This window comes from Vreelandella halophila, assembly GCF_009856365.1.
GTDB lineage: Bacteria > Pseudomonadota > Gammaproteobacteria > Pseudomonadales > Oleiphilaceae > Halospina > Halospina utahensis_B.
In genome coordinates, this window is sequence record NZ_WMEX01000003.1 from 285408 (window position 1) to 397956 (window position 112549).

General features: G+C 63.1%; 112 protein-coding genes and 1 tRNA gene (2 of these 113 only partly in view). 41 read left to right on the forward strand and 72 right to left on the reverse strand.

Annotated elements, in window-relative coordinates:
• On the forward strand, window positions 1–815 hold the 3' portion of the coding sequence (locus tag GLW01_RS06960) for an SDR family oxidoreductase (protein WP_160898613.1). It extends 250 nt beyond the left edge of the window; 815 of the gene's 1065 nt are visible here — the last part of the coding sequence; the start codon falls outside the window, past its left edge; its stop codon occupies window positions 813–815.
• 10 nt (window positions 816–825) lie between these two features.
• Here GLW01_RS06960 and GLW01_RS06965 read toward each other — a convergent pair whose 3' ends face one another.
• A complete protein-coding gene (locus GLW01_RS06965; RefSeq protein ID WP_160898614.1) occupies window positions 826–1260 on the reverse strand; it encodes a DUF488 family protein in 435 nt (144 codons plus the stop codon).
• A gap of 170 nt (window positions 1261–1430) precedes the next feature.
• Between GLW01_RS06965 and GLW01_RS06970 the strand changes: the two genes are divergently transcribed.
• Together GLW01_RS06970 and GLW01_RS06975 are read left to right on the forward strand one after the other, a co-directional pair.
• On the forward strand, window positions 1431–3785 hold the full coding sequence (locus GLW01_RS06970) for a DUF6351 family protein (protein WP_160898615.1): 2355 nt from the start codon (window positions 1431–1433) through the stop codon (window positions 3783–3785).
• Window positions 3786–4018: 233 nt separating this feature from the next.
• Window positions 4019–4750: a Crp/Fnr family transcriptional regulator gene (locus tag GLW01_RS06975; protein ID WP_160898616.1), complete on the forward strand. Its 732-nt coding sequence runs from the start codon at window positions 4019–4021 to the stop codon at window positions 4748–4750.
• On the opposite strand, the gene GLW01_RS06980 is transcribed toward GLW01_RS06975, so the two are convergent.
• From GLW01_RS06980 to GLW01_RS06990, 3 genes are all read right to left on the reverse strand, one after another.
• Window positions 4745–5791, reverse strand: a complete 1047-nt coding sequence (locus GLW01_RS06980) for a diguanylate cyclase domain-containing protein (protein WP_077528768.1) — start codon at window positions 5789–5791, stop codon at window positions 4745–4747. The two genes, GLW01_RS06975 and GLW01_RS06980, sit on opposite strands and share 6 nt — an antisense overlap.
• A 128-nt stretch (window positions 5792–5919) precedes the next feature.
• Window positions 5920–6420: an NlpC/P60 family protein gene (locus GLW01_RS06985; protein ID WP_160898617.1), complete on the reverse strand. Its 501-nt coding sequence runs from the start codon at window positions 6418–6420 to the stop codon at window positions 5920–5922.
• A 57-nt stretch (window positions 6421–6477) separates the two neighbouring features.
• Window positions 6478–6801 (reverse strand): antibiotic biosynthesis monooxygenase family protein, encoded by a 324-nt coding sequence (locus GLW01_RS06990; RefSeq protein WP_077528766.1) that lies wholly within the window; start codon window positions 6799–6801, stop codon window positions 6478–6480.
• A gap of 55 nt (window positions 6802–6856) precedes the next feature.
• Here GLW01_RS06990 and GLW01_RS06995 point away from each other — a divergent pair, with 55 nt between their 5' ends.
• Window positions 6857–7426 carry a cyclin-dependent kinase inhibitor 3 family protein gene (locus tag GLW01_RS06995; protein ID WP_160898618.1) on the forward strand — a complete coding sequence of 190 codons (570 nt, stop codon included), beginning with the start codon at window positions 6857–6859 and terminating at the stop codon, window positions 7424–7426.
• Here GLW01_RS06995 and GLW01_RS07000 read toward each other — a convergent pair.
• Window positions 7419–8201 (reverse strand): PhzF family phenazine biosynthesis protein, encoded by a 783-nt coding sequence (locus tag GLW01_RS07000; protein ID WP_160898619.1) that lies wholly within the window; start codon window positions 8199–8201, stop codon window positions 7419–7421. The genes GLW01_RS06995 and GLW01_RS07000 overlap by 8 nt on opposite strands.
• Window positions 8202–8318: 117 nt before the next feature.
• On the opposite strand from GLW01_RS07000, the gene GLW01_RS07005 reads away from it, so the two are divergent.
• The 3 genes from GLW01_RS07005 to GLW01_RS07015 are packed head-to-tail and all read left to right on the forward strand — an operon-like array spanning window position 8319 to window position 10545.
• On the forward strand, window positions 8319–8948 hold the full coding sequence (locus GLW01_RS07005; protein ID WP_160898620.1) for a SatD family protein: 630 nt from the start codon (window positions 8319–8321) through the stop codon (window positions 8946–8948).
• A 12-nt stretch (window positions 8949–8960) separates the two neighbouring features.
• Complete coding sequence (locus tag GLW01_RS15505; protein ID WP_202405606.1) at window positions 8961–9653, forward strand: hypothetical protein; 693 nt, start codon at window positions 8961–8963, stop codon at window positions 9651–9653.
• Window positions 9654–9675: 22 nt separating this feature from the next.
• On the forward strand, window positions 9676–10545 hold the full coding sequence (locus GLW01_RS07015; protein ID WP_160898621.1) for an alpha/beta fold hydrolase: 870 nt from the start codon (window positions 9676–9678) through the stop codon (window positions 10543–10545).
• A gap of 4 nt (window positions 10546–10549) precedes the next feature.
• Here GLW01_RS07015 and GLW01_RS07020 read toward each other — a convergent pair whose 3' ends face one another.
• Together GLW01_RS07020 and cysZ are read right to left on the reverse strand one after the other, a co-directional pair.
• Window positions 10550–11059 (reverse strand): retropepsin-like aspartic protease family protein, encoded by a 510-nt coding sequence (locus GLW01_RS07020; protein WP_160898622.1) that lies wholly within the window; start codon window positions 11057–11059, stop codon window positions 10550–10552.
• Between the two features lie 2 nt (window positions 11060–11061).
• Window positions 11062–11820: a sulfate transporter CysZ gene (gene cysZ / locus GLW01_RS07025; protein ID WP_340162440.1), complete on the reverse strand. Its 759-nt coding sequence runs from the start codon at window positions 11818–11820 to the stop codon at window positions 11062–11064.
• A gap of 129 nt (window positions 11821–11949) precedes the next feature.
• Here cysZ and GLW01_RS07030 point away from each other — a divergent pair, with 129 nt between their 5' ends.
• Together GLW01_RS07030 and GLW01_RS07035 are read left to right on the forward strand one after the other, a co-directional pair.
• The gene (locus tag GLW01_RS07030; RefSeq protein WP_202405607.1) at window positions 11950–12621 is read left to right on the forward strand and encodes a GNAT family N-acetyltransferase; all 672 of its coding nucleotides are present in this window, start codon (window positions 11950–11952) and stop codon (window positions 12619–12621) included.
• A gap of 108 nt (window positions 12622–12729) precedes the next feature.
• On the forward strand, window positions 12730–14010 hold the full coding sequence (locus GLW01_RS07035) for a DUF4013 domain-containing protein (protein ID WP_151440909.1): 1281 nt from the start codon (window positions 12730–12732) through the stop codon (window positions 14008–14010).
• Between the two features lie 20 nt (window positions 14011–14030).
• Here GLW01_RS07035 and GLW01_RS07040 read toward each other — a convergent pair whose 3' ends face one another.
• Window positions 14031–15512, reverse strand: coding sequence for a rhomboid family intramembrane serine protease (locus GLW01_RS07040; RefSeq protein ID WP_160898623.1), 1482 nt, complete (start codon window positions 15510–15512; stop codon window positions 14031–14033).
• A gap of 153 nt (window positions 15513–15665) precedes the next feature.
• On the opposite strand from GLW01_RS07040, the gene GLW01_RS07045 reads away from it, so the two are divergent.
• The gene (locus tag GLW01_RS07045; RefSeq protein ID WP_151440907.1) at window positions 15666–16346 is read left to right on the forward strand and encodes a type 1 glutamine amidotransferase domain-containing protein; all 681 of its coding nucleotides are present in this window, start codon (window positions 15666–15668) and stop codon (window positions 16344–16346) included.
• Between the two features lie 25 nt (window positions 16347–16371).
• On the opposite strand, the gene bamE is transcribed toward GLW01_RS07045, so the two are convergent.
• Complete coding sequence (gene bamE, locus GLW01_RS07050; RefSeq protein WP_192497356.1) at window positions 16372–16683, reverse strand: outer membrane protein assembly factor BamE domain-containing protein; 312 nt, start codon at window positions 16681–16683, stop codon at window positions 16372–16374.
• 359 nt (window positions 16684–17042) lie between these two features.
• Here bamE and GLW01_RS07055 point away from each other — a divergent pair, with 359 nt between their 5' ends.
• From GLW01_RS07055 to GLW01_RS07065, 3 genes are all read left to right on the forward strand, one after another.
• A complete protein-coding gene (locus tag GLW01_RS07055) occupies window positions 17043–17480 on the forward strand; it encodes a hypothetical protein (RefSeq protein ID WP_151440906.1) in 438 nt (145 codons plus the stop codon).
• A gap of 134 nt (window positions 17481–17614) precedes the next feature.
• Window positions 17615–19243 carry a GGDEF domain-containing protein gene (locus GLW01_RS07060; RefSeq protein WP_160898624.1) on the forward strand — a complete coding sequence of 543 codons (1629 nt, stop codon included), beginning with the start codon at window positions 17615–17617 and terminating at the stop codon, window positions 19241–19243.
• 32 nt (window positions 19244–19275) lie between these two features.
• Complete coding sequence (locus GLW01_RS07065; protein ID WP_160898625.1) at window positions 19276–19920, forward strand: class II aldolase/adducin family protein; 645 nt, start codon at window positions 19276–19278, stop codon at window positions 19918–19920.
• Here the strand turns inward: GLW01_RS07065 and GLW01_RS07070 are convergent.
• From GLW01_RS07070 to GLW01_RS07085, 4 genes are all read right to left on the reverse strand, one after another.
• Window positions 19917–20948, reverse strand: coding sequence for a proline racemase family protein (locus GLW01_RS07070; RefSeq protein ID WP_151440903.1), 1032 nt, complete (start codon window positions 20946–20948; stop codon window positions 19917–19919). The genes GLW01_RS07065 and GLW01_RS07070 overlap by 4 nt on opposite strands.
• Window positions 20945–22108 carry a zinc-binding dehydrogenase gene (locus tag GLW01_RS07075; RefSeq protein ID WP_151440902.1) on the reverse strand — a complete coding sequence of 388 codons (1164 nt, stop codon included), beginning with the start codon at window positions 22106–22108 and terminating at the stop codon, window positions 20945–20947. The genes GLW01_RS07070 and GLW01_RS07075 overlap by 4 nt, the downstream gene beginning before the upstream one ends.
• A 1-nt stretch (window position 22109) precedes the next feature.
• On the reverse strand, window positions 22110–24347 hold the full coding sequence (locus GLW01_RS07080) for an NADP-dependent isocitrate dehydrogenase (protein WP_151440901.1): 2238 nt from the start codon (window positions 24345–24347) through the stop codon (window positions 22110–22112).
• Between the two features lie 75 nt (window positions 24348–24422).
• Window positions 24423–25427 carry a histone deacetylase family protein gene (locus GLW01_RS07085; protein ID WP_151440900.1) on the reverse strand — a complete coding sequence of 335 codons (1005 nt, stop codon included), beginning with the start codon at window positions 25425–25427 and terminating at the stop codon, window positions 24423–24425.
• A 269-nt stretch (window positions 25428–25696) separates the two neighbouring features.
• Here GLW01_RS07085 and GLW01_RS07090 point away from each other — a divergent pair, with 269 nt between their 5' ends.
• Entirely contained in the window at window positions 25697–26683 is a 987-nt protein-coding gene (locus GLW01_RS07090) for a zinc-dependent alcohol dehydrogenase family protein (RefSeq protein ID WP_160898626.1), read from the forward strand.
• Between the two features lie 6 nt (window positions 26684–26689).
• Here the strand turns inward: GLW01_RS07090 and dsbG are convergent, their stop codons facing one another.
• The 3 genes from dsbG to dsbD are packed head-to-tail and all read right to left on the reverse strand — an operon-like array spanning window position 26690 to window position 29918.
• Window positions 26690–27265, reverse strand: coding sequence for a thiol:disulfide interchange protein DsbG (gene dsbG, locus GLW01_RS07095; RefSeq protein ID WP_160898627.1), 576 nt, complete (start codon window positions 27263–27265; stop codon window positions 26690–26692).
• Entirely contained in the window at window positions 27262–28092 is an 831-nt protein-coding gene (locus tag GLW01_RS07100; protein WP_160898628.1) for a TlpA disulfide reductase family protein, read from the reverse strand. Before GLW01_RS07100 ends, dsbG begins: the two co-directional genes overlap by 4 nt.
• Window positions 28093–28103: 11 nt before the next feature.
• Entirely contained in the window at window positions 28104–29918 is a 1815-nt protein-coding gene (gene dsbD / locus GLW01_RS07105) for a protein-disulfide reductase DsbD (protein ID WP_160898629.1), read from the reverse strand.
• Window positions 29919–29983: 65 nt separating this feature from the next.
• Between dsbD and GLW01_RS07110 the strand changes: the two genes are divergently transcribed.
• The 3 genes from GLW01_RS07110 to GLW01_RS07120 are packed head-to-tail and all read left to right on the forward strand — an operon-like array spanning window position 29984 to window position 32740.
• Window positions 29984–30670, forward strand: coding sequence for a response regulator (locus GLW01_RS07110; RefSeq protein WP_151440950.1), 687 nt, complete (start codon window positions 29984–29986; stop codon window positions 30668–30670).
• Complete coding sequence (locus GLW01_RS07115; RefSeq protein ID WP_151440895.1) at window positions 30667–31923, forward strand: histidine kinase dimerization/phospho-acceptor domain-containing protein; 1257 nt, start codon at window positions 30667–30669, stop codon at window positions 31921–31923. Before GLW01_RS07110 ends, GLW01_RS07115 begins: the two co-directional genes overlap by 4 nt.
• 58 nt (window positions 31924–31981) lie before the next feature.
• Window positions 31982–32740, forward strand: coding sequence for a class I SAM-dependent methyltransferase (locus GLW01_RS07120; protein WP_151440894.1), 759 nt, complete (start codon window positions 31982–31984; stop codon window positions 32738–32740).
• 6 nt (window positions 32741–32746) lie between these two features.
• On the opposite strand, the gene tilS is transcribed toward GLW01_RS07120, so the two are convergent.
• Genes tilS through GLW01_RS07140 form a run of 4 tightly spaced genes read right to left on the reverse strand, consistent with a single transcriptional unit; the run spans window position 32747 to window position 39018 of the window.
• Window positions 32747–34108, reverse strand: a complete 1362-nt coding sequence (gene tilS, locus GLW01_RS07125) for a tRNA lysidine(34) synthetase TilS (RefSeq protein WP_160898630.1) — start codon at window positions 34106–34108, stop codon at window positions 32747–32749.
• Window positions 34092–35048 carry an acetyl-CoA carboxylase carboxyl transferase subunit alpha gene (gene accA, locus GLW01_RS07130; RefSeq protein WP_160898631.1) on the reverse strand — a complete coding sequence of 319 codons (957 nt, stop codon included), beginning with the start codon at window positions 35046–35048 and terminating at the stop codon, window positions 34092–34094. The genes tilS and accA overlap by 17 nt, the downstream gene beginning before the upstream one ends.
• Before the next feature lie 30 nt (window positions 35049–35078).
• Window positions 35079–38564, reverse strand: a complete 3486-nt coding sequence (dnaE, locus tag GLW01_RS07135; protein ID WP_160898632.1) for a DNA polymerase III subunit alpha — start codon at window positions 38562–38564, stop codon at window positions 35079–35081.
• A 4-nt stretch (window positions 38565–38568) separates the two neighbouring features.
• Window positions 38569–39018: a TlpA family protein disulfide reductase gene (locus GLW01_RS07140; protein WP_151440891.1), complete on the reverse strand. Its 450-nt coding sequence runs from the start codon at window positions 39016–39018 to the stop codon at window positions 38569–38571.
• 111 nt (window positions 39019–39129) lie between these two features.
• On the opposite strand from GLW01_RS07140, the gene GLW01_RS07145 reads away from it, so the two are divergent.
• The gene (locus GLW01_RS07145) at window positions 39130–39513 is read left to right on the forward strand and encodes a DUF2069 domain-containing protein (RefSeq protein ID WP_151440890.1); all 384 of its coding nucleotides are present in this window, start codon (window positions 39130–39132) and stop codon (window positions 39511–39513) included.
• Between the two features lie 6 nt (window positions 39514–39519).
• The gene (locus GLW01_RS07150; protein WP_160898633.1) at window positions 39520–41286 is read left to right on the forward strand and encodes a GspE/PulE family protein; all 1767 of its coding nucleotides are present in this window, start codon (window positions 39520–39522) and stop codon (window positions 41284–41286) included.
• A gap of 31 nt (window positions 41287–41317) precedes the next feature.
• Here GLW01_RS07150 and wrbA read toward each other — a convergent pair whose 3' ends face one another.
• Window positions 41318–41917: an NAD(P)H:quinone oxidoreductase gene (gene wrbA / locus GLW01_RS07155; protein WP_160898634.1), complete on the reverse strand. Its 600-nt coding sequence runs from the start codon at window positions 41915–41917 to the stop codon at window positions 41318–41320.
• Window positions 41918–42193: 276 nt separating this feature from the next.
• On the opposite strand from wrbA, the gene GLW01_RS07160 reads away from it, so the two are divergent.
• From GLW01_RS07160 to GLW01_RS07200, 9 genes are read left to right on the forward strand one after another with little or no spacing between them, the layout of a single operon-like run.
• Window positions 42194–42466, forward strand: coding sequence for an STAS domain-containing protein (locus tag GLW01_RS07160; RefSeq protein WP_160898635.1), 273 nt, complete (start codon window positions 42194–42196; stop codon window positions 42464–42466).
• A gap of 37 nt (window positions 42467–42503) precedes the next feature.
• Window positions 42504–42866, forward strand: a complete 363-nt coding sequence (locus GLW01_RS07165; RefSeq protein ID WP_151440886.1) for a response regulator — start codon at window positions 42504–42506, stop codon at window positions 42864–42866.
• Window positions 42867–42902: 36 nt separating this feature from the next.
• On the forward strand, window positions 42903–44969 hold the full coding sequence (locus GLW01_RS07170; protein ID WP_160898636.1) for a chemotaxis protein CheA: 2067 nt from the start codon (window positions 42903–42905) through the stop codon (window positions 44967–44969).
• Window positions 44969–45505 (forward strand): chemotaxis protein CheW, encoded by a 537-nt coding sequence (locus tag GLW01_RS07175; RefSeq protein WP_151440884.1) that lies wholly within the window; start codon window positions 44969–44971, stop codon window positions 45503–45505. Before GLW01_RS07170 ends, GLW01_RS07175 begins: the two co-directional genes overlap by 1 nt.
• Window positions 45506–45508: 3 nt before the next feature.
• On the forward strand, window positions 45509–46276 hold the full coding sequence (locus GLW01_RS07180) for a ParA family protein (RefSeq protein ID WP_160898637.1): 768 nt from the start codon (window positions 45509–45511) through the stop codon (window positions 46274–46276).
• Window positions 46276–48198: a methyl-accepting chemotaxis protein gene (locus GLW01_RS07185; protein WP_160898638.1), complete on the forward strand. Its 1923-nt coding sequence runs from the start codon at window positions 46276–46278 to the stop codon at window positions 48196–48198. Before GLW01_RS07180 ends, GLW01_RS07185 begins: the two co-directional genes overlap by 1 nt.
• A 16-nt stretch (window positions 48199–48214) precedes the next feature.
• Window positions 48215–49033 carry a CheR family methyltransferase gene (locus GLW01_RS07190; protein WP_151440881.1) on the forward strand — a complete coding sequence of 273 codons (819 nt, stop codon included), beginning with the start codon at window positions 48215–48217 and terminating at the stop codon, window positions 49031–49033.
• A 2-nt stretch (window positions 49034–49035) separates the two neighbouring features.
• On the forward strand, window positions 49036–49692 hold the full coding sequence (gene cheD, locus GLW01_RS07195) for a chemoreceptor glutamine deamidase CheD (protein ID WP_160898639.1): 657 nt from the start codon (window positions 49036–49038) through the stop codon (window positions 49690–49692).
• 21 nt (window positions 49693–49713) lie between these two features.
• Window positions 49714–50769, forward strand: coding sequence for a protein-glutamate methylesterase/protein-glutamine glutaminase (locus GLW01_RS07200; protein WP_237416517.1), 1056 nt, complete (start codon window positions 49714–49716; stop codon window positions 50767–50769).
• On the opposite strand, the gene GLW01_RS07205 is transcribed toward GLW01_RS07200, so the two are convergent.
• The 5 genes from GLW01_RS07205 to GLW01_RS07225 form a co-directional block, all read right to left on the reverse strand.
• Window positions 50757–51566, reverse strand: coding sequence for a substrate-binding periplasmic protein (locus GLW01_RS07205; RefSeq protein ID WP_160898640.1), 810 nt, complete (start codon window positions 51564–51566; stop codon window positions 50757–50759). The two genes, GLW01_RS07200 and GLW01_RS07205, sit on opposite strands and share 13 nt — an antisense overlap.
• Before the next feature lie 95 nt (window positions 51567–51661).
• Window positions 51662–52210: a class I SAM-dependent methyltransferase gene (locus GLW01_RS07210; RefSeq protein ID WP_160898641.1), complete on the reverse strand. Its 549-nt coding sequence runs from the start codon at window positions 52208–52210 to the stop codon at window positions 51662–51664.
• Window positions 52207–53166: a D-2-hydroxyacid dehydrogenase gene (locus tag GLW01_RS07215; RefSeq protein WP_160898642.1), complete on the reverse strand. Its 960-nt coding sequence runs from the start codon at window positions 53164–53166 to the stop codon at window positions 52207–52209. Before GLW01_RS07215 ends, GLW01_RS07210 begins: the two co-directional genes overlap by 4 nt.
• Before the next feature lie 79 nt (window positions 53167–53245).
• The gene (locus tag GLW01_RS07220; RefSeq protein WP_160898643.1) at window positions 53246–54451 is read right to left on the reverse strand and encodes an acyl-CoA dehydrogenase family protein; all 1206 of its coding nucleotides are present in this window, start codon (window positions 54449–54451) and stop codon (window positions 53246–53248) included.
• Window positions 54452–54464: 13 nt separating this feature from the next.
• On the reverse strand, window positions 54465–55772 hold the full coding sequence (locus GLW01_RS07225; RefSeq protein ID WP_160898644.1) for an acyl-CoA dehydrogenase family protein: 1308 nt from the start codon (window positions 55770–55772) through the stop codon (window positions 54465–54467).
• 238 nt (window positions 55773–56010) lie between these two features.
• Between GLW01_RS07225 and GLW01_RS07230 the strand changes: the two genes are divergently transcribed.
• Window positions 56011–56565, forward strand: coding sequence for an outer membrane beta-barrel protein (locus GLW01_RS07230; protein ID WP_158223107.1), 555 nt, complete (start codon window positions 56011–56013; stop codon window positions 56563–56565).
• A 19-nt stretch (window positions 56566–56584) separates the two neighbouring features.
• On the opposite strand, the gene GLW01_RS07235 is transcribed toward GLW01_RS07230, so the two are convergent.
• From GLW01_RS07235 to GLW01_RS07245, 3 genes are all read right to left on the reverse strand, one after another.
• A complete protein-coding gene (locus tag GLW01_RS07235; protein WP_095617942.1) occupies window positions 56585–57346 on the reverse strand; it encodes an ABC transporter permease in 762 nt (253 codons plus the stop codon).
• Window positions 57343–58266, reverse strand: coding sequence for an ABC transporter ATP-binding protein (locus GLW01_RS07240; protein WP_095617943.1), 924 nt, complete (start codon window positions 58264–58266; stop codon window positions 57343–57345). Before GLW01_RS07240 ends, GLW01_RS07235 begins: the two co-directional genes overlap by 4 nt.
• 61 nt (window positions 58267–58327) lie before the next feature.
• Entirely contained in the window at window positions 58328–59257 is a 930-nt protein-coding gene (locus tag GLW01_RS07245) for a cation diffusion facilitator family transporter (RefSeq protein WP_160898645.1), read from the reverse strand.
• Between the two features lie 62 nt (window positions 59258–59319).
• Between GLW01_RS07245 and GLW01_RS07250 the strand changes: the two genes are divergently transcribed.
• Window positions 59320–60354 carry a GGDEF domain-containing protein gene (locus GLW01_RS07250; RefSeq protein WP_160898646.1) on the forward strand — a complete coding sequence of 345 codons (1035 nt, stop codon included), beginning with the start codon at window positions 59320–59322 and terminating at the stop codon, window positions 60352–60354.
• On the opposite strand, the gene GLW01_RS07255 is transcribed toward GLW01_RS07250, so the two are convergent.
• A complete protein-coding gene (locus GLW01_RS07255) occupies window positions 60317–61066 on the reverse strand; it encodes a pseudouridine synthase (RefSeq protein WP_151440872.1) in 750 nt (249 codons plus the stop codon). The two genes, GLW01_RS07250 and GLW01_RS07255, sit on opposite strands and share 38 nt — an antisense overlap.
• 216 nt (window positions 61067–61282) lie before the next feature.
• Here GLW01_RS07255 and GLW01_RS07260 point away from each other — a divergent pair, with 216 nt between their 5' ends.
• Together GLW01_RS07260 and GLW01_RS07265 are read left to right on the forward strand one after the other, a co-directional pair.
• A complete protein-coding gene (locus GLW01_RS07260) occupies window positions 61283–61672 on the forward strand; it encodes an ectoine synthase (protein WP_077528716.1) in 390 nt (129 codons plus the stop codon).
• A gap of 196 nt (window positions 61673–61868) precedes the next feature.
• Window positions 61869–64334 (forward strand): EAL domain-containing protein, encoded by a 2466-nt coding sequence (locus GLW01_RS07265; RefSeq protein WP_160898647.1) that lies wholly within the window; start codon window positions 61869–61871, stop codon window positions 64332–64334.
• Here GLW01_RS07265 and GLW01_RS07270 read toward each other — a convergent pair.
• Window positions 64331–64996, reverse strand: coding sequence for a GntR family transcriptional regulator (locus tag GLW01_RS07270; RefSeq protein ID WP_151440870.1), 666 nt, complete (start codon window positions 64994–64996; stop codon window positions 64331–64333). The two genes, GLW01_RS07265 and GLW01_RS07270, sit on opposite strands and share 4 nt — an antisense overlap.
• 150 nt (window positions 64997–65146) lie before the next feature.
• Between GLW01_RS07270 and GLW01_RS07275 the strand changes: the two genes are divergently transcribed.
• Window positions 65147–66289, forward strand: a complete 1143-nt coding sequence (locus GLW01_RS07275) for an alkane 1-monooxygenase (protein ID WP_160898648.1) — start codon at window positions 65147–65149, stop codon at window positions 66287–66289.
• Window positions 66290–66295: 6 nt separating this feature from the next.
• On the opposite strand, the gene GLW01_RS07280 is transcribed toward GLW01_RS07275, so the two are convergent.
• The 4 genes from GLW01_RS07280 to GLW01_RS07295 all read right to left on the reverse strand — a co-directional run bounded on the left by GLW01_RS07280 (window position 66296) and on the right by GLW01_RS07295 (window position 72904).
• Window positions 66296–67783: an amidase gene (locus GLW01_RS07280; RefSeq protein ID WP_160898649.1), complete on the reverse strand. Its 1488-nt coding sequence runs from the start codon at window positions 67781–67783 to the stop codon at window positions 66296–66298.
• 22 nt (window positions 67784–67805) lie between these two features.
• Window positions 67806–70859 carry an efflux RND transporter permease subunit gene (locus GLW01_RS07285; RefSeq protein WP_095617952.1) on the reverse strand — a complete coding sequence of 1018 codons (3054 nt, stop codon included), beginning with the start codon at window positions 70857–70859 and terminating at the stop codon, window positions 67806–67808.
• A complete protein-coding gene (locus tag GLW01_RS07290) occupies window positions 70859–71995 on the reverse strand; it encodes an efflux RND transporter periplasmic adaptor subunit (RefSeq protein ID WP_095617953.1) in 1137 nt (378 codons plus the stop codon). The genes GLW01_RS07285 and GLW01_RS07290 overlap by 1 nt, the downstream gene beginning before the upstream one ends.
• A gap of 81 nt (window positions 71996–72076) precedes the next feature.
• Window positions 72077–72904 carry a sugar nucleotide-binding protein gene (locus GLW01_RS07295; protein WP_160898650.1) on the reverse strand — a complete coding sequence of 276 codons (828 nt, stop codon included), beginning with the start codon at window positions 72902–72904 and terminating at the stop codon, window positions 72077–72079.
• A 140-nt stretch (window positions 72905–73044) separates the two neighbouring features.
• Between GLW01_RS07295 and GLW01_RS07300 the strand changes: the two genes are divergently transcribed.
• On the forward strand, window positions 73045–73401 hold the full coding sequence (locus tag GLW01_RS07300; protein WP_095617955.1) for a hypothetical protein: 357 nt from the start codon (window positions 73045–73047) through the stop codon (window positions 73399–73401).
• On the opposite strand, the gene alr is transcribed toward GLW01_RS07300, so the two are convergent.
• The 14 genes from alr to mpl all read right to left on the reverse strand — a co-directional run bounded on the left by alr (window position 73402) and on the right by mpl (window position 87766).
• The gene (gene alr, locus GLW01_RS07305; protein WP_160898651.1) at window positions 73402–74484 is read right to left on the reverse strand and encodes an alanine racemase; all 1083 of its coding nucleotides are present in this window, start codon (window positions 74482–74484) and stop codon (window positions 73402–73404) included.
• Complete coding sequence (dnaB, locus tag GLW01_RS07310) at window positions 74484–75878, reverse strand: replicative DNA helicase (protein ID WP_095617957.1); 1395 nt, start codon at window positions 75876–75878, stop codon at window positions 74484–74486. Before dnaB ends, alr begins: the two co-directional genes overlap by 1 nt.
• A gap of 31 nt (window positions 75879–75909) precedes the next feature.
• Window positions 75910–76356 carry a 50S ribosomal protein L9 gene (rplI, locus tag GLW01_RS07315; protein ID WP_160898652.1) on the reverse strand — a complete coding sequence of 149 codons (447 nt, stop codon included), beginning with the start codon at window positions 76354–76356 and terminating at the stop codon, window positions 75910–75912.
• A 15-nt stretch (window positions 76357–76371) separates the two neighbouring features.
• Window positions 76372–77223: a hypothetical protein gene (locus tag GLW01_RS07320; protein WP_151440865.1), complete on the reverse strand. Its 852-nt coding sequence runs from the start codon at window positions 77221–77223 to the stop codon at window positions 76372–76374.
• 18 nt (window positions 77224–77241) lie between these two features.
• Window positions 77242–77472, reverse strand: coding sequence for a 30S ribosomal protein S18 (gene rpsR, locus GLW01_RS07325; protein ID WP_095617960.1), 231 nt, complete (start codon window positions 77470–77472; stop codon window positions 77242–77244).
• 30 nt (window positions 77473–77502) lie between these two features.
• Window positions 77503–77940 (reverse strand): 30S ribosomal protein S6, encoded by a 438-nt coding sequence (rpsF, locus tag GLW01_RS07330; RefSeq protein ID WP_095617961.1) that lies wholly within the window; start codon window positions 77938–77940, stop codon window positions 77503–77505.
• An 85-nt stretch (window positions 77941–78025) separates the two neighbouring features.
• Window positions 78026–78787 (reverse strand): 23S rRNA (guanosine(2251)-2'-O)-methyltransferase RlmB, encoded by a 762-nt coding sequence (gene rlmB / locus GLW01_RS07335; protein ID WP_151440864.1) that lies wholly within the window; start codon window positions 78785–78787, stop codon window positions 78026–78028.
• A gap of 15 nt (window positions 78788–78802) precedes the next feature.
• Complete coding sequence (gene rnr / locus GLW01_RS07340; RefSeq protein WP_160898653.1) at window positions 78803–81295, reverse strand: ribonuclease R; 2493 nt, start codon at window positions 81293–81295, stop codon at window positions 78803–78805.
• 71 nt (window positions 81296–81366) lie between these two features.
• Window positions 81367–81453 (reverse strand) — tRNA-Leu (locus tag GLW01_RS07345).
• 93 nt (window positions 81454–81546) lie between these two features.
• The gene (locus tag GLW01_RS07350) at window positions 81547–83643 is read right to left on the reverse strand and encodes a hypothetical protein (protein WP_160898654.1); all 2097 of its coding nucleotides are present in this window, start codon (window positions 83641–83643) and stop codon (window positions 81547–81549) included.
• A gap of 97 nt (window positions 83644–83740) precedes the next feature.
• Window positions 83741–84880 carry an acyl-CoA dehydrogenase family protein gene (locus tag GLW01_RS07355; RefSeq protein WP_151440861.1) on the reverse strand — a complete coding sequence of 380 codons (1140 nt, stop codon included), beginning with the start codon at window positions 84878–84880 and terminating at the stop codon, window positions 83741–83743.
• Between the two features lie 100 nt (window positions 84881–84980).
• Window positions 84981–85748: an ATP-binding protein gene (locus tag GLW01_RS07360; protein WP_160898655.1), complete on the reverse strand. Its 768-nt coding sequence runs from the start codon at window positions 85746–85748 to the stop codon at window positions 84981–84983.
• The gene (locus GLW01_RS07365) at window positions 85735–86370 is read right to left on the reverse strand and encodes a flavin prenyltransferase UbiX (RefSeq protein ID WP_225741741.1); all 636 of its coding nucleotides are present in this window, start codon (window positions 86368–86370) and stop codon (window positions 85735–85737) included. Before GLW01_RS07365 ends, GLW01_RS07360 begins: the two co-directional genes overlap by 14 nt.
• A 22-nt stretch (window positions 86371–86392) precedes the next feature.
• The gene (gene mpl, locus GLW01_RS07370; protein ID WP_151440858.1) at window positions 86393–87766 is read right to left on the reverse strand and encodes a UDP-N-acetylmuramate:L-alanyl-gamma-D-glutamyl-meso-diaminopimelate ligase; all 1374 of its coding nucleotides are present in this window, start codon (window positions 87764–87766) and stop codon (window positions 86393–86395) included.
• A gap of 151 nt (window positions 87767–87917) precedes the next feature.
• Between mpl and GLW01_RS07375 the strand changes: the two genes are divergently transcribed.
• The gene (locus tag GLW01_RS07375; RefSeq protein WP_151440857.1) at window positions 87918–89180 is read left to right on the forward strand and encodes a 6-phosphofructokinase; all 1263 of its coding nucleotides are present in this window, start codon (window positions 87918–87920) and stop codon (window positions 89178–89180) included.
• Between the two features lie 6 nt (window positions 89181–89186).
• On the opposite strand, the gene GLW01_RS07380 is transcribed toward GLW01_RS07375, so the two are convergent.
• From GLW01_RS07380 to GLW01_RS07445, 14 genes are read right to left on the reverse strand one after another with little or no spacing between them, the layout of a single operon-like run.
• The gene (locus GLW01_RS07380; RefSeq protein ID WP_077528693.1) at window positions 89187–89378 is read right to left on the reverse strand and encodes a hypothetical protein; all 192 of its coding nucleotides are present in this window, start codon (window positions 89376–89378) and stop codon (window positions 89187–89189) included.
• 26 nt (window positions 89379–89404) lie between these two features.
• Entirely contained in the window at window positions 89405–89647 is a 243-nt protein-coding gene (locus tag GLW01_RS07385; protein ID WP_151440856.1) for a GrxA family glutaredoxin, read from the reverse strand.
• Window positions 89648–89703: 56 nt separating this feature from the next.
• The gene (locus GLW01_RS07390; protein WP_160898656.1) at window positions 89704–91110 is read right to left on the reverse strand and encodes an ABC1 kinase family protein; all 1407 of its coding nucleotides are present in this window, start codon (window positions 91108–91110) and stop codon (window positions 89704–89706) included.
• Complete coding sequence (lipB, locus tag GLW01_RS07395) at window positions 91111–91758, reverse strand: lipoyl(octanoyl) transferase LipB (RefSeq protein WP_151440854.1); 648 nt, start codon at window positions 91756–91758, stop codon at window positions 91111–91113. It abuts the gene before it with no gap.
• Window positions 91758–92027: an HP0495 family protein gene (locus tag GLW01_RS07400; RefSeq protein ID WP_095617973.1), complete on the reverse strand. Its 270-nt coding sequence runs from the start codon at window positions 92025–92027 to the stop codon at window positions 91758–91760. The genes lipB and GLW01_RS07400 overlap by 1 nt, the downstream gene beginning before the upstream one ends.
• 9 nt (window positions 92028–92036) lie before the next feature.
• Complete coding sequence (locus tag GLW01_RS07405) at window positions 92037–93188, reverse strand: D-alanyl-D-alanine carboxypeptidase family protein (RefSeq protein ID WP_160898657.1); 1152 nt, start codon at window positions 93186–93188, stop codon at window positions 92037–92039.
• Window positions 93189–93207: 19 nt separating this feature from the next.
• The gene (locus tag GLW01_RS07410) at window positions 93208–94083 is read right to left on the reverse strand and encodes a septal ring lytic transglycosylase RlpA family protein (protein WP_151440852.1); all 876 of its coding nucleotides are present in this window, start codon (window positions 94081–94083) and stop codon (window positions 93208–93210) included.
• A complete protein-coding gene (gene mltB, locus GLW01_RS07415; RefSeq protein WP_160898658.1) occupies window positions 94076–94951 on the reverse strand; it encodes a lytic murein transglycosylase B in 876 nt (291 codons plus the stop codon). The genes GLW01_RS07410 and mltB overlap by 8 nt, the downstream gene beginning before the upstream one ends.
• A 9-nt stretch (window positions 94952–94960) precedes the next feature.
• Window positions 94961–96106 (reverse strand): rod shape-determining protein RodA, encoded by a 1146-nt coding sequence (gene rodA / locus GLW01_RS07420; RefSeq protein WP_340162441.1) that lies wholly within the window; start codon window positions 96104–96106, stop codon window positions 94961–94963.
• A gap of 24 nt (window positions 96107–96130) precedes the next feature.
• Window positions 96131–98017 carry a penicillin-binding protein 2 gene (gene mrdA / locus GLW01_RS07425; RefSeq protein WP_160898659.1) on the reverse strand — a complete coding sequence of 629 codons (1887 nt, stop codon included), beginning with the start codon at window positions 98015–98017 and terminating at the stop codon, window positions 96131–96133.
• 2 nt (window positions 98018–98019) lie between these two features.
• Complete coding sequence (gene rlmH / locus GLW01_RS07430; protein WP_151440849.1) at window positions 98020–98493, reverse strand: 23S rRNA (pseudouridine(1915)-N(3))-methyltransferase RlmH; 474 nt, start codon at window positions 98491–98493, stop codon at window positions 98020–98022.
• Between the two features lies 1 nt (window position 98494).
• On the reverse strand, window positions 98495–98845 hold the full coding sequence (gene rsfS, locus GLW01_RS07435) for a ribosome silencing factor (protein WP_151440848.1): 351 nt from the start codon (window positions 98843–98845) through the stop codon (window positions 98495–98497).
• Window positions 98846–98847: 2 nt separating this feature from the next.
• Window positions 98848–99492 (reverse strand): nicotinate-nucleotide adenylyltransferase, encoded by a 645-nt coding sequence (gene nadD / locus GLW01_RS07440; RefSeq protein ID WP_202405609.1) that lies wholly within the window; start codon window positions 99490–99492, stop codon window positions 98848–98850.
• A 12-nt stretch (window positions 99493–99504) separates the two neighbouring features.
• Window positions 99505–100761, reverse strand: coding sequence for a glutamate-5-semialdehyde dehydrogenase (locus GLW01_RS07445; RefSeq protein WP_160898660.1), 1257 nt, complete (start codon window positions 100759–100761; stop codon window positions 99505–99507).
• Window positions 100762–100876: 115 nt separating this feature from the next.
• On the opposite strand from GLW01_RS07445, the gene GLW01_RS07450 reads away from it, so the two are divergent.
• Both GLW01_RS07450 and GLW01_RS07455 read left to right on the forward strand, forming a co-directional pair.
• Window positions 100877–101707 (forward strand): GGDEF domain-containing protein, encoded by an 831-nt coding sequence (locus GLW01_RS07450; RefSeq protein WP_160898661.1) that lies wholly within the window; start codon window positions 100877–100879, stop codon window positions 101705–101707.
• Complete coding sequence (locus GLW01_RS07455) at window positions 101700–102755, forward strand: GGDEF domain-containing protein (RefSeq protein WP_160898662.1); 1056 nt, start codon at window positions 101700–101702, stop codon at window positions 102753–102755. The genes GLW01_RS07450 and GLW01_RS07455 overlap by 8 nt, the downstream gene beginning before the upstream one ends.
• Here GLW01_RS07455 and GLW01_RS07460 read toward each other — a convergent pair.
• Window positions 102680–103255, reverse strand: coding sequence for an LON peptidase substrate-binding domain-containing protein (locus GLW01_RS07460; RefSeq protein ID WP_151440844.1), 576 nt, complete (start codon window positions 103253–103255; stop codon window positions 102680–102682). The two genes, GLW01_RS07455 and GLW01_RS07460, sit on opposite strands and share 76 nt — an antisense overlap.
• A 25-nt stretch (window positions 103256–103280) precedes the next feature.
• The gene (locus GLW01_RS07465) at window positions 103281–103907 is read right to left on the reverse strand and encodes a class I SAM-dependent methyltransferase (RefSeq protein WP_095617985.1); all 627 of its coding nucleotides are present in this window, start codon (window positions 103905–103907) and stop codon (window positions 103281–103283) included.
• A gap of 137 nt (window positions 103908–104044) precedes the next feature.
• On the opposite strand from GLW01_RS07465, the gene GLW01_RS07470 reads away from it, so the two are divergent.
• Complete coding sequence (locus GLW01_RS07470) at window positions 104045–104383, forward strand: hypothetical protein (protein WP_151440843.1); 339 nt, start codon at window positions 104045–104047, stop codon at window positions 104381–104383.
• On the opposite strand, the gene GLW01_RS07475 is transcribed toward GLW01_RS07470, so the two are convergent.
• Genes GLW01_RS07475 through GLW01_RS07500 form a run of 6 tightly spaced genes read right to left on the reverse strand, consistent with a single transcriptional unit; the run spans window position 104377 to window position 109019 of the window.
• Window positions 104377–105261 carry a DMT family transporter gene (locus tag GLW01_RS07475; protein WP_160898663.1) on the reverse strand — a complete coding sequence of 295 codons (885 nt, stop codon included), beginning with the start codon at window positions 105259–105261 and terminating at the stop codon, window positions 104377–104379. The genes GLW01_RS07470 and GLW01_RS07475 overlap by 7 nt on opposite strands.
• A 1-nt stretch (window position 105262) precedes the next feature.
• Complete coding sequence (locus GLW01_RS07480) at window positions 105263–106051, reverse strand: acyl-CoA thioesterase (RefSeq protein WP_160898664.1); 789 nt, start codon at window positions 106049–106051, stop codon at window positions 105263–105265.
• Complete coding sequence (locus GLW01_RS07485; protein ID WP_151440840.1) at window positions 106052–106564, reverse strand: dihydrofolate reductase; 513 nt, start codon at window positions 106562–106564, stop codon at window positions 106052–106054.
• Window positions 106565–106573: 9 nt separating this feature from the next.
• Entirely contained in the window at window positions 106574–107413 is an 840-nt protein-coding gene (locus GLW01_RS07490; RefSeq protein WP_160898665.1) for a thymidylate synthase, read from the reverse strand.
• On the reverse strand, window positions 107414–108211 hold the full coding sequence (lgt, locus tag GLW01_RS07495; RefSeq protein ID WP_160898666.1) for a prolipoprotein diacylglyceryl transferase: 798 nt from the start codon (window positions 108209–108211) through the stop codon (window positions 107414–107416).
• A gap of 7 nt (window positions 108212–108218) precedes the next feature.
• Entirely contained in the window at window positions 108219–109019 is an 801-nt protein-coding gene (locus tag GLW01_RS07500; RefSeq protein ID WP_160898667.1) for a sulfite exporter TauE/SafE family protein, read from the reverse strand.
• A gap of 175 nt (window positions 109020–109194) precedes the next feature.
• On the opposite strand from GLW01_RS07500, the gene GLW01_RS07505 reads away from it, so the two are divergent.
• The 3 genes from GLW01_RS07505 (at window position 109195) to dxs (ending at window position 112397) form a co-directional block, all read left to right on the forward strand.
• The gene (locus tag GLW01_RS07505) at window positions 109195–109464 is read left to right on the forward strand and encodes an exodeoxyribonuclease VII small subunit (RefSeq protein WP_151440836.1); all 270 of its coding nucleotides are present in this window, start codon (window positions 109195–109197) and stop codon (window positions 109462–109464) included.
• Window positions 109461–110342, forward strand: coding sequence for a polyprenyl synthetase family protein (locus GLW01_RS07510; protein ID WP_160898668.1), 882 nt, complete (start codon window positions 109461–109463; stop codon window positions 110340–110342). Before GLW01_RS07505 ends, GLW01_RS07510 begins: the two co-directional genes overlap by 4 nt.
• 126 nt (window positions 110343–110468) lie before the next feature.
• Window positions 110469–112397: a 1-deoxy-D-xylulose-5-phosphate synthase gene (gene dxs / locus GLW01_RS07515; RefSeq protein ID WP_151440834.1), complete on the forward strand. Its 1929-nt coding sequence runs from the start codon at window positions 110469–110471 to the stop codon at window positions 112395–112397.
• A 4-nt stretch (window positions 112398–112401) separates the two neighbouring features.
• On the opposite strand, the gene ribA is transcribed toward dxs, so the two are convergent.
• A protein-coding gene (gene ribA / locus GLW01_RS07520) for a GTP cyclohydrolase II (protein WP_151440833.1) crosses the window boundary here: on the reverse strand, window positions 112402–112549 show its 3' end. It continues 476 nt past the right edge of the window; only the last 148 of its 624 coding nucleotides appear in the window; its start codon lies beyond the right edge, outside the window — the gene reads right to left on this strand; it ends in the stop codon at window positions 112402–112404.

The window sequence follows — 112549 nt, forward strand, 5'->3', positions numbered from 1 at the left end:
TCTTCCACACCGCCTCGCCCTTCATTGCCAGCGTGGCGGACCCGCAACGCGACCTGGTGGACCCGGCCGTTAAGGGCACGCGCAACGTGCTCAACAGCGTGAACGCCACTGAGAGCGTGCGCCGCGTGGTGCTGACCTCCAGCGTCGCGGCCATCTACGGCGACAACGCAGACATGGCCAACAGCAGAACCGGCGTCTTCACCGAGGCGGACTGGAACACCTCATCAAACCTCGAGCACCAGCCCTACTCCTACTCCAAGACCGAAGCGGAAAAGGCCGCCTGGGAAATCGCGGAGCAGCAGAGCCGTTGGGAGCTGGTCACGGTGAACCCATCACTGGTGCTCGGCCCGGGCATCAAGCCGGACGCAACCTCCGAGTCCTTCTCCATCTTCAAGCAGATGGCAGACGGCACTCTCAAGCCGGGTGCGCCGGACCTGGCGTTCGGCCTGGTGGACGTGCGTGATGTGGCCGAAGCCCACGTGCGCGCCGCCTTTACACCCGAAGCGAAGGGCCGTTACATCACCTCAGGCCACGACTCGAGCCTGATGGGGATCGCTTCCATCCTGCGGGAATCCTTCGGAAACGACTGGCCCTTCCCTAAGCGCACTCTGCCTAAGTCCCTGCTCTGGCTGGTAGGCCCGCTCGCCAACAAGGCGCTCACCCGTAAGTTCATCAGCCGCAACGTGGGCTACCCGGCCTCGTTCGATAACACGAAGAGCAAAAAGGAACTGGGCATGAGCTACCGGCCACTTCCGGAGACAGTGGATGAGATGTTCCAGCAGATGCTGGATGCAGGCTCCATCCGCAAGCGCTAGCGGCCGAGACTCATGGCAACAGATCCCTTATCTCAAGGTCCGCTCTAGCCTGCACCCGCTCCCCGATCAGCAACCGGTGGCACTGCCGGGGATCGCGCTCGTAGCACATCATGCAGGGGGATTCAGTCCGGGCCAGGTCGATCAGGCTTCTGAGCGCCTGCTGGGCGGGGTCAGTATCCAGGTGCGCTTCATAGAGCCGGTTGAATGTGGCCGTGTCGCCCTGCCGGGCCGCGTCCCGGGCGGTTTCCGGTGCGCCCAGTACCGGCCAGCTTTCATAGCCAATGCCATGCTCGGCCAACGCGGGCCCAAGATGCTTATAGGCAAATTCACGGCGCCGGGAATGGGGCTGGGCCCGAACATCGATCAGGCGCGTAACGCCCACCTGGCTCAGCGCCTCCGCAAACTCCGGGAATCCGGATCTCTCATAGCCAATCGTGAATAACATTCAGTCGCTCACCTCGCCTTTCCGTTACCGGCTGCCATCATGCATAAAGAGACTCGACGGATGATTAACGTCCGTTTAAAGTCGATGGCAAGCGCGTTGTGTTTCCAGGATGAAGTCGGGCAGTTGTCGGGCGCTTTACAGGGAGTATTCCATCATCGGGGGAAACGACAATGCCAAGAATAATCGTGTCCGCGTGCCTTACCGCCACCATCATGGCGGCTCTCCTCTTCAGTGCCACCACGGCGCTTGCCATGGGGCCTTTCAGGCTGCCACCCGGCCTGCTCTGGAACATCGAGCTCTCCGTTCTCTCCAGCGACCCGCAGCAGGTGACCGGCGGCGACGCCCGGATTGCCATCAAGGCGCCCCCGGGGCAGCGCAAACGGCTCTCTCTGACGCTGAACGGCTCCCCAGTCGACCTGAATACGTTCAAGGCCAGCCGTTGGCGGCTGGAGGGCGTCATCGAGGGCCTGAATGAGGGCGACAATGAGCTGAACCTGGTCCACGACCGTTTCGGCCACGTCCGAACACTGACCCTGACCAACCACCCGGTTTCCGGTCCGGTCTTCTCCGGCCCGCAGCAGTCGCCCTTCATCTGCATGACGCCCAGCGAATTCGGCATTGAACCCAAAGTGGATGCCGCAACGCCCCCAGGCTTCAGGGTCTATAACGACGCCGGCGACACCGTGATCGGCTACAGCAGGAACTGCGCCATCGAGCCCTTCATCACCTACTCCTACCGCACCACGGGCGGCGAATGGCGGGACTGGCCGGAAGACGGAGAGCGCCCGGCAGACCTGGCGCAGACTGAGACCATTGACGGAAATACCGTCGACTTTGTGGTGCGCGTAGAACGCGGGACCATCAACCGCTTCATCTACAGCTACGCGATGCTGGTGGACCCGGAGCGCATCGGCAATGACGACGGGACCGATACGCACCGCTGGAACGGGCGCCTCGTCTACCAGTTCCAGGGCGGCGTCGCCATCGGCCATACACAGGGCGAGTGGTCCCAGCGCCTAGCCATGAACGAGGACGTGCTCGGGCTGGGCCACGCCATTGCCTACTCCACCGGCAACAGCACGGACGTGCACTACAACCTGCAGGTGGGCGGCGAGACCGCACTGATGACCAAGGAACGCTTCATCGAGCGTTATGGCGTGCCGAAGTACACCGTCGGTCTTGGTGGTTCCGGTGGCGCCATCCAGCAGTACGTCTACGGCCAGAACCATCCGGACCTGCTCGATGCGGCCATTCCCCAGCGTTCCTATCCGGACATGGTCACCCAGACCATCCACGTGGGTGACTGCGAGCTGCTGGAGCACTACATGGATGCCACGGACCGCAACAACCCGTTCTGGCAGGTCACGGACAACCGCAGCCTGCTGGTGGGGCTGAACGCTACCAACTTCCTCGGCAATCCCTTCTTCGACATCCAACGTGCGCTGGGCTTTGCCGCCGCCCCGGGCATGACCGAGTGCGTACCGGCCTGGCGGGGCCTGTCACCACTGGTGCTCAATCCCAACTTCGGCGGCGTGCCGGAGATGCAGCGCTGGGAACCCCAGTCCGACATCGCGGAGATCGAGTGGACCCACATGGATGACCTGCGCCACACCTACGGCATCGGCGAGGACGGTTACGCCAATCGCGCCGTGGACAACGTGGGCGTGCAGTACGGACTGGAAGCATTCCGCAGCGGCGAGATCGGGGCCGATCAGTTCCTGAAGGTCAACGCGGAGGTGGGCGGCTGGAAGCCGAGCAGCGAAGCCGTCCAGGAGGGCTTCCCCTTTATCGGCGAGCCCACACCGGCCAACTTCGACCCCTGGAGCCGTCGGAACATGATGCTCAGCGATAACGGCGAGCCGGCACCACGCCACGAAGGCGACCTGGAGGCAATCCGTTCTCTCTATGAGACCGGTATGATCTTCCATGGCGACATCCGGATGCCGATCCTGGATATCCGGGACTACATGGAACCCATCCTGGACATGCACAACGCCCACCAGTCCTTCGCCACCCGCCAGCGCATCCGCAATGAGATGGGAACGGCCAGACACCAGACGATCTGGTTCGCCAGTATCGGCCCCAAACCCTACCCGGGCTCCCAGTTCAATATGACGCTGAAGGCGCTCCGGGTGATGGACGAATGGATGGGGAATATCCTGCGCGACCCGAAACGGCGTATCGCCCGTAACCGGCCGGAGACAGCGGTGGATACCTGCTTCGGCTATCAGGGCAATGTCATTGCCTCCGGCAGGAACGTCTGGAGCGGCATCCTGGATAACGGTGGCGAAGGCGCCTGCACCCGGGAATTCCCGGTCTACACCACGTCACGCATTGAGGCGGGTGGCCCGATTACCGGGGACGTGTTCAAGTGCCAGCTCAAGCCGGTTTCCAGGGCGCTGAACGATGGCACCTACGGCAGCCGCCGCTTCACACCGGAACAGGTCGAGCGCCTGACGGCGATCCACCCCCAGGGTGTCTGCGATTACAGCCTTCCCGATGCCGGAAGGCCGGCCAATCTTTAACGCATCAGCCGGGGCCGATCCATTCGGCTCCGGCATTCCCCACCCCCGCATAAGATGCCCGCTCATGACGTTAAGGGCTCAAACCACTCGATTTGTGGCCTCTATCGCAAATAATCACCCATAACGGACCATAAACTGTCCTATAGTGGTACCAGAAGAGCGCTTCTCGCATTAAGCCTCCCTGAATGATTCGGATACCCGGTGCCGGGTACCCCTGACGTATCGAGGTCAGCATGTCGCCCCACAGACCGCCCGCTGCGGAGCCAACCGACAATCGCCTGCTTGCTCAATTGACGCCGGAAGCCCGGGAAAGCCTCATTCCGCATCTCAAGCTGGTCGAGCTCAAGCTGGGCGATGTTATCTATGAGGCCGACCAGGATCTGGAGTACGTCTACTTCCCCACAGACAGCATCATTTCCCTGCTCTATGTCATGACCAATGGTGCCTCGGCGGAAATCGCGGTCGTCGGCTACGAGGGACTGGTGGGCATTGCTGTCTTCATGGGTGGGGAGAGTACCCCGAGCCGGGCCGTGGTCCAGAGTGCCGGTTCCGCCTACCGCCTGCCAGCCGCTGAGCTGAAGCGGGGGTTCAACCGGGATCCGGATATGCGCATGACCTTGCTCCGCTACACACAGGCGCTGATCACGCAGATGTCACAGACTGCGGTATGCAACCGTCACCACACCATTGAACAGCAGCTGTGCCGTTGGCTGCTGCTTTCCCTGGATCGTCTGCCGACCAATGAACTGGTCATGACTCAGGAGTTGATCGCCAATATGCTCGGCGTCAGGCGTGAGGGCGTCACAGAGGCGGCCGGCAAGCTTCAGCGTTCCGGGGTTATTGAGTATTCACGTGGCCGCATCTGGGTACTGGACCGGGAGACCCTGGAGCAGATGTGCTGTGAATGCTATGCCACCGTCAAGCGTGAAACGGATCGGCTGCAGGGGATCCTGGCACCCTCATGAGCGCCGGACCAGTGAACCCGCCATCCGTGATGGACTCCCGGTGCTCCGGGGCGTGGTAGCGGCTGCCACCTTCGCCCGGGACAGGGACTTGCGAGCGTACATGGCGTCATCCGCTCGGTGCAGCAGTGTCTCCATGGTGAGGCCATCATCGGGGAAGACGCTGATGCCAATGCTCAGTGTCAGTGTAGTTCCATACCCTTCCAGCAGGCCGGGCTCCGAAATGGCCCGCCGCAGTTTCCTGGCCATCCGCCCAGGGTGACCGAGGCGGTCTATGTCACTGAGCAGCACGATAAACTCATCACCCCCGTAACGGCAGACAGTGTCGGTTTTCCGAACACAGCTCGACAGAATCCGCGCCAGGCTCACCAGCAGCTCATCTCCAGCCTGATGACCCAGTGTGTCGTTCACTTCCTTGAAGTTGTCGAGATCCACGAACAGCAGCGCCACCTTGCGCTGATGCCGCTTGGCAAGTGCTGTGGCATGGTCGAAGCTTTCGCTGAGGGCGGTGCGGTTGAGCAGTCCGGTCAGCGCATCATGGCGGGCCAGATAGGCCATCCGGTCCGTCATCGCCTGGGAGAACTTCACGTCGTGAAACACGATGACAGCCCCACAGACCCGCCCCTGCCGATTATGGATGGGCGCTGCCGAATCCTCGATCGCCACTTCCTCACCTTCTCGGTCGATGAGGAGGGTGTTGGCGGCGAGCGCAACGATGCAGTCTTCCTGAATGGCCCTCTCGGCCGGATTACCGACGGGCTCTCGGGTGGTGGCATCCAGAACCCGGAAGATCGTGGTAAACGGCTTCCCCCTGGCGTCTTCGAACAACCAGCCGGTCATCTGTTGCGCGACGACGTTCATGTAGGTAATGCGACCGGCGACATCCGTGCTGATCACGGCATCACCAATTGAATCAAGCGTTACCCTGGCCCGCTCACGCTCCTCGAACAGCATGGCCTCAATACAGGAACGGGAGGGCTCCAGCAGCCTGTGGGGATTGGCGCCATCCGGCGTATAGGGTACAAAACCTGCATAGTGGGTCATGCCTTCGACCTCCGAGCACCCCTGAAATGGGATCTGAAATCAGGATCGTAGAAGAATGCCGGACCGGTGTCCGTTCGGTACCACACGCAGATCCGGCATTGGCACTCATAGAAGGCTTGTTCTGGCCGTTAATCGCCGCTCAACCGGCGCGAATGCCAGTAGTTGGAGGCCCAGTAGCGGTTGTTGAGGTTGGACAGGGAGACACCCTGGCTCGAGGAAACGTGGAAGAACTGCTGATCCCCCGTGTAGATGCCCACATGGCGCGTCTTGTAACCGGTCTTGAAGAACACCAGGTCCCCCGGGCGCAACTGGTCACGGCTTATGGTGCGCCCCACTGTGGCCTGTCGCCGGGTGGTGCGGGGGATATCATGCCCGAGGCGGGCCAGGAAGGTCCGGTGCACGAGCCCGGAGCAGTCCACGCCATTCTGGCTCATGCCGCCCATGCGGTGCGGTGTGCCCTTCCACTTGGCGTACTGGTCCATCAGGATGCTGTGCACGGTCTGCCGCTCGGTCAGGTCCACGGCATCGCCCCGGGACGTGACAGGAGTGGGCTTCTGAAGGGAACCGCCGGTGCTGGCGCAGCCAGCAAGGGTGAGAAGCGCCAGGGCGCAGAGGATCTGTCGGGTCATAGCTCAGATTTCCGTGTTCTGTAACCCCATGTTAGCCGTAACGGCGAGGCTGACAAGTTACGATTCACCTCCGCCCGGCGGCATCACCACCCATTCGGGCTCATCGAACTCACCGATGGGGCGGATATCGCACAGGTGGGAGGCACTCCGGATGATCTCGGCCACCCTGGGATGCTGCTCCGACTCCATGGCATCCCGGTCCGCCTTGCTGTCCCATTCGGCAATGGCGATCAGCACATTGGGGTCGTCCATCTTCCGGTGCAGCGCTGTGCCCCGAGCGCCGGCGGCCTGCTGGATGATCTCGCTCGCCCGCACCCAGGCATCAGCGTACTCCTCCGCCGTGTGGCCTTCGCGGATATGGACCTCAAACAGGTATTTCATTGTGCCTCCGGTATTGTGGCTTCACATCCCCCCAGACTAAGGCCATTATTGGCCCATGTCGCTGTCCTGGCTGGAACCGCTGCCCATTGATGTTATCCGCGCCCCGGAGACCCGGGGGCGCATTGGCATGAGCTATTGCCCGGGCCGTTACCTGCGCGGTTGGGGCCTGATGGGCGGCCAGCGGGATCTGGATAAGGATCTGGACACCATCAGACGCTGGGGCGCCCGGACCATGGTGACACTGGTCCAGGATTCCGAGCTCCGGACGCTGGGTGTGCCACACATGGCGGAAACCGTACCCGCCCGGGGGTTTGACTGGTTCCACGCGCCCATCCGGGACTTCAGTGCCCCGGGCAGCGCCTTTGAACTGGCCTGGGCCGAGGCGGGGCCGGTCGTGCGGGAGCGGCTGCGCCAGGGCGAGGACGTGCTGCTTCACTGCCGTGCGGGTCTCGGACGCACAGGCACGGTTGCCGCCCGGCTGCTGGTTGAGTTCGGGCATGAACCGGAAGCCGCCATAGCCACCGTGCGCCGGGCAAGGCAGGGCACCGTGGAGAACGCTGAGCAGGTCGAGTACGTCCACAGCCTTGCCGAGCTCCAGAGCCTGGCCTGGCGGGAAATCAGCTGACCTCGATACTGCCGCGCAGATACTCCACGCAGCGCCCGCCGATACGCACCCGCTCGCCGAGCCACTCGCAGTCCAGCTCACCCCCGCGCGCCGAAACCTGCCGGGCGCTGAGATGATGGCGCCCAAGCTGTTCCGCCCAGTAGGGGATGAGCGTGCAATGCGCCGACCCCGTCACCGGATCCTCGGGCACGCCGGCGCCGGGTGCGAAGAAGCGCGATACGAAGTCAACGTCCGTTCCCGGTGCCGTCGTGATGACGGCAAACGTATCCAGGTTGGCGACCGCCGCCAGGTCCGGCCGCAGGTTGCGCACGGTGGCCTCATCCTCGAATACCACCATCCGGTCACGACTCTCCCGCACGTCCACCGGCCGGGCCCCCAGGGCCGCTTCCAGTTCCGCCGTGACGGCGCCCTGCTCGCCGGCACGCGCCGGGAAGTCGAGACTGAGCACATCCCCGGAACGGATGACGGATACCGTGCCGCTGCGGGTTTCAAAGTCAATGCGTTGGCGTTCGGGCATGTATTCGCGGAACAGGACATAGGCTGCCGCCAGGGTGGCATGCCCACACAGGTTCACCTCCACCGTGGGCGTGAACCAGCGCAGCTTGCAGCTCTCCCCGCCGGGAATCACGAAGGCTGTCTCGGCCAGGTTGTTCTCCGCCGCAATGGCCTGAAGGGTCTCGTCCGGGAGCCATTCGTCCATGGGGACCACGGCCGCCGGGTTGCCGCCGAAGAGGCGATCGGTGAAGGCATCAATCTGGTGGATGGCGTAACGCATGAATCGTCCCTGTAATACAGTTCTGGGTTAAAAAACCCAATTAAACCATTTTGGTTTAAAAAGACAAAATAACCTGATATGGTTTACTCTGTGATCACGCTCACTGGAGCTGGCACCATGAACCACCTGGTGATGATCGCCGATGTCATCGGCTCCCGACAACTGGCCAACCGCGGGCAGGTCCAGACACTGCTGGAAGCCGAGCTGCACACGCTCCACAAGGACAGGACTGGACTGGCCTCCCCCTACACCATCACCCTCGGCGATGAATTCCAGGCCGTATTCAAGGGTGCGGACCGGGTCTTCCCGGACATCCTCGCCATCCTGCGGGCACTGCATCCAGTCGGGCTGCGCTTTGCTCTCGGGATCGGGCCCATCACCACCCGGATCAACCCGGAACAGGCCATCGGCATGGACGGCCCCGCCTTCTACCAGGCACGTGACCTGCTGGAACGCATGAAGAAAGACAGACGGATCCTTGCTGTGGCTGGCCTCCCGGAGGACGATGGCCTGCAGGAGAGCGCCCTCGGCCTGCTGGACCACCAGCTCCGGAAATGGCGGCCCAACCGGCTCGACATCCTGCGGCTGCTGTTGCAGGGGTGGGAAGCGGGGACCATTGCCGACCATCTCGACATCACGGAACAGAGTGTGTACAAGAACATTCGTGAGGGCGGCCTTGAACATGCCATCCAGCTGACCCAGGCCCTGACCGGGCGCATGAACAACGCCCTGGCGCGCACCGACTGAAACGGAGTTCCCATGGCCATTCTTCTGTTCCTCAATGCCTGGCTGCTCACCCGTCTCTGGTTCACCTTCCGGGACCGGCCCCTGCCCACGCATGAATGGACCGGCCTGGCACTGGTCCAGGTGGTGCTGATCGGCGTGCTGACACCGGGGCTGCATACCCTGGCCCTCATTCCAGCCGTGATCGCCTCGCTTGCCCTTTCCGAGGCCTGGATGCCAAAGGAACGACTCAACGAGGGGCGCCTGGCGGGCGGTGCACTGGTAGCGGTAGTGGCCTTCCTTTCCGCCCATTACGGGATGCCCGGCTCCTGGCTGCTGCCCGCACATCCACCGGCGGTGCTGCGGCCGGCCCTGCTGGGTCTGCTCGGCTTCCTGTTGGTGGCGAACGAGACCAACCTCGCCATCCGTTCCCTGCTCCACCGCTTCCAGATGGAGCCCACCACCTCCAGCCACGGCGAGCCGGACACCGTGGACGACCGCGAGTACAACGCCGGCCGCGTGATCGGCATGCTGGAACGCTGGCTCATCTACCTGGTGGTGGTCTTCGCCCAGAACTACAACGTGATCGCGCTCATACTGGCTGCCAAGGGCTTTGCCCGGTTCCGCCAGCTGGAGGAGCGGGAATTCGCGGAATACGTCCTGATCGGGACCCTGGCCTCGCTGCTGTTCACCGTGGTGATCGGCCAGTCCATCCTCTATTTCTTCTGATCCATGCCAAGGAGGGAGACCCATGTCCCTGAGCCCTGCACGGTCCATTGATACCGAGCGCGGCCGTTTCACCTGGCGTGAAGGCGGCGACCCCGCCGGAACCCCGGTCGTCATGATCCACGGCTGGCCTGAGAGTTCCTGGTGCTGGGCTCCGGTCAGTGACCACCTTAAGCCCGGCCTGAGAGTGATTGCTCCGGACCTGCGCGGTCTGGGTGACAGCGAGCGCACGGAAGGCGCGGAACACTACCGCAAGCAGAACCTCGCTCAGGACGTGATCGCCGTGATGGATGCGCTGGGCATCGAGCACTTCCAGTTGGTGGGACACGACTGGGGCGGCGTGGTGGCCCAGGAAATGGCCCTGGCGGAGCCGGAGCGCGTGCAGCGGATGGTCATCCTGAACATTGCCATCATCAACAATCTGCGCGGCAATCAGGAGGTGATCGAGAAGGTTCGCGGCTCAGGCGGTGCCCAGTACTGGTATCAGCACTTCATGCAGACGAAAGGGCTCCCCGAGGCCATGATCCCGGGCGCGGAGACCGAGTGGCTGGGCTATTTCCTGAAACTGGCCAATCGCGAGCCCTTCCCGGAAGAGGCCTTCAACGAATACGTGCGCACCTTCCGGATACCCGGCACGCCTCACACCAGTGCCAACTACTACCGCACCTTCCATGACGACGCCAAACGCTGGGCCACCCTCGCCGATCATGTCTGGCCGATGCCCGGGCTCTACATCTATGGCAACCAGGACCACGTGATCCTGCCGGAATACCTCAACCATATTGAGGAGTGCTTCAAGTCCATCAGGGTACGCGAGGTGGAAGCCGGGCACTTCCTGCAGGAGGAGCAGCCAGAGGCGGTGGCGGAGCATCTGAACGGCTTCCTGGCGCCCTGAGTCGTCAGGGGCCGGCGCGCCGCAGCGTCAGGACGCCGTCCTGCTGGGAGAAGTCCACCTGCCCCAGGGCGCTCATGCCCAGCAGCGCCATGTCGTCGTCCATGGAGGGGCTGATGGTGCCCGGAACATTCCGGAAGCGCATATCACCGAGGCGCAGCTCCGGGATCGTGGTGCTCCAGACCGTGACCGTGCCGGCCGCAGTACGTGCCCTGCCGCGACTGTCGCGCTCGAGCCCCGCCCGCTGGGCAATCGCGTCCGAGACGGTCACCCGGGTTGCCCCGGTGTCCAGGATGAAGGTCACGTCGGCCCCGTTGATGCCGCCCCCCGCGACATAGTGACCCTGCCGATTGGCCTCCAGCTCAATGGACTGGACACCGTTGACCATTTCCGTTTCAGGAGTCTGGTTCGGGTTCCGCTGACTCTCGGTAATACCGCCAAAGAACCAGGTGGCACCCCCGATCAGCACCAGCCAGAAGCCGCCGAAATACAGCAGGTAACGGGTCTCGCTCGCCATGCCTAGGCGGCTCCTCTCTGGTCCGCATCCCGCATCTCCCGGGTCCAGTACACGGTGGCGCCACACACGGCCGCCGGCACCAGCACCAGGTTGACCAGCGGCACCATGGCCAGAACCGCCACCGGCACCCCGAAGCCCAGCGCCGTCAGCCGCTGGGTCGCCACGCGCTTGCGCAGCCCGTCGAAGGAAACACGGTGGTTGTCCGCCGGGTAATCCACGTACTGCAACACCATCATCCAGCTGTTGAACAGGAACCAGAGCAGCGCAGCCAGCAGGTTCACCACCGGGATCAGCCCCAGCACAAACAGCACCAGTGCCCGGGGCAGGTAGTAGACGATTTTCCGGACCTCCCGATACAGGGCACGGGGAATGTCCTTCACGATCTGGAGCCAGCCGTCGTCCGGTGTCAGCGTTTCCCCGGCGATTTCCTTCTCCACCAGTTCGGAGAGGTAACCGTAGAAGGGCGACCCGATAAGATTGGCCACCATCACAAAACCATAGGCCAGCAACAGAAGGATCACCAGGCCGTAGAGGATCCAGAACACCCAGTCCAGAACCTGGAGCCACTCCCAGTCCGGAAGCCAGCCCATGGCAGCGTCCACCATCACGGCGTAGCCCTCACCCAGCAACCAGATGAGCACACCGAACACGACGATGTTCAGGATCAGCGGCAGCACCACGAACAGGCGCAGTCCCGGCTGGCGGATCAGCCGGAACCCCTCGCCCAGATAGCCCATGCCACGGAATGGATTGCCTCGCACGTTGCACTCCTCCGGAGAACCAGTGATGACCCGGGAGCCTACCACGCCAGCCCAAACAGCGCTGCCCTGTGCAGCCCGTCTCCGGCGGGCCATAATAACGCCAGGATTACCGGATGGAGAAAGGCGACCATGAGTGATGAGGACGATACACGCCCCAGCCCGGGTGCCATCCGCGAGCCGGCCATGCGCCGCTCCGGCTGCGGCTTCCGGTATGAACCCGGGGAACTCAGCGGCGGCGTGGATTTCTCACGGGCCCATGAGCTTCTGAACGGTGCCAGTGAACCGCTACTGCGCGATGCCACCCCGGATGACGCTGATGCCATCGCCGAACGCGTGAACAGCGCCTACCGCGGCGACATCAGCCGCCAGGGCTGGACCACGGAGGCCGACCTTCTGGGCGGCCAGCGCACCGATGCCCCGATGATCCGGGAACTGCTGGCGGAGTCCCTGTTCCGGCTGGCATGGCAGGGCGACACCCTTGTCGGTACCCAACAGATTGAGCACCTGGATGCCAACACCGCGGAACTGGGCATGCTTGCCGTGGCACCGGAGCACCAGGGCGAGGGGCTTGGCCGGCGCCTGGTCACGGATGCGGAACAGACCGCCCGTTCACGCCTGGGCTGCCGTACACTGCGCATCCGTGTCCTCCATCAGCGCTCAGAGCTGCTGCGCTGGTACGAATCCCTGGGGTTCACACGCACCGGCGAAACCGCCCCATTCCCCGAGTCCCCACGCTTCGGCGAACCCAGAGTGGCCGATCTGTGGTTCCTGGTGCTCGAGAAACGACTCGACGCCGGCTGATTTGCCGTCCAGCGTCGGACATTCTATCTTCCTATCAACGTTCGATGACCCAGTCGGTCAGTACGGACAGGGCATACCCTCAAAATCAGGAATATCCACGGAGGATCCATGAGTTCAATTGCCAGGGACAGCGGCCGGGTACCCCCGGTCTGGGAACGTCTGCCACAGATCTTCGGCTACCCTTTCAAAACCGCCTGCCTGACCACGCTCGGGCTCGCCGCCATACTCTACCTGATCGGGATGGTGGTCCCGCTTCTTGGCCTTATCCTGGTGATCGCCGCCTGGGTGGTGCTCTACAAATTCGCCTATGACGTGCTCGAGGCCACTGCCCGGGGCTGGATGGATCCACCCGAGATCCAGCGCAAGAGCAACAGCTGGGTGCTGGTGAAAACCTTCGTGCTCTTCGTGGTCCTGGGGTTCGCGGTTACCGGCATTGCGATTGTCACCGGCTCCCTGACACTGGTCGCGGCTGCTGCCATTTTCATCGTACTGGCGCTGCCGGCGGCCATCATCACCCTGGCCATGAGCAACAGCCTGATGTCGGCACTCAACCCGGGCACCTGGGTCGGCATCATGCGCTCGGTGGGCTTTCCCTACTTCATCGCCTCGCTGCTGCTGTTCATGCTCTCGGTCAGTCAGGGCATGGCGGAATCCCTGGTGGCGGGCCTGTTCGGGCCCAGCCTGGCAGGCCATGTCGGGGTATTCCTGATTGGCGGCTACTTTCTCATCGCCTCCTTTCACCTGATGGGCTACCTGGTTTACCAGCACCATGACATGCTGGGCGTGGAACAGGAGGTCACCGCCGCTGACCGGGCCCGTGCCGCCAACCCAGACCTCAGCCCACTGCTCCAGGAGGTGGAAGGCCTGGTGGCGGAAGGCAGCGTGGACGAGGCGATTGAGCGCCTGCAGAAGGAGCTCCGCCAGAGCGGCCTCCAGCCGGAAGAGCACGAGCGCTACCGGAAACTGCTGCGCCTCCAGGGCCGCACGGATGAGCTGCTTGCCCACTCCCGGGAATACATCTCCACCCTTCTCTACGGGCTGGAACAGCCCAAGAAAGCCATGAGCATCGCCGAGGAAGCGCTGCGCGTTGATGCCAGCTTCCAGCCGGAACACCCGAAACAGGTGCGCGACCTGGCCCGCCTCGCGGACCAGTACGACCACCATGAGCTGGTCATCCGCCTGACCAGCCCCTTCGGCAAGCAGAACCCGAAGCACCCCCACCTGCCGGAGAACTACTTCCTCGGCGCCAAGGCGCTGTTCGAGGGCCGGGGTGATGAACAGAAGGCACTCAGGATCCTCCGCCAGCTCCAGAAGCACTTCCCGGACCATGAACTGCGCGAACGGGTGGATGAACTGGCAGAGCGGGCGGAACGCATCGCGACAAGCTGACCCGCCCTGCCCGGGCGGGCTCAGTCCTGGATCTGGCGCAGCGCCCGCATCATGGCCGGATCACTGGTCAGCCGCTGCACGGCCTCCATGTAGGGCCGGGCATCGTCGCTCCGGCCCTGGCGCCGCAGCTGCTGGGCGGCGATCAGGCAGGCCCGGGGCAGTTCCTCCGGTGTCTTCTTCAGCCGCAGCAAGCGGTCCAGTAGCAGCAGCCCCTCCTCCAGCGCCTCCCAGCGCAACAGACGGCAGCACAGATCCGTGACCTGGCTGGCTGTAAGCTTCAGGTTGGCGCGCTGGCGGTAATCCGCAAAGGTTTCCATGACCAGCGCACGCTCCTCGGCGCTATCCCCGGGCAGGGCCAGGATGCGGCCGGCGGCGTCGTGCAGATCCGGGTCCTCTTTCTGGATCTTACAGGCGTGATACCAGCTCTCCAGTACGGCGGTATCGTCGGCGTTACGCTCCAGCAGGGGCCGGAGCCGGTGTTTGGCGCGCGTCACGTTCAGGGCGGCCAGGTCCTGCCGGGCCGCTTCCAGTGCCTCCCGGTCATCCTCGCGATGGGACTCCTCCTGCAGGAACCCATCACGCTGCCACCCCAGGGCCCGCACACCGGCGGCGATCAGGGCGCCGGTGGCGATACCGCCCGCATGGGCCTCATAGGCCACATTGCTGCCCTCCGCCAGCAGGAACTGCAGCAGCTCCCAGCCCAGCCATACCGGCAGAAGCACAATGGCGGGCGCACGCACATAATCGAAATAGACCCAGACCCAGTAGAAGAAGCGCACCCTGAGACGCCCGTAGAGGACGGTGAACAGCCCCATGAGCCCAGCAATGGCGCCCGACGCCCCGAGCATGCCGGTTGGTGTGCCCCAGTGGACCGCCAGGGACAGGGCCGAGCCTCCAAGCCCCGCCACCAGGTAGGCCGTCAGGAACAGACCCGGCCCGAGCGCGCCTTCCACCAGAATGCCCAGCAGCAACAGGAACAGCATGTTACCGACCAGGTGCCCCACACCACCGTGCAGGAACATGTGGCTGAGCAGGGTCACCGGCTCCACATCGTCATAGTGCATCATGTACTGGCGCGTAAAGCTCTGGTCCATGAGCCGTTCGAACTCGGCCCTGTCGGCCTGCCAGTCGGCATACCGGTCGCTGTCCGGGTCAATGATGTCGCCGGATCGCAGCGCCGGCAGGAAATCCGGATGGGATTCCACCATGCGCGAGCGGGCAAGCGCGATGCGCCGGGCTGCCACATCATTCTCCGCCGCCCTGTCGAGCTGTTCCATCTGGTTGCGGAATTCCATTTCATAGCCGGGAACGAACTCCTCCAGCCAGGCCCACTCCCGCTTCTCGAGGCCACTCTCCTGATAGTACGAGGCCGCCTGCTGCATGACTTTGGTGTCGCCACCTTGAAAGATGGCGAACACGGCACCATTCAGGATTACCAGCAACAGGGTTACGAGCGGAAAGTTCTTCCGCGAAACAGCTTTATGGAGCGGAATGATCAGCATGGTTGGGCGTCCTTTTCTGTGTCCGGCTTCCTTTGGACCCGGGTCCGGGGAGAGCATAGCCCATTAACCGCCCGTAGCCAGCCCCGATCCCACTGACGGGATCCGTACATCACCACAGCGTGATCACCCACACGAACAGACAGGGGGAAACCCATGAAGATCCTGATGGTCCTGACATCGCACAGCGACATGGGCAACACCGGCCACAAGACCGGTTTCTGGCTGGAAGAGTTCACGGCACCCTACTACGCATTCCGCGATGCCGGAGCCGAGGTGACACTGGCCAGCCCCGCGGGCGGTCAGCCTCCGGTTGACCCCAACAGCGAGGCGGACGATGCCCAGACCGAGACCACTCGCCGCTTCCAGACGGATGAGGACGCGAAAACAGCGCTCGCGACGACACAGAAACTCTCGGACCTGTCGATCGACGGGTTCGATGCCGTCTTCTACCCAGGCGGCCACGGCCCGCTCTGGGACCTGGCGGAGGACGCCGACAGCATCCGTCTGATCGAGAACGCCGCCAGACAGGACAAGGTGATCGGTGCTGTCTGCCACGCCCCTGGTGTCTTCCGGCACGTTAAGGGTGCGAACGGCGAACCGCTGGTCAAGGGCCGGGAGGCAACCGGTTTCACCAATACCGAAGAGGAAGCAGTGGGTCTTTCCGAGGTCGTGCCCTTCCTGGTGGAGGACATGCTGGAGGCCAATGGCGCGGATTACCGCTGCGGGGATGACTGGAGTTCGTTCGTGGTCCGCGACGGCAGACTGGTAACCGGCCAGAATCCGGCCTCATCCGAGGAAACCGCGAAAGCGGTCCTGAATACCCTGAAGCAGTAACGGGCCCGTCTGGGCCCGTTCAGGGTTACTGGGTGGTGTTGTAGACGTAGGAGTCGACCGTGCCGTCCTCGTTGAAACGCACCACCAGGTCCGTGGTTTCCGCTTCACGGAAGGCGGACCAGCGGTACTTGGCATAGGTCCAGGTCCGCTTGCCGTCTTCGAGACCAGTGCGCCACGGATCGCCGAACATGGCTTCAATGTCCGAGCGGGTCGTCTCGCCGACATTGATCTCTTCCACCTTGTGAGTGGCAAAGTCTTTGCCGACACTGGCGCAACCGGCAGCCACGAGCATCACACCTGCCAGAAACACGCCTGCGAACTGCTTGCCTGTGCGCATTACACTACTCCCTTTACGGATGTCGCCCCTATCCTACCCAGAGCCTTCCGGCACTGAAAGTCACGACCAATTGCCGTTTATTCATTCCGCTACCACTTGCTTTGGGTCGCCCTGCTGACCTACATTGGTCGCGTTCCGCAGCGAGGGGAACTCCGGTGAGAATCCGGGGCTGTCGCGCAACGGTATGGTGGTTCCGCCACTAAGCCCGATTACCTCCTCGGAACAGAGACTGGAGCCTTCGCGTCAAGGGTGAAAGGTCGGAAAGGGCACTGCACCACTACCATCCCGTGCCCCTACCCTCCGTTTCGACTCCGCGTTGGCTTCTCCAATAATCCTCTGAAAGACTCAAGGAGAAGCCCGTGTTGGAAGCTACCATCCATTCCAATCCCGAATCCGTTCATACCGCCGGTATACACACCAGCGCTGAAACCGCTGGCCTGGACACCCTTATCCTGCAGAGCAGGCTGACCCGCAGCGCCCGGCGCCTTCTGGAAGCCATGGGGGTGCGCATTGAACCGGTGCGCTGGGACAGGATCGCCGGCCCCGCCGTCTACCGCCTGGCCTGCGCACAGCGCCGCCCCGTTCTCCACTGGCTGCCGCCCGAGGCCTCCGAGATGCTGATGGAGGATCTGCGCCGCGAGGAGGATGACCCGCGCACCCCCGAATGGGCCCATGACCTGCTGCGCCGCCAGCGTGCCGGCACCCTGCTGGACATGGATGACGGCATCGAGTTCGGGGACGACGGCATCGATGCCGGCCTCGTCCTGCATGATCTGCTGCGCCATCCCGGCGCCTGAACCAGCCGCCGGTCTCTGCGCTACATTCCGTCACAGGGATGGTGACGATGCTCACACTCTGTAATCGGCGCTGACAGCCATTCGGGAGTAGGCTGAATTGAGGCTTGCGACCAAACCAACAGGGAGGTTTGGCAATGGTGATGTCCGGCGGCTACCAGGCCCAGTCTTCTCATACCCTGATGCGGGTAGGGCTGGGCTCTATCGTCCTGCTGCTGGTTCTGGCGTTCGGGGCCGCCACGGCCCTGATTGAGTTCAAGACCGGGGTGCGCGCCTACGCGACCGGAGAAAGCCTCTGGTCCAAGGGGCGGCAGGCCGCCGTCTACCACCTGAACCGATACACAGAGACCGACGACCCGGCACACCTGAACCAGGCCCGCGAGGGCCTGGTAACGCCGCTGGCCTACCGCAAGGCACGCCAGGCGATGACCGCATCGCCCATGAAGGCCCAGCGCGCTGCCGAGATGTTCCGGGAGGGGGGGAGCCATGCCGATGACATTCCCCGTCTGATCAACGTGTACCGCTACATGGGGTATTCGAGCCTGTTCCATTCCCCACTGCAGATCTGGCGGGATGCGGACCCGCATATCCTTCGTCTCGAGGAGATCCTGACGCTGCTGTCGGAGGACGAGATCGACAGCGCCGAATACCCCAATCTCCGGGACGAGGTCGACCGCATCAACCAGGAGCTGGTGGCCATGGAGTCCGACTTCTCCTCGAGCCTGGGCCGCATCGACCGCACCCTGAACGGGCTCCTCCTGCTGACCGTGGCCACGGTTCTGGCGCTGGCCGGCGTGCTGGTGACAATGCTGTTCGTCAGTGCCGCAAGGCGCATGGCCCGGACCGAGGATGAGCTGCGCACCACACTGGAACACGCAGCCGTGGGCATGGCCCGGCTTTCGCTTTCCGGCATCATCCGCTCGGCCAACCAGCGCTTCGCCCAGACCCTGGGTTATCCCCAGGATTCCCTGGAAGGCATGCAGCTGGACCAGCTTCTGCTGCTCAATGAAGGCGAAACCGCCCTGGATATGCCCAGCCTGCGCCACAGGGTCCTGCGTCACGGCACATGGACTCTGACCCGCGATGAACCCTGGACCCGGGAGGACGGTACGCCGCTCTGGCTGGAATTCACCTTCAGCGCGGTACGCGACCACCGCGGCCGTATCGCGGACTATATCGTGGTGGTGGACGACATTTCCCACCACCGGAGCCAGGTGGAGAAGCTCAGCTATGAGGCCAGCCACGACTCACTGACCGGGGCCATCAACCGCCGGGAATTCCTCAACCGTCTGGCCATCTGCCTGGAGAACACCGGTTACGAACGCAGTCGCCATGCCCTGTGTTTTGTGGACCTGGACTATTTCAAGGAGATCAATGACACCCACGGCCACCAGGCCGGGGATGACTGTCTCATCCAGCTGTGCCGGATCATCCGCGCCCAGCTGCGCGAAGGCGATATCCTGGCCCGCCTGGGTGGCGATGAGTTTGCCCTCATCTTCACCTACTGCCCCGTGGATGTGGCCGAACGCCTTGCCGAGGAACTGCGGCAACGGATCGCGGATCACATCTTCAGCTCCGGCAGTATCACTTTCAGGCTGAGCGCTTCCATCGGCGTTACCGAGATCCGCAGTCATCACGGGGATCCGGAATCCGTCATGGAGGCCGCCGACCGGGCCTGCTACGGCGCCAAGGAGCACGGGCGCAATCACGTCTACGTGGTCAGCCTGGATGACCCGGATACCGAAAAGGCTCCCGGCGGCTCTTGAACGCCACCGGTCGATCAGGGAAAGTGTGCGTCATGACTCTGGACGCACAGCTTGTAGACACAGCCCGGGCAATGAACGCCACGGGCCTCAATCAGGGCCGGTCCGGCAATGTCAGCGCCCGTTGCGGCGATGGCATGCTGATCACGGCCTCCGGATGCCATTTCGACGACATCACGCCGGAACACCTGGTGGAAACCGACCTGGATGGCCGCTGGCGCGGCCCTCTCAAACCCTCCAGCGAGGCCTCTTTCCATGCCGCCATCTATCGCCAGCGCCCGGATGCCGGTGCCGTTATCCACGTGCACTCTCCCTGGGCCATGAGCCTGGCCTGTCTGCACCGCCGCATTCCCCCCTTCCATTACATGGTTGCGGTGGCCGGTGGCACGGACATCCCCTGCATCCCCTACGCTACCTTCGGCACAGAAGAGCTGGCGCAGCACGTGGCCCAGGGGCTCGCGGACCGGGATGCCTGCCTGATGGCCAACCATGGGCAGGTGGCACTGGCGGACACACCAGCTGCGGCACTGGAGTTGGCGCAGGAAGTGGAGCACCTGGCCCGCAGCTACGGGCAGCTCCTGCCCATCGGCGAACCGGTGCTTCTGGATGATGATCGGATGGCGGAGGTTCTGGGCCGGTTCAGCAGTTATCGCCGCAACGCCCAGACCACCGGAACCTAAGACGACACGATGTGCTGCAGCCCGCTGCACTCGACCATGGGGTCATCACAGTTCACCACGATGTCCGAGTGGGCCAGCACGTAGCTCTTGCCGGTGATGGTGTTCTCCACCACCTGGTGCGGGCCTTCCTGGTGGACGCCGGTGAAATTGCCGATGAAACCGGTCTCGCGCAGGGAGACCGTCTCAAGACGGTCACCGGGCTGAATACGGCCTTCGTAGTGCATCAGCGCCAGGCGTGCAGAGGTGCCAGTGCCGGTCGTGCTGCGACAGATCACTCCCGGATGCACATAGGTGGTGGAGCGGGAGCGGTAGAAATTGTCCGCCACCTGCTCCACCGGACCCATGAAGTGCAGGAACGGCAACGGCCCCACGTCCCCGAGGGTGTAATGGGAAAAGCCCCGCTCCGCCTGGATGGCCTCGACGATGCGATGGGCGCAGTCCGAGAGGTCATCCTCTTCGTCCAGCGTCAGGTCAAAGCCCAGGTCGGTGGCGTCCACCAGCGCATAGAAACCGCCACTGTAGGCCACGCTGTAGGTGACGTCGCCCAGTGAGGGCACATGGATGGTATGACGGTAGCTGTCGATGTAGCTGGGCAGCCCTTCACAGGTAATGGCCTCGACCACACCGTTCTCCACCCGGGCTTCCACCTGGACCAGGCCCGCCGGCGCCTCCAGCTGGAACCGCTGGGTGCCCTCCTGCTTGGGAACGATCCCCTGCTCGAGCACGGCGGTGGCGGTGCAGATGGTGTTGGAGCCGGAGTAGATGGGGTAGCCCATTACCTCCATGATGATGTAGCCGGCCGCTGCCTGCGGGTCCGCAGGCGGGACCAGCAGGTCCACGGACATCTCCGGGATCCCGTAGGGCTCGAACAGCAGCAGCTTACGCAGGCCGTCCGCGTCCCGTTGCAGGTACTCCATCTGCTCGCGCACGGTACTGCCGGGCAGTGGTGCGATACCACCGGTCACGATCCGGCTTACGTCCCCGCCGGCATGGGTGTCCATCAACCGCAGGGTCAGGTCATTGCTCATGATTGGGCCTCAATGGCGTAGGGCGCACCCTGCGCGTCCCACTCGCTGTCGGGAACGATGACGATCTTGCCCAGGTAACCACTGCCGCGATTGACGAAGTATTCCTCCGCCTCACGCAGCGCCGAAAGCCGGAAGGCCCCATGCAGGACGGGTTTCAGCTGCCCGGACCGGATCCAGGCCACCAGCTGCTCCGCCTCCTCGCGGGTCCCGTGGGACACCCCGAAAATCTGGACCTGGTACAGGTAGATCCGCGTCCACAGCACCTCACTGACGTTACCGGCGCTGGCACCGGCAATACTGAGCCGTGGATAGGTGCTTCGGCGGGTCATGTCCGTGATCATGGTGTCGATGAATCGGTCAGTCATCGTGCCACCGGCCAGGTCCATGACCGCGTCGATGGGCTCGCCACCGGTCTCGGCCATAACCCTGTCCGTGAAGCTCTCCATGTCCGAACGGTCCAGTACCGCCTCGGCACCCAGCTCCTTCAGCGCCGGAGCCTTCTCCTGCTGGCTGAGGGCATAGGGAATGGCGCCCATGATGCGACAGAGCTGGATCAGGGCCGTACCCACACCGCCACTGGCGCCGGTCACAAGGACCCGCTCACCCGCGGTCACACCGGCCACGTTCAGCATGTGCACTGCCGTCTGGTAGGAACACATGCCCAGGGCCGCGAGTTCGGCATCCGCCAGCTCCGGATTGTCCACCCGGTGGAACTGGTCCGAGGGCACCGCGATGTACTCGGCGAAACCACCATCGGCGCCGTGACCATAGTAGTCCGGCGTCAGGTTGATGTCGCGGCGGTCATCCGGATAGAGGTTGAAATCAAGAAGGCCGCGTTCACCGACGCGGCCCTCATTCACTCCTTCGCCCACGGCCACAACACGGCCAGCCACATCGGCCCCCTGGATACGGGGAAAGGTGAGCGTGGGCTCGCCGCCCATGGCGAACGAGGCCACCTCCTCTTTGTCCTTCGTGGGGTACAGGCCCTCGCGGGCCTTACGGTCGGTGTTGTTCTTGGCCGTGGCACTGACCTTCACCAGCACCTCGCCCGGTGCCGGGCGCGGTGTGGCTACATCCGTGTGGTACTGCAGCTGATCCACACCCCCGTGGCCCATCAGCTGCATCGCCGCCATGGTCTCGGGGACGGACACTTCGCTCATATCAGTCCACGAACTCGTCGATGATGGCGTTCAGGGTCTCGCTGGGCCGCATGGCCTGCTTGATCTTCTGGGCATCCGGGTAATAGTAGCCATCAATGTCCACGGACTGCCCCTGGATGTCGATCAGTTCCTGCAGGATCTGATCGGCGTTGTCTTCCAGCTTCTTCGACATCTTCTGGAAGTGCTCTTTCAGGTCCTTGTCCTCATCCTGGTTCGCCAGTTCCTCGGCCCAGTACCGCGCCAGCCAGACGTGGCTGCCCCGGTTGTCCAGCTCACCAGACTTGCGCGAGGGCGAGCGGTCCTCCTCCAGGAAGCGGGCCGTGGCCCGGTCCAGGGTCTGCGACAGCACCGCGGCACGCGGATTGCCCTGCTTGTCGCCCATGTGCTCGAGGGAGACCATCATGGCCATGAACTCACCCATGGAGTCCCAGCGCAGGTGATCCTCTTCCAGGAACTGCTGCACGTGGCGCGGCGCGGAGCCACCGGCACCGGTCTCGAACAGGCCACCGCCCTTGAGCAGCGGAACCACCGAGAGCATCTTGGCGCTGGTGCCCAGCTCGATGATCGGGAACAGGTCCGTGAGGTAGTCACGCAGCACGTTGCCGGTCACCGAGATGGTGTCCTTGCCACGGACCATGCGCTCCATGGTCCAGCGGATGGCCCGGTCATAGCCCATGATGCGGATATCCAGACCCTCGGTATCGTGCTCCTTGAGGTAGTGTTCCACCTTCTGGATGAGCTGGGCGTCGTGGGCCCGCTCCGGATCCAGCCAGAACACCGCCGGCATGCCACTGGCGCGGGAACGTTCAACCGCGAGGCGGACCCAGTCACGGATCGGCTCGTCCTTGGTCTGGCACATGCGCCAGATGTCGCCTTTCTCAACCTCGTGCTCGAAGACGGTGTTGCCGTCGTCGTCCACCACGCGGACGATGCCGTCTTCCGGCAGCTCAAAGGTCTTGTCGTGGGAGCCGTATTCCTCGGCCTTCTGGGCCATCAGACCCACGTTGGGCACGGTGCCGATGGTGCTGGGATCGAAGGCATCGTGGTGCTTACAGAAGTTGATCACTTCCTGGTAGATGGTGGCGTAGGTGCTCTCGGGGATGACCGCCTTGGTGTCCTTGAGCTTGCCGTCCGTACCCCACATCTTGCCACCATCGCGGATCATGGCGGGCATGGAGGCATCCACGATCACGTCACTGGGCGTGTGCAGGTTGGAGATGCCCCGGTCGGCGTCGACCATCGCCATCTCCGGGCGGTTGATGAAGCAGTCCCGGATGTCCTCCTCGATCTCGGAACGCTCGGAGAAAGAGAGGTCCTGGATCTTCTGGTACAGGTGGCTCATACCATCGTTCGGGTTCACCCCGATCTTCTCGAACAGTTCCCTGTGCTTCTCGAACACGTCCTTGAAGTAGACGGTCACGGCGTGGCCGAACACGATCGGGTGCGAGACCTTCATCATCGTCGCCTTCACGTGCAGCGAGAACAGAAGGCCGGCACGGCGTGCCCCCTCGATCTCCTCTTCCAGGAACTGGCGCAGCTGAGCCACGCTCATGAACATGCCGTCGATGACCTCGCCTTCCAGCACCGGCACGCTGTCCTTGAGGACCGTGGTCTTGCCGGTTTCCTTGCCTTCCAGCTGGATGCGGACATTGCCCGCTTTCTCCATGGTGGTCGACTGTTCACTGTGGTAGAAGTCGCCCTTGCGCATGTGCGCCACGTGGGTGCGCGAGGCCTGGCTCCACTTGCCCATGCGGTGCGGATGCTTCTTGGCGTACTCCTTGACCGCGTTGGACGCACGGCGGTCGGAGTTGCCCTGGCGCAGTACGGGGTTCACGTTGCTTCCCAGCACCTTGGCGTAGCGGTCCTTGAGGGCCTTCTCGTCATCGGTCTGGGGGTTCTCCGGGTACTCCGGCAGCGGGTAGCCTTTTTCCTGCAGCTCCTTGACGGCCGCCCGAAGCTGCGGGACGGAGGCGCTGATGTTGGGCGTCTTGATGATGTTGGCATTCGGGTCCTGGGTCAGCTCCCCGAGCTGCTGCAGGTAATCCGGAACCTGCTTGTCCTTCGGGAGGTAATCGGGGAACTGGGCAAGGATACGGGAGGCAAGGGAGATGTCGGAGGATTCGACCTTGATGCCTGCGGGCGAGACAAAGGCCCTGACAATGGGCAGAAAGGAGTAGGTGGCCAGCGCAGGTGCTTCGTCGGTCTCGGTATAGGTGATGGTTGGCTGTTTATCTGTCATGAGTGCCTCTGTCCTTCAGCGTTGTGGCGGGAGGGCAATTGCGCGCCTCCCGTTTGTAGATGACACCGGGCGGCGTCACTTCAGCCCGGTGAAGAAAGCCGTTGCGTTGTCCGCCAGCGACTCCAGGTGGTAGCCGCCTTCCTGGACCACGAGCGTGGGCAGGCCCAGCTCGCTGATCAGCCCGCCCATGCGCTCGAAGCCGCTCTGCGAGACTGCCACTTTCGCCTGCGGGTCGTCCTGATAGACGTCAAAGCCGAGCGAGACGACCAGCACGTCCGCGTCAAACAGGCGGATGGCGCTGCGCGCCTCTTCCAGACGCTCAAAGAAGGTCGACTCCGGGGAGCCGTGTGGCATGGGCATGTTGATGTTGTAACCGAAGCCCGCGCCTTCGCCGCGCTCGGTCTCATGGCCGCTGACCACCGGGTAGAAATTGGTGGTATCGCCATGGATGGAGATATAGAGCACATCGTCGCGGTCGTAGAAGATCTCCTGGATGCCCTGACCGTGATGCATGTCCGGATCCAGGATGGCCACGCGCTGGAAGCGGCTGCGCAGGGCCTGGGCGGCAATGGCCGCGTTGTTCAGGTAGCAGAAGCCGCCTGCGGCGTCGCGCCGCGCGTGGTGACCCGGCGGGCGCGACATGGCATAGGCGCGCTGCTCACCACCAAGCAGTTCATCCGCCCCGGAAAGCGCACTCTGGGCCGACCAGTAGGCCGCTTCCCAGGTCCCCTCGCCGATGGGGCAGCTGCCGTCCGCCTGGTAGCGGGCGCATTCGGCCAGGATGCCGTGCATGTGGTTAGGGGCGCGCACGAAAATGTTGGACATGACTTCCTCGCCCCAGTCCTCCGGCCAGCGCCGGTGCGCGGACTCCAGGAAACGCAGATACCCGAGGTCATGCACCGCCCCGATGGGAGCCATGCCGTGATCCACAGGCTCCGCAACCTGCATGCCCACGTTCTCCAGGCCCGTGAGCAGCTCCGGCGTGCGCTCTGGAATCTCCTGCGGCGGACGCATCTTGCCGCGCGTGAGGTAGGTCAGCGGACGGTGCCGGTTCTGCGAGGGATGGAAGAATGCTTTCACGGAGGACTCCTTTGGCAGTGTTCGGTGCTCGGATCGGAACTTGCTCAGCCCCCATCATAATAGACGTCCGGCGAGTCTGCCTTTGCGGATCACCGAAAGACCCGGCTTCGCTCCGGTTTCCGGGGACCCATTGTACGCTTCCCGCGTCCATTTTGCGTCCGACCTTGGTCGAAGATGCCACTGGTGACCCCGGTCGGCAATCCATGCGCTTTACATGAGAGTACAACGGAATACGCTGAACAACACACACACCAGCAGGGAGCATCCCCATGCTCAAGGCGCAATACAGCAGTCGCGGCCCCGTCCCCCAGGACGTTATTGAAGCCGTTTCCGAAGAAACCCCGAAACCCGGCAGTGGCCAGGTGCTGCTAGAGGTGCTGGCGGCGCCCATCAACCCGTCCGATGTCCTTACCCTGACCGGCGACTACGGCATCCTGCCAGAGCTGCCGGCGGTCGGCGGCAATGAGGGAGTTGGCCGCGTCGCCGAGGCCGGTGACGGCGTTTCCGGCCTCGACCAGGGCCAGACCGTGCTTCTGCCGGTGGGATCCGGGACCTGGTCCAGCCATGTTCTGGCAGAGGCGAAGGACCTGGTACCGCTGCCCAATGACGCGGACCCGAAGCAGCTCAGCATGATGACCATCAACCCACCCACCGCCCTGCTCATGCTGCAGGAGTTCGTGGATCTGAAGGAAGGCGACTGGGTCATCCAGAACGCCGCCAATTCGGGCGTTGGTGGCTACCTGATCCGGCTGGCGGCCCAGAAGGGACTGCACACCGTTAACGTGGTCCGGCGCGAATCCGCCGTGGCCGGTGTTGCGGCCCAGGGCGGCGACGTCACCCTGGTGGACGGTCCCGACCTCCACAAACGCGTGAAGGAAGCCACGGGCGGCGCCGACATCCGTCTGGGCATCGATGCCGTGGGCGGTGACGCTACCGACCATCTGGCCAACTGCCTGACCGCCGGCTCCCCCGTGGTCAACTACGGCATGATGAGCGGCCAGCCATGCCAGATGTCGCCGGCGAACGTGGTCTTCCGTGACATCTCGCTGCGCGGCTTCTGGCTGTCACGCTGGTTCAGCCAGGCTGGCCGTGACCAGCAGATGGCCATCTACAGCGAAGTAACCCGCCAGATCGCCAGCGGCGCCCTGAAGGCTCCGATTGCCGCCGAATACGATGTCAGCGACATCAAGCAGGCCGTGGCGGCCGCCGCCTCGGGCGAGCGCGACGGCAAGATCCTGGTCGTGCCACAGCACTGATGCTGGTCACTCCGGCTTCTGGCTGCCCATGATCGCGGGCATTTCCCGGGGCCGGGGTGCACCCTGCTTGGCCGCCAGTTCGCCATTCCCATCCCAATAGATGGTGGTGGGCGTGGCCCTGGCGCCCAGGTCCCGCATCAGGAAGTTGTTCTCCCGGACCTGGCCTTCCGCTTCCTTCACGAGCGCCTCGTCGGGCTCGATCCCGCCACTTTCATAGGCTTTCCGGTTTTCCGCCAGTTTCGCTTCAGGATCCTCGCTGCCGAGAATCGTGGCCGCCTTGGGCGTGCTGCTGCGCTTGATGATCCCGACCATGATGTGACGCAGCTGGACTCGGCCCGCTTCGATCCAGGGCGCGGCCTGTTCGCGGAACTGATCGCAGTAGGGGCAGTTGGGATCGGTGAAGGTGTAGATGATCCTGTCCGCGTCATCAGCGCCGTCCTGCACCCAGTTGCTGTCCTCCAGGGTCTGCCAGATGGCGTCGCCATCCATGGTCTGCTGCTGGGCGTGGGCCGGCAGAGCCAGAGCCAGGATCAGCAGGAGGCCGGCGGCAAGCCGGTAGGCTCCGGTGTTGAGGGGACTCATTGGTTGTTATCTCCTTTGTCGGTTTCGAATTCGGAAAGGTTATCCGCGAGGGTCGCGCTGGAGAGCTCACCATGATGGACGGTCACCAGCTGCCCGGATGCGTTGTAGAAAAGCGTCGTGGGCAGCCCCTGGCTGCCGGTATTGGAAGCCACCTCGCGCCTGCGGTCCAGGACCACGTTGCGCAGCGTCAGGTCATGTTCATCAAGGAAACTGTTGATGGTCGGTGTACCTTCCCCCTGATTGACGAACACAAAGGCGATATCCCCGTGGCTTTCCTGAGCATCTTCCAGCACCGGCATCTCACGCACACAGGGAGGGCACCAAGAGGCCCAGAGGTTGACCACCATGGGGCGGCCGTCCGCCAATGACGCCAGTGGCCGCTCACTGCCTTCGCGTGATTCCACCGTCAAATCCGGAATCCCCTGCCCCTGGACCTGCATCAGCTTGATCAGACCAAAGGGAAGCGCCCAGACCAGCACACCGACGGTCACCGCAATCCCGAGCGCCTGGCGCAGCGCCGGATGACGCCAGAGCTGCCAGGCGGTTACCGCGACACAGCCGATCAGGCCGGAAACCAGATGGAAGCCGCCGTCGCGGATATCGATGATGCCCAGCGGGTCATCCCGGTAGTGATCAAAGTAGAGCACCACGAAACCAATCCGCGCACAGACCAGCGACCAGAGCAGAATATCCGTCAGCGGCCCGCCCACGCTCACCTGCTCACGGCGCCCTGCCACGGCTCCGGCAAACAGCGCCACTGCAAAGGCCACGATCATCAGGACCTGGGCAACCGGAAGGCTCAGCGGCCCCACGGCGATTGATGACATCAATACCTCCTTCACAGTGACGACGCGCCCGTAGCGGAAAGCCTTTCCAGGAAGGCCTCGCTGCTGATCTCGCCGGTGACACGATAGCCACGGCGCTCCTGCCCATCCGGGCCGATCAGCATGATCGTGGGCGGTCCCACCACCTTCAGTTCATCCATCAGTGCCTGATCCGTGCGGTCGTTGGCGGTGACGTCCGCCTGGAGCAGCTGCACATCCGCCAGCGCCTTCTGGACCCTGGGATCACCGAAGACCTCTTCCTCGATCACCTCGCAGGTGATGCACCAGTCCGCATAGAACTCCAGCAGGGTCCACCGCCCCTGCTCTCCGGCACGGGCCACCGCCTGATCCAGGTCCGAAGGTGACTTGATCACCTCGAAACCGGCCATCCCATCATCGGTTTCTCCGGTGTCACCGGCGGGCTCACCGCCCCCCACAAAGGGTGTCAGCGGGGAGTACAGGGCACTGCCGCCGCCAGCCGCGCCGACCAGCATCAGAGCGCCCCAGAGACCCACCACCAGTGCCAACGCCGCTGCCAGAGCCCGTGCTGGTTCAGCAAGGGCGGCATGGCGCACTGCATTCAGCGCCAGAGCCGAGACAATGACCGCCAGAACGCCCCAGAGTGCCATGACTACATGATCAGGCAGGATACGCTCCAGGAACCAGACAGCGGTACCCAGAAGAATCACCCCGAACACCGCCTTGACGCCGTTCATCCAGCTGCCGGGTTTCGGGAGGAAACTCGCTCCAAGGGTGCCGAATGCCACCAACGGCGCGCCCATGCCCAGCCCCAGGGCGAACAGGCCCAGACCGCCGTTGAGCGCGTCACCGGACTCGGCGATGTACAACAGAGCGCCCGCCAGCGGCGCGGTCATACAGGGGCTCGCCAGCAGGGCCGAAAAGAAGCCCATCAGCGCCGCACCACCCAGATGGCCGCCCGTCTGGCGACCGTTCATCGCCTCAAGACGCTCCCGGATAAAGGCCGGCAACTGAAGCTCATAAACGCCGAACATCGACAGTGCCAGCAGCACGAAGAGCACCGCCAGGCCACCGATGAACAGCGGCACCTGGAACGCGGCCTGAAGATTGGCACCGATCAGCCCCGCCGCTGCCCCAAGCACCGCATAGGTTGCTGCCATGGTGACCACGAAAGTCAGCGACAGCCAGAACGCCCGGCCGCGCGCCGCCTGGCTGCCCACAATCACCGCGGACAGGATGGGAACCATTGGCAGCACACAGGGCGTGAAGACCAGAAGCAGGCCCAGCCCGAAGAACAGGACCAGATTCCAGGCCAGGCTGCTGTCCGCGAGGCTGCTGGCCAGGTATTCATCCTCCGCTTGTGGTGCTGCCCCGCCAGCCTGTTCAGCGTTGGGATTCCCGCCATCACCGTCACCGGGACTGGCCGTTTTTCCCTCCAGTGTCACAGTGGCACTCTGGGGCGGATAGCACAGGCCCTCGTCCGCGCAGCCCTGCCAGCTCAGCTCCAGGGTGCGGGCTTCCCCCGGGTCAATCAGCACCTCGGCCTGACCGTAATAGACCTCGGACTCCCCGAAATACTCGTCGGTGATGATCTCGCCTTCCGGGTAGCTCACGCTCGCGGGCTCAGCGTCCTGGCCGCTCACGGTCATACGTTTGCGGTAGAGGTAGTAATCATCCGCAATATCCCACGCCAGACGGTACTGATCACCGTCGGGAACCAGCTCGTACTGGAACGCCTCCTCCGGGGATAGAAAATCCGACTGATCAATGGCCGCCTGAACCGGTATCATGCCGGCAAGCATCAGGAACAGGGCTGCCATCACCGTCGCTGCTGACTGGGTGTGTCTCATTCTGTCTCCCTGCTGTTCACGCAACTGGCAGGATTGTGCAGGGTACCGATTAAGTGGGCATTAAGATGCATGTGTTGCTGATTGAGGACGATGATCTGGTGGCCTCCGGTCTGGTCAGCGGCCTGGAGATGGATTCCTTTGTGGTCGACCGGGTCACCAGTGCCAGGAGCGCGGAACACGCCATGGCGACGGTGAACACCGATATAGTGATCCTGGATCTTGGCCTGCCGGACGGGGATGGCCTTGAACTGCTGCGCCAGTGGCGGACCCGGGGCGTCACCGTGCCGGTTCTGGTACTGACGGCCAGGGACGCCATGGATGACCGGGTGACCGGGCTGGAATCCGGAGCGGACGACTACGTTCTCAAGCCCTTTGATCTGGACGAGCTCAGCGCCCGGCTGCGGGCCCTGCTGCGCCGCGCATCCGGCCGCGCCACGCCCGCGATCGAGCATGGCAGCCTGCGGTTCATGCCGGAACGCGGCGAGGTCACCATGAACGGGGAACCGGTCACCCTCCCGCGCAGGGAGCTCCTGCTGCTGGAAAAGTTCCTGCGGTCCGGTGGCAGCATCCTGACAGGAGAGCAGCTCAAGGACGCCCTGTACGGCATGGACACCGAGATCGGCAGCAATGCTCTCAATGTGCACATTCACCACCTGCGCCAGAAACTGGGTCGGGAGCTGATCCAGACGGTCCGCGGCATGGGTTACCGGCTGGGCCCTCCACCCGGCGATGACAGCGGGGAACCGCAATGACGCTGAAACGGCGACTGGTTCTGGGCGTGGGGCTGGCCCTGGGGGTTCTGTGGGCATCCGCCGCTGCGCTGCTGTTCCTCGACCTGCGCAGCCAGGTTTCCGATACTCTGGATGAGCGCCTGGCAGCCTCCGCGCGGATGGTCGCGGGTCTGGTCGCCCGTCAGCCCGGACTCCTGGAAAGCCCCCGAAGTGATACGGAGCTGGTGCAGCCGGAGTCCGAGGGCGTGGCCTGCCAGATCCAGGCCGCCGGCGGTGAGGTGCTGGTGCGCACCGAAGGCGCCAACAGCCAGGCCCTGGACGCCCGCGAGCCCGGCTACCGGAACACGATGATCAGCGGAGAACGCTGGCGTCTCTATACCCTTGAGCACAACGGGCTGCACATCACTACAGCGGACCGCATGACGGAGCGCGGTGAGCTTCGCGAAGGCATTCTCCTGGTGCTGGTTGCCCCCTTTGCGCTGGCACTTGCCGGCGGCATCGGCGTGGTCTGGTTCGGCATAAGCCGGGGTCTGGCGCCCCTTGAGCAACTCAGCCGTGAGGTCTCCCGACGCCGCCCCTCCATGCTCACCCCCGTGGACATCGGATCAGCTCCGGCGGAACTCCAGCCAGTGGTCTCAACGCTGAATGATCTTCTGGCAAGGGTGAACGAGGCGATACAGCGCGAACAGCACTTCGCCAGTCAGGCGGCCCATGAACTGCGCACGCCACTGACCGCCATCAAGACAAACCTGCAGGTAGCAGCACGCCAGGCACCCGAAGCCAGCCGGGCTCTGGACCAGGCGCAAGCGGGCATCCAACGCATGCAGCGCATCATCGAGCAGCTGCTGATGCTTGCCAGGGTTGAACGGGCGGGCGCACACGGCCATGAACGGGCAGCCGTGGAAACAGTGATCCATCAGGCCATTGCGGATCTGCCGGAGCGTGATCGAATCCGCATCGATTCGGAGGCATCACTCCCGGATCTGCCACTTCCCGCGCCACTGGCCTCAACAGCCCTGCGCAACCTGCTGGAGAATGCGCTGCGCCACGGCACCAACGGGGAAACGGTCGAGTTGAGGGTCCAGTGCAGCGGCACGGACCTCGTAATGACGGTGACCAATCCAGCCGGGGACCACGCGCCGGCAGACCCCGAGCGCAGCGACGGTCTCGGGCTCACCATCGTGCGTGCGATCACGGAACGATTCGATGCCCGGTTCGAATTCCGGCATCCACGGGAAGGGATGGTGGAGGCTGTTATCACCTGGCCGACTTGACCCGGTCCCCCACCCCCAACGATCATAAGCGCCCCTTTCGCAATATGGAAATGAGCGCATGAGTGATTCAGGCGTAAAAACCGACGAGAAAAAACAGCACTTTGACGATATCTATGTGGCGGAAACGCCCGTCCCCTTCAAGGAACGCATCCTCGACGAACTCGACTACGTCTCGGACAACTTCAACCGCCAGACCTTTGATCGACTGATCCTGCCCTGGGCCGAGAAGAAGGCCGCCAGTGGTGCCCTCAATGTTGTTGACCTCGCCGGATGCTTCGGCAACACCACCATGGCAACCATCAACGGTATGGATCTCAACGGCATCCGTGAGAACTGGAAGGACACGGAAGCCTGCAAAAAAGTGGCCCAGCCGCGCCGCTTCAACGCCAGTGTCACCGGCATCGACATCTCCGCCAACGCCCTGGCCTACGGCCAGTCCGCCGGCATCTACGACAACACCATCCAGGCTGACCTGAACACGCCGGATGCCGCGACCCAGGCGGAACTCGAAAAGACCATGAAGAACGCCAATATCCTGATCTCCACGGCGGCCCTGGTCTATCTCGAGCCCCACGCGGTGGAACGCCTGATGGATGAATTCGCCGCTGGCGACGACGAAGGCTACCTGCTGGTGAACTTCCTCAACCCCTTCGCACTGGAAGCGGCGGACGCCACCAAGCGCATCCTGCTCGAGCGCTTTGAGTTCGTCGGCAGCATGGCCTCACGCCACCGGCTCATGTCCGAGCTGGAGCGCTCCAACTACCCGGGCGAGGAATGGGCCCTGCTGGAAATCTGGGCGCTCAAGCGCCGCAAGTAATCCAGGTTACGGCGCCGCCTTCAGCAGTTGCCATGGGCGGTGCCAGACCGGCTGCCAGCCGGTCTGCCCTTCCCCCGCGCGCCACTCCGGCGCCAGCCAGAGATCCGCAATCGCCACCAGTTCCCCGCCGCCACTGAATACCAACGGCAGGTGTGCCCGTTCCCAGGGCGGAATGCGCTGCTCCTGCAGCCACTTGCGCAACGGGCGATGGGGCTGGCCGGGACCGGGGCGGAAACGCTCACCGCCGGAGCGGGCCCGGATCCGGAAACGCTCACCCGCATTCACAGCCAGGCCGCTTCCCTCATATCGCTCGGCGGACAGCCGGGTTCCGAACCACTCCAGATCGTTGCCCACAGACCATTCAACCGCCGCATCCCGGCCCACCACGGGTAGATCCGGAACCAGCCAGAGCTGATCCCGGAAACGGCAGACCCGCCAGTCTTCCCCGCGCAGTTCCGGTTGACCGTCATCGGGCGCGTGGAGCAGTGCCTCCAGCCCGGACGCCAGGCGCCGTTCACCCGGAGGCTGGCAACCGTGGCGGATCAGCAGATGACGCAGCAACTGTTGGCGCCGGGGCCCGCTCAGCTGACCCAGTGCCTGGACACTGATGCCCTGCCCGCTGGCCGCGCTTACGGCATCGATGTCGGCCAGCTCCGAAAGCAGCTGCTCCGCTTGCCGGCAGTGCTCAGCGCTGCGGCCCATGCGCCGGCCGCTTCGGGGCCAACGCGCTTCCAGGCGCGGCATGATCTCGTGGCGCAGGTAGTTGCGATCAAAGCGGGTATCCCCGTTGGAACTGTCCTCGCACCAGTCCAGCGCCCAGTCACGGGCCAGAGCCTCAATGCGCCGCCTTTCCATGCCCAGCAGGGGGCGTACGAGACGACCGCTGCCCAGTTCCCTTTCCCCTGGCATCCCGGCCAGCCCACGCACGCCACTGCCGCGCAACAGCCGCAGCAACACGGTCTCGGCCTGGTCGTCACCATGGTGTGCCATGAACAGGAGATCCCCTGGTTCCAACAGGGACTCAAAGCACTCATACCGGGCGTTTCTGGCCCGGGCCTCCAGATCCGGCTGCTCCGGATCAAGCGCCAGCCGCTCACTCACCAGCGGCACAGCCAGCGCGTCACAGACCCGCTCACAGTGCTGCTGCCACTGATCCGCGGCCGCGTTCAGACCATGATGGAGATGAATGGCATGCAGATGGGCATTGTGGCGTGGCGCCAGCGCGGCCAGGCAGTAGAGAAGAAAGGTGGAATCGCAGCCGCCGCTGAAAGCAACCCACCAGCGACGGCTTTCCGGCAGGTTGTGAAAGGCCCCGTTCAGATCCTGGGGCCAGGCCTCCGGCGCCGGCGGTTCACTGCTTGCTGGCATCGTAGCGGGTCAGGCGCTCGTACCGCTGCTCGACCAGTTCGGAAATGGAGAGCTGCTCCAGTGCGTCCAGCTCCTCAACCAGGGCCTCCCGCAGGCTTGCGCCCATGGTGGACTGGTCGCGGTGGGCACCGCCCAGCGGCTCCGGAATGATCCGGTCGGAGACGCCCAGGGACTTGAGCCGGTCCGCGGTCACACCCATGGCCGCGGCCGCGTCCGCGGCGTGGTCGGCGCTCTTCCACAGGATGGACGCGCAGCCCTCGGGCGAGATGACGGCATAGGTGGAATACTGGAGCATGCAGAGCCGGTCACCGACGCCGATGGCCAGCGCGCCCCCTGAGCCGCCCTCACCGATGACGGTGCAGATGATGGGCGTCTGCAACCGGGACATCAGTGCCAGGTTATTGGCAATCGCCTCGCTCTGGCCGCGCTCCTCGGCACCAATGCCGGGATAGGCGCCGGGCGTGTCGATCAGTGTGATCAGCGGCAGCTGGAAGCGTTCGGCCATGCGCATGAGCCGGGCCGCCTTGCGGTAACCCTCGGGTTTGGGCATGCCGAAATTGCGGTGGACCTTATCCTTGATCTCGCGCCCCTTCTGGTGACCGATGACCATCACCGGCCGGCCATCAAGCCGTGCCAGGCCACCCACAATGGCCGGGTCATCCGCAAAGCTGCGATCACCGTGGAGTTCATCGAAATCCGTGAACACTTCATTGATGTAGTCGAGGGTGTAGGGACGCTGGGGATGGCGCGCCAGCCGCGCGATGTCCCATGCCTTGAGGTCGCCGAATATGCTCTCGGTCAGGCTGATGCTCTTGTTGCGGAGCCTGTTGATCTCCTCCGAGATGTTGACGTCGGCATCATTGCCGACCAGACGGAGTTCCTCGATCTTGTCCTCGAGTTCGGCGATGGGCTGTTCGAAATCCAGGTATTGGGGGTTCATGGCGCTCCATCTGTTGTTTCTTGCAACCGTTTATTCATCGTATACCAAAGTCACGCGATCGTCGCCCAGCAGGTGGCGCAGGCTCAACAGCAGTTCGTCGTCCGGCTGCACCTGCCAGTCCTCACCCAGGCGGATCAGCGTGCTCGCATCCGGGCTGTAATAGGCCAGATTAACCGGGCAGCCGTTACCGCGATAGGGCCGCAACACTTCCTCCAGATGATCCAGGAAGCCGTTGGCGCACTGTGGCCGATCCACCGCAAGGCGGATGCCGTGGCTGTACTGGCGGCGGGCGGCATTGATGTCCATCACACCGTCCGCGGTCATCTTGAGCGATCCGCTGTAGTCATCGTAGCTGATGCGCCCTTCCAGGATCAGCACATTGTCCGCCTGCAGAAGATCCTTGTACTCCATGAAGGCGTCCGTGAACAGGGTCGCCTCAATGCGGGCGCTGCGATCGTCCAGGGTGACGAACGCCATGGGCTGGCCACGGCGGTTCTTCATGGTGCGCACCGCCACCACCAGGCCGGCAATCCGCTGGGTGCCTTTGCCCTGCTGCAGGTTGGCGATGGGCGTGGGCACGAAATGGCGGACCTCGCTCTCGTAGGCATCGAAGGGATGACCCGTCAGGTAGAGCCCCAGGGTTTCCTTCTCCGCCTGGAGGCGCTGCTTGTCGCTCCACTCGCGCAGGTGGGCCACATCCGCGAAGGGATTCTCATCCCCGGTGGAGACCAGATCCTCACCGAACAGGTCGCCCATGCCGGCATTGGCATTGCGGCTGAGCTGGCCGGCCTGCTGGATGGCCTTGTCGATACTGGCCATCATCTTCGCCCGGCTCGGGCCCAGGTTATCCAGGGCGCCGGCGCGGATCAGTGCCTCGATGGCGCGCTTGTTGACCTTGCGCATCTCCACGCGTGCGCAGAAATCGAACATGTCGCGGAAGGCACCGTCTTCCTGGCGCGCCGCCGTGATGCTTTCAATGGGCCCTTCACCCAGGCCCTTGATCGCGCCAAGACCGTAGACCACCTGGCCATCATCATTGACGGTGAAGCTGAACTCACTGGTGTTCACGTCCGGCAGCACCAGATCCAGCCCCATGCGGCGGCATTCCTCGACCAGCGTGACCACCTTGTCGGTGTTCTGCATGTCCGCGGTCAGCACCGCCGCCATGAACTCCGCCGGGTAATGGGCTTTGAGCCACAGGGTCTGGTAGGAGACCAGCGCGTAGGCCGCCGAGTGCGACTTGTTGAAGCCGTAGCCGGCGAACTTTTCCACCAGATCGAAGATGTTGTCCGCCAGTTCCTTGCTGATGCCGTTGTTTTCGCAGCCTTCGAGAAACGCCTTCTTTTGCTTTTCCATCTCGGAGGCTTTCTTCTTGCCCATGGCCCGACGCAGCAGGTCCGCCTGGCCAAGGGAGAAGCCCGCCATGACCTGGGCGATCTGCATCACCTGCTCCTGATAGAGGATGATGCCATGGGTGGGCTTAAGCACCGGCTTGAGGCCGTCGTACTGGAAATCCGGGTGCGGGTAGGCCTCGGGCTGGCGCCCGTGCTTGCGGTCGATGAAGTCGTCCACCATGCCGGACTGCAGCGGCCCGGGCCGGAACAGGGCCACCAGCGCGATCATGTCCTCAAGGCTGGCGGGCTCAAGACGCCGGATCAGGTCCTTCATGCCGCGTGATTCCAGCTGGAAGACCGCCGTGGTCTCGGCCTTCTTGAGCAGCTCAAAGGAGGGCTGATCGTCCAGTGGAATCTCGTCGATGTCGATATCCGCCTCGCCGCGCTCGCGCCGGCGACGGTTCACCATGGCCAGGGCCCAGTCGATGATGGTCAGGGTCCGCAGGCCGAGGAAGTCGAACTTGACCAGCCCGGCCTCCTCCACGTCGTTCTTGTCGAACTGGGTGACGACACTGCCGCCGTCTTCTTCACAATACAGCGGGGCGAAATCGGTCAGCTTGGTGGGCGCGATCACCACGCCGCCGGCGTGCTTGCCGGCGTTACGGCAGATGCCCTCGAGCTTCTTCGCCATCTCCCATATTTCCTGGGCTTCCTCGTCCTGCTCCAGGAACTCGCGCAGCGGCTCTTCTTCCTCATGGGCCCGTTCCAGGGTCATTCCCGGATCGAAGGGAATGAGCTTGGACATGCGGTCCGCCAGCCCGTAGGACTTGCCCTGGACCCGGGCGACGTCGCGCACCACGGCCTTGGCCGCCATGGTTCCGAACGTGATGATCTGGGAGACGGCATTCTTGCCGTAGCGCTCGGACACATAGTGGATGACCCGGTCGCGCCCTTCCATGCAGAAGTCCACGTCGAAGTCCGGCATGGACACACGCTCCGGATTGAGGAAGCGCTCAAACAGCAGATCGTACTGCATCGGGTCGATGTTGGTGATCAGCAACGCGTAGGCCACCAGCGAGCCCGCGCCGGAACCGCGCCCCGGCCCCACGGGCACCCCGTTGTCCTTGGCCCACTGGATGAAGTCCATCACGATCAGGAAGTAGCCCGGGAACCCCATCTGGTTGACGATGTTGAGCTCGAAGTCCAGGCGTTCGTAGTAGCGCGCCCGCTTCTCTTCATAGTTGGGATCCGTGCGGTCCAGGATGCGCTCAAGGCGCTTCTCAAGCCCCTCTTCCGAGACCTTGCGGAAGTACTCATCCATGGTCATCCCTTCCGGGATGGGGTACTGGGGCAGCGAGATCTCGCCCAGCTTGACCGGGACCGTGCACCGGCGCGCAATCTCAATGGTATTGTCGATCGCCTCCGGGATATCCTCGAACAGCTCGATCATCTCCTCCTGGGAACGGAGGTACTGCTGGTCGCTGAAGCGCCGCTCACGCCGGGGGTCATCCAGGGTCTTGCTCTCGCCGATACAGACCCGGGCCTCATGGGCCTCGAAGTCATCAGCCTCCAGGAAGTGGACGTCGTTGGTGGCCACCACCGGCAGTTCCAGCATCTGGGCCAGAGCCACCTGCCCGTGCACACAGTCCTCGTCATAGGGGCGGCCGGTGCGTTGGAGCTCAAAATAGAAGGCGCCGGGGAACAGGGCGGCCCAGTAGCGGGCCCGTTCCTCGGCCAGTTCCTGCTTGCCGGCCAGTATGGCCCGGCCGATGTCCCCGTCCCGGGCGCCGGAGAGCATGAGCAGGCCTTGCGCTCTCTGTTCGATCCACTCCCGCTCCACCAGAGGTATCCCGGTGGCCAGGCCATCGGTATAGCCCAGGGAGATGATCTCGGTCAGGTTGCCGAAGCCGGTCTGGTTGCGTGCCAGCAGGGTAATGCGGAAGGGTTTGTGCGGGTCCTCGGGATTACGCAGCCAGATATCCGCGCCAATGATGGGCTTGATACCGGCGCTGGTGGTGCCCTCGTAGAACTTCACCAGCGAGCACATGTTGGACTGTTCGGTCAGCCCGATGGCGGGCATGCCCATTTCCGCCGCGCGCTCGATCAGTGGCCTGATCCGGATCAGGCCATCGACCAGCGAATACTCCGAATGGATACGAAGATGAACGAATGTACGCGACACAGGGCTACTCCATGACCTCGACCAGTTCCTCCTCGGTCTGCTCACCGAAGCGGGCCTCGACCACGTCCCCCTCCGGGTTGATCACAAAGGTAGCAGGAAGGGAGACCGGGTGCTCCCAGCCGTAATGGGCCTGGGGATCGTCAGTGACGACGGTGAACTCGATGCCCATGTCCTCCATGAGGGTGCGAAGAGGCTGACCTTCCACCTGATCGAAGTTCACGCCCAGAACCCGGACTCCGTCGCGCTGATCCAGCGCGTTCAGTTCCGGGATCTCTTCGTAGCAGGGTTTGCACCATTCAGCCCAGTAGTTGACGAAGACCCACTGGCCTTCCAGCTCGCTGGTTCTGACCACGTCACCTTTGGCGGCGGCAAAATCGGCGCTGCCGCCCAGACCGCCGGGCATACCGTCACAGCCCGCCAGCGCGAGCATCAGCACGACAACCGTCGCGCGCATGAGATGAATCACCGCCAACCTCCTGATAGAGTAACGGGCAAAGCCGGATCGAACATTGTAACGGCAAAACCGGCCTCCGTAATCCATACCCGCTGAAGTGAATCGCCCGTAATGACCGAGACCGCACGCCGCCACTCCGACCTGCCACTGGCCCACTGGGTCGGGCTGGCAAGCTTTTTCTCACTCATGGCCATTCTTGCGCTGACCACTTTCTGGCCAGCCCCGGTGGAGGGCGCTTCCAAAGCCGCCATCCTGGCCATCAAACTCGTGCCTCTGGTCATTTTTGTGCCCGGGCTCCTGCGGGGCCGGAACATCACCTACATCTGGGCCTGTTTCATGATGATGATCTACTTCGCGCCCCTGTCGGTCAGCTCCTATCTGTACGGCTGGCCCCTGACGAGTGTTATTCCGCTGATCCTGACGCTGGTCTTTTTCGTGGCGGCCCTTTTCAAGCTGCGCCAGGACCCGCGCAACCCCGGCATCACCTCGGGCTGAGCAACCATGGCGAGAGCATCCAGCCCCGAGCGTGACCAGCCACTGAGCCTGCCCCAGGTCTGCGATGCCCTGGTCAGGGATGGGCGCATTTCCGAGGAGGAAGCGCGCGAGGTACGCAACGCCAACCTGGGCTCGGATGCCCAGAGGCACCCGCTGGAGATGATTGCGGACGCGCAGCTCCAGGATGCCAATACCGGCCGCCTCCTGGACCTGGATACCCTCACACAGTGGCTGGCCCACTGGTCCGGGCTGGAATACGTGCACATCGACCCGCTCAAGGTGGATGTACCCTCGGTGGCGGACGTGATGTCGTACGCCTACGCCCAGCGCAATGGCATCCTGGCCGTGAAAGTCACCCGCGATGAGGTCCAGGTGGCAACCGCCCAGCCGTTCCAGCGCGAATGGATCAGCAACCTGGAACACATCACCCGGCGGACGGTGACCCCCGTAGTGGCCAACCCGGCGTCCATCCGCCGCTTCACCGTGGAGTTCTACCAGCTGGCCAATTCCGTCAGCAAAGCGGGTGGCGAGGATGCCAGCAAACACGTCCAGAGCTTTGAGCAACTGCTCGACCTGGGCGAAGGCAAGGCGGACGCCAATGACCAGCACGTGGTCAGCATCGTCGACTGGCTGCTGCACTACGCCTTTGAGCAGCGCGCCAGCGATATCCACATCGAACCCCGCCGGGAGATGTCCCAGGTGCGGTTCCGGATCGACGGCGTCCTGCACACCGTCTACGAATTCCCGATCAACGTGGGCATTGCCGTGCTCAGCCGGCTCAAGATCCTGGGCCGGCTGAACGTGGCGGAAAAGCGTCGCCCCCAGGACGGTCGCATCAAGACACGCAAGCCGGATGAGAGCGAAGTGGAGCTGCGCATCGCGACCATGCCCACCGCCTTCGGCGAAAAGATGGTGCTGCGGATCTTCGACCCGGAGGTGCTGCTCAAGCCCTTTGAGCAGATGGGCTTCTCGCGCGATGATCGCGAGCGCTGGCAGCGCATCACCGACAACCCCTACGGCATCATCCTGGTCACCGGTCCCACGGGCTCCGGCAAGACCACGACCCTCTACTCCACGCTGCGGCAGATGGCGTCGGACGATGTGAACATCTGCACCATCGAGGACCCCATCGAGATGGTGGAACCGGCGTTCAACCAGATGCAGGTCCAGCACGGCATCGATCTGACCTTCGCCCATGGGGTGCGCGCCCTGCTGCGCCAGGATCCGGACATCATCATGATCGGCGAGATCCGCGACCAGGAGACCGCGGACATGGCGGTTCAGGCCGCGCTGACCGGCCACCTGGTGCTCGCCACCCTGCATACCAACGATGCTCCCAGTGCCCTGACCCGGCTGCTCGAACTGGGACTGCCAAGCTACCTGATCCGGGCCACGGTCATCGGGGTCATGGCCCAGCGCCTAGTCAGGACCCTGTGCACCGGGTGTAAAACGGAAGGCAGCATCGATCCGGAAGCCTGGCGAACCCTTACCCGCCCCTGGAAAGCACCCACGCCGGAACATCCCTGCGAGCCGGTCGGCTGCCTGCAGTGCCGCAACACCGGGTACCTGGGGCGGTCGGGGGTCTACGAGATCATGCCGGTGGAAGGCGTGGTTGAGGAACTGATCACGCCTGAATGCGACGTGAGCCAGCTGCGCCGGGAAGCCTATAAGCAGGGCATGATGTCACTGCGCCTGTCCGGTGCCCAGAAAGTCGCTGCCGGGCTGACCACCATCGAGGAAGTCATGCGGGTCACCCCGGAAAGCCAGCGGTAGGCGCGGCCACGGCCGCGCCTGCCTCAGGCGTTCAGCCGAACAGCTTCACTGCCTGCTCCGCCACATGCTTACCCTGGAACCGGGCGATCGCCTTCTCGCGCTCGTCCGCCTGCCGGGAGCCGTCACCGCCTGCCAGCATGGTCGCCCCATAGGGAGTGCCGCCGCCGGGCTGGGAGATGTCGAAAAGCTCCCCCGTACCGTAGCCGATCGGCACAATGGTCATGCCGTGGTGGGCCAGGGTCACCCAGAAGGTGGTAATGGTCTGTTCCTCACCGCCACCGGTACCGGTTGAACCGAACACGCTGGCGAGCTTGCCGTGCAGGGCGCCCTTCGCCCAGAGCCCGCCAGTCTGGTCCATGAAGGTCCGCATCTGGCCGGCCATGTTGCCGAAGCGGGTGGGCGTGCCGAAAAGGACGGCATCGTAATCAGCCAGCTCGTTCGGGGTTGCCACCGGCGCCTGCTGATCGGCCTTGCCGCCAGCGTTTGCGAAGGCGTCGGAGTCCATGGTCTCCGGAACCCGCTTGACCGTCACCTCGGCGCCATCAACGCTGCCCGCGCCTTCCGCCACGGTGTTCGCGAAGTCTTCCATGTGACCATACATCGAATAGTAAAGAACCAGTACTTTCGCCATTTTCCATCTCCTGTGGTGTTGCGTGTGATCTGTTACTGCTGGTCAGACTAGCGCCCTGCCCGCCCCCATCAAAGCGGAACATTTCGAGCGCCCTGTTCAAAATGACTGATGCCTCGATGCGGACTCCTTTCCGCACAGCAACGGGGATTTCTCAAGTATCGCCATATGCAGCCGTTAACTGTTGTCACAGCGATATAAACAGGCGGACTCTTGATGATCCCGCCGCTATCATCTGCCGTAGTCGTCATGACCAGTCCTTCAAGAGGAAATGCCTGGATGAGTGAAGATTCCAGTAATGTCGTGGTCCTTGGTGCCCAGGTGGACATCTCCATGGCGGGCATGCTGTACCAGCAGCTCTCCAGCGCCCTGGATGCTGACGGTACTGCGATTCTGGATGGTACCGATACCGAAAGGGTCGATACCGCGGGCGTCCAGCTTCTGCTGGCATTCCGGCGACAGGCTGAAATGCAGGGGCGTGACTGGGAATGGCGTAACCGCCCGCGGTGCCTTGCCGAAGCGGAATCCCTTCTTGGCACCGAAACTGCGTGACTATTCTGAAACGCCGGCAAGCGGCAAGGAGTTGACGATGGCAAACATTCTCGCGGTGGATGATTCCGCCTCGATGCGGCAGATGGTCTCACACACGCTCAAGCAGAACGGCCACAGCGTTGTGGATGCCCCTGACGGCAAAGCGGCACTGGACAAGGCCAAACAGCAGAAGTTCGACGCGGTCATCACCGACGTGAACATGCCGAACATGGATGGCATCACGCTGATCAAGGAGCTGCGCAAACTGCCCAACTACAGGTTCACGCCGCTTCTGCTGCTGACCACCGAGTCGGCCCCGGAAAAGAAACAGGAAGGCAAGGCGGCCGGCGCAACCGGCTGGCTGGTCAAACCCTTTGATCCGGAAAAACTGATGGGCGCCGTACGCAAGGTTGTGCGGTAAGCACCGAATTCACCGGAATCACAGGCCGGAGTGGCTATGAGCATCGACATGAACCAGTTCCTGCAGACCTTCTTCGAAGAAAGCTTCGAGGGACTGGACGACATGGAAAACGGCCTGCTCAACATGACGGCCGGCGAACCGGACGTCGAACAGCTTAATGACATCTTCCGGGCGGCCCACTCGATCAAGGGCGGCGCGGGGACCTTCGGCCTGAACTCAGTTACCGATCTGACCCACAAGCTTGAAACCCTGCTGGACCGCCTGCGGGAAGGCGAAAGCGAGGTGACCACCGACGGGATCAACCTGCTTCTGGCGTCCGTGGACTGCCTGCGCTCCCTGCTCCAGGCGGAGCGTGATGGCACTGAAGCGGATCCCCAGCAGGCGGCCGACATCACCACCCGGCTGGCGGCCATGGTCGACGCCGACGATGACGACGGCAGCAGCGACGGTAATGCTGGTGATGATGCTGGCAGCTCCGCTACGGCTGACGATGGCTCCGGCCCGGGCGGCGGCTGGCGGATCGGTTTTACACCCGAACCCCACCTGTTCATGACCGGCAACGACCCGCTGCGGCTGCTGGAGGAACTGAGCGAACTCGGCGAGATCCAGGTGAGCTGCGACAGCAGCAGTCTCCCCGCCCTGCCGGACCTTGATCCTGAAGAGTGTGTTCTGAGCTGGACCATTGACCTGTATGGGGATGTCGAGCGGCAAGCCATTGAAGAGGTGTTCGAGTGGGTCGAGGATGACTGCTCCCTGACCATTGAGCCTCTGGAGCCGGCCGGCGGGGATACCACCACCGCGGCCCCGGAAACAGCCCCGGAACCGGAGGCGGCCAGCGCCGGAGAGCCGGCGGGCGACGACGCGCACCAGAAGCCGGCGCAGCAGAGCAGCGGCGGCAATGCCAGCACCAGCAGCTCCATCCGGGTGGACACGGGCAAGATCGACAACCTCATCGATATGGTCGGTGAACTGGTCATCACCCAGTCCATGCTCAACGAGCTGGGCGAGAACTTCACCATGGACAAACTGGAGAAGCTTCAGGACGGCCTGGCGCAGCTTGAGCGCAACACCCGCGAGTTGCAGGAAAATGTCATGCGCATCCGCATGGTGCCGATCAGCTTCGCCTACTCGCGCCTGCCGCGCATGGTCCATGACCTGATGCGCCAGCTGGGCAAGAAGGTGGACCTGCAGCTCAACGGCGAGGAGACCGAACTGGACAAGACGGTGATGGAGAAGATCATCGACCCGCTTGTCCACCTGGTCCGCAACGCCATGGATCACGGCATCGAGCCCCCGGAAAAACGCGCCGAGCTGGGCAAGCCCGAGACCGGCACCCTGGAGATGAACGCCTACCACAAGGGCGGCTACATCGTCATCGAGATCAACGATGACGGTGGCGGCATCAGCCGTGACCGGCTGCTCAACAAGGCCCGCGAGGCGGGGCTGATGGAAAACGGTTCGGAACTCTCCGACGAGCAGGTCTTCGACTTCATCTTCCATCCCGGCCTGTCCACCCATGATGAGGCCACCGACGTCTCCGGTCGTGGCGTGGGCATGGACGTGGTCAAACGCAACATCAAGGCACTGGGCGGCAACATCACCGTCAACTCAACCCCCGGCAAGGGGACGCGCTTCGCCATCCACCTGCCGCTGACCCTGTCCATCCTCGACGGGCAGCTGTTCCGGGTGGGCGACCAGGTCTATGTGGTGCCGCTGATCTCGATCATGGAGTCGCTGCAGATGCAGGGCGGCAAGATCAAGCGCATGGCCGGCACCTCCGAGCTCTATGAGTGGCGGGACGACTACATTCCCATCATCCGCCTGCGGGAGCTGTTCAACGAGGCCGGCGGGGGCGATCTGGAGAACGAGCTGATGGTGGTCGTGGAAGAAGACGACCGTTACGTCGGGCTCCACGTGGACGAACTCCTCGGCCAGCAGCAGGTCGTGATCAAGAGCCTCAAGAGTAATTACCGGCCGGTGACCGGCTTTGCCGGGGCAACCATCCTGGGCAATGGCACCGTGGCGCTGATCCTCGACATTGCCGGGCTTCTTGAGCTGGCCCAGGCACGCGACGAAGTGCTCACGAAGGGAGCCAATAACTGATGAGCGAATCCGCAAGCGACAAGACCAACAGCGTCGCCACCACCCAGCAGGATGCCGCACTCCAGGGCACCGTGGGCGACGGCGACCAGTATCTCACCTTCACGCTGGGGGATGAGGAATACGGTGTGGACATCCTCAGGGTCCAGGAGATCCGGGCCTGGGATACCGCCACCCCCATTCCCAACACCCCGCCCTACGTGAAGGGGGTCATCAACATGCGAGGCACCATCGTGCCGGTGGTGGACCTGCGCGAGCGTTTCGGCATGGAAACGCTGGAATACACCCAGTTCACCGTGGTGGTGCTGGTCAAGGTCATCCACGGCAACCGGGAGCGGATCATGGGTCTGATCGTGGATGCACTTTCCGAGGTCTATGGGATCAACGAAGACCAGCTCCGGCCACCGCCCGAGTTCGGCACCGTGATCCGGACGGACTTCATCCGCGGCCTCGCCACCATGGAGGACAAGATGGTGATCGTACTGGACGTGGACAGCCTGCTCGGCGAGGACGCCGGGGTGGGCGGGGACGGCGACTGACCCATGCGTGCTGTCGCGGTCCTGAACCAGAAAGGTGGTGTCGGCAAGACGACCACCAGCGTTCACCTCGCCCATGGTATGGCACGGCTGGGTGAATGGGTTCTGGGCATCGACATGGACCCGCAGGGGCACATGGGCACCAGCCTGGGCGCGGACAACCGCCTGCCCGGGCTCGACCGGGTGCTCCTGAACGAGGAGCGCCTGGTGGATCACCGCCAGAACGTTCGCGAACACCTGGATCTGATCTGTGCCGGCCCCGGACTGCGCAGCTTCGAGACCCTGGACGAGGGCGGCCCGGAGCGCGGCTGGTGGCTGAACGAAGCGCTGTACGAACTGGAAACGGAAAGCGCCAGCGAGGCACCGGAATGGGTGATCATGGACTGCCCGCCCTCCTCCGGGCTGCTGGCCATGAACGCCCTGCTCGCCGCCGATGACCTGGTGATACCGGTGTCCTGCGATTTCCTGTCATTGCAGGGGCTGTCCACGCTGATGCAGACGCTTTCAAAGGTCGAGGAACGGATGCAGGGAGCCAGCCGCAAGTGGCTGGTCCTGACCCGCTTCCAGACCCGGCGGCGACTGTCGCGCGAGGTGCAGGAAACCCTGGTGAACCACTTCCCGGGGCAGCTGCTGCAGACGCCGATCCGGGAGAACGTGTCCCTGGCGGAAGCGCCGGGGTTCGGCAGAACGGTTTTTGAATACCAGGCCACCAGTAACGGCGCCGCCGACTACGCGGCCCTGGTGGAGGATCTGAGATTGGGGAGAGTGCGCTGATGGCCGAGAACAACCGCAGTAACCGCAACGACGGCTCCGGGCGCCGTGGCGGAGGCCGGCGGCAGAAACTGGGCAATGATCCGCTGGCATGGATGGAAGACAGCGACGGAACACCCCCGGAGCCGGAACCTGAACCGGCCACCGGCCCCAGAGACGAACAGAAGACACAACAGACCGAGTCACGGGAGAGCAAGACCATGGCCAGCACCAACCAGAGTAACCAGGTCACCATTGACCCGGCGGAATACGAGGCCCTCCAGCGCACCAAGCTGGCCCTGCATACCGCGACCACGGCAATGATGACGACGGACCCAGAGGGCCGCATCGACTACCTCAACGAACGCATGCAGGACCTGCTGCGCGATTATGAGCGCGACCTCGCTGAAGAGAACCGGGGCTTTCGTGCCAAGGGACTGGAGGGCGAGGATCTGGTGGATACCTTCCCCCAGCTGCGTTCCATTGCCCGCCAGATGAACAAGGTCCGCAATGACGCCATCCACGAGACTGTGGACATCGGCCGGCTGCGCTTCGACATCGCTATTACCGGGGAAGAGAACGAGCGGGGCGAATTCCTGGGCAACACCATTGAATGGTTTGATAAGACCGAGGAGCGCGAGCGCGAGGAGAACGAGGAGCAGGTCCGCTCGGAACTCAAGGATATGATCAACCAGGTCCGTGAGGGGCGGCTCGACGAGCGGGTCGACACCGACGCCATGTCCGAGGGCTTCATCAAGGATCTGAGCGCGGACGTGAACAGGGTCGTGGACGCCGCCCAGCGGCCCACTCAGGAAGTGATCCGCGTCATGAAGAACCTCGCGGATGGCAACCTGCATGACAAGATGCAGGGCGAGTTCGAGGGCGACTTCGGTCGACTCCAGGAGGCGGTCAACGAAACCGTGGATGTGCTGCGCAACACGGTTGAACAGATCACCGATGCCACCGGCAACATCGACTCCGCGGCCAAGGAGATCGCCCAGGGCAACCAGGACCTGTCCCAGCGTACCGAGGAGCAGGCCAGTTCCCTGGAGGAAACCGCCTCATCGATGGAGGAGATCACCTCCACCGTGAAGCAGAATGCGGACAACGCTCAGGAGTCCAACCAGCTCGCCACCGCAGCCCGCGAGAAGGCCGAGCGCGGCGGTGAGATCGCCCGCCAGGTGGTGGATGCCATGGGCGAGATCAAGAGTTCGTCCAGCGAGATCAATGACATCATCACGGTGATCGACGAGATCGCCTTCCAGACCAACCTGCTGGCCCTGAACGCGGCCGTCGAGGCAGCGCGTGCGGGCGAGCACGGGCGCGGATTCGGCGTGGTGGCCGCCGAGGTCCGCAACCTGGCCCAACGCAGCGCCTCCGCCGCCAAGGACATCAAGAAGCTGATCAAGGACTCCAGCGAGAAGGTCGAGCACGGCACCAAGCTGGTGGACGAATCCACCGAGACCCTTAACGAGATCATCAACTCGGTCCAGACGGTGACTGACAAGATCGCCGAGATCGCGGCGGCCAGCAACCAGCAATCCTCCGGGATCGACGAGATCAACAAGGCCGTTTCCCAGCTGGATGAGGTCACCCAGCAGAACGCGGCCCTGGTGGAAGAAGCAGCGGCGGCCTCCGAGTCCCTGGATGAACAGACCACCTCACTGGTGGATCTGATGAGCTTCTTCGGCGACAGCGGCGCAGGCAGCCAGAAGGCGGCCAGCGGGAGCCGTGCCGGAGGCGGACAGCGCCAGAGCAGCGGTGCGGGCAGCCGCAGCCAGGGTCAGCGTTCCACACTGGCCCAGCGTGGCAATAATGGTTCAGGCACGGGGGCCAGGTCCGCCCAGAGCAGTGCGGCGGGCGGAGCCAACACCGGCGCGACGGCCCGGAACACCGGACAGCAGGCAGAAGACGGCAATGATGACAGTGAATGGGAAGAGTTCTGAGCGGGAGTAGGCGATAGTGTCCCGGGAGCGGGAATTCCAGTTCACCCGTGGGGACTTTGAGTGGATCCGCGAGAAGGTGACTGGCGAAACCGGCATCCAGCTCAATCCCTCCAAGGACCAGATGGTGTATTCCCGGCTCGCCCGTCGCCTGAGAGCGCTGGGCCTGCCGGATTTCGCCTCCTACAGGAAACTGCTGGAACAGGACAATGGCGAGGAGATGGGCCAGTTCGTCAACGCCCTGACCACCAACCTCACGGCCTTCTTCCGGGAATCCCACCACTTCGATCATCTGGCGGGGATCCTTCAGGAATGGGCCGGCGAGCCCATCAACATCTGGTCCGCAGGCTGTTCCACCGGCGAGGAGGCCTACTCCATCGCCATGACGGTGCTGGAGAATCTCAGCGCACAGGATGCCGAAAGGGTGACCATCACCGCCACCGACCTGGACAGCAGCGTGGTGGAACACGGCCGCCGGGGCATCTACGACGAGGGACGGCTTTCCGGTGTGCCCGCGCTGCTGAAGAAACGCTACTTCCTCCGGGGAACCGGCCGCAATGCCGGCAAGGCGAAGGTGAAGGAGCCACTCAGGCGCATGGTCACCTTCGACACCCAGAATCTGCTCCACGACTGGCCCTTCAGCGAACGGTTCCGGATCGTGTTCTGCCGCAATACCGTCATCTATTTCAACAAGGAACTTCAGGCGCAGCTGTTCGAGCAGCTGCACCGCTACACCGCGCCCGGCGCATGGCTCTACATCGGCCACTCGGAATCCCTGTGGAAGGTCACTGAACGCTTTGTCTCCCATGGCCGTACCATCTACGAACGAGTGGACTGACCATGGCGGAAGCAGCGATCTCAACCCACCCAAGACAGCCCCGCGCCCTGCCCGGCTTTGAGCGGATCCGGCGCTACTGGGACCCGGTCAACCACGTCTGGGCGGCCAAACTGCTGCCCGGCGAGTTCTATGTGAGCCGGGGCGATGAGATGATCGTCACCACCCTCGGCTCCTGTGTGGCTGCCTGCATCCGGGACCCGAAACGCGGCGTGGGGGGCATGAACCACTTCATGCTGCCCACACGGGGCGGTGACCCGGAAAGCTGGGTGGACGACCCGGTCAACCTGGCCACCCGCTACGGCAACAACGCCATGGAGCAGCTGATCAACCGCATCCTGAAACTCGGCGCGCGCCGCCAGGACCTTGAGGTCAAGCTTTTCGGTGGGGGCCGTGTCCTGAAGGGTGTAACCACGGACATCGGGCAGCGCAATATCGAGTTCGCCATGGAATACTGCGCGACCGAATCCCTGGGACTGATCAGCCGGGACCTGGGAGGCGCCTACCCGCGCAAGGTACAGTTCTTCCCGGATACCGGGCGCGCCTTCAGCAAGAAACTCTACCGTACCCGCAACCAGACACTCATCGAACGCGAGGAGCACTACCTCCACGAACTGGAGGAAGAACCGGTGTCCGGCGGCGATGTGGATCTTTTCGAATAACCGATGAACCGGGAGTACCAGATGATCCGCACCATTGTGGTCGACGATTCGGCGCTGATCCGCCAGATGCTGACGGAAATGCTCAACGATGCCCCGGACATCGAGGTGGTGGACACCGCGCACGATCCGTATGACGCGCGGGAGAAGATCAAGGCCCACAATCCGGATGTGATCACGCTGGACGTGGAGATGCCGAAGATGGACGGCATCACCTTCCTGCGCAACATCATGCGGCTGCGCCCAATGCCCGTTCTCATGGTGTCCTCACTGACACAGGACGGCGCCGAGGTCACTCTGGAAGCGCTGGAGATCGGCGCCGTCGACTATGTCGCCAAGCCCCAGGTCAACGTCGCCAGCGAATTCCAGGACTACGCGCGGGAGATCCAGGACAAGGTCCGCATGGCCGCCTCCGCCCGGGTTACCGCCAGTTCCCGCCCGGCCGGGGAAAAGCGCAGCGCGGGCTCGGTGCTGCCCAAGCGCCGCCCCGGTGACCTGAAGAGCACCGAGAGGCTCATCGCCCTGGGCGCCTCCACCGGCGGCACCGAGGCCCTGCGCCACGTTCTGGAGCAGCTGCCCCCGGACAGCCCGGGGGTGGTCATCACCCAGCACATTCCCCAGGAGTTCAGCCGGGCCTTTGCCAACCGCATGGATGGCACCTGCGCGGTGACGGTCACCGAAGCCCAGCATGGCCAGCGGATCATTCCCGGCCACGTCTATGTAGCCCCCGGCAACCGCCACCTGACCGTCAAGCGTGACGGTGCCCGCTACACCTGCCAGCTCCATGACGGTGACCCGGTGAATCGCCACCGGCCCTCGGTGGATGTGCTGTTCCGCAGCGTGGCCAATGAAGCCGGAAAGAATGCCGTTGCCGCCCTGCTCACCGGCATGGGCGATGATGGTGCCAGGGGTATGAAGGAGCTGCACGAGCTGGGCGCCTACACCGTGGCCCAGAACGAGGAGACCAGCGTGGTCTGGGGGATGCCGGGAACAGCAGTGGAGATGGAGGCGGTCAGTGACACCCTGGCACTGGACCGGATCGCCGAAGCCCTACTGGGCCGGGCGCGTCAGTCCACCTGATCGGGGGTGAGCCGTTCCACGGCGGGCACGTCGTTACCCAGCGCGTCCACCAGGATCCGCTCGATCCCACCTTCCCGGCGCATGGCTTTCAGTGCCCGGTTGAAATCCTCGATGCGCTCGGCATTACCCGCCACCTCGCGGGAGAGAAGCAGATGAAGCCGGTCCTCACGGACCGGTTCGGGATGCCAGGTCAACGCCTTCGCCTCTTTCTTACTGAGAAGATCACTGATCATCCGCTGGCCGACCACCCGGTCCATGGGAAACAGGTCAATGCGGCCCGCCAGCAGCTTATGGAAATTCAGCTCATCCGATGACACGGTTTCCGTGATGGCAATCCCCTGGCTCGTCACCCGGTCGATCACGTCGCCATAATCGTAACCGCGGGTCAGTCCAATGCGGTACTCGGCAAGATCGGCTGTGTTTTCCCAGTCAAACGGCATGTCCGCCCGGTGGAAGAACACGTATTCGGTGACGATCACCGGCCGACTGATGAAGAAGTCCTCGCGCCGCTCACTGGAAGGCATCCAGACCGCGGTGCCGTCACGCTGGCCCCTGCGGGCAAGATACAGGGACCGGGCCCAGGGGTGGAATTCATACTCGACCCGGTAGCCGGCGCGCTCGAACGCCCGGGTCACGATCCGGGAGGCAATGCCGTAACCGGGCTCTTCCCTGCCCAGATAGGGTGGCCACTCGCCATTGGTAATGTGCAGCGTGCGGTCCTGAGGGACTCCCTCGGCCAGCGCTGGGGCTGGCACCATCACAGCCAGCGCCAGAAGCACTGTTCTCAACCATGCCATTATACCCTCCCCCAGCGGACCACCGGACTTTCAGAAAAATTCCCCGCAGGGACAGGGTGGCAATACCCGGAACAGCTGTCCACCGAAACGCGGATTCAGCGTGTAAGAAGCACCAGGACAGGACCGCGGTGGCCGGACGGGTCAACAGGCATGCGCCACTCATAACCGCTCCCGGTCAGCCATTCGCGGATGGCGTTCCATTCGGCCTCGCCACCATCGTGGCCACGGTACACCATCAGCGACAGACAGCCGCCGGAGGCCAGCATTGCCATCGACTGTTCCAGAGCAGGGATTGTCGTGTCCGCCCCGGTGGTGCGGGTGCGGTCACTGCCGGGGAGATAGCCCAGATTGAACATCACGGCATCCAGCTGCCGCTCCCCGTGGGGCCTAACCTGCTCCCGGATATGGGCATGGCTTTCACAAAGGAGGGTCACGCGCTCGCCAAGCCCGGCGTCGGCAAGCTGGTTTCGGGTGGCCTCGATAGCAGCAGGCTGGACATCCATTGCCCAGACATGGCCCGTGGCGCCCACCTGCTCCGCCAGGAACCGGGTGTCATGGCCATTCCCGGCCGTGGCATCCAGCGCCAGGCCGCCCTCGCCCAGCACCCCGGCAACCGCTTCATGGGCCTGCCGGGTCAGTCTCACACCACCCACCGTTCCAGGGTGCCGGCGGCGAAGGCCTGCAGGTTGTCGGCGCTCTGCTGCACCATGCGCTGCCGGGCCTCCTGGCTCGCCCAGGCACAGTGCGGAGTCACCAGCAGGTTGGGGATATCGTCGGCAAGCAGGGGATTGCCATCCACCGGCGGTTCCTGTGTCAGGACGTCCACGCCGGCGCCGGCAATGTCGCCCTGGCGCAGGGCATCCGCCAGCGCCTGCTCGTTAACGATACCGCCCCGGGAGGTGTTCACCAGCAATGCGGACTCCTTCATGGTCCTGAGAGCCTGCGCATCGATCAGATCCCGGGTGTCATCGCTCAGAAGGCAGTGCACGGAAAGCACATCCGCGACAGGGAGCAGCCTCTCCAGCGACTGCCGGGGGAAACCATCCACCTCCCCTTCCGGCTGCCCGGGTCTGGCCGCGATCCGCACATCCATCCCAAAGGCCTGCCCCAGCCGGGCCACGCCCTGCCCCAGATCGCCATACCCAAGCACCACTAGGGTCCTGCCCTCCAGCTCGATGATGGGATGATCCATGCGACAGAACATGGGGCTCTGCTGCCACCAGCCGGCGCGTACATCCTGGACGTAATCCACCAGACGGTTGGCCAGGGCCAGGATCAGGGAGAACGTATGCTGGACCAGTACGGGCCGGGCGTAACGGATGGCGTTGACCACACGGATGCCCCTGGCCTCGGCCGCTTCCAGGTCGATGTTATTGACCCCTGTTGCGGTGACGACCACGACACGGAGATCCGGCGCCGCCGCGAAATGCTCATCCCTTAGAACCACTTTGTTCGTGACCACGGCTTCGGCATCCGCGATGCGCTCGGCCACCTGTTCGGGAGCACTGGTTCCATGGAGGGTCAGATCCGCGGCGGCCTGCATCGGGCCCAGGTCCACGTCCGACCCAAGGGTATCGGCATCCAGGAAAACGGCTTTCACGGTGATGATTCCTCCTGATCGGGTACAGCGATGACAGGCGTTATTGTCACCGCTGACCCCCGTTGAGGCAATCAGCCGATCACCGCAGCTCGCTGGAACTCAATCCCAGCAGGCGCCGGGCAATGATCAGGTTCTGGATCTGCTGGGTGCCTTCAAAGATGTCCAGGATCTTGGAGTCCCGGGCCCATTTCTCCAGCAGTTCCTCCTCGCTGTAGCCCAGGGTGCCCGCCAGTTCGGCGCAGCGCAGGGTGATCCAGTTACCCACGCGCCCGGCCTTGGCCTTGCACATGGAAGCCTGAACCGAATTGGGCTGATGGTTGTCCGCCATCCAGGCGGCACGCACGGTCAGCCAGTAGGCGGCCTCCCATTCCGCCTCCATGCGGTAGATCTCGGCCTCAACGGCGGAGCCATTGTCCACGGGCTGACCGTAATCCAGATTCACTTGGTCGGCGAGGAGTTCCTTCAACCGTTCCAGCGCGGCACGGCCGCAGCCCACCGCCATGGCCGCCACCAGGGGACGGGTGTTGTCGAAGGTCTGCATGGCACCGGCAAAGCCCTTGCTGGTGTCGATCTCGGGACTCCCGAGCAGGTTCTCCGCCGGTACCCGACAGTCCTGGAAGTGGATGGCGGCGGTGTCCGAGGCCCGAATGCCCAGCTTTTTCTCCAGGCGCGCCAGCTCCATGCCGGGCGTGCCCCACTCCACCACGAATGACTTGATGGCAGCCTTGCCCATGGACGGATCCAGGGTTGCCCAGACCACCACGCAGTCCGCCCGCTCACCGGCGGTCACATAGATCTTCTCGCCATTGAGGACGTACTCGTCGCCCTCACGGCGAGCCGTGGTCCGGATGGCGCCGGAATCCGAGCCGCAGCCGGGCTCGGTGATAGCCATGGCCGCCCATTTACCTTCGAATCGCTGCTTCTGCTCATCCGTGGCAACAGCGGAAATGGCGGCATTGCCCAGCCCCTGTCGGGGCAACGAGAGCATCAGGGCCACGTCGCCGTAGCACAGCTCCATGGCGCCGAGACAGACGCCCATGTTGGAGCCGTTACGCACGCCTTCGGTGCCAGCCTCGCCACTGGCCCCGGTGGTCGCGGCGCCCGCCGAGTTGGAGGGATCGCCCTCGTTGAACCCATCCAGAATCGAAGCCAGCATATCCAGCTCCCTCGGGCGCTCATGCTCATGCCGGTCGTAATAGCGTGAAATGGGCCTGAAGGTGCCCGCAGCGACCTGGTGGGCATTGTTGACCAGTGAACGGAATTTCTTCGGGATTTCCAGGTTCATGCCATGCCCTCCCTTAAAGATGCAGGCCGCCGAAGGCGATACCGGTGGCCCGCAGGTCCCGGTACCAGCGTTCTACGGGGTATTCGTGGGTGTAACCGTGGCCGCCCAGGACCTGTACACCGTTGGTGCCAATGCCTATGGCCTTATCCTTGACCAGAGTCCGAGCCAGGTGCGCCTCACGCCGGAAGGGCAGGCCCTGCTCGGCGCGGCAGACAGCGCGCCAGGTGAGCATGCGCATGGCATCCAGCTCGATGGCCATATCCGAGATCAGGAAGGCCACACTCTGGCGGTGGCTGATCGGCTCGCCGAAGGCGGTACGTTCATTCGCGTAGGGGATCACGTAGTCCAGCATCGCCTGGCTGGTGCCGATGGCCAGGCTGCACCACGCGAGGGTGCCCAGGTCCACGAAGGCCCGATAGTCGAAATCACCGGCGCCGAGCCGGTTAGCCGCCGGCACCGTCACACCATCAAGGGTGACACGCCCCTGGCCGCCGGCCCGGACCCCCATGGCGAAATCCGCCTCGACACCGAGCCCCTGGCTGCCCCCTTCCACGATGAACACGCCGGGCCCGTCCTCGGTCATCGCGGCCACCAGGAAGAGCTCCGCCTGCGCCGCCAGCGGCACCAGGCTCTTGGTGCCTTTGAGCACGTAGTGATCGCCCCGGCGGCTGGCGGTGCAGGCCGGGCGCAACGGATCGAACAGGGGGGCGGGTTCGGAAACTGCGATGGTGGCCACCGGCGGGTGGTCGCCGGCGAATTCCACCAGGTAGGTCCCCTGCTGGTGGGCACTCCCCCACTGGGTGAGCGCATTCGCCACGGAAACAGGCGCGAGGATGGCAATGGCCTGCCCCATGTCCCCGTGCGCCAGGTCTTCCGCCACCAGCATTGAGGTGACCGGGGAACGTTCCGTGGCCGCACCCCCCAGCGCCTCCGGCACGGCAAAGAGCGTCAGACCGAGTTCGGAGGCCTGCTCCAGGGTTCCGGGCGCGATGCTCTGCTCCGCGTCCGCGGGTTCCCCGCGCTCCCGGAGCACCTCGCGGGCGAATTCCTGCACGCTTTCACGGATCATGCGCTGCTCGTCCGTGATGTTCAGATCGAACAGGTCACGGGTCTCGCCGGGGGCCTGCAGGCGCTGGGGGCGTTTGAGGGGATTGAGGTTGCGGAACTGGCGGGCGCTGGTGCTGATCGCACTGAAGCTGGAACGACTCAGGTAATAGCTGATGTTCTCAGCAGTGCGCCGTACTCCCAGGCGGTCAAGCACCCCTGAACCAGCCAGATGGTTGAGCGCGCTCAGGGCGTATCCCATTGCATCGCGGGCCATGAGCCTCTCCTCGGATTGTGACTGATAATCCGATTATGACGAATCTGGCGCCATTGCCATTGACCATAATGCCGGTACGGACTGCTAACGGTGCAGCTATCCAACCGGATTCATACGGTGAAATGTGGATGATTCATCAATTCCAGCCCCGAACTGGATGAGAGGATTGACCGGAAAAACAGGCATGCCATGATCCAGCCTCAATGGAAAACCAATGGGCTTCAGGGACACAACTTCAATGAAACGCATCATTATTTTGGGGGCACTGCTTCTCGTTACTTCTCCGTTTGCCGTAGCCGGGCCGCAACGCCCCATCGATCAGGGTACAACCTTCCTTGGAGCCCAGTACGCCCGCCTGACGTTCTCTTCCGACCGGCTGATCACTTCAGCAACCCCCTCGATGATCACCCTGAGGGGTGGCGTTTTCGTACTGGACTATATTGCCGTTGAAGCCCGCTACGGCACGGGTATTGAGAATGAGAGCGCACTGGCGCCGGATGGTGAGCTGGTCAACACCAAGGTGCAGCATTTTGGTAGCACGTACATGACCGCCCATGCGCCGATAGGCAGCCGATCCTCGTTCTACATCTTCGGCGGGTTCAGTGAGTTCAAGGCCCGCTTTGAGCGCCCGGATTCCACGTTGAATAAAAGCGAATTTTCCGGTTCCTATGGCGCTGGGTTCCAGATCAATTTCAGCCGCGCCGCTGGGCTGAATATCGAATACAATCGTTTTCTGGAAAAACAGGGACACCGGCTGTACGGTTTTTCCATCGGAACCCAGCTCTATTTCTGAGCCAGAGCGCATCCCCTGCTCAGGATTTGAGACGATACCCCGTGCGGAAGATCCACCAGACCAGCGTCAGGCACAGGAGCATGAAGAAGAAGGTCATGCCGAGGCTGACCAGCAACGGGACATCCGAGACTTCATAGAAGCTCCAGCGGAAACCGCTGACCAGGTAGACCACGGGGTTGAACAGCGACACGGTCTGCCAGAACTCCGGCAGCACATCGAGGGAGTAGAAGGTGCCACCCAGGAAGGTCAGCGGAATGACCAGCAGCAGGGGGACCACCTGGAGCTGCTCAAAATCTTCCGCCCATATCCCGATGATGAAACCGAACAGGCTGAACGTGAAGGAGGTCAGCACCAGGAACGCCAACATCAGGAAGGGGTGAGCGATGGGAACGTCCACGAACAGCTGGGCGGTGAAGAGGATGATCAGCCCCAGCACCAGGGATTTGGTCGCCGCCGCGCCCACATAGCCCACCACTACCTCCAGGTAGGACACGGGCGCGGACAGCACCTCGTAGATGGTGCCGGTAAAGCGCGGGAAGAAAATACCAAAGGAGGCGTTGGTCACGCTCTGGGTCAGCAGCATGAGCATGATCAGGCCGGGGACGATGAAGGCCCCGTAGGGAACGCCCTCCACCTCCTGCACCCTTGAGCCAATGGCCGCCCCGAACACCACGAAATAGAGTGAGGTGGTCACGATCGGGGAAATGATCGACTGTAGCCAGGTGCGCAGGGCCCGGGCCAGTTCAAAATGGTAGATGGCATACATGCCGCGCAGATTCATGATCCGTTCACCAGGTCCAGGAAAATGTCCTCCAGCGAGCTCTGGGTCGTATGCAGGTCCGTAAAGCGGATCCCCGCCTCCCCCAGCGCCTGCATCAGGTCGTCAATACCGGTCCGGGCGGACTGCGTCTCATAGGTGTAGATCAGCGCGCTGCCGTCCTCGGAGAGCCCGAGATCGTAATCCGCCAGAGCTGCGGGGATGGCCTCCAGCGACTCGCGCAGCTGCAGCACCAGCTGCTTGGTCCCCAGCTTGCGCATGAGCTGCTTCTTGTCTTCCACCAGAACGATCTCGCCCTGATTGATGACGCCGATGCGGTCCGCCATCTCTTCCGCTTCCTCGATGTAATGGGTGGTGAGGATCACGGTGACGCCACTCTGGCGCAGGTACTCCACCGTCTCCCACATGCCCTGGCGCAGTTCAACGTCCACACCGGCCGTGGGCTCATCAAGGAACAGCACTGACGGCTCGTGAGCCAGTGCCTTGGCAATGAGCAGCCGCCGCTTCATGCCCCCGGAGAGCATGCGCAGCTGGCTGTTGCGCTTTTCCCACAGGGAAAGATCGCGCAGCACCTTTTCCAGATAGGCGTCATCGCGCGGCTTGCCAAACAGCATGCGGCTGAAGCTGACCTTGTCCCAGACGGTCTCGAACGCATCCCGGGTCAGCTCCTGGGGGACAAGGCCGATGCGGGAACGCGTCTGGCGATAGTCACGCTGGATGTCGTAACCGTCCACGGTGACCCGGCCGCCGGTGGCGTTGACGATGCCGCAGATGATGCTGATCAGCGTGGTCTTGCCGGCGCCATTGGGGCCCAGGAGCGCGAAAATCTCCCCTTTGTGAATCGCCAGGTTGATGTTCCTGAGTGCCTGGAATCCGTCCGGGTAGGTCTTGTCGAGATTCTCAATGGAGAGGATGGGGCTCACGGGTCACCTCAATTGCTGGCAGCGGGGCAAAGGGTATCACACCCGTGCCGGGGCTGGCCCTTCAGGCGGGTTCATGGCCATTGGTGGGCGCCGCCCAGCGGGGATCGGCCGTAAACACCACATCCAGCACCAGTGACGGAACAATACGACGCAGGCGCCCGTCCAGATCGGTGCGGATACGGTCCTGCTGGCCCAGGGTTCCGTTGTCACTCGCCGCCGGAAGCACCACGTGCACCAGCAGGTAGAGAGTCCGGCCCGGGCGCACCATCCGCAGCGAAAAATCCTGTGCCCCCCATTCCCCCACCACGGCCTCCACCACATCATGCACCGGCTGACGCACATGCTTCGGCGGCGCCCGGTTGAGCAGTTCCTTGATGGCATCCGAAGCCATCCGGAAAGGCGTACTCAGGCAGAACAGCACCACCACCGTGGCCACCATCAGAGGATCCACATAGGGGGTGATCACGGAAAAGCCCACCGCCTCCGCCAGCGGGATCAGGCAGAAGGCCAGCAGCACCGAGGCCGAGATCACCGTGTTGATCCACCAGTTGGCGAAGTCCGCCTCCACCAGTGGACTGGTGGTATGACGCCGGGCACGGCGCAGCAACACAAAGGTCATAATGCTGCTGGTGGTTGCGATCACCGAATAAAGGATGGCCAGACCAGCGACGATCTCCCGGCCACCGGAGAGCAGCACCAGCACGGAATCCCCCAGGGCCAGCAGGGAAATTCCCAGGATGAGCAGGCCTTTGGCAGCATTGACCAGGGACTCGAAGTAGGCATGGCCGAAGGGATATTTCTCATTGTCCGGCATGGCCAGCAAGCGGGCGACCCGAACACTGAGAAAGGCCATAACGCTGTAGATGAGATTGAAGAGCCCATCGAGCAGGATCACCTGGGATCCCGTGATCACGGACAGGACCAGACCGGTCACCCCGAGAAAGAGTGCCACTCCGGCCGAAAGCATCAATGCGTCTGTCTCGGTTCGCATTCCAGAGCCATTTCGGGTACTTAGTCAGTGCATTTTACCCGCTCACGGGCTATTGTGATCGCATGATGCTGAAAAAACTTGGAAATCAGTACGGCAACATCCGTAAGAGGCTGTCGGATGACTTCCGCCTGTCCATCATCATGATGTTCTGTATTCCCGCCGCACTCGCCATCGGCGGCTTCGGCGTGTACCGCTACCTTCAGGGTGACTGGCTGATGACCATGGTGGACACCCTGCTGGTGGTGTTGCTGTTCAGCATCTCCGGTTTCGCCTGGATCACCGGCAATACAGTCCTCACGGGCATCGTGCTGGTGGTCTTTACCGGCATCGGCGTGCTCAGCGTGCTCTACCTGGCAGGGCTTGTCGGGCTTTTCTGGGCCTATGTGGACACCATTGCCACCTTTTTCCTGTCACCGCCCGCCTTTGCCATCCCCAAGGTCCTGTTCATGGTCGGTGCCAGCGTGGCTCTGGGATCCGCCAGCGGACTTGGGCCACTGGCGCTGATCTCATTCGCGACCACCGTCTTCGTGGTCTCGATATTCGCCTTTTCCTTCGCACGCCGCTCCCGCGCACAGGCGCGACTGCTGGAGGAACAGGCCATCCGTGATCCGCTGACCGGTGCCGGCAACCGGCGGGCCCTGGAAGAGGAGCTGTGCATCGCCATCGCAAGGGTCCAGCGGAGAGAATCCGGTGCCGGCCTTCTGATGCTGGACCTGGACCATTTCAAGGAGATCAACGACCGTTACGGCCATGCCAACGGCGATGAGGTGCTCAAGCGGTTTGCCGATCTGGTGCGTACCCATTCAAGGCATGAGGACCGCCTGTTCCGGTTCGGGGGCGAGGAATTTGTCCTGCTGCTCAATAACGTCCGGGATGAAAGCATGATCCTGGCCGCGCGCCATATCCAGCAGACCATAAGGGACCGGCTCAACACTCACGGCCAGCCCGTGACATGCTCGATTGGGGCCGCCCTGGCCTCGCCCCACGATGACTGGGAAAGCTGGCTTCACCGGGCGGACAATGCCGTCTACCAGGCCAAGACCTGGGGTCGGGACACCATCATTGTGGCGGATCATCTACCGGCAGGAAGGCGTTGATCTCGGCCTCGGTCAGGTCCCGGTAATCCCCCGGCTCCAGGCCCGGATCCAGATCGATGGGGCCAACCCGCTCACGATGCAGCCGGACCACGCGGTTACCCACAGCGCCCATCATGCGCTTGATCTGGTGGTAGCGCCCCTGGGTCAGGGTCAGCCGCAGTTCAGCCCTGCCGAGGCGCTCAATGTCATGGGCCACGGCAGCGGTATCCTCGCCCCTGAGCATGATGCCTTCTTCCAGGCTCGCCAGGGTTTCATCGTCAATGGGATCGGCAACCCAGACCCGGTAGGTCTTGGGGAACCCGTGGCGAGGCGAGGTGATGCGATGACTCCACTCGCCGTCAGTGGTGAGCAGCAGCAGACCAGTGGTGTCCTTATCCAGCCGCCCTACAGGATGCAGTCCGCGGCGCAGTTCCGGTTCCAGAAGATCCAGAACAGTGGGGTCGTAGTCGTCCTTCGTGGCACTCACCACGCCGGTTGGCTTGTTCAGCATCAGGTACCGTTCACCGGACTCCCTTTCCAGCTGCTGATCGTCCAGGAAAATCGCTTCCTCAACGCCGATCCGGGACTGGGCTTTCAGCCCCCCGATTTCACGGCCTTCGACCTCGATCCGACCGGCCTTGATCAGCTGCTTGGCTTCCTTACGCGTGATGCCGGTCAGCCGGGCAATCAGAAAATCGAGCCTGCGGCGCCGGCGTTTCTCAGGCTCCGTCATGGCAGCACTGCCTTCTGGGTTGATGCATGATTACTGGCGAGAACCCCCTCATTCTACATGAATGCCCCACCCCCGATGAGGGTTCTGACAGCATTTAAAACACAGTCGGCTAGGGGGATTACGCTATTGTACTACCGTCTGCAAACGCTACACTCAGTGCTCGGGCCCCAGTAACAAAGGCCTTTACCGATCACAGATTCAACAGGTGGGACAGATATGATTGTACGGGACATCAAGGACATCATCGGAACCGAGCGCGAGGTTGAGGGTCCGGGCTGGGTCAGCCGCCGGATGCTGCTGAAGAAGGACGGCATGGGCTTCTCCTTCCACGAAACCATCATTCCCGCGGGTGCCGAACTCCACCTGTGGTACAAGTACCATCTGGAAGCGGTCTACTGCGTCGCCGGTAACGGCAGCATCGAGGACCTGGCGACCGGCGAGACGCATCAGATCTACGACGGTGTCATGTACGCCCTGAACAACAACGACCGCCACATCCTGCGCGGTGGAACCGAGGACATGCGCCTGATCTGCTCCTTCAACCCGCCGGTTACCGGCCGTGAGGTGCATGACAAGGACGGCGCGTACCTGCCTGACGATTCCTGACACAAGCCGGCATCCTCCGCCCGGAGGGTGCCATTTTTTGCAAAAATTGACTCCTTGAACTTTAATCAGAGCGTCCAATCCACCAGCAAGGACAGCTTTGATCATGCCCAATGGGCAATATGAAGTTCCCAGCGGCATAGCCAGCCTGCCATTTGTAAAGAAGCCGCTTCTTCCCATACTGCTCCTGACTGCAGTCATGGCCGCTTCCACCCTTGTCCACAATGCGGAGTATTCGCCCTTTCTCCAGCAGCACAGCGCCGAGAACGGGCGCACCGCACCACTTGACCTGACCTACCGGGAAGGCTCCATTGCGGAACTCCACCAGGAAGGCTGGCTGCGCTCTGACAGCGGATGGCGTCCCACCACACCTTCCTATTCCGCGCTCGGTTTTACCGCTCAGCCGGTCACCTTCCGGCTGAAGCTGAGTAACGCGTCCCGGCGGCCACTACAGCGGTGGGTGTCCGTGCCAGCCCCCTACATTGATCGGATCCGCGCAGCCAGGCTGAACAAACATTCGGGCCCGCTGATGCCCATGCGAACCCAGGGCAGCCTGCAGCCGTTTTCCAGCCGCCTGATTCCCCTACCCTCCTTCCATTGGCCGGTCACGATACCCGCCAGCGCCACCATCACGCTGTTTTTCGAGGTTTCCGATGCTGGCCCCACGGTCTTCCCGGTATCGGTTCACGGGGATGATGGTCTGGTCCACAGCAGCGTTAAGCGGGCAACCATCAACGGCATCCTTCTTGGGCTTTCCCTGTTCCTGCTGGCCATCAATCTTTTCCTGACCCTGCGGTTCCGCACAGTCATGCTGGCCTGGCTGACGGTTCTCACGGTTTCCGTCATCCACATCCAGCTGGTTCTCAATGGTTTCGGAGCATGGCTTTTCTGGCGGGGGATGCCAGCGCTCGACGCGGTCATCACCACGTCCATGCTGACCACCCTGATCGCATTCGCTCAACACACCCTGATTGCCCTGCAGCCACCGCGCCTATACAGGCATCTGCTTAACGGCCTGTCCCTTGCAGCTCTCACACTCATTCTTGTCGAGTTCACCGGAGCAGAACTTCCGATACAGGCAGTTACCATTATGCTGGGCATTCTGGGGTGCGTACTCTCCCTGTTCATTGCCGCCAGCCGTTTCCGGCACTCGCTCTACGCACGGTATTTCACGGCAGCGGTACTGATCCTGACAGCCGGCCTCATCACCAGCACTCTGCGTACCGTGGGCGCGGTGCCCGTCAACGTGTTCTCGGATTCAGCCTTCTCACTGGGTACCATTCTCTCAGCCGTCGTTCTTGTCGCCGCCGCCGTCCACTTCTTCTGGCGCGAGCAACGGCTGAGGCGGATCGCCGCCAGCGAAAGGGTCACAGAGCAGGAGCGCCGCCTTGCTGTTCAGAACCAACTGGAAGACAGCCTCCGGAAACACAAGGTAACCGGAAGACCCAACCGCTCCGCTCTGGAAGCCAGCCTGGCCAATCAGACATCGGGAGAACTCCAGATTGTGGTTCTCCGGCTCAACCGATTTCACGAGATTGAACACGTGGTTGGTCACCAGGTTGCAGAAAGGTTCGTGCGGGATTATCTGACGAGCCTTGAAAACCATCTCAGGCAGATGGGACCGGATACCGTCCGCTACATCGACAGCGCTCCTGTCGTCTCAATCGAAACAATGGATGCAGCGTTCGTTCTAACCCGGAGGATCGACAGGGAGGATCCACTCTGGCAGCAGCTCATCGACTTTGCGGCACCGGATTGCCGCTATCAGGGATACACCCTGAACTGGCGATGCTCCATTGGGGTCGCCAGCCTGCCCGATCATGGCGACAGCATCCAGGAGGTTCTGTCCGCAGCCGGCTATGCCAGTCTCCAGCAGGAGCCGATCAATTTCTACGACAACGCGATTCATGAACACCAGAAACACCAGCAACTGTTGATGCTGGATCTGGAAGATGCTTTCCGCTCAGATCAGATCCAGCTTGCCTACCAGCCGAAGGTAGACATCGGTACCGGGCAGCCCGAATCCGTGGAAGCCCTGGTGCGCTGGTACCACCCGGAGTTCCAGATGATCCCACCGGGTGACTGGATTCCGCTGGTCGAGGAACTCGGCAGCATAACCCGTGTGACCCGCTGGGTATTGAACCGCGCGGCCAAAGACCTGGCCCAAGTCCGGGAGCACTTCGGCCAGCAGACCCGCACAGCCATCAACATTTCCTCCAGGGATCTTTCGGTCCCGGAACTCGCGGATGATCTGGAAAGGATTGTCCGGCATCAGGGCTGCACACCGGATGATTTCATCCTCGAAGTCACCGAGACGAGTGTCATCCGGGATCTGGCGCTCACCACTGATCGCCTGGGGCAGCTCCGACACTGTGGTTTCGGTATTGCGCTGGATGACTTCGGTACCGGAACCTCATCATTGTCCGCCCTGACTGAATTTCCACTCGACGAGGTGAAGATCGACCGCAGTTTCCTGACGAGGATACTCTGGGATCAGCAGCGCCAGAAAGTATTCCGGGCCACGGTCGAACTGGCCCAGTCGCTGAACCTGCGTACGGTTATTGAAGGTGTGGAGGATGAGCAGACGGTCCAGTGGCTCGAACAGTTCAGCGGGCTCAAGGGCCAGGGCTACTTCTGGGGATACCCAACCGTGCCGGAATCCTAGGCGGCCTGCCTCTTGGCCAGCGCCCTTAACACCACCTGACACTGATTCTCCCCATAGGTTTTCAGGCACTGCGCAGCCCGTGCCGCATCCCTGGCCAACACCGCCTCGATGGTTTCACGCATGCACTCCACGGACTGTGTCAGTTCCGTGGTTTCCTCACGCAGTGCCATGAATGAGTAACGCTGCAGCAGTGGCATCAGATCCTCGATGGCATCCGTCAGGTACCGGTTGGTGGTCAGTTTCAGTCCTTCCCGGGCGAGGTCGAACGCCAGTTCATGCACCCGCTCCCGATCCTGCTCTTCCGCCTGTGCCTCAAATTCCCTGCTGATCGCCAGGAAGGGCTCAAGCTGGCCGGTCTGCCAATTGTGGGCCACGTCGCTGGCCAGACGCCCCAGAAGCAGAAAAAGGAAGTCGTAGAGATCACGCACATCCGCCTCGCCCACATCGCACACCCGGGCACCACGGCGTGGCTGGATCTCCACCAGATGCCAGCCCTGGAGAAGCCGGAACGCTTCACGCAGGGAATTAGTGCTGACCTCCAGCTCCCGCGCCAGTTCACTCTCGGGTAAGCGCTCCAATGGCTGGCGCTGCCCCCGGATGATCTCCAGTGAAAGGTGATGGGCGATGCGCTCACTGAGACTGAGTTGTTGCGGTAGGGCCATACTCGGATCGTCCTCTGGTGCTGTGCTGACGATTCTACATCAATCCGCCCCCACCCAAAACATGAGTTGTTTGACAATTCATGAGATCAAGGATTAGCCTGAATCCACAATCACACAAACCGCTTACAATAATGACAGGAGGATGCCCCGATGCTTTCCCGAGTCCCCCCGCACGTCATGGTGCGCATCAAGCGCTACGCCTACCTGCTGGTACTGGTAGTACCCGCGATCGCGGCATGGGTCACCTGGCAGTTGACCCAGGGTGGAAACACGCTTTTCTGGGCCTGGTTCCCGGCGCTCTTCATCTTCGGGTTCATTCCCATACTCGATTACATCATTGGCAAGGATCCGGCCAACCCCGACGAGGAGGTTGAGGTTCCGGACATGACGAAGGACTGGTATTACCGGGCTCTCACCCTGGTCTGCGTGCCCATACATCTGGCCGTTGTCATCTATGCCGGCTGGGCATTTGCGACGGTGGAGATGGGGCTGGCCGCCCAGATTGGCTGGTTGGTATCAATCGGGGTGGTCGGTGGCATCATGGCCATCAACATCGGCCATGAACTGATCCACAAGGATACGAAGCTGGAGACATGGACCGGCGGGCTTGCCCTTGCCAGCGTGACCTATGCGGGTTTCAAGGTGGAACACATCATGGGTCACCATGTGCACGTATCCACCCCCGACGACGCCAGCTCCTCGCGCTACAACCAGGGCGTCTACGCCTTCCTGCTGCAGGCCTTCCCGCGCAACTTCATGAATGCCTGGAGGCTTGAGGCCAAGAAACTGCGCCGCAAGGGCAGGACCCCCTGGGGGCCGGCCAATGAGCTGATCTGGTGGTATGCGATTTCAGCCCTGTTCGCGGTCGCGTTCACGGTGGCCCTGGGCTGGGCCGGGCTGGTGTTCTTCCTGGCGCAGAGCTTCTTCGCCGCCGCCACACTTGAGGTAATCAACTACATCGAACACTACGGGCTGCATCGCCGGGTTCAGGAGAACGGCCGTTTTGAGCGGGTCACACCGGCTCACAGCTGGAACAGCAACTACCTGCTGACCAACCTCTTCCTGTTCCACCTGCAGCGCCACTCGGATCACCACGCTTTTCCCCGCCGGCGCTACCAGGTGCTGCGCCACTACGATGAGAGCCCACAGCTGCCGGGCGGTTATGCAGCCATGTTCGTCCTGGCGCTGGTGCCACCGCTGTGGAAGAAGGTAATGAACCCGCGGGTGGAGGCCTACTACGAGGGCGAGCTGGATCAGCTGTTCCGGGAACAGAAGCCCTACAGCAAGGCCTGATCCGCTCTACAGACGCTGCCACAGGGACTGGTAGCGTGGCCACCAGGGATGGGCGGCTTCCAGCTGGGCCGCCAGCTGGAAAAGCGTGCTTTCATCCCCGTGGGGTGCCCCGAACTGGACCCCCACCGGCAGCCCTTCATCCGACCAGTGCAGCGGCACCGACATCGCCGGCGTACCAGTGAGATTGGCAAGCTGGGTGAAGGGCGTCCGCGCCAGGTTCTCCTGGGCCAGCTCCTCGACCATGCCACTCTTCAGCGCCAGGCTGCCGGCGCGCAGTCCCACCAGCATCCGTGCGGCGAACTTCAGGTGCGTGGGCGTCTCAAGCTCTCCAATCCGTGCCGGTGGCTGACCGGTGGTGGGCGACAGGTAAAGATCGTAGTCGCCGAAGAACCGCCCCAGGGCCCGGGCGAAATCGTTCCAGCCACGACGGGAGCGCACATAGTCGACAGCCCGCATACTGCGCCCCAGGGCACCCAGCAACCGGGTCTCGATCTCAAAATCGCTGTCACTGGCCCCAGTCTGCGCCCTGGCCTCTTCCATGATGGTCGAGACCTCGCCGAAATAGAGGGTCAGGTAGGCGCGAGCCATGGCCATGCCATCAAAATCAGGCATGGCCGGCTCCACGTGATGGCCCAGTGCCTCGAGCTGCCGCGCCGTCGCCTCTACCGCTTCCACGCAGTCATTATCCACCTGCGAACCGTAGGGTGATTCGGTGAAGAAGCCAATGCGCAGGGGCCGGGGGGAAGACCGGATGGCGTCCGCCCAGCGTTGTTCAGGAGCCGGAATCGTAAAGGGGTCACCCTTCGGATTACCCGCGATCGCATCCAGCATGGCCGCGCTGTCGCGTACGCTGCGGCTGACCACGTGATCCACGCTCGCTCCTGTCCAGGCTTCGCCCAGATAGGGGCCGGGTGAAACACGCCCGCGCGAGGGTTTGAGGCCGAACAGCCCGTTGTAGGCAGCGGGAATACGGATTGATCCGCCGCCATCGTTGGCGCCGGCCATGGGCACAATGCCAGCCGCTACAGCTGCGCCGGAGCCGCCACTGGAGCCGCCGGGTGTGCGCTTCGTATCCCAGGGGTTGCGGGTCGGGCCCCAGAGCCGGGATTCGGTGATGGCCTTGAGCCCGAGCTCAGGCGTGGCCGTGCGCCCCATCATCAGCAGACCCGCCTGGCGCCCCCGCCGGATGTATTCGGAATCCTGGTCCGGAACATACCCCAATAGCGCCCTGCTGCCCATGGTACTGGGCATGCCCGCCATTTCCTGGGCCAGATCCTTGGCCAGGAAGGGGACACCGGCAAACGTACCCCCGGCCTCCGGCTGCTCCTGGCGGACCTTTTCAAAGCGCGGCTGGCAGATCGCGTTGAGCGCGGGGTTGATCTGTTCCGCGCGGTTGATGGCCGCATCCACTACCTCGCCCGGCCGCACCTGGCCCTCGCGGATCAGGCGCGCCAGCCCAGTGGCATCCTGCCCGGTGTATTCCTCCGGTGTCATGACCGCCCTCCGTTTGTTGTTATCAGCTCGCCGCCTCGGCGCGGGTCGGAGCATTATGGTCCCGGGCCAGCATGATGTAGAACCCTGGCAGCACAAAGAGTGTGAAGAAGGTCCCGAAGCCCAGGCCGGTGGCCACCGTCAGGCCAATGGCGAAACGGCTCACTGCGCCCGGCCCCGAGGCCAGCAGCAGCGGCACCATGGCCACGATCAGCGCCAGGGAGGTCATGATGATCGGGCGGAGCCGGATGGCGGAGGCTTCGATCGCCGCCTCGCGGACGCTCATGCCCCGGTCCTTCTGAAGCAGGTTGGCGAACTCCACGATCAGGATCCCGTTCTTGGCCACAACACCGATCAGAGTGATCAGCCCCACCTGGGTGTAGATGTTCATGGTGGCCACTCCGAGCACGATGAAGATCATGGCACCGGCCACCGACAGAGGCACCGACACCAGTATGATGAACGGATCCCGCCAGCTCTCGAACTGCGCCGCAAGCACCAGGTAGATCACCAGCAGCGACAGGAAGAAAGTCATCATGAGCGCACTGCCCTGCTGCGCCAGCTGTCGGGACTGGCCCTTGTAATCCGTACCAAAGCCCTGGGGCAGGGTCTCGCCGGCCAGATTCTCCATGTAGGCCATAACATCCCCCATGGCGGTGCCCGGCATGGGAACCCCCTGAAGTGTGATGGAATTGAGCTGATTGAACTGGGTCCGACTGGAGGGTTCCACCCGTTGCTCAAAGTCGATCACCTGGTCCAGGGACACCAGCTGACCGGACGCGGACCGGACGTAGTAGTCGCGCAGTTTCTCCTGATCACTGCGGAAGGGTCGCGAAACCTGCGGGATCACATCGTAGGCCCGCCCTTCCATGTTGAAGCGGTTCACGAAGCCCTCACCCAGCATGGTGGACAGTGTCTCGCCCACATCCGCCATGGACAGACCGAGGTCCGCCACGCGCTCACGGTCCACACTGATTCCCGTCACCGGGCGGTTATAGTCAATGCTCTTCTCCAGGAAGATGAAATTGCCGCTCTGGTTGGCCTCCTGCAGCATCTCATCGGCCACCTCGTTGAGCTGCTCAAAGTCGCTGCCGGTGGTCAGCACGAACTGGAACGGCAGCCCGCCGCCGGAAGCCGGCAGGGGCGGGCGCGGGAAAGTCGCCACACGCAGTCCGGTCACCCGGTCCATTTCCTCCTGGAGCATGGGCTGGACCTCGAACTGGGAGATCTCACGCTCACTGCTGGGCTTGAGCTTGAAACCGCCGAACACTTCATTGGGCGCCGTAGCCCCCATGAGCATGAAGGACTCCTCATACCCGGGCAGCGTCTCGAACCGTTCCTGCATCTCGGCGCCGTAACGTTCGAGATAATCCAGGTTCGCGGTCTGTGGCCCGGTGCCCTGATAGAAGACAATGCCCTGGTCTTCGTCCGGCGCCAGTTCGCTCTGGCTGAAGGTCACCATGAAATAGATCGCCACCAGTATGGCCACACCAAAGTAGGCGATCACAGGGAGGCTGCTGACCACGCTGGTCAGCGCCCGGCGATAGGCATTGGACAGCCTCTCGAAGAAGGACTCGGCCATGCGTTCAAAGCGCCCGGACTCCCCGGCTGGCTTGAGAACGTTGGCAGAGAGCACCGGCGACAGCGTCAGGGCCACAACACCGGAAATGACCACGGTTGCCGCCAGCGCGAAGGCGAATTCCGTGAAAAGCGCCCCCACAAGACCGCCCATGAAGCCGATGGGGGCGAACACCGCCACCAGCGTGGTGGTCATCGCGATGATGGGCACCGCCATTTCCCTGGCGCCGTTGATGGCGGCATCAAAACGCTTCTCGCCCCGCTCAACGTGGCGGTGCACGTTCTCCACCATGATGATGGCGTCATCCACCACCAACCCGATGGCCAGCACCATTGCCAGCAGGGTCAGGAGGTTCACGGAAAAGCCCATCAGCAGCATCAGGAAAGCGCCCCCGATCATGGACAGGGGCACGGCCACGGAAGGCACAACGGCGGCACGGATACTGCCCAGGCAGAGGAAGATCACCACCAGGACAATGATCAGCGCCTCAACCAGGGTGTAGATCACTTCGTTGATGGAATCCTCGATGAACTCCGAGGCATCGTAGGGCAGGTCAACGTTCAGCCCCGAGGGCAACTGGGATTCGATGCCGGGCAGCTCACTGCGCACCCTGTCCGCCACATCGAGCGGATTGGCGCCCGGCGCCAGCTCGATCGCCAGGTACGTCGCGGGGCTGCCCGCATAATAGGAAATCTGGTCGTTGTTCTCCGCGCCCAGTGCCACATCCGCGATGTCCTCGAGCCGGATCAGGGTGCCATCCACCTCCCGGACCACCAGCCTGCGGAACTGTTCCGGATCCGCGATGTCGGTATCCGCATCCAGGCCCACGCGGATCAGGTCACTTTCGATGGACCCTACTGCCGCCTGGTAGTTGTTGGCCCGCAGTACATCGACCACTTCACGGGGCGTGATATCAAGACTGGCGAGCCGGGTGGGATCCAGCCATACGCGCATGGCATAGGTGCGCCCGAAAAGGTCAGCCTTGCCCACACCGCTCAGCGCCTGCAGCTGGGGCTGCACGACACGTGTCAGGTAATCGGTGATCTGCGACACCGGCAGCGACTCGCTGTGGAAGGCGATGTACATCAGTGCCGTGGAATCGCCCGTTTCCGATTCAATCACCGGATCCCGGGAGGCCTCAGGCAGTTCGTTGCGCTGGCTGGCCACTTTCGCCTGGATCTCGGAGAGCGCGTCATTGGCGTCGTAGTTGAGGTCCATCTTGGCTTGAATGATGGAACTGCCCTGGCGGCTGGTCGCCGTCAGGTAATCAATGCCATCCGCCTCGGCAATGGCCTGCTGCAGCGGCGTCGTGACGAAGCCCTGCACCAGCTGCGAGCTGGCGCCGGGATAGGCGGTGGTCACGGTGACCGTAGTGCTTTCGAGCTCCGGATACTGCCGGATCTCCATTTCCATGGCCGAACGCACGCCCAGCAACAGGATCAGCAGGCTGACCACCGTCGCCAGTACCGGCCGGTGGACGAAGATATCGGTGAATCGCATCAGCCGTCTCCCTGTGCTGCACCACTGCCGCTGTCCTCAACGGTCGCTCCGGGCCTGTCATCCTCATCGGCGATCTGCACGCGCTGCCCTGCCCGCAGGCGCAGCAGGCCATTGGCAACGATCCGTTCTCCGGATTCAAGGCCAGACGCCACCTCCACCACGCCGTCACGCTCAGCGCCCGTCTCAATGCTGCGGCGTTCGGTCACCAGCTCGCCCTCTTCGTTCTCATTGAGCACGTACACGAAATCCCCGTAGGTGTTGAAGGACACCGACGTGCGCGGAACCACCACCGCCTCGCGAGGCTCGGGCTCGAGGGTGCGGACGTCCGCGAACATCCCCGGCCGCAGGGCGCCGTCCCCGTTCTCAAGGGTCGCACGCACACGGACCGAGCGGTTTTCCGCCGTGACGGAGCTGTTGATGGCGCTGATCTCACCCTCGAACACACGATCCGGGTAGGCGGCCACCGATACGGTTACGCGGTCTCCCACCTCGACACCGCTGAGGTGTTTTTCGGGTATGGAATATTCGGCGTAGATGGGATCCACCATATTGATCTCCACCGCCGGGGTCCCAGTGGGCATGTACTCGCCCTGATCCACCAGCCGCAGGCCGGTCTTGCCATCGAAAGGCGCGCGCAGGATCTTCTTGCGCAGAAGAGCTTCCTGCTCCCTGACCCGGGCCCGGGCCGCGTCGTAGGCCGCCTCTGCTTCATCGAACTCGGCCTGGGAAACCGCATTCCGCTCAACCAGGTTCGACACCCGCTCAAAGGTCCGACGGGCACTCTCGGCTTCCGCCCTCCGGGTCTCCAGGGCCGCACGATCGGATTCCACATCCAGCTCCACCAGCACATCGCCTTTCTCGACCATGTCACCGGACTCGAAGCGGATGGTCTCAACCACACCGGGAAGCTCATTGGCGACCTTGATGCCGTTAACGGCACGGATGCTCCCCACGGAATTCAACGAGGGCACCCATTCGCGGGTTCCGGCCTGAACCGCCTCAATGACGGCGGGGGGTTTTTCCTTGCTGAGCTGCTGCTGCATCATGCGGAATTCAAAGGCTTTCCAGCCAAAGATCCCGCCAAAAACGATCACCAGCCCGATGGTGACTACGATGAATCGGCTTGAAGTAGACATAACGTCATCCTGACCCGTTGATACAGGGCTGCGACAGAGCGCCCAAAAGGACGCTCAGTCTACTCTTTCGTTACGGGCTCGTCATGGTTTCGTTGCCGCAAGGACCTGGCGCCAGGACAACTGCTGGATGCCGAAGGTATGACGGATTTTCTTGCAGTTGAGCACGGCATTGGCGGGTTCCAGCCGCATCCAGGCATCTTCTTCGTCAATCAGATGCGGACGCTGTGTCTCCGGGAGCTCCTCAAGGAGTTCCAGCCCCAGATCGTAGAGGGAAAGGGTGTCACAGCCGGCGTACTGGTAGGTTCCCCAGGCCTCCGCGCCACAGTCCAACTGCTGGACAACGGCGGTCATGACCCGGGCGCAATCCGACCAGGTGGTAGGCTGCCCCCGATAGCGGCTGCTCAGGCAGAGGGGTTCGCTCGGATCGTGGCTACGCACACGCTCCTGCAACCGTTCCAGAGACCAGCCGGTACGCAGGATCAGATGCCGCGGCAGCCGACTGCGCAGGGACTGCTCACAGTCCCACTGGCACTGGCCCAGAACGGACAGCGGATTGCCCGGATTACTGCTGATGTAGGGCTGCTGCTTGCGCCCGTCAAAAACCTGGCTGCTGGACAGGTTCATCATGGCAATGGCATGAAAAGCGGCCCTTTCCGCCAGTGCCACCGGCAGGTCATGCAGGCGGTGTCGCGTCTCTTGTGGCACCGGCTCGGCCTGCTCCGCATCCACACTGGTGATGGCGTTGATCACCAGATCGAAACAGGGCTCAACCCAGGACTGAAGCTGATCCAGTGCCACATCCGAGGGACGGCTCAACAGCAGCGGCGTGGGTTCGAGCCCAGCCGCAGCGAGCCGTGAAAGCAGCGCTTCACCGAGTTCCCCCGGTTCGTAAACCACCAGTATCTTCAAAACAGGGTCGCTTGCAGGTCCAGAATGTGACGGGTTGCACGATACGACAGCATAACCGCCATTTCAGCCAATGCCCAAGATTGATGCAATGCGTGTAATGGCGGCCATACAAAACACTTGTACACAAAGGAGTATGACCAATGCCCAAGCATCAGCACCATCTGGTAGCCCCCCTGCCGGAAGCCCAGTACCAGAAGGCCCTCGAGGTCATCAGTGACATCCGCAGCAACGGCGTGAGCAAACAGCGCCGGGACGACCTCTACAACCTGATCATGGAACTCACGGAAACCGGCACCGACTTCTTCTTTCTGGAACCACTGCGGCGGATGAATGCCGGTTCCATGCTCCAGAAGATGGCCAGCATGGGCATAAGCAGCATGCTCAAGGGCACCCGGATGGTCATCCACAACGTGCTCAAGAAGGCGGACGACGAGCACATTGAGGGCATCCTGGTCTTCCTGGAAGAGGTTCTGTTCGAACCCGAGAGCAACGCCTGATCAGCCGCCGCCCAAGTATGTCCGGGGGACCCGCGGGGAAACCCCGGTCAGCAGCTCATAACTGATGGTGCCGGCCATGCCGGCCACCTCATCAACACCCACATGGTGCCCCCAGAGCTCGACCGGTGTACCGGTTTCCGCCTCCGGGCACTGGCTCAGATCCACGGCGATCATGTCCATGGAAACCCGGCCGATAAGCCGGCACCGATGCCCAGCCACTGCCACGGGGGTCCCGCTGGGGGCGTGCCGGGGGTAACCATCGCCATACCCGATCTCCACAATCCCCATCCGGCAGTCGGCTTCCGCGACCCAGGTGGCGCCATAACCCACTGACTCACCCGCTGCCAGCTCACGCACGGCGATGATCCGGGACTCCAGGATCATAACCGGCTGCAGGCCGAGTGCTGGCCCTGTCGTGCCAATCAGGGGCGTCCCGCCGTACAGCATGATCCCTGGGCGCGTCCAGTCACAGTCCGGTGCCGGGTCATGGAAGTGAGCCGCGGAGTTGGCGAGGCTGACCTGCAGCTCCGGATGGTCATCCCGGATGCGCTGAAAGCACGCCTGCTGACGTCGGGTCATGGGATCCGGGAGATCATCCGCACAGGCATAGTGGGAAAGGAGACCGACCACCCGCAGACCCGGCTGGGTCTCAAGGCGCTGCCGAAAGGCCGCGACCTCCTGCGGCGCCACACCCAGACGGTTCATACCGGTGTTGCACTTGATCCAGACCGGCACCTCCCCGTTCAGGGCTTCAGCCCCAGCCAGCTGGTGATAGCTGTGCAGAACGGGCTGCAGCTCCAGCGCCGAAACAACCGGCCAGTCCGCCGCCTCATGCACGCCCTCAAGCAGAACAATGGCCGTGGTGATGCCGGCATCGCGCAGGCGCTGTGCCTCCCCGACAGTGGCAACGGCCAGGCAGTCAGTCTCCCCGGCCAGAACCCGGGCCACCGGCTCAAGACCGTGCCCGTAACCGTCGGCCTTGACCACCGCCATGGAGGCCGACTCGGGGGCAAGCTGCCGGGCCTTCCGGAAGTTACTCCTGAGCGCGTCCAGATCGATACGGGCCCGGGTATGGCGCGGCATTAATAGTCGCCCCCGTAATCCCCGTAGGCCAGGTCCTCGAACTTGGTGTACTGACCGAGGAATGCCAGCCGAATGCTCCCGACAGGGCCGTTCCGTTGCTTGCCGATGATGATCTCAGCGATGCCCTTGTCGGTGCTGTCCTCATTGTAGACTTCGTCGCGGTAGATGAAGGCGATCACATCGGCGTCCTGCTCGATCGCCCCGGACTCGCGCAGGTCCGAGTTGACCGGGCGCTTGTTGGGCCGCTGCTCCAGGCTCCGGTTGAGCTGGGACAGCGCGATCACGGGGCAGTTGAGCTCCTTCGCCAGGCCCTTGAGAGCCCTCGAGATCTCGGAGATCTCAGCGGTACGGCCCTCGTTATTGCCGGGCGCCCGCATCAGCTGCAGGTAGTCCACCATGATCATGCCAAGCTCGTTTCCCTGGCTGTCCATCTCCCGGGCAATACGCCGCGCACGCGAGCGCATTTCGGTCGGGCTGAGCGCCGGCGTGTCATCAATATAGAGCGGCTTGTCCTTGAGCAGGCTGATGGCGGAAGTGAGGCGCGGCCAGTCATCCTGTTCCAGGCTCCCGTTACGGATCCGGGTCTGGTCAATCCGGCCAATGGACGAGAGCATCCGCATCACGATGGCATCCGCCGGCATCTCCATGCTGAACACCAGACAGCCCTTGTCGGTTGCCATCAGCATGTTCTCGACCAGGTTCATGGCGAACGCGGTCTTACCCATGGAAGGGCGTGCAGCCACGATCACCAGATCCGAGGGCTGCCAGCCGGAGGTGATGTCATCCAGATCCTTGAAACCGGAGGTCAGCCCTGTCAGCCCACCCTCGGTTTCGAACAGCGACTCGATGCGCTCCAGGGTTTCCCTGAGGATGGGATTGATCTCACGGGGGCCACCACTCTGCTGGACCTGGTGTTCAGCGATCCGGAATACCTGGCTTTCGGCGGCATCCAGAATCTCGGCGCTGGAACGCCCCTGGGGGTTGAATGCGGAATCGGCAATATGGCCGGAGACTTCAATCAGCTGCCGGAAAACAGACCGTTCCTTGACGATCTCGGCGTAACTTCGAAGGTTGGCCGCACCGGGGGTCTGTTCGACCAGTCGGCCGAGGTACTCAAGCCCGCCACAGGCATCCAGATCTCCGGCCTGCTCGAGCCATTCGCCCACGGTGACCATATCAAGCGGCTTATCATTGGCGATCAGCCGCTCGCTGGCGTGGAATATCAGGCGGTGTTCGGAGCGGTAGAAGTCCCCGGAAGTGATGAGCCCTTCCACGAGCTCCCAGCCCGCATTATCGAGCATCAGGCCGCCAAGAACGGCCTGTTCCGCCTCGATGGAATGCGGGGGCACCTTGACGCGGCTGGTGCGCTCGTCAGCTTCCGGTTCCTGCGCCATCAGCCGGGCACTCCCCTGCTCCGGGCCGGATTCAGCCCTTGACGATGTTCAGCTGGATCGTTGCCTGCACATCGGTATGCAGCTGCAGCGTGATCCCGTACTCGCCGGTCATGCGGATGGGGCCTTCCGGCAGCAGCACTTCGCTCTTGTCGACAGCGGTGCCGTTGGCGGAAACCGCTTCCGCAATATCACGGACGCCAATGGAGCCGAACAGCTTGCCTTCCTCACCGGCCTTGGCTTCGATGGTGACGGAGCTGCCCTCAAGCGCTTCGCCACGGGCCTGAGCGGCCTTCAGCCGTTCAGCAGCAGCCTTCTCAAGCTCTGCACGGCGTTCCTCAAATGCCTTGATGTTCTCTTCGGTGGCGGGAACCGCCTTGCCGTAGGGAACAAGGTAGTTACGCCCGAAGCCCGGCTTGACCTTCACCTGGTCACCCAGATCCCCGAGCTTGTGCATTTTTTCGAGCAGTATAACGTTCATCCCAATAACCTCTGTCTAAAGTCGCTGTCTGATATCAAGCCAGCTGTCGATGACGGCCGCGAAGACCAGCACCAGAAATAACCATGGAACCAGCACCACCAGGGCGATGTAAAAGCCCACAAGCCAGCCGGTACCGAGCCCGCGTTTGGCGAGCGTGCCATGTACCAGGGCGAGGCCCGCAAGCAGCAGCGGAACACCCAGCACCAGAAGGAGCAGCGTTCCATTGATCCCCACGAACTCGCCGACCGCCATGAGAACCAGCAGTCCCAGCGCCGTCGGCGCCGAGAGCCGGAATTCATGGAATTCCGCCTGCAGACCACCCGGATTGAAGAGCCGGGCCTGCCACCCCCTGGCAAGCAGGGACGCCGCAATGGCCAGCGCGTAGTTGAGAACCCCCAGTACCGCGATCATCATGGTGCGGATCACGTTTTCCGGATCCACATCCTCGGGCAGGTTCTCCATCATGCCGGCGTTCATGTCGCCGTAAACCTGCTGGGCCGTTGTGATCAACTGATCAAAAAATGCCGGCGCCACCAGCGGCAGTGCCTGGGCAATCCCTATTGCAAGCGCGGCCCCGGCCAGAAGGGCTTTTTCCCAGGAAACGGTCATCTGCAGCACGCTGCAGATGACCATTGTGATCAGCAGCACCACCAGCGGTGCCGGATCCATCCCGACCCAGAGCCAGGCTGCGCCCGGCAGCAGTGCCCAGAGCCCGGTAACCAGCCCTTTCTGGGGCCCCAGTCTGAGCGTTACGAGCCCAACTGCCGCAGCACCCAGCCAGAACAGGAACGGCAGGACCATACCCCCGACCGCAACAACGGCCGCAGGCATGGGGCCCCGCAGTATGAATTCGGCCAGACGCTGCATCAGCTAACCCGATGGCCGTTACTGGTCGTGGCTGTCGGCGTAGGGCAGCAGAGCCAGGTAGCGGGCGCGCTTGACGGCTGTTGCCAGCTGCCGCTGATAGCGGGCACGTGTGCCGGTGATCCGGCTGGGTACAATCTTGCCGGTTTCAGTGATGTAGCTGCGCAGGGTGTCGAGATCCTTGTAGTCAATCTCCTTGACCCCTTCCGCGGTGAAACGGCAGAACTTACGACGTCTGAAAAAACGAGCCATGAATCGGTATCCTCAGTTCTCTGATGCGTGTTACTCGGCGCTTTCGCCGGCTTCTTCGGTCTCGGAGTCGGAACTGTCTGTTTCCGTCTCCCCGGAATCACCGGAGGTTGTCTGCCGGCGCGGTTTGTCGTCGCCCCGTTCCTCGCGGTTCTCGGCCGCCTTCATGGGCGAGGGTTCAGTTACCGCCTCATCCTTGCGCACGATCAGATCGCGGATGACCGCGTCATTGAACCGGAAGTTGTGCTGCAGTTCACCCAGCGCCTCCTGGGTGCACTCGATGTTCATGAGGATGTAGTGGGCCTTGTGGATCTTGTTGATCGGATAGGCCAGCTGACGCCGCCCCCAGTCCTCGACCCGGTGGACTGTGCCGCCATCGTCGGTGACGAGCTTGGAGTAGCGCTCGATCATGGCGGGCACCTGTTCGCTCTGGTCAGGATGAACCAGTGTCACGATTTCGTAATGACGCATTATCGCTCCTTACGGTTTGAGCAGCTTCCGATCCGTCGCCGAAAGCAAGGAGTGGTGTTGACCCCGTGAAACGGGATCGCACATTTTATGCCCCGTGTACGCCTGATGCAATCGTACGCTGGCGACGGGCCTCAAAAAGGCAGACGCCGGTGGCCACGGAGACATTGAGTGAGCTGACCAGTCCGGCCATGGGGAGATGGGCCAGCTGATCACAGTGCTCGCGGGTGAGACGGCGCATGCCCTTGCCCTCGGCACCCATGACCAGGGCCATGGGGCCGGTGAGATCCAGGTCGTGGATGCCCGCCTCGGCGGCATCCGAGGTGCCGGTGAACCAGATGCCCTGCTCCTGGCACCGGCGCATGAAGCGCGCCAGGTTGGTGGCCCGCACCAGCGGCACGGATTCCGCCGCACCACTGGCAACCTTCATGGCCACACCGTTGAGCGGCGCCGAATGGTCCTTCGGCACCACCACCGCATCGACGCCGGCCGCATCGGCCGTGCGCAGGCAGGCCCCCAGATTGTGAGGATCCGTGACACCATCCAGGAGGAGAATGAAAGGCGGGCGCCCCAGTGTTTCCAGGCGCTCCAGCAGCGCATCCTCGCTCAGGGCGACAGGCGGCTTGATGACGGCCACCACGCCCTGATGATTGCCACCGTCACTGGCCTCATCCAGAACCCGACGCTGGCACTGCTCCACGGCAACACCGAAATCATCGGCAAGCTGGCGCACCCGCTTCTGGCGGCCGTCCTCACGCCCCTGCTGCAGCTTCAGGCTGCGCACCCGTTCCGGATGCCGCTCCAGCAGGGTGGTGACTGCGTGCCAGCCAAAGAGGGTATGCTGCGCCATCAGACGTTCTCCGGATCAGCCTTCGCTCTTGCCGCCGCCACCACGGCCACCACGCCGACGGCGGCGCCCGCCGGATTTCTTCTTGGGCGCGGCCTCGTCGCCGGAATCAGCCTCTTTCGTCTGTTTCTTCTTCTGGTCACCGCCCTGCTGTTTGCCGCCACCCTGCTGGCCCTTGCCACCGCCTTTCCTGCGGTTGCCTGATCCCTTTCCGCCACCTTTCTTCGCGTCCGGAAGGGATTCCTCCAGCTCCAGATCAATCTTGCGGTCATCCAGGTCCACCCGGACCACCCTTACCCGCACCTGATCCCCGAGCCGGAAGGTTCGCCCGGTATGCTCGCCGATCAGCGTGTGGCGGATGCGGTCGAAGTGGAAGAAGTCGCCACCCAGTGCCGAGATGTGCACCAGGCCCTCGGTGTAGACGCCGCCCAGCTGCACGAACAACCCGAAGCCGGTGACTGAGGCGATCACCCCATCAAAGACCTCGCCCACGTTGCCCTGAAGGAATTCGCACTTGAGCCAGGCCTCGACGTCGCGGGTCGCATCGTCGGCACGGCGCTCCGTCATGGAGCAGTGCTCGCCCAGCTGCTGGACGCGCTCCTGGGAGTAGCCGTACTGCGCGAGTTCCGGATCCGGTTTCTCCGCCGGCACCACGGTCTTCGCCTTCTGGCTGCCGAACAGCGCCTTGATTCCGGCCATGGCACCGCCCCTCGCCTTGCGATGGATCACCGACTTGATACCCCGGTGGATCAGCAGGTCCGGATAGCGCCGGATGGGCGAAGTGAAGTGCGTGTATTCCTCGAATCCGAGACCAAAGTGGCCCCGCTGCTCGGAGGTGTAGACCGCCTGCTTCATGGAGCGCAGCATCACCGTCTGGATGATGTGGGCATCCGGGCGGTTCTGCACCTGGCTGAGCACCTGCTGGTAATCCTGGGGTTCCGGGTCATCACCACCGGGCAGATCCAGGCCGAGCCCGCTCAGGAACTGCCGCACGTCCGCCAGCCGCTCCTGCGAAGGCGAATCGTGCACGCGGAAGAGCGTCGGAATCCGATGCTGTTTCAGGAAACGCGCCGTGGCCACGTTGGCGCACAGCATGCATTCCTCGATCACCTTGTGAGCGGCATTGCGTTCAACCGGCACGATCTCGCTGATCTTGCGGTCACGGTCAAACCGGATCTGGGTATCCGTGGTTTCAAAGTCGATGGCGCCGCGTTGCTCGCGCGCCTCCCGCAGCATCTGGTAACAACCGTAGAGCGTCTCCAGATGGGGCACGACCTGGCTGTACTCATCCCGCAGCTTCTGCCCGTCATTCGATTCTGGGTGTTCCAGGATGGCACTGACCTTGTTGTACGTAAGGCGTGCATGGGAGTGCATCACCGCTTCGTAGAAGCAGTACTGGGTGATCTTGCCTTCCCGGCTCAGATTCATGTCCGCAACCATGCACAGGCGGTCAACGCCCGGGTTCAGCGAACAGAGGCCGTTGGAAAGCTTCTCCGGCAGCATCGGAACCACGTGGTCCGGGAAGTAGACGGAGTTGCCCCGGTTCTGGGCCTCCAGATCCAGCGCCGTCTCAGGACGCACGTACCAGGCCACATCGGCGATGGCGACAATCAACCTGTAGCCGCCGCCCCGGCGCTTTTCCGCGTAGACCGCATCATCGAAGTCACGGGCGCTTTCATCGTCAATGGTGACCAGGGGCATATCCCGCAGATCAACACGGCCCTGTTTGGCTTCTTCAGAGACCTCGTCCGGAATGCTCCGCGCCTGCTCGGTGACCGCCGGAGGCCACTGATCCGGGAGGCCATAGGAACGGATGGCCACGGTGATCTCCATACCCGGCGCCATGTGGTCGCCCAGGATCTCGACCACACGGCCGACCGGCTTGTTGCGCACTGTGGGTTGCTTCTCAATGGTAACGGTGACGTACTGGCCATGACCCGCGCCCTGGCAGGCCTCTTCCGGCACCAGTATCTCCTGGTTGATCCGGCTGTTCTCCGGAATCACCATCGAAACACCGTCCTCACGCTGCATGCGACCCACAACCTGAGTCGTGTTGCGCTCCAGCACCTCAACGATGACAGCCTCGCGCTTGCCGCGGGCATCTCTCTGATCCTCACGCACCAGTACCCGGTCGCCGTGGAAGACCTGCCGCATCTGACGGGCATTCAGGAAAAGATCGTCACCGCCGCCTTCGGGTACCACAAAACCAAACCCATCCCGGTGGCCCTGAACGTGACCCCGGGTGAGATCCGCCTCGGATATGGGCAGATAGGCGCCACGGCGATTACAGATGAGCTGACCATCCCGCGCCATGGCGATCAGCCGCCGGCGCAGTCCCTCAATGCGGTCCTCGTCGTCCAGGTCAAACTCTTCACAGAGTTTCTGGTGGGTCGCCGGCGCACCACGTTTTTTCAGGTGTTCCAGGATCGCTTCCCGGCCGTGGACTGGTTTCTCGTATTTCTGGGATTCACGATCCGCGTTGGGGTCGTCCTGAGGGATACCTGAGGCCATTGATTCCGCCTGTGACTGTTTGTTCTTGGATCTCAATTAATGAGACAGGAGAGAAGGGGAGGATAAAAGAGTGGTGCCGAGGAGTGGACTTGAACCACCACGTCCTTACGGACACTAGCACCTGAAGCTAGCGCGTCTACCATTTCCGCCACCTCGGCACGAGGCATCTGACTGTGTTCGGGCGCTGCCCGAATGTGATGCGTACTTTAATGGCCGCCCGCGGGGCTGTCAAACATTTTTTGGATTCCAGGTTACTGACTCCGGGTTCCTATGGATTCCAGATAGTCAGCGAAGCGCATGTATTCGTAGCCGATGTAATACTGCAGGTTCGCGGAACTTCCGGAAACGGAAAACGCCTCCCCTTCATCACCGCAGAACCGGGCACTTCGATCCAGCGAGTCCAGCGCTAGAGCCCGCACCGACAGTATACGGTCTGGCTGAACAACATTATCGGGGTTCGCATCAGCCATACCATCCGTCGGATATTCATACTCACGCAGAATGACGCCATCACCGACTGGCGCCGGATAGGTTTCCGCAAGCACCCTGAAGACATCTTCACCACTGGGCACATGGCCGTACCGTGTAAGCGTAAGCTCAGGCTGAGCGTCAGGTTCTGACCCCTCACTAACCTTCACAGTCTGCTTGTGGGTAATAGGCTCCACTGGTGTCCCATTATCGCACTCGTCCAAGCCCCCAGGCTTTCCATAGGTGATTGAGAGGCTCCCGATACTTTTCAGTTGGTCACCGACAACTGGCATGGCAATTGGAATCTGAGGTACACCCGACTCCTCCGACTCCACGTTTATTGATGCATCCACAGTGTCGACACCACTCGCCAACGGAGGCCGGCGTATCAGCGCCGCTGCCCCATCGGGCTCTACGTAAACCCTCTCCAGACGACCATCCGGGTGATCATCAGTACTTTCACCATCAATCCACCTGGAATCCAGACCGATACTTGGAGTGGCCCAGTCAATAGCGCCATCCGCTTCACCAAAGCGCTCATCCAGAACTTCGGATGAAAGTGCATCTCGCTCCACCGCCTCATCCAGGGCTGGACCCGTCTCCATATCCAGATAGGGGGCGTACCCGAGATCGACAGGGTTTCCGCCATCTTCACCGGCAGAAAGAAACCGGAATGCGCTCATGGACGGACGGGTCTGACCCCGTACGCTGATACGGCTGACCCTGCCCCCCGGACCGTAATCAAAAAAGACCTGCGCGTTGAGTTCGGCATCCTCGGCTGTCAGACGCCCCAGTCGCACTTCGTCGCCATTGTCCCCGGTCTCTAGAGCGCCGGGAGCAAAGTTCTCTTCATTCTCAGGATTCTCAAGCCGCGTGAAATAACGCTGTTCCACGGGAACCAGCGGGTTATCAAAATCCGGCTTAAAGTTCCGGATACTGTCCAGCTTCCCGTCCGCAGGCAGGGCATAGCCATCAACACCTCTGGCGTCAATGTCAGCATCCACTGCCCTGATCACGTTTGCCGCCTGATCCAGCATCACTGACCCTAAAACCTGAAAATCGTTCAACTCGAAGAACACTTCCCGCTGGCCCGGAGTCATGTTTTCCAGGCCATCCTCTACCGCTTTTTTGACCTTGCCATTCAGGGCACCAGTGACCTGTTTCTGCTGCAGCCGCCGCAACGCCGTCGCATAATGCGGTGCCCGGGTCGCTCCCTGTGCGTTCAGATAATCCTGGTAGATGCTGACCGGCTCCTGGGCGTCCAGGAGGTTCTCCTGCTGCAGGCGGCTCGCCGCAGCCGCGGCATCCAGGCTGTCACCGCGAAGCCAGCGGATGGTCTCGGCGAGTGTGGTGAACGGTGAGACAGTGCTGACACCGGGCGGCGCACTGAGAAAGAAAGCCCGATCTACCAGCTCACCACCGTTGCGGGTCTCGCCGGGTACGGCCACCACCATCAGGGAATAATCGGAAGGGTCCAGATCAGCGGCCACGCTTTCGGAAAGATCCAGCGCACTGACATCGAGGTCCAGATTGCCGTCGGCATCCGTGATGCCCCAGGGTTCCGTTAGCTTGAAGCTGTTATCAACGTCCAGCCTCGCCTTTGTCTCGTCATCCGCATCAGCCAGAACGTCATCTTCATAATCCTGGTGATCGTAAACGGAAAGAGCCTGGTCACCATCCATATCAAGCCAGACCAGCGCCCGTTCCAGCCTGCCGTTACGGGCCTGCACCGGATAGGTACCAGGATCACCCGCTGCGGGGTTGCTCTCGTAGCGCGTGATGTCCTCATCGTACTCGTCGGAATCACTGTCCCCGAGGCAGCCGGCAAGGGCTGCAGCCGCCGCCAGAGCGAGACCGGTCCGGAGGATGTGTCTGATCATGGATGCGCCACCCGTTGTCCGCCTTGCGCCATTGTCCTGACGCGACTCTAACGGATGGGCCCACCCTGTACCTTGATCGGCTTGGCAATTACGGGAATCAGAGCGAGCGGGCGACGATCTCCTTCATGATCTCGTTGGTGCCGGCGTAGATGCGCTGCACCCGGGCGTCGGCCCAGGCCCGTGCGATGGGGTACTCGGTCATGTAACCGTAACCGCCGAACAGCTGCAGGCATTCGTCCATCACCCGGCACTGCAGGTCCGTGCTCCACTGCTTGAGCATGGCGGCGGTGGGCACGTCCAGCTTGCCCTCCAGGTGCATCTCCAGGCAGCGGTCCACGAAGGTGCGTCCGGCCGTAATGTCCGCCTTGAGCTCGGCCAGCTTGAAGCGGGTGTTCTGGAAACCGATGACCGGCTTGCCGAAGGCCTTGCGCTCCTTCACGTAATCCAGGGTCCACTCGAAAGCGCCCTCGCAGGCGGCCAGCGCCACCAGCCCCACCAGCAGGCGCTCCTGGGGCAGCTCCTGCATCAGCTGCATGAAGCCCTGCCCTTCCGCGCTGCCCAGCAGGTTCTCCCTGGGTACCTTCACGTCCTGAAAGAACAGCTCCGAGGTGTCCTGGGCCTTCATGCCCACCTTATCCAGATTGCGGCCCTTGTCGAAGCCCGGCCAGTCCGCCTCCACGAGGAAGAGGCTGGTGCCCTTGGCGCCCTCCTTGGGGTCGGTCTTGGCCACCACGATCACCAGGTCCGCCATCTGACCGTTGGTAATGAAAGTCTTTGACCCGTTGAGCACGTAATGCTCGCCATCCCAGATCGCCGACGTGCGAATCCCCTGAAGGTCGGAGCCGGCGCCGGGCTCGGTCATGGCAATGGCGGTGATCATCTCGCCACGGGCCATTTTCGGCAGGTACTTCTGCTTCTGTTCCTCAGTGCCGTAGTGGTGGATATAGGGGGCCACAATATCCGAGTGCAGGAAGAACCCGATCCCGGACAGGCCGAGCCTGCTGACCTCCTCCATCACCACGGCACTGTAGCGGAAGTCCACCCCGGCACCGCCGTATTCCTCGGGCAGTGACGGGCACAGCAGGCCCAGTTCAGCGCCTTTTTCCCAGAGCTCGCGGCTGACCTGGCCATCCTTTTCCCACTGGTCGTGGTAGGGCACCGCCTCGTTCTGGAGGAAGCGGACGACGGTATCGCGGAACTGGTGGACGTCGCTGTCGTAGATCGGGCGTGAAAGCATCGGGGCGGACTCCGGTATTGTTGTTTCGGTCGCGCTCAGTGTCGCGATGCGCCGGAGCCGCCACAATGACCAAAGCGTTCAATCGGGTTGGCTGGAAGTACTAGCCGAATTCACCGCTGAAGGCGCGCCGGAACTGCTCGGCCGTGCGCCCACTGCGCCCGCCCCGGGCCAGCGCGAACTGCAGCGCCGCCCGGTGCAGGGCTTCCCGGTCCTGAACGTCCGGAAACAGGGCATCCACCGTCTCCAGGTAGGTGTCCTGATCGAAGGGGTAGAACGACAGCCAGAGCCCGAACCGATCCGACAGCGAGACCTGCTCTTCCACGGCCTCGGAGGGGTGGATCTCGCCGTTGACCATGGTGGTGTCCTGATTGTCCTTCATGTATTCCGGCATCAGGTGGCGCCGATTGGAGGTGGCGTAGACCCGGACGTTCTCCGGGGGCAGCTCGATGGAGCCTTCCATCACGCTCTTAAGCGGCTTGTAGCCCGGATCGTCGATGCCGAAGGAGAGGTCATCGCAGTAGATGATGAAGCGCTCGCGGCATTCGCGGATGGGGTCCACGATCTCGTGCAGGTGGACCAGGTCGTCCTTGTCCACTTCAATCACCCGAAGGCCCTGGTCCCGGTAGCGGTTGAGCAGCGCCTTCACCAGCGAGGACTTGCCGGTACCCCGGGAGCCCCAGAGCAACGCATGATTCGCTGGTTTGCCATCCAGGAAGCGTTCGGTGTTGTGGGCCAGCTTCTCTTTCTGGGCCTCAATGCCGTGCAGGTCATCCCAGCGCACCGGGTCCGGGTGGGTAACCGCCCTCAGTTCCTGGCGCTGCGATCGCCAGATGGCGGCCGGAACCTGCTGCCAGTCAATCCCGCTCATCGGTGTTCTGTTCTCCTTTGGCGTCACGTTTCATGGCCAGCCGCGCCTCGCCCCAGCGCCCGACCAGGGTCTGCTCCACTCCCAGGTGGTCGAGGAGGCGCGCCACAATGAAGTCCACCAGGTCTCCCACGCTCTGCGGCTCATGGTAGAAGCCCGGGCTCGCAGGCATGATGGTGGCGCCCATGCGGGTGAGCGTGAGCATGTTCTGGAGATGGACTTCGGAATAGGGGGATTCGCGGGGCACTAGGATCAGCTGGCGCCGTTCCTTGAGAGCCACATCCCCTGCCCGCTCGATCAGGTTGTCGCTGGCGCCGTTGGCCAGCGCCGAGAGCGTACCGGTACTGCAGGGGCAGATCACCAGCGGCGCTTTCGGCCCTGAACCGGAAGCTGGCGGCGCGAACCAGTCCTCCCGCCCGAACAGGGTCAACTGCCCGGGCTCACCACCACAGCGTTCCGTCAGAAGCCGTGTGGCAGCATCGGTACTGCCCGGCAGGCGCAGGTCCGTCTCGGTGCTGATCACAACCTGGGCTGCCTTTGAGATCATCAGGCGCACCTCACAGCCGGCCGCCATCAGCTGCTCCAGCAGCCGCAGCCCGTAGGGGGCGCCCGAAGCGCCGGTCATGGCCAGGTTGACCACGGGTCGTTCAGCCAAAACAGGTCTCCAACTGGTTCCTGAGCCGTTCGCGCAGCCCGCCCATGCCACCATTGCTCATCAGTACGATGTGGCAGGGCCGGGGAAGGTCACCACAGAGCCCGGAGACCAGCTCCTCCATAACGCTGTAACGGCTGTGGCGTCCGTCGGCGCCGTCCAGCATGGCAGCGAGCCAGTCCTGTTCATCGTAGTCCACCCAGACCACCCGATCCGCCAGCATGGTGGATTCCAGCAGGCGGGCGCTGTGATGGCCCTGCTTCATGGTGTTGGAGCGTGGTTCCACCACTGCGACAACCGGATCCTGCCCCACCTGATGCCGCAGCCCGTCCAGAGTCGTAGCGATGGCGGTGGGGTGATGGGCGAAGTCGTCGTAGAGACGGATGCCACCCACGTCCGCGATCAGCTCCATGCGCCGCTTCACACCACCGAAACGCTGCAGGGCCGCGATGGCATGATCGGGCGTCACCCCGACGTGCTTGGCGGCGGCGATGGCGGCCAGTGCGTTGCGGACATTGTGCTGGCCCGTAAGGTTCCAGCGCAGCCGTGCCACGGGCTGCTCGTTGTGGACCACCATGAACTCGCTCCCATCGGCGGCGGTCAGTTCCGCACGCCAGCTGGCAAGATCCGACTCGCCACCAATGGCAGTACTCTGGATGGGCGTCCAGCAGCCCAGCGCCAGGGCGGAATCCAGGTTGCGATCGCGCGCCGGGCGCACAATCAGGCCCGTCGCTGGCACCGTACGCACCAGGTGATGCACCTGGCGTTCAATATCCTCAATGCTGTTGAAGATGTCCGCATGGTCGAATTCCAGGTTGTTGAGGATCAGGGTCCGAGGGCGGTAGTGGACGAACTTGGAGCGCTTGTCGAAGAAGGCGCTGTCATACTCATCCGCCTCCACCACAAAGAAATCGCTGCTGCCGAGGCGCGCGGAGTGCTCAAAGTCATTGGGAACACCGCCGATCAGATACCCCGGGTCGAACCCCGCCTGCTCCAGGATCCAGAGCATCATTGAGGCCGTCGTGGTCTTACCGTGGGTCCCCGCCGCGGCCAGCACCCAGCGCCCGTTCAGGACCTCCCGGGCCAGGAATTCCGGGCCTGACACATAGGGCATGTTGCGGTTGAGCATGTACTCCACGGCCGCGTTACCCCGGCCCAGGGCATTGCCCACCACCACCAGATCCGGAGCGGGCTTCAGGGCTTCACGGGTGTAGCCTTCGTGCAGACCGATGCCGGCCTGCTCCAGCTGGGTGCTCATGGGCGGATAGACGTTCTCGTCCGAACCGGTCACCTCGTGCCCGAGCTCGCGTGCCAGCAGCGCCAGGCTGCCCATGAAGGTACCGCAGATACCAAGAATATGGATGTGCATAGTCCGCCGTTCCGGCCCGTTGCCCATGGATCACGCCATGGTATTGGAAATCCCGGATAAACCCAATCCAATGCCTTGTGGATCATGCACAACCACGGTGCTTTCAAGTATCATGCGTCACCATTCAGTCGATTGCAGGAGGCTCAACAACATGGCGCCCAAGAACGCTTTCTATGCCCAGTCCGGGGGCGTGACCGCGGTCATCAACGCCAGCGCCGCGGGGGTGATCGAAACCGCCCGCAAACACGGCGACCGTATCGGCAAGGTATTCGCCGGCCGCAACGGTATTACCGGTGCCCTCAAGGAGGAGCTGATCGACACCAGTTACGAGACCGATGACGAGATCCGCGCCCTGATCCACACGCCCGGGGGCGCTTTTGGGTCCTGCCGCCACAAGCTTCGGAATATTGATGAGAACCGCCATGAGTACGAGCGACTGATCGAAGTCTTCCGGGCCCACGACATCGGCTACTTCTTCTACAACGGTGGTGGCGATTCCCAGGACACAGCCTTCAAGGTCTCCCAGATGGCCGAGCGCATGGGCTACCCGCTCAACTGCATCGGCATCCCGAAGACAGTGGACAACGACCTGCCCTTCACCGACTGCTGCCCGGGCTTTGGCTCCGTTGCCAAATACGTGGCCACCTCCACACTGGAGGCGAGCCTGGACATCCAGTCCATGTGCGACACCTCCACCAAGGTCTTCATCCTCGAGGTCATGGGCCGCCACGCGGGCTGGATCGCCGCCGCCGGCGGGCTGGCCGGGAAGAATCCGGGGGACGCGCCGCACATCATCGTATTCCCGGAGCACCCCTTCGAACGTGAGGCGTTCCTGAACAAGGTCGACCAGTGCGTAAAGGATCACGGGTTCTGCGTGGTGGTAGCCTCGGAGGGCGCCCAGTACGAGGACGGCCGTTTCCTCGCGGAAGCCGGCCAGAAGGACGCCTTCGGCCATACCCAGCTGGGCGGCGTGGCACCGACACTGGCCAACATGGTGAAGCAGTCCCTGGGCCACAAGTACCACTGGGCGGTCGCGGACTACCTGCAGCGCTCGGCGCGCCACATTGCGTCACAGACGGATGTGGAGCAGGCCTACGCCGTGGGTGAGGCCGCCGTGAACTACGCTCTGGAAGGCCGCAACGGCATCATGCCCATCATCAAGCGCGAATCGTCCGACCCCTATCGCTGGCACATCAGTGAGGCGCCGCTGAATGAGGTGGCCAACCAGGAGAAGAAGATGCCGATCCACTACACCACGGATGAGGGTTTCGGCATCACGGCGGACTGCCGCGAATACCTGGAGCCGCTGATCCAGGGTGAAGCCTTCCCGCCGTTCGAGAAGGGCCTGCCCAAGGTGGCGAAGCTTGAGAACCGGCCCGTGGAGAAGAAGCTCAAGGCCGACTTCAAGCTGTGAGGCGGTTCAGGACCCGGTGTCGTCGCTGCGACGCCGGGTCATGGAACGACGCTGGAACTGTTTCCAGAGTTCCCCGGTGCTCTGTTCCTTCAGATGTTCATCCAGAGTGCTCCCCGTGACCTGCATCCAGTCCAGGTGCTGCTTCCAGCGTTCTTCCGGAATCGTTTCCGGGCGTTTCATGTTCTCGTCATCGGCCATACCCGCATTTCCTCCCTCGTGGTGATTCAGGCCTGGTTCTGTTCAATGTACCGGGTGAACTCGTCAAAACCACCGACATGACGGTCCCCAACAAAGATCTGCGGTACCGTGTGCACGGGGGTTCCAGCGATCTCGCTCAGATCCTGCTTGTCCAGTCCTTCCGAGATCATATCGACCCATTCGTGCTCAAGGCCCCGTGTCTCGCACAGGCGGCGTGCGCCGCTGCAGAAACCGCAGGACATACGGCCGTAGATCGTTACTTTCTCCATTGCTGACTCCTCGGATCATGCCTGTTTCGGGCGCAAGGATAGCATGGAATCCGCGGTCAGCCGGAGGTGCTCCCGGATTCCCCATAGAGATAGTGGCGCAGTACCGGTTCGCCATCGAACTCCGCCGCCAGCACGGCGATGAAGGTGTAGACGCCCACCAGCTTGCGGTTGAGGAAGACGAACTCCTTCGGGGGCATACGGAAGTAACGGTTGATGGCGGACCGGGTAGCCTCGCGCGCCACGCGGTTGGGCAGGTCGCTCTGCTTCCAGCGGTATTCACCACGCTCATTGACCGCGTAGTCCGGCTTCTCCATGGCCTCGCCACTCAGCGGCTCGAGCACCCGCATACAGACCCCGCCAAACCGCTCGAGGACCGGCCGGGGCCAGTCAGCCTGCATGAAGTTGAGCTTGATACCGCCTTCAATGACGGCGTCCAGATCCTGCTCGTAGGACGCCCGGATCATGTCCCGGACCGGCCCCAGGAACTCATCGGAATACCGCTGCACCGCCCCGAAATCGAGCAGCACAATGCAGTCCCGATCCCCGGTCTCCTCGGCCAGCCGGATCCGGTAGTTCCCGAAGTTCGGATCGGTCTGGATTTCGTTCCAGATGAACAGTTCGCTCAGGAACAGCTCCAGTGCCCCCTTACCCAGCGCGGAGCGCCGCTCCAGGGAGAGAGACTGGACCGGCTCGGAGCCCACCGGATGACCGGATTCGTAGGTCGACGCAATCACATGGTCACTCGAGTATTCCTCGACGACCCGGGGCACGATGAAACGCGGATCATCCAACAGCTTCTGCCGGAATGACTCGGTGGTGCGGGCTTCCAGGCGGTAGTCCACCTCCCGGTGCATCATGGCGCGGACTTCCTCCAGCCACTCATCGAAGGCCGGCCCCCAGGAAACCACACGGGCCATCTTGAGCACCTGGGCCACAGAGTTCAGGTCGGAGTCCACGGCATCGGCCACGCCGGGGTACTGGATCTTGAGAACCAGCTCCTCACCATCCTCACGACGGCGTGCCCAGTGCACCTGGCCCAGTGAGGCAGCACCAATGGGCTCCGGGTCGACTTCCAGCTCGGACAGCCGTTGCTCACCCAGTTCCGCCTTCAGGGTCCGCTCGATGGTGGCCCACTCCAGGGAGGTGGTGCGATCCTCAAGGGTGTGCAGGGCCTCGGTGACTTCCTCCGGAAGGAAATGCTCGCCATAGAGCGCCATGATCTGGCCGATCTTGACCACACTGCCCTTGAGCTGCCCCAGCTCCTCCACCAGGTACCGCGCCTGGCGTGACAGCATGTCGCTGCGGCGCTGCTGACGGCTCTCACGGTTTCCAAACCAGTTGGTGGCGTAATGGCCCGCCATGCGGGTGCCGGCGAAAAGCCCGGCCCGTGTCAGGCTCAGGCGGCGCTCAAAGCTGCCGGTCTTGATGCGTGACACCGAACTGCGTTTCTTCTCGGAGCCCATTCACTCGCTCCCGGCCTGTTGCAACCGCTCCAGCAGGGTCCGCTGGAGTACATCCGATACCGCGCCCAGAGACACGCTCTCACCCAGCTGATCCCGCAGCTGGGTGACGGGCATGCCCGCATAACCACAGGGGTTGATCCGTTGAAACGGTGAGAGATCCATGTCCACATTGAGTGCAAGTCCATGGTAAGCGCAGCCACGCCGCACCCTCAGACCCAGTGAGGCGATCTTTTCACCCGCCACGTAGACACCGGGCGCGTCCCGGCGGGGGGCGGCCTCGATCCCCCAGTGTGCCAGCACTGCCACGGTGGTGTCTTCCAGCAGGCTGACGAGCTGGCGCACGCCCAGCCCGCGACGGCGGATATCAATCAGTGTATAGAGCATAAGCTGGCCGGGGCCGTGAAACGTGACCTGGCCGCCGCGGTCGACCTGGACCACTGGTATATCGCCCGGCCAGAGAAGATGTTCAGCCCGGCCGGCCTGGCCCTGGGTAAACACGGGGTCGTGCTCCAGCAGCCAGCACTCGTCACGGGTGTTGCCATCACGCTGGTCTGTAAAGGCCTTCATGGCCTCAAAAACAGGCTCATAGGCGCGCCGACCGAGCCACTCAAACCGGGGCTCCTCAGCAGGGGGGACAGACTGGCCCATCAGACCACCATGTGAACCTGACCGGTGGCCTTGAGTGCCGCGAACAGGTTCTGCAGCTGCTCTTCACCGGTGGCCCTGAGAGTAACGCGAACCGATATGAACCGGCCGTTGCGGCTCGGCTGGGCGGTGAGTGTCGCCGGGTCAAACGCCGGGTCGAACTGCTGCACAACCCGGGTCACCGTCAGTGCGAAATCTTCGCTGTGATCCCCGATCACCTTGATCGGGTAGTCACAGGGGAACTCGATCTGGGGATTCTGGCCTTCACTCATGCCCCTAGGTTACTGGAACAGCCCCAGGAAGAACAGCTTGATGGTGTCCCAGAGGCGGCGGAAAAGCCCACCCTGCTCCACGGAATGCAGCGCCACCAACTCCCTTTCGGCGAGTGTGCTGTCTTCATGGGTCACCGTCAGGTCCCCGAACACCTCACCGCGCTCGATCGGGGCCTCGAGGACGGATTCAACGGATACGGCAGGCTCCAGTTCTTCCCGCGCTCCGTTCGGAACCGTGAGATACAGATCTTCCTGAATACCAAGATCCACCCGATCGCCAGCACCTTTCCAGACCCGGGCATCGGTCACCTTTTCCCCGCCCTCGTAAAGACGGAAGGTTTCATAGTAACGGAAACCGTAATTCAGAAGCTGCTGGGACTCACGCGCCCTGGCTTCTTCGCTGGCGGCTCCCATAACCACACTGACCAGGCGCATGCCGTCGCGTTCGGCGGATGCCGCCAGGCAGTAGCCCGCGTCATCCGTATGCCCGGTCTTGAGCCCGTCGACGGATTTGTCACGCCAGAGCAGCTGGTTACGATTGGGCTGGCGGATGCCGTTGTACGTGTAATGGCGCTTGGAGTAGAGATCATAGGTATCCGGAAAATCACGGATCTTGGCGCTCGACAGGAGTGCCATGTCCCGCGCCGTGGTGTACATATCCGGGTCAGGCAGGCCGGTGGGGTTGGTGAAGTGGGTATTGTCCATTCCCAGCTGGCTGGCCTGCTGGTTCATCATCTGGGCGAATGAGCCCTCGCCCCCGGCAATGTGTTCCGCCAGCGCCACGCTGGCATCATTGCCCGACTGCACGATGATGCCGTGCATCAGTTCCCGCACGGTTACTTTGGTGCCTTCCTTGAGGAACATCCGGGAGCCGCCGGTCTTCCACGCATTGACGCTCACCGTGGTTTCCTCATCCATGCTCAGGCGACCGGCCTCCATCTCGCGGTCCGCGATGTAAGCCGTCATCATCTTGGTCAGGCTCGCCGGTGCCACCCGCTGATCCGCGTTTTTCTCGACCAGGACCCGCCCGCTCTGGATATCCATGAGAATGTAGGAGTCCGCACCCAGCTCCGGTGGCGACGGTATCAGGCTCGATGCCTGAAGCGGCGCCGCCGCGGAAGCAATGCAGAAAACCAGTAGAATCGAGAACAGCTTACGCATGGTTGTATCGTCCTGATGTTCAGCCCGTGCTACCGACGGGCCGTGTAATGATGATGGGCTGCCCCAGCTCGTTCCGCTCAATGGCGCGGCGAGCCTGCTCGGCCGCTCCCCGCTCCCGGAAAGGGCCAACCCAGACACGATGGATCTGCTCACCGTTCCGACCCTCTACCAGGTGGACGTCGCCGGCTGTCACCATGTGAAGCTGGGCCTTGAGCTGCGTGGCGGCGGTTAAGTTACCAAATGCGCCCACCTGAACAAAGAGACGGTCCTCTTTGTTTCCCGATGGTAATGCGGGCTTTTCAGCGGTTCCGGTCTCGCCTCCCCTGGCCTCGGGACTGGCGCCCGAATCATCGGGGCTGGCCGCAACGGCCTCAATATGCACACGCGTCGTACCCTGGCCCTCGAATCCAAGCACCTTGGCCGCAGCATACGAGAGGTCAATCAGACGCTCGCCGTGAAAGGGACCGCGATCGTTGACCCTGACAATGGTGGAGCGGTCGTTCTCCAGGTTGGTGACACGGACATAGGTGGGCAGGGGCAGGTTGCGGTGAGCCGCGCTGAGCTCGTACATGTTGTAGGTCTCACCATTGGAGGTCAGGTGGCCATGGAACTTGCGGCCATACCAGCTGGCCCGCCCCCGGGCCTCATACCCCTCCGCGGAGTCCATGACTTCATAGGTCTTGCCCCAGACTTCGTAGGGTGACTTGTTGCCGCCCTTGCTGGGGGGTTCATAACGCGGTTCCGGCTCCTCGATGCTGGCAATGTCGAGTTCCCGATCCGGGCCAGTGTCCTGGGACAGAGTGTAACGGTCATCGGATTGACGCTGCCCGGTACCGGCACACCCGGTAACCAGCAACACCAGCGCCAGCAACAGCAGTCGGGCCCCACTACTCATCCAGTGCGGCCTCCTGCAGACGCTGTGCCAGCGACCACGCCGCCATGGCGTACAGGTCGCTGTGGTTGTAGCGGGTGATGACGTCAAAGTTGGCATGCGCGATCCAGTCCTGTTGACGGCCCTCCACGGTCAACCGCAACAGCCGGGTCTCGCCAACGGGCCCACGCCACTGCTCCAGGGGCATGACCACCGGTGCTCCCGGATGCCAGTGATGTTCGTGGAAATAGTTGGCGACACTCCCAATGGCATCCACTGGGCTGTCGAACAGATCCACGACGCCATCACCATCAAAATCCACAGCGTAGTGCCGATAGCTGCTGGCGATGAACTGGCCATACCCCATGGCGCCCGCATAGGACCCCATGGGATCGCGCGGGTCAAACCCCTGATCCCGCGCCAGCAAGAGGAAGTGGCGCAGCTCCTCGCGGAAGAAATCGGCTCTGGGCGGGTAGCCGAAACCCAGAGTAAACAGGGCGTCCAGCACCCGGTCGTTTCCGGCATGACGGCCGTAGAACGTCTCAATCCCGATGATCGCCGCAACCAGCTCTGAGGGCACACCATACCGCCGTTCAGCCCTGGCAAGAGTCTCCCGGTGACGCGCCATGAAGGCCCGCCCCTGCTTGACCCGTTCCGGGGTCAGGAAGATTCCGCGGTACTCACCCCATTCCAGTACCTTTTCGGCGGGGGCACTGATGCGCTCGATCACTGCCTCATCATGGCGGGCGGCATCCAACCATGCGCTCACCTGCTCGCGTTCGAACCCCTCCTCCCGGACCATGCGCTCAACAAACCGCTCCCGGTCCGATGTGGCGGCCATCACAGACAGGCTGAAAAGGGCGATCAACAGAACAATCGGGAAACGGGTCATGGTATCGGGTCAGGACTCCAGCATGCGTCGATGGGTGTGCACGGCCATAAGAATACCGAAGCCCGCGAGCAGCGTCACGATGGACGTTCCCCCAAAGCTGACCAGCGGCAGCGGCACCCCCACCACCGGCATCAGACCGCTGACCATGGCGACGTTCACGACCACATACATGAAGAAGATGATGGCAAGCCCGCCGGAGAGAAGGCGACTGAACGAGGTCTGCGCCATGGACGCGATGTACAGGCAGCGGATCACCACCAGCGCGTAAAGGACCAGAAGCAGGGTCACCCCCACAAACCCGAACTCCTCCGCCAGAACCGCCAGTATGAAATCCGTATGGCCCTCCGGCAGAAAATCCAGATGGGACTGGGTGCCTTCTCCCCAGCCCTTGCCGTGAAGGCCGCCGGAGCCGATGGCGGTCTTGGACTGCGTGATGTTCCAGCCAGCGCCAAGCGGGTCACTGCCGGGGTTGAGAAGCGTCAGCACCCGCTCCTTCTGGTAGTCCCGCATCACGAACAGCCAGAGCATGGGTATGGAGGCGCCGCCCGCGGCCACCATCAACATGATCAGCTTCCAGCTCAGCCCGGCAAGGAAGAGCACGGCAAGACCGGAGGCGATGACAAGTACAGCGGTCCCCAGGTCCGGCTGAGCAATGATCAGCGCGCCCGGCAGCGCGGTCAGCCCCAGGGCCATGAGGATGGGCAACAGCCTGGGTGGCAGTGACAGTTGGGCCAGGAACCACGAGACCATCAGGGGAACCCCCAGCTTCATTGCCTCGGACGGCTGGAAGCGAGGCAGCCCCGGCAGCGCCAGCCACCGCTGGGCCCCCTGGGCACCGGCACCAAAGAGCAGCACCAGAACCAGTGACAGAATGCCGGCCAGATACAGCCAGGGCGACCAGCGCCGGTACAGCATGGGATCCAGTTGCGCGAAGAACAGCATCGCCAGCAGTCCCACCCCAATGCGCAGCGCCTGGCTCTGGACAATGGCCATGCCATTCTCGCCCGCACTGTACAGAACAACCAGCCCGCCCCCCATGATCAGGAACAGCAACAGCAGTAACCACGGGTCCAGGTGCAGCCGGCTCATCCACCCGCCACGGCGGTTCAGGTGATCCGGCTCAAACGCAATCTGGCGTACGAACTCATGGCTCACGGCTGCTCTCCCCCGGTGACCCCATCATTCATCGTCCATCGCCCCCGGCACCGCCTGTTCCGTCAGCACCTCCGGGAAGCCATTGATCCATGCATCCGTCACCTGGCGCGCCACGGGGGCTGCCGTAGCACTGCCGCTGCCGCCGTTTTCCACCAGCACGGACACAACGATTTCCGGATCGTCAGCCGGAGCAAAGGCAACAAACAACGCATGATCCCGCATGCGCTTGGCGATTTCATCCTCGTCATACTCTTCCCCCTCCAGACTGAACACCTGGGAGGTGCCTGTCTTGCCCGCCATGCGGTAATTAAGACCCGGACTGATACGCCGGGCGGTGCCCTCCGAGCCATGCACCACGTCCTCCATGGCGTTGATGACGTATTCCCAGTCCGACTCACTGGCCATCTCGACCGGAGGACGCACAACGTCCGGAAGCAGATGCCGGGCCGGAATGTCGCCCTCGATGTAGCGCAGGTGGCGGGGCGCATGACGTTCTCCGCGGCTGGCGAGCACGCTGGTCGTCGCCGCCAGCTGCAGGGGCGTGGAGAGGAAATAGCCCTGGCCGATGCCCATGTTCACGGAGTCCCCAGGATACCAGGGCTCATTGTGCACCCGGCGTTTCCATTCCGGGCTTGGCAGGATCCCCGGAAGCTCGTCCCTGACGTCCAGGGAGGTAACGGTACCAAACCCGAAATGTTCCAGATAGTCAGCCATCATACCGCCGCCCATCTCGTACGCCATCTTGTAGAAATAGGTATCGCTGGACAGCACGATCGCGTCATACAGGGTCGTGTCCCCATGCCCCTGCCGCTTCCAGTTACGGAAGACCTGGCTGCTGTTCGGCAATTCATAGTAACCAGGGTCATAGACGATCTCGGACTGGGTCACGGTATCCGAGGCCAGCCCGGCGAGGGCAAGCATGGGCTTGATTGTGGAACCCGGCGGGTACTGGCCGCGGGTGGCACGGTTGAACAGGGGTTTGTCCAGCGAATCCCGGAGCTCGGCATAGCTCTCGTGACCAATACCGGTAACAAATTTGTTGGTATCAAACCCGGGGGTACTGACCTGCGCCAGCAGCCCCCCCGTCTCGGGGTTAATGGCAACAATGGCGCCACGCCTGTCGCCCAGTGCTTCATGAGCCACCTGTTGAAGCCGGATATCCAGGTTCAGGGTCAGGTCCTGGCCCGGACTGGGGTCCTCGCGCTCAAGTACCCGCATGACCCGGCCACGGGCGTTGGTTTCAACATTCTGATACCCCACTTCACCGTGCAGCTCCTTTTCGTAGACCCGCTCAATACCCGTCTTGCCAATGTAGTGGGTGCCCGCGTATGCCACCTGATCAATGCGGCGTGCATCCTGTTCATTGATCCTGCCCACATACCCCAGCACATGGGAGGTCAGCCGGCCATAGGGGTAGTACCGCACCAGCCGTGCCTCCATCTCCACACCGGGCAGGCTGTGACGATTCACGGCGAGTCTGGCCATCTCGGCTTCAGTCAGGTGGTAACGCAGCGGCACGGGCTCGAAAGGCCGGCGCCGTTCATCCAGCCGCTCACGGAAGTTCTCAACATCCCCCGGCGGAACGTCGACAATATCCCGGATCTCACCAATGAGGGCATCCATGTCCGACACCTGCTCCGGGATGACCGTCAGACTGAAAACCGGGCGGTTTTCCGCCAGCAGCACACCATTACGGTCGTAGATCAGCCCCCTTGTCGGAGGCACGGGTTGCACCTGGACCCGATTGCGGTCGGAAATGGTGGTGTAGGTTTCGTGTTCGATGATCTGGAGGTAGTAGAAGCGGCCGATCAGGACCCCGGTCATCAGGATAACCACGATGATGGCCACGAAGGAGCGGCGCTGGAAGAGTTCCCGTTCCTGGCTGGTATTGCGGAGGGTGCCCCAGCTCATTGTCAGCCAGCCCTGTGGTAGGGATGGTTGCAGTTGATGCTCCAGGCACGGTAAAGCTGCTCAGCCAGCATCACCCGCACCAGGGGATGCGGAAGCGTCAGCGGCGACAGCGACCAGGCCTGATTGGCACGCTGCCGGCAGGCATCCGAGAGTCCTTCCGGCCCACCGATCAAAAAGGCCACGTCCTGCCCTTCCATCCGCCAGTGCTCTAGGCGCTCGGCGAGCTTCTCCGTGGACCACTGGCGACCGTCAATCTCAAGGGCGATCACCCATTCAGGGCCTCGCAGCGCCTTCAGCATCCGCTCGCCTTCATCCCGAACCGCGCGCGCCGTATCGGCCTGACGCCCCCGCCCACCGAGGGGCACTTCCGTCAGCTCCAGCCGCATTTCGCGGGGGAAGCGCCTGCGGTACTCCTCAAAGCCCGCATTGACCCAGTCGGGCAGTTTCTGCCCGGCGCTGATGACCTTCAGGTGCATGCTACTCCGTACCCGCGGCGCCCAGCCCCGGAGCATCCCGCCAGAACCGTTCCAGATCGTAGAATTCCCGGGTTGCCGGCAGCATCAGGTGGACGATGACGTCGCCCATGTCCACCAGCACCCAGTCACTGGTTTCACCGCCCTCGAGTTTGGGCTTGCTGTCCGCCTCCTGCTTGGCACGCTGTACCACTTCCTCAGCCAGCGAGTGGATATGGCGATTGGAGTTGCCCGAGGCGATGACCATGTAATCCGTCATGCTGGTACGGTCGCGCACATCCAGTACAGCCACATCCTGGCCCTTCATTGATTCGACGGCATCCACCGCCAGTGACTTCAGTTGTTCAGAATCCATAATCATCCTGTTTCAAGTCGGTACAGCCCCTGATCCCGAATGGTGCGCCAGACCGCATCCGGCACCAGGTAGCGGATTGATCGCCCGGCAACCGCCCGGCTCCGGACTTCCGTGGCCGCAATTTCCAGCAACGGCAACTCCATCACCAGAATGGAACCACTGGCACTGCGCTGGAGCTCAGCCGCTTCGGCTGCCCGGCGTTCCTGCAACATGGCTGCAACAGGCTCGGGGGGCGCCAAAGGAAATCCGGGTCTGTTGACCACGATTATATGGGCGAGCTCCGGCAGTTGCATCCAGCCGCGCCACTGATCGAAGGTGTTGAAGGCATCGGTTCCCACAACCATTGCCAGCGGGGTCTCCGCCCCCAGCTCAGACCGCAGCTGCTGGAGGGTCTCGCCGGTATAGGATACCCGGTCCTGGTCCAGTTCGCGGGAATCCACCATCAGTCCCGGCTCTTCCGCGACCGCGTCCCGCAACATTTCCAACCGGTGGGCGCCCTCCGCCCCCGGCTGATCACGGTGCGGCGGGCGATGGCAGGGCATGAGCCGGATGCGGGCACCGTCGAGACGTTCATGCAGCTCCACCGCCATCCGGAGGTGGCCGTTGTGGACGGGGTCGAAGGTGCCGCCCAGCATCACGTGCAGCATGCCGGCTCCAGGTCAATCACGGACATGGCCATCCCCGAACACAACGTATTTCTGGCTGGTCAGCCCTTCCAGCCCTACCGGACCCCGGGCGTGCAGCTTGTCGGTGGAAATGCCAATCTCGGCCCCGAGGCCGTATTCAAAGCCATCCGCGAAACGCGTGGAGGCATTGACCATCACAGAACTGGAGTCCACCTCCGTCAGAAAGCGCCGCGCCCGGGTATAGTTCTCGGTGATGATACTGTCGGTATGCTGGGAGCTGTAACGGTTGATGTGCGCCATGGCCGCATCCAGCCCGTCCACGACCCGGATCGACAGCACCGGCGCCAGGTATTCCGTGGCCCAGTCCTCCTCCGTTGCCTCACCGGCCTCCGGGAGAATGGCACGGGTAGTGGCGCAGCCTCGCAGTTCCACGCCGATACGCTGCAGCTGCTCGGCAATTGGCGGCAACAGGGATTCGGCGACGGGGCCATCCACCAGCAGGGTTTCCAGTGTATTGCAGGTGCCGTAACGCTGGGTCTTGGCATTGAGCGTCACGCTCACGGCCTTCTCCGGATCCGCGTCACGATCCAGGAAACTGTGGCAGATCCCGTCCAGATGCTTGATGACAGGCACCGAGGCCTCATTACTGATGCGCTCGATCAGGCTCTTGCCACCACGGGGAACGATCACATCCACGTACTCGGGCATCCGGATCAGGTGACCCACGGCCTCGCGATCGGTGGTTCCAACCACCTGCACGCCGGTCTCGGGCAACCCGGCTTCCCGCAGCCCCTGTGCCACGCATGCGGCAATGGCCTGATTCGAGTGCGAGGCCTCGGAGCCACCACGCAGCACCGTGGCGTTGCCGGATTTGATGCAAAGACTGGCCGCATCCACGGTGACGTTGGGACGGGACTCGTAGATGATGCCGATCACCCCCAGCGGCACCCGCATGCGCCCGACCTGGATACCGGACGGACGGTACTCCATATCCGTGATCACGCCCACCGGGTCCGTGAGCCCGGCGACCTGGCGCAGGCCCTCGATCATGGTATCGATGCGGCCGCCGGTGAGTTCCAGGCGGTCCAGCATGGCCTCATCAAGCCCCTTGTCACGACCCGCCTCCAGATCCTTACGGTTTTCCGCCTGCAGCGTCTCCCGGCTGGCGTCGAGCGCCCGGGCCGTGGCAAGAAGGGCCTCATTGCGCGCTCCGGTGCTCGAACGCGCCAGTTCGCGGCTCGCCGCCCTGGCCTGTTCACCCAGGGCCCGCATCATGGATTCTGTGCTCATATCCCTCCCAATCGGATTCCGCATCTGTTTTCAGGGCACTGCGGGAAAAGTACGCTATTATACGCGTGCGTGGGGCAGCGGATACAGCCTCGCATTGCAACACCGGGAGCTGATCATGGAAACGGAAACAGCAATGCCCGTACCACTGCGGTGGACGCTGCGGGCCGGATCCCTGCTGCTTTTGCTTCTGAGCCTCGCGATCTTCGCCGGGCACTGGCCCTGGCTGACGCCCCTGGCGTTCCTGGTGCCGCTGTCACTGTTCGCCGGCTGGGGCCTGTGGGTGGCAGGAGCCGGCTGCGCGGTTTTCCTGGCCGCCACACTCAGCCTGGGTCTGTCGTCCGAACTCGGCATGGCCCGCCACCAGTTCGTACCCATGCTGATCCTTGCCACCGGCCTGGCCGCGGTTTTCGTGTACCTGCGGGAATACAAGGCCGCCCAGCTGGCCCCCCTGCGACGCACCGACTCACTCACCCTCGCCTCCATCAGGGACTACCTCGACAGTGACCTGAACCGTGAGATCCGGCGGGGTGAGCGCGAAGGCACACCGGTTACCGTGGCTGTCCTGCATCTTGATGCCCCCGAAACCCCGCTCCCGGAACAGGATCAGAGCAACCTGATGGTGCGGCTCGGCCGGCTGCTGCATCGCACCCTGCGGGACTTCGACAGCTACTACCGCAATAATGAAACCGGTTTCATCATTGTGTTGCCAGCCACTGCGACACCCGATTCCGTCCGAACCATTGAAGGCATCCGCAGCCAGGCCAAGGACATGCTCACCCGCGAAGGGATGGAGCTGACGCTCTCGGCCGGCGTGGTGGGCGCCAATGTGGGCGATGACGCCCGCAGCCTTTCAGAAAAGGCCCAGGAAACCCTGCGCCGGGCCCAGAAACAGGGGGGCAACCGGACGCTTACATGGACGGACGCCGGAGGCACAGGTCATGACTGAAACCGCACTGCGCACCCGTACGAACAGCGTCGTCTATGCGCTGATGCTGCTGTGCTTCATGATCCTGGCGGAACGGAGCCTGCGTTACGGCTTCTACGAGCTGTTCTTCAGCGGCCTGACCATTACCGCTCTGGCGGCCGCCGGCATTGCCGCCACCCTGATCCGGCGACACCGCCAGCTTCAGACCCGCAGCCACCTGCTGATCCTGGTCCTGATGGCCATCATTATTCTCCAGGCCATTGCCCGGGAGCCGTCCCTTGCCTTCTACTGGCTCTACCCGATGCTGATGGCTGCCTTCCTGCTTCTCAGGGTCCACCAGGCCGCCGCCCTCTGTGCAGCTGGCCTGCTCCTCAGCCTGATCGCGGCCTGGAATCTGCCACCGCGGGAACAACTGACGCTCGCCGGCACCGCCCTGCTCCTGGCAGGCGGTGCCGGCTGGTTCGCGCGCCACTATCATGCCAGTGCCCGCTACGTGGACACGCTGACCATCGTGGACCCGGAAACCGGGGCCTACAACGAACGCAGTCTCAATGAGACCCTCAGCAGGGAGATCAGTCGCTCCGAGGCCACGGGCCACCCGCTGTCGCTGGCCCTGCTGAGGATCGATCACCGGGAGGAACTCTCCGGTGTTTACGGCGAGGACGCACTGACCGGGCTCAGTGCCGCCATCAGCCGGAGCCTGCGTACCACCATCCGGGCCGGGGACAGCCACTACCATCTGGGCGACGGCCGCTTCTTCCTGCTGCTGCCGTTCACCCCTGAAGAGGGGCTGCGGGTGACCGCGGAACGCGTGCGGCGGCTGCTGGGCGAGTCACGCTGGCCCACGGTGGAGAGCATCACAGCCAGCATCGGCTGTACCACGCGCTCGCCCGGGGAAACCTCGGCGGACTCACTGCGCCAGCGCTGTGAGAAAGCGCTCGGGGAGGCCCAGAGGCGCGGCCACGACCAGGTCTGGCACCTGGGCACTCAGGCTCACTCCATATCATCCACCAGCCGTGACAGCACTTCCAGCCGCTCCAAGGGGTCATCCATCTCCACCAGCGACTGACGCTGCTCAATAGCCAACGGCAACAGCTCCGTCAGCCGCCACCCGACCTGACGCGCATCGTCGTAGTCAATGGTCAGGCCGAGTTCCGCCACGGATGGATGCCGGCACAGCGCCGCCAGCAGCTCGGAAAGATCCTCGTGCCGCAAGGGCGTACGCGCCCGGGGCTCCTCGGGCAGAGCCACCACGTCACCGCGGTTGAGGCCATCCGTCTCCCGCCAGTTCCGGGCCACGGACACCTTGCCGAGACCTTCCACGGTAATGCCCAGCAAGCCGTTCTCCAGCGGCGAGAAATCCACCACCGAAACCTCACAGCCAATCGGATGGAAGGCGGCATCCGCGCTGGTATCACTGCCGCCCTGCTCAAGCAGAACCAGCACAAAGGGCTCCCGGGCGCGCAATGAATGGGTGAGCATGTCCATATAGCGGCGTTCGAAGAGCCGCAGAGGCAGGCGGCCGCCGGGAAGCACCACCGAGTTGAGAGGGAACAGTGCTCGATTCATAGCCGTGGCTCCCGGCGGACGGGGGTTACTCTTCGGGGCAACGCCCGTGCAGCATGGTCCAGTAACCGAACAGGTTCACGGACTCAATCCTCTCCACGTTCAGGCCCACATTCTCAAGCACCGGTTCCATGGGGAAGTCCGGATCAAAGCCAAGCGGCGCGGCCCAGCGCGAAAGCGCGGACTCGAACCGGCGGACAAGGGGATTCTCCTTGGCGAAGTGGTTAACGAAGATCACGTCCGCACCCGGCTTGGCGACCCGGCGCACCTCGCTCATTACCTTGTAGGGATCAGGCACCACGGAGAGCACGTACAGGACCATGATCTTGTCGAAGCTGTTGTCCGGGAAGTCCAGCGCTTCGGCGTCCATGTTGTACAGCTCGCAGTTGGTCAGGCCGTGCTTCTGGATGCGCTTCTCGGCCTTGTCGAGCATGTCCTGTGAAATATCAACGCCAGTAACATGGATATCCACGTCATCGGGATATTCCGGCAGCGAAAGGCCTGTGCCCACGCCCAGCTCGAGGACATGATCCCCGGACTCAAACTGAAGAGAGTCCATGGCCACATGCCGGCCGTTCCGGAACACCAGCCCGAACACCCAGTCGTACACCGGTGCGTAACGCTTATAGGCACCCTTGATGCTGTCGTTGTCCACTTTCTGTACTCCCTCGATTCAAGAAGGTTGATACAGTACCAATCACGGGTTCGCTCGTCATCTCCCTTGGGGGCAGACAGCCGGATTACAGGCGCGTTATAGTTCCCGGATCGGCTCTGAATCCAGGTCATACCATCGTGACTGACAACCGTTTCTCCGAGGAAAGCGCCCTGAGCGCCGCCGAGGCGCTCCAGCATGTGCTCGCCAGCCGTACCCACAAGCGCAAGGTTCTGGGTGAGGAGCGCATCGTGCCCGGCCAGCTTGGCGAGGCATTGGGCCTTCCTGCCATCATTCACCGCCTTCAGAGTCGCAGCGGCCCGGTCCGCAGCGAGGCCACGGAACGCTTCGAAGCCATCTGGGACACACTCTCCGAACGTTCACGCCAGCGCGTGCGCGAAGCGCTCGGCTGGTACGACCCGCGTGAACTCGACTGGGAAGACCCGCGCTCCAACCGCCGTCCGGTCGAGGATCACTGACTGCGCGAGTGCACGTGCTGCTGCAGGTAGAGCCCGGTGATGACCAGTGCCAGCCCCACCACCGTTGACCCCAGGATCGGCTCGCCCACGATGAGCGCTATAAAGCCCAGCGACAGCGGGGGTGAAAGAAAGATCAGGTTGCTCAGGCGCGAGGTATTGGTGGCCTTCTTCATGGCCAGCAGCCAGAGCACGAAGGCGATCCCCATCTCGAAGGCACCCACCCAGGCGGCTCCGGCCAGCCCCTGCCAGGCAGGCCACCGCCAGCCATCCCAAAGAGCCAGAACCAGAATCAAAGGCCAGGCTACCAGGAAGTTCAGCAGCAGACCGGCAACCGGCTCGCGGGTATCACGGGTATTGAAGATCCAGTAGAACGCCCAGACCAGTGTGCTCAGAAGGGCCAGCACCACGCCCGGCCCGTTTGAGAGATCAAATGCCAGCGGATCCCCGCGCGTGGCGATGATGAAGACACCGCTGTAGCAGATCAGTCCGGCAAGGGCGTCCACCGTCTTCAGCCGGTGGCCCAGAAACGGCACCGCCAGGTAGGTGAGCGTCAGGGCCCAGGTGTAGTTGATGGCCATCGCCTCCTGCGCCGGCAGCAGGTCATAGGCGCCGAACAGCAGGATGTAGTAGAGGATCGGATTGATGAGTCCGAACCCGAGGGACAGCAGCAGCCCCTTCCGCCCCGGGCGCAGGGTCTCACCCAGGCGCCTCTGCCACGCCTGCCAGGCCACGAGCACCAGTATGGAAAAGGTCACCCCCCAAAACATGAGCCCGGTGCGCGACAGGTGTTCCAGCGAGATCTTGAAGGCCGTCGCCGCCGTCGACCACAGCAGCACCGTGGTCACGCCCAGGATCATGGCCTGGCGCTGATCCTTCATCTCAGGCGAAAACCGTGACCGTCTGCTGGCTGCGGGCCACCAGCTCGCCCTCGGCGGTCCAGATGCCGGCCCGGGTAAGGCCATAGCCGTCCCGGGCCTGATCAATGGTGGCGCGGTAGAGCAGCCAGTCGGAGGGACCGATGGATGGCATGGGGTGCACCAGCTCCATGGTCCAGCTCAGGGTACTGGCCGGCGCCGGCTGGCTCAGGTGCGGCAGCACGGCCGGAGGCCAGGTATCCACCAGGGCCACCAGGTGCGAATGGGTGATGGCCGGCGGCGCCTCACTGAAGCGCATCCAGCCTCCCATGGTGCGGTCGCTTGAGCCACTGAACGGAAACCCGCCGAGACAGAACCGCAGATCGTAGTGGCGCATGAAATCCGGGGTTACGCCCTCGATCTGCGGCATCGGCTGCGCGGCCCCGGGATCCGGTGCCGTCGGGGCCGGCTCCTGATCCACCGAGACCACGGACTCCCGGCCGGACCCGAAACTGCCCATGGCCACCATGACAGTGTCACCGCCCAGGTGGATACGGCTCTCCACCTGGGTTACCGCCTTGCCCTGGCGCAGGATCTCCGCACTCACATCAACGGACTGATCCGGCGCCGCCGGCCCCACGAAGGAAACCGCCAGCGAGCGCAGTGGCCGCTCATCCACCAGCTGCCCCCGCATGGCCTCATGGGCCATGGCCGCCAGAAGCCCGCCAAACGTGGCACGCCCCTGGCCCCAATCCGGAGTCAGATCAGCCCGCCCTTCCCGGGCGGCGTGCATCAGGTTGTCGAAATCACTCATTCAGACCTCTCCCCGGTCGTAAACAACAATGCTGTAAGGGTAGCGGTTGGCTTCCTCGCCACCGGCATGATCCACGCGTGAAACCTCCTCCCAGCGGCTGAGATCCACCTCCGGGAAAAAGGTATCCCCCTCCACCTCGGCATGGACCTCGGTCAGATAGAGCCGGTCCGCCACCGGCAGCGCCTCCGCGTAGATCTGGGCTCCACCAATGACCACGGCCTCCTCGGCGCCATCGATCAGCCCCTGCTGTTGCGCCTGCTCCAGAGCCGCCTCCAGGGAGTGCACCACGCAGACGCCCTCCCCCGACCAGGCCGTATCCCGGGTGAGCACGATGTTGCTGCGCCCGGGAAGCGGGCGACCGATGGATTCATGGGTGCGGCGCCCCATGATGATGGGCTTGCCCATGGTGGCCTGCTTGAAGTACTGGAGCTCCTCGGGCAGATACCAGGGAAGACGGTTATTACGGCCGATCACCCGGTTCCGGGCCATGGCGACCATCAGTGCAATGCGCATGAACAGACCTCAGATGGCGATGGGGGCACGGATTACCGGGTACGGATCATAACCCGTAATACGGAAATCCTCTTCCCTGTATTCAAAAAGACTCGACGGGCAGCGTCGCAGCGCCAGCTCCGGCAACGGGCCCGGCGTGCGGCGCAGCTGCTCGTAAACAATCTCGTCGGTCAGGTGATTCTGGTACAGGTGCACATCCCCGAAGGTATGCACGAAATCCCCGGGCTCCAGGCCGGCCTGCTGGGCCATCATGCAGGTGAGCAGGCTGTAGGAGGCGATGTTGAACGGCACACCCAGGAACAGGTCGGCACTGCGCTGATAGAGCTGGCAGGAGAGCCGTCCGTTCTCTACGAAGAACTGGAACAGGCAATGGCAGGGCGCCAGCGCCATCCGGCCCGCGTGCACGTTCTCCTGCGGGCCCATGGACTCATCCGGAAGCTCCGCTGGGTTCCAGGCCGTCACCAACAGCCGCCGTGACTTGGGTCGGTTGCGGATACCATCCAGCACGTCGCTGATCTGGTCCACGGTGCTGCCATCCGGGCACTGCCAGCTGCGCCATTGCTTGCCATAGATCGGGCCCAGGTCTCCCTCTTCCGTGGCCCACTCGTTCCAGATCGAGACGTTATGCTGCTGCAGCTCACGGTTGTCGGTTGAGCCGCGCAGGAACCACAGGAGTTCATGGATGATGCTGCGCACATGGACCTTCTTGGTGGTCAGCAGCGGAAAGCCCTGCCCCAGGTCAAAACGCAGCTGACGCCCGAACACCGAACGGGTACCGACGCCGGTTCGGTCGCCCCGGTCAACGCCGTTATCAATCACATCGCGCATCAGCGCCAGATAGGATTCCATTCAGGCGGACCTCCCCTGTCGATAGGCCAGAAACAGCAGAATGACGCCGGCCACGATCATGGGCACGGACAGGACCTGCCCCATGGTCATCCAGTCCAGCAGCACAAAGCCCAGATGGGCATCAGGCTCGCGGTAGAACTCGGCCACGGAACGCAGCACCCCATAACCGGCCAGGAAGAGCCCTGAAACCGCCATGCGAGGTCGTGGCCTGGCAGAGAACCACCACAGCACCACGAACAGCAACACCCCCTCAAGCGCGAACTGGTAAAGCTGCGAGGGATGGCGCGGCAGGGCATCCCCAGCCTGTGGAAACACCATGGCCCAGGGCAGTTCCGGCGATGTGGGGCGCCCCCAGAGTTCACCGTTGATGAAGTTACCAATCCGCCCAAGGCCCAGGCCCACGGGAATCACCGGTGCGATGAAATCCGCGATATTGAAGAAACCGGTGTCGATACGGCGGGCGAACATCAGCATGGCCGCCAGTACACCGATGAGACCACCATGGAAGGACATACCACCTTCCCAGATCTGGATGAGCCAGAGCGGTTCCGCCAGAAAGCGTTCAAAGTGGTAGAACAGCACGTAGCCAAAGCGCCCGCCGAGGATCACACCCAGCGCCATATAGAACAGCAGGTCCCCCAGCTGCTCGGCGTTGACCGGCGAATCCGGGCGGCTGGTACGCAGCCGCGCCAGAGCCCAGCCCCCGACGAAGGCGACCAGGTAGGTCAGCCCGTACCAGTGGATGTCCAGAGGGCCCAGTGAAACAGCGACCGGATCAAATTGCGGATGTACCAGCATGAGACCTTCAACCTGAAATCAGAAACCGCACACCAATCACCACCAGCAGCAGCGCGAACAGGCGCTTGAGCCAGCGCTCATCCAACCGGTGTGCCAACAGCGCCCCAACGCGGGCAAAGGGAACGCTCATCAGTACAATACCCAGCAGCGCCGGCAGGAACACGAACCCGACACTGTACTCCGGAAGTCCCTCACGCCCCCAGCCCACGACCATGTTCGTCAGCGCTCCAGACACCGCAATGGGAAGGCCACAGGCCGCCGATGTGCCCACCGCGTGCTGCATGCGGACCCCGACCCACGTCAGGTACGGCACTGTCAGCGTGCCACCACCGATGCCGACAATCGCGGAAAGCCAGCCGATGCCACCACCCACACCGCCGAGTTCCGCTTTTGCGGGCTGGCGGTCGGATGCCATTGGGGACCAGCCGGTCACCATCTTAGCGGCAACCAGGAGCACGAAGACACCAATGATCCCCTGAAGCATCTCACCGCTGAGAAGCCCGGCCGTTACTGCGCCCAGCGCGGCCCCCAGCAGTATACCCGCAGCCATGGGCCGGAACAGCTCCCAGCGGACGGCGCCCTTGCCGTGGTGGGTTCGGATGGAACTCAGGGAAGTGAACACGACCGTGGCCAGCGAGGTACCGACCGCCAGGTGCGCGGAAATGCTCCCGCTGACACCCTGCCAGCCAAAGGCAAACACCAGCGCGGGGACGATGATGAGCCCGCCGCCGATTCCGAAAAGACCGGCCAGCGTTCCAGCAACGGCGCCCAGTCCCAGATAGAAAGCCAGTGCTTCGAGGATGCCCATCCGATTCCGTTCCGTTGTCCAATGAAGGCCGGCATGGTACCAGAGGATGGAAACGGCCGCAGGCCCGGACGCCGCGGTTCCGGATTACGGCCCGGCGCGGGTGACTGGGCCCGAGGGCATGCTACAATCCGGCCGTTCACCCGGTGGTGGCACCGGCAGCAACGGGAGTGGATGCATGAGTGAAAGTGACAGCAGCAACAGTGACAGCGGCAATGCCGCCACCTTCGAGACGAGCATCCAGGAGCTGGAATCCCTGGTTCGCAAGCTCGAACAGGGGGATATGCCACTGGAGGAATCCCTGAAGGCGTTCGAGCGCGGCGTTCAGCTCACCCGCTCATGCCAGCAGTCCCTGCGCGATGCGGAGCAGCGGGTGGAGCAGGTCATCGAGAACAGCCAGGGCGAGCTTGAAACACGTCCCTTCCCGGAGGACAGCTCCGAGGCATGACCGTCGACGCCTTCCTCAACGACACCCGTCAGCGTCTGGAGCTCGCCCTGGAACAGGCGCTTCCGGACCCGGACACCGAGCCCCGCCGCCTTCACCAGGCCATGCGCCACGCGGTCCTCGGTGGCGGCAAACGCCTGCGCCCCGCGCTGGTGCTGGCCGCCTGCCGCTGTGCCGGGGAAAGCAACGATGACTACGCCCTGCCCGCTGCAGTGGCGGTTGAGTTCATCCATGCCTACTCACTGGTACACGATGACCTGCCGGCAATGGATGACGACCACCTCCGCCGCGGGCAGCCCACCTGCCACGTAGCATTCGATGAGGCCACCGCCATCCTCACCGGGGATGCCCTGCAGACGCTTGCCTTCGAGACGCTTTCCGGCACTGACCGGCCGGCGACCACGGTTGTGGCCATGACCCTGGAACTCTCCGCCGCCTCCGGTCACCGGGGCATGGCGGGAGGACAGGCACTGGATCTGGACGCCACCGGCGCCCATCCCTCCATGGACGCCCTTGAGGCGCTGCACCGGCGCAAGACCGGGGCGCTCATCGAAGCCTCACTGGTGCTCGGCGCCCACTGCGCCGGAGGCGATGAACCACTCATCACCTCGCTGCGTGCGTTCGGGCGCAGTATCGGCCTTGCCTTCCAGGTGCAGGATGACATCCTGGATGTGGAAGGCAGCGCCTCTGTAACCGGCAAGCCCCAGGGGTCGGACACGGCTTCGGATAAAGCCACCTACACGACCCTGCTGGGCCTGGAAGGCGCCCGCGGGCGGCTGGATGAACTTCACCGTGATGCCCTGGGTCACCTGGAGCGGGTTTCCGGTGACGCCTCTCTGCTCGCCGCACTGGCCGCGTTCATCATCGAGCGCAACCACTGACGTCCCCCTGTTGTCACTGCCGGAGTGGTGGGCTTATTGTGCCGGGAAACGCGGAACTGATTCTCCGCGCCGATTTCTCTATAATGCGGGATTACCGTCAGGAACCGCCAAGGCAGCAAAGCCCGGATGCAGGACAAGACCGTTTTCAACAGCATACCCACGCAGCGCCCGGAGACGCCCCTGTTGGATCGCGTCAACACGCCGGAACAGCTGCGCACGCTCGGCCGGGACCAGCTGGTACCGCTGGCACGCGAACTGCGGGCATTCCTGCTGTGGTCCGTGGGCCAGTCCGGCGGCCATTTCGGGGCCGGGCTCGGAGTAGTGGAACTGACCCTGGCGCTCCACTACATCTTTGAGACACCAGAGGACCGCCTGGTCTGGGATGTGGGTCACCAGGCCTACCCTCACAAGATCCTGACTGGGCGCCGGGAACAGCTGCGCACCATCCGCAAGAAAGATGGCCTGGCCGCATTTCCCAACCGGGATGAAAGCCCCTACGACCATTTCGGGGTGGGCCATTCCAGCACCTCCATCAGCGCGGCTCTGGGCATGGCCCTGGCAGCCCGCCAGCAGGGGCGCAACCGCAAGGGCATCGCGGTCATGGGCGATGGCGCCATGACCGCCGGCATGGCCTTCGAAGCCCTGACCCATGCCGCGGACGTGCGCGCCAACCTGCTGGTGGTGCTGAACGACAACGAGATGTCCATCTCCCACAACGTGGGCGGACTCTCCAACTACTTCGGACGCCTCCTGGCGAGCCGGACCTACAATCAGGTGCGCGACAGCAGCAAGCGCGCACTGGCCAACACTCCCGGCCTCAAGGCCCTGGTCCGCCGCACCGAGGAGCACTTCAAGGGCATGCTGGCACCAGGCACCCTGTTCGAGGAGATGGGCTTCAACTACATCGGCCCCATCGACGGCCACGACCTGCCGCTGCTGCTGGAAACCCTCGAGACCATCAGCCAGCTCGACGGCCCCCAGTTCCTGCACGTGGTCACCACCAAGGGCAAGGGCTTCGGCCCCGCCGAGTCCGATCCGGTGGGCTACCACGCGATCAACAAGATCGAACCGGCACCGCCCGTCCAGCCAGCGGATGCTCCGAAGAAGCCCAAGTACTCGAACATATTCGGCCAGTGGCTGTGCGACATGGCCGAGCAGGATAACCGGGTAATGGGCATTACCCCGGCCATGCGCGAAGGCTCGGACCTGGTGGCTTTCTCTGAGCGCTTCCCGGAACGCTACTTCGATGTGGCCATCGCCGAGCAGCACGCGGTCACGCTGGCCGCCGGCATGGCCTGTGACGGGGCCAAGCCTGTGGTCGCCATCTACTCCACTTTCCTGCAGCGGGCCTACGACCAGCTGATCCATGACGTCGCCCTGCAGAACCTGGACGTGCTCTTCGCTCTGGACCGCGCCGGTCAGGTGGGCGAGGACGGCCCGACCCACGCCGGTGCCTTCGACCTGACCTACCTGCGCTGCGTGCCCAATATGGTGGTGATGGCGCCCTCAGACGAGAACGAGACACGGCACATGCTCTACACCGGCTGGTCCCACGAAGGCCCGGCCGCCGTGCGCTACCCCAGGGGCACGGGCCCCGGCGCGGCCGTCGATGAGCACATGGAAGCACTGCCACTGGGCCGTGGCGTGGTGCGCCGTGAGGGGACCCGTGTGGCCATACTGGCTTTCGGGGCCATGGTCACCCCCGCGCTTGAAGTGGCGGAATCACTGGATGCCACGGTGGCGGACATGCGCTTTGTGAAGCCACTGGACACGGCGCTGGTTGAAAAGCTGGCCGCCAGTCACGACCTGCTGGTGACCATCGAGGAGAACATGGTGGCCGGCGGTGCCGGCAGTGGCGTCTCGGAACACCTGCATGCCGCCGGGGTTGGCGTGGATCTGCTTCAGCTGGGCCTGCCCGACCGTTTCATCGACCATGGTAAGCCTGCTGAGCAACTGGCGGACGCCGGACTGGATGCAGAGGGCATCCACAGTGCCATCAGCCAGCGCCTTTCCCGGAACAGTGGCGACAGCGGCCTCGCCGTCGCCCAGACCTGATCCCTCACTCCTGTGAGGGCGGCGGATCGTCGTCCTGGTGGGTATGGAACCAGTGCCCCATGCGTGAGCGCTTGGTGTTCAGATAGGACTCATTGTGGGGATTGCGGCCCACCTCCAGCGGCACCCGTTCAACCACGTCCACGCCCAGATCC

Excerpts from the sequence above, each read along its gene's own strand:
- GLW01_RS07180 (WP_160898637.1), top strand. The coding sequence starts at position 45,509 with ATGCGTGCTGTCGCGGTCCTGAACCAGAAAGGTGGTGTCGGCAAGACG.
- GLW01_RS07145 (WP_151440890.1), top strand. The coding sequence starts at position 39,130 with ATGACCGAGACCGCACGCCGCCACTCCGACCTGCCACTGGCCCACTGG.
- GLW01_RS07205 (WP_160898640.1), bottom strand. The coding sequence starts at position 51,566 with ATGGCATGGTTGAGAACAGTGCTTCTGGCGCTGGCTGTGATGGTGCCA.
- rlmH (WP_151440849.1), bottom strand. The coding sequence starts at position 98,493 with ATGCACCTGAAGGTCATCAGCGCCGGGCAGAAACTGCCCGACTGGGTC.
- GLW01_RS07115 (WP_151440895.1), top strand. The coding sequence starts at position 30,667 with ATGACGCTGAAACGGCGACTGGTTCTGGGCGTGGGGCTGGCCCTGGGG.
- GLW01_RS07120 (WP_151440894.1), top strand. The coding sequence starts at position 31,982 with ATGAGTGATTCAGGCGTAAAAACCGACGAGAAAAAACAGCACTTTGAC.
- GLW01_RS07110 (WP_151440950.1), top strand. The coding sequence starts at position 29,984 with ATGCATGTGTTGCTGATTGAGGACGATGATCTGGTGGCCTCCGGTCTG.
- GLW01_RS06995 (WP_160898618.1), top strand. The coding sequence starts at position 6,857 with ATGTCGCTGTCCTGGCTGGAACCGCTGCCCATTGATGTTATCCGCGCC.
- GLW01_RS07290 (WP_095617953.1), bottom strand. The coding sequence starts at position 71,995 with ATGTCTACTTCAAGCCGATTCATCGTAGTCACCATCGGGCTGGTGATC.
- dnaB (WP_095617957.1), bottom strand. The coding sequence starts at position 75,878 with ATGGCGCAGGAACCGGAAGCTGACGAGCGCACCAGCCGCGTCAAGGTG.
- GLW01_RS07140 (WP_151440891.1), bottom strand. The coding sequence starts at position 39,018 with ATGCGCGCGACGGTTGTCGTGCTGATGCTCGCGCTGGCGGGCTGTGAC.
- GLW01_RS07015 (WP_160898621.1), top strand. The coding sequence starts at position 9,676 with ATGTCCCTGAGCCCTGCACGGTCCATTGATACCGAGCGCGGCCGTTTC.
- GLW01_RS07365 (WP_225741741.1), bottom strand. The coding sequence starts at position 86,370 with ATGACCGGCGCTTCGGGCGCCCCCTACGGGCTGCGGCTGCTGGAGCAG.
- GLW01_RS07030 (WP_202405607.1), top strand. The coding sequence starts at position 11,950 with ATGAGTGATGAGGACGATACACGCCCCAGCCCGGGTGCCATCCGCGAG.
- GLW01_RS07270 (WP_151440870.1), bottom strand. The coding sequence starts at position 64,996 with ATGGCCCTACCGCAACAACTCAGTCTCAGTGAGCGCATCGCCCATCAC.
- rplI (WP_160898652.1), bottom strand. The coding sequence starts at position 76,356 with ATGAACGTTATACTGCTCGAAAAAATGCACAAGCTCGGGGATCTGGGT.
- GLW01_RS07060 (WP_160898624.1), top strand. The coding sequence starts at position 17,615 with ATGGTGATGTCCGGCGGCTACCAGGCCCAGTCTTCTCATACCCTGATG.
- rnr (WP_160898653.1), bottom strand. The coding sequence starts at position 81,295 with ATGGCCTCAGGTATCCCTCAGGACGACCCCAACGCGGATCGTGAATCC.
- GLW01_RS07450 (WP_160898661.1), top strand. The coding sequence starts at position 100,877 with ATGGAAACGGAAACAGCAATGCCCGTACCACTGCGGTGGACGCTGCGG.
- nadD (WP_202405609.1), bottom strand. The coding sequence starts at position 99,492 with ATGCTGCACGTGATGCTGGGCGGCACCTTCGACCCCGTCCACAACGGC.
- GLW01_RS07410 (WP_151440852.1), bottom strand. The coding sequence starts at position 94,083 with ATGAGTAGTGGGGCCCGACTGCTGTTGCTGGCGCTGGTGTTGCTGGTT.
- GLW01_RS07385 (WP_151440856.1), bottom strand. The coding sequence starts at position 89,647 with ATGGAGAAAGTAACGATCTACGGCCGTATGTCCTGCGGTTTCTGCAGC.
- GLW01_RS07320 (WP_151440865.1), bottom strand. The coding sequence starts at position 77,223 with ATGCAGCGTCTGGCCGAATTCATACTGCGGGGCCCCATGCCTGCGGCC.
- GLW01_RS07350 (WP_160898654.1), bottom strand. The coding sequence starts at position 83,643 with ATGATCAGACACATCCTCCGGACCGGTCTCGCTCTGGCGGCGGCTGCA.
- mltB (WP_160898658.1), bottom strand. The coding sequence starts at position 94,951 with ATGACCCGTTTCCCGATTGTTCTGTTGATCGCCCTTTTCAGCCTGTCT.
- GLW01_RS07170 (WP_160898636.1), top strand. The coding sequence starts at position 42,903 with ATGAGCATCGACATGAACCAGTTCCTGCAGACCTTCTTCGAAGAAAGC.
- GLW01_RS07405 (WP_160898657.1), bottom strand. The coding sequence starts at position 93,188 with ATGCGTAAGCTGTTCTCGATTCTACTGGTTTTCTGCATTGCTTCCGCG.
- GLW01_RS06965 (WP_160898614.1), bottom strand. The coding sequence starts at position 1,260 with ATGTTATTCACGATTGGCTATGAGAGATCCGGATTCCCGGAGTTTGCG.
- GLW01_RS07235 (WP_095617942.1), bottom strand. The coding sequence starts at position 57,346 with ATGAATCTGCGCGGCATGTATGCCATCTACCATTTTGAACTGGCCCGG.
- GLW01_RS07200 (WP_237416517.1), top strand. The coding sequence starts at position 49,714 with ATGATCCGCACCATTGTGGTCGACGATTCGGCGCTGATCCGCCAGATG.
- GLW01_RS07220 (WP_160898643.1), bottom strand. The coding sequence starts at position 54,451 with ATGAACCTGGAAATCCCGAAGAAATTCCGTTCACTGGTCAACAATGCC.
- GLW01_RS07265 (WP_160898647.1), top strand. The coding sequence starts at position 61,869 with ATGGCCGCTTCCACCCTTGTCCACAATGCGGAGTATTCGCCCTTTCTC.
- rpsR (WP_095617960.1), bottom strand. The coding sequence starts at position 77,472 with ATGGCTCGTTTTTTCAGACGTCGTAAGTTCTGCCGTTTCACCGCGGAA.
- GLW01_RS07475 (WP_160898663.1), bottom strand. The coding sequence starts at position 105,261 with ATGAAGGATCAGCGCCAGGCCATGATCCTGGGCGTGACCACGGTGCTG.
- GLW01_RS07250 (WP_160898646.1), top strand. The coding sequence starts at position 59,320 with ATGATGCTGAAAAAACTTGGAAATCAGTACGGCAACATCCGTAAGAGG.
- GLW01_RS07445 (WP_160898660.1), bottom strand. The coding sequence starts at position 100,761 with ATGAGCACAGAATCCATGATGCGGGCCCTGGGTGAACAGGCCAGGGCG.
- lgt (WP_160898666.1), bottom strand. The coding sequence starts at position 108,211 with ATGCTGGTACATCCGCAATTTGATCCGGTCGCTGTTTCACTGGGCCCT.
- GLW01_RS07500 (WP_160898667.1), bottom strand. The coding sequence starts at position 109,019 with ATGGGCATCCTCGAAGCACTGGCTTTCTATCTGGGACTGGGCGCCGTT.
- rsfS (WP_151440848.1), bottom strand. The coding sequence starts at position 98,845 with ATGGATTCTGAACAACTGAAGTCACTGGCGGTGGATGCCGTCGAATCA.
- GLW01_RS07255 (WP_151440872.1), bottom strand. The coding sequence starts at position 61,066 with ATGACGGAGCCTGAGAAACGCCGGCGCCGCAGGCTCGATTTTCTGATT.
- alr (WP_160898651.1), bottom strand. The coding sequence starts at position 74,484 with ATGCCGCGCCATACCCGGGCCCGTATCGATCTGGACGCGCTCAGGAGT.
- GLW01_RS06970 (WP_160898615.1), top strand. The coding sequence starts at position 1,431 with ATGCCAAGAATAATCGTGTCCGCGTGCCTTACCGCCACCATCATGGCG.
- dxs (WP_151440834.1), top strand. The coding sequence starts at position 110,469 with ATGCAGGACAAGACCGTTTTCAACAGCATACCCACGCAGCGCCCGGAG.
- GLW01_RS07455 (WP_160898662.1), top strand. The coding sequence starts at position 101,700 with ATGACTGAAACCGCACTGCGCACCCGTACGAACAGCGTCGTCTATGCG.
- GLW01_RS07230 (WP_158223107.1), top strand. The coding sequence starts at position 56,011 with ATGAAACGCATCATTATTTTGGGGGCACTGCTTCTCGTTACTTCTCCG.
- tilS (WP_160898630.1), bottom strand. The coding sequence starts at position 34,108 with ATGCCAGCAAGCAGTGAACCGCCGGCGCCGGAGGCCTGGCCCCAGGAT.
- GLW01_RS06980 (WP_077528768.1), bottom strand. The coding sequence starts at position 5,791 with ATGACCCACTATGCAGGTTTTGTACCCTATACGCCGGATGGCGCCAAT.
- GLW01_RS07065 (WP_160898625.1), top strand. The coding sequence starts at position 19,276 with ATGACTCTGGACGCACAGCTTGTAGACACAGCCCGGGCAATGAACGCC.
- GLW01_RS07080 (WP_151440901.1), bottom strand. The coding sequence starts at position 24,347 with ATGACAGATAAACAGCCAACCATCACCTATACCGAGACCGACGAAGCA.
- GLW01_RS07260 (WP_077528716.1), top strand. The coding sequence starts at position 61,283 with ATGATTGTACGGGACATCAAGGACATCATCGGAACCGAGCGCGAGGTT.
- dsbG (WP_160898627.1), bottom strand. The coding sequence starts at position 27,265 with ATGAGTCCCCTCAACACCGGAGCCTACCGGCTTGCCGCCGGCCTCCTG.
- GLW01_RS07245 (WP_160898645.1), bottom strand. The coding sequence starts at position 59,257 with ATGCGAACCGAGACAGACGCATTGATGCTTTCGGCCGGAGTGGCACTC.
- GLW01_RS07285 (WP_095617952.1), bottom strand. The coding sequence starts at position 70,859 with ATGCGATTCACCGATATCTTCGTCCACCGGCCGGTACTGGCGACGGTG.
- GLW01_RS07160 (WP_160898635.1), top strand. The coding sequence starts at position 42,194 with ATGAGTGAAGATTCCAGTAATGTCGTGGTCCTTGGTGCCCAGGTGGAC.
- bamE (WP_192497356.1), bottom strand. The coding sequence starts at position 16,683 with ATGCGCACAGGCAAGCAGTTCGCAGGCGTGTTTCTGGCAGGTGTGATG.
- GLW01_RS07485 (WP_151440840.1), bottom strand. The coding sequence starts at position 106,564 with ATGCGCATTGCACTGATGGTCGCCATGGCCCGGAACCGGGTGATCGGC.
- GLW01_RS07070 (WP_151440903.1), bottom strand. The coding sequence starts at position 20,948 with ATGAGCAATGACCTGACCCTGCGGTTGATGGACACCCATGCCGGCGGG.
- GLW01_RS06985 (WP_160898617.1), bottom strand. The coding sequence starts at position 6,420 with ATGACCCGACAGATCCTCTGCGCCCTGGCGCTTCTCACCCTTGCTGGC.
- GLW01_RS06990 (WP_077528766.1), bottom strand. The coding sequence starts at position 6,801 with ATGAAATACCTGTTTGAGGTCCATATCCGCGAAGGCCACACGGCGGAG.
- GLW01_RS07090 (WP_160898626.1), top strand. The coding sequence starts at position 25,697 with ATGCTCAAGGCGCAATACAGCAGTCGCGGCCCCGTCCCCCAGGACGTT.
- GLW01_RS06975 (WP_160898616.1), top strand. The coding sequence starts at position 4,019 with ATGTCGCCCCACAGACCGCCCGCTGCGGAGCCAACCGACAATCGCCTG.
- dsbD (WP_160898629.1), bottom strand. The coding sequence starts at position 29,918 with ATGAGACACACCCAGTCAGCAGCGACGGTGATGGCAGCCCTGTTCCTG.
- GLW01_RS07225 (WP_160898644.1), bottom strand. The coding sequence starts at position 55,772 with ATGGCCCGCGATGCAATGGGATACGCCCTGAGCGCGCTCAACCATCTG.
- GLW01_RS07100 (WP_160898628.1), bottom strand. The coding sequence starts at position 28,092 with ATGTCATCAATCGCCGTGGGGCCGCTGAGCCTTCCGGTTGCCCAGGTC.
- GLW01_RS07460 (WP_151440844.1), bottom strand. The coding sequence starts at position 103,255 with ATGAATCGAGCACTGTTCCCTCTCAACTCGGTGGTGCTTCCCGGCGGC.
- GLW01_RS07040 (WP_160898623.1), bottom strand. The coding sequence starts at position 15,512 with ATGCTGATCATTCCGCTCCATAAAGCTGTTTCGCGGAAGAACTTTCCG.
- GLW01_RS07380 (WP_077528693.1), bottom strand. The coding sequence starts at position 89,378 with ATGGCCGATGACGAGAACATGAAACGCCCGGAAACGATTCCGGAAGAA.
- accA (WP_160898631.1), bottom strand. The coding sequence starts at position 35,048 with ATGAACCCCCAATACCTGGATTTCGAACAGCCCATCGCCGAACTCGAG.
- GLW01_RS07360 (WP_160898655.1), bottom strand. The coding sequence starts at position 85,748 with ATGAGCGGGATTGACTGGCAGCAGGTTCCGGCCGCCATCTGGCGATCG.
- GLW01_RS07020 (WP_160898622.1), bottom strand. The coding sequence starts at position 11,059 with ATGGCGAGCGAGACCCGTTACCTGCTGTATTTCGGCGGCTTCTGGCTG.
- cheD (WP_160898639.1), top strand. The coding sequence starts at position 49,036 with ATGGCGGAAGCAGCGATCTCAACCCACCCAAGACAGCCCCGCGCCCTG.
- GLW01_RS07300 (WP_095617955.1), top strand. The coding sequence starts at position 73,045 with ATGCCCAAGCATCAGCACCATCTGGTAGCCCCCCTGCCGGAAGCCCAG.
- GLW01_RS07375 (WP_151440857.1), top strand. The coding sequence starts at position 87,918 with ATGGCGCCCAAGAACGCTTTCTATGCCCAGTCCGGGGGCGTGACCGCG.
- GLW01_RS15505 (WP_202405606.1), top strand. The coding sequence starts at position 8,961 with ATGGCCATTCTTCTGTTCCTCAATGCCTGGCTGCTCACCCGTCTCTGG.
- rlmB (WP_151440864.1), bottom strand. The coding sequence starts at position 78,787 with ATGGCGCAGCATACCCTCTTTGGCTGGCACGCAGTCACCACCCTGCTG.
- GLW01_RS07275 (WP_160898648.1), top strand. The coding sequence starts at position 65,147 with ATGCTTTCCCGAGTCCCCCCGCACGTCATGGTGCGCATCAAGCGCTAC.
- wrbA (WP_160898634.1), bottom strand. The coding sequence starts at position 41,917 with ATGGCGAAAGTACTGGTTCTTTACTATTCGATGTATGGTCACATGGAA.
- GLW01_RS07175 (WP_151440884.1), top strand. The coding sequence starts at position 44,969 with ATGAGCGAATCCGCAAGCGACAAGACCAACAGCGTCGCCACCACCCAG.
- GLW01_RS07390 (WP_160898656.1), bottom strand. The coding sequence starts at position 91,110 with ATGGGCTCCGAGAAGAAACGCAGTTCGGTGTCACGCATCAAGACCGGC.
- GLW01_RS07355 (WP_151440861.1), bottom strand. The coding sequence starts at position 84,880 with ATGCTTTCACGCCCGATCTACGACAGCGACGTCCACCAGTTCCGCGAT.
- GLW01_RS07400 (WP_095617973.1), bottom strand. The coding sequence starts at position 92,027 with ATGAGTGAAGGCCAGAATCCCCAGATCGAGTTCCCCTGTGACTACCCG.
- GLW01_RS07045 (WP_151440907.1), top strand. The coding sequence starts at position 15,666 with ATGAAGATCCTGATGGTCCTGACATCGCACAGCGACATGGGCAACACC.
- GLW01_RS07280 (WP_160898649.1), bottom strand. The coding sequence starts at position 67,783 with ATGACACCGGAGGAATACACCGGGCAGGATGCCACTGGGCTGGCGCGC.
- GLW01_RS07490 (WP_160898665.1), bottom strand. The coding sequence starts at position 107,413 with ATGGAATCCTATCTGGCGCTGATGCGCGATGTGATTGATAACGGCGTT.
- GLW01_RS07185 (WP_160898638.1), top strand. The coding sequence starts at position 46,276 with ATGGCCGAGAACAACCGCAGTAACCGCAACGACGGCTCCGGGCGCCGT.
- GLW01_RS07035 (WP_151440909.1), top strand. The coding sequence starts at position 12,730 with ATGAGTTCAATTGCCAGGGACAGCGGCCGGGTACCCCCGGTCTGGGAA.
- GLW01_RS07165 (WP_151440886.1), top strand. The coding sequence starts at position 42,504 with ATGGCAAACATTCTCGCGGTGGATGATTCCGCCTCGATGCGGCAGATG.
- lipB (WP_151440854.1), bottom strand. The coding sequence starts at position 91,758 with ATGGGCCAGTCTGTCCCCCCTGCTGAGGAGCCCCGGTTTGAGTGGCTC.
- mpl (WP_151440858.1), bottom strand. The coding sequence starts at position 87,766 with ATGCACATCCATATTCTTGGTATCTGCGGTACCTTCATGGGCAGCCTG.
- GLW01_RS07480 (WP_160898664.1), bottom strand. The coding sequence starts at position 106,051 with ATGAGTGATTTCGACAACCTGATGCACGCCGCCCGGGAAGGGCGGGCT.
- GLW01_RS07505 (WP_151440836.1), top strand. The coding sequence starts at position 109,195 with ATGAGTGAAAGTGACAGCAGCAACAGTGACAGCGGCAATGCCGCCACC.
- mrdA (WP_160898659.1), bottom strand. The coding sequence starts at position 98,017 with ATGAGCTGGGGCACCCTCCGCAATACCAGCCAGGAACGGGAACTCTTC.
- GLW01_RS07000 (WP_160898619.1), bottom strand. The coding sequence starts at position 8,201 with ATGCGTTACGCCATCCACCAGATTGATGCCTTCACCGATCGCCTCTTC.
- GLW01_RS07075 (WP_151440902.1), bottom strand. The coding sequence starts at position 22,108 with ATGAGCGAAGTGTCCGTCCCCGAGACCATGGCGGCGATGCAGCTGATG.
- GLW01_RS07005 (WP_160898620.1), top strand. The coding sequence starts at position 8,319 with ATGAACCACCTGGTGATGATCGCCGATGTCATCGGCTCCCGACAACTG.
- GLW01_RS07150 (WP_160898633.1), top strand. The coding sequence starts at position 39,520 with ATGGCGAGAGCATCCAGCCCCGAGCGTGACCAGCCACTGAGCCTGCCC.
- GLW01_RS07510 (WP_160898668.1), top strand. The coding sequence starts at position 109,461 with ATGACCGTCGACGCCTTCCTCAACGACACCCGTCAGCGTCTGGAGCTC.
- rpsF (WP_095617961.1), bottom strand. The coding sequence starts at position 77,940 with ATGCGTCATTACGAAATCGTGACACTGGTTCATCCTGACCAGAGCGAA.